The organism is Glycomyces paridis, from assembly GCF_004912155.1.
In the GTDB taxonomy this organism is placed as follows: Bacteria; Actinomycetota; Actinomycetes; order Mycobacteriales; family Micromonosporaceae; genus Glycomyces; species Glycomyces paridis.
Genome location: NZ_STGX01000013.1, coordinates 55,063 through 167,584 on the forward strand (window position 1 = coordinate 55,063; position 112,522 = coordinate 167,584).

At 71.0% G+C, this 112,522-nt stretch carries 109 protein-coding genes, 2 tRNA genes, 1 pseudogene and 1 riboswitch (1 of these 113 cut by a window edge); of the genes and pseudogenes, 62 read left to right on the top strand and 50 right to left on the bottom strand.

Features of this window, described 5'->3' with window-relative positions:
• The first annotated feature begins 55 nt into the window (after positions 1–55).
• Positions 56–676 (top strand): bacterial proteasome activator family protein, encoded by a 621-nt coding sequence (locus E9998_RS17140; RefSeq protein WP_136530916.1) that lies wholly within the window; start codon positions 56–58, stop codon positions 674–676.
• Between the two features lie 210 nt (positions 677–886).
• A complete protein-coding gene (locus E9998_RS17145) occupies positions 887–1,573 on the top strand; it encodes a lysophospholipid acyltransferase family protein (RefSeq protein ID WP_204745506.1) in 687 nt (228 codons plus the stop codon).
• Positions 1,574–1,579: 6 nt separating this feature from the next.
• Here the strand turns inward: E9998_RS17145 and E9998_RS17150 are convergent, their stop codons facing one another.
• From E9998_RS17150 to E9998_RS17165, 4 genes are all read right to left on the bottom strand, one after another.
• On the bottom strand, positions 1,580–2,518 hold the full coding sequence (locus E9998_RS17150) for a peptidylprolyl isomerase (RefSeq protein ID WP_136530917.1): 939 nt from the start codon (positions 2,516–2,518) through the stop codon (positions 1,580–1,582).
• The gene (locus E9998_RS17155) at positions 2,473–3,822 is read right to left on the bottom strand and encodes an MFS transporter (RefSeq protein WP_136530918.1); all 1,350 of its coding nucleotides are present in this window, start codon (positions 3,820–3,822) and stop codon (positions 2,473–2,475) included. Before E9998_RS17155 ends, E9998_RS17150 begins: the two co-directional genes overlap by 46 nt.
• 77 nt (positions 3,823–3,899) lie before the next feature.
• Positions 3,900–4,970, bottom strand: a complete 1,071-nt coding sequence (locus E9998_RS17160; RefSeq protein WP_136530919.1) for an inositol-3-phosphate synthase — start codon at positions 4,968–4,970, stop codon at positions 3,900–3,902.
• Positions 4,963–5,679 (bottom strand): PadR family transcriptional regulator, encoded by a 717-nt coding sequence (locus tag E9998_RS17165; RefSeq protein WP_136530920.1) that lies wholly within the window; start codon positions 5,677–5,679, stop codon positions 4,963–4,965. Before E9998_RS17165 ends, E9998_RS17160 begins: the two co-directional genes overlap by 8 nt.
• 341 nt (positions 5,680–6,020) lie before the next feature.
• Here E9998_RS17165 and E9998_RS17170 point away from each other — a divergent pair, with 341 nt between their 5' ends.
• Both E9998_RS17170 and E9998_RS17175 read left to right on the top strand, forming a co-directional pair.
• Positions 6,021–9,413, top strand: coding sequence for a transglycosylase domain-containing protein (locus E9998_RS17170; RefSeq protein ID WP_136530921.1), 3,393 nt, complete (start codon positions 6,021–6,023; stop codon positions 9,411–9,413).
• 74 nt (positions 9,414–9,487) lie between these two features.
• Positions 9,488–11,011, top strand: coding sequence for a glycosyltransferase family 87 protein (locus tag E9998_RS17175; RefSeq protein WP_136530922.1), 1,524 nt, complete (start codon positions 9,488–9,490; stop codon positions 11,009–11,011).
• Here E9998_RS17175 and E9998_RS17180 read toward each other — a convergent pair.
• The gene (locus E9998_RS17180) at positions 10,902–12,335 is read right to left on the bottom strand and encodes a CCA tRNA nucleotidyltransferase (RefSeq protein WP_136530923.1); all 1,434 of its coding nucleotides are present in this window, start codon (positions 12,333–12,335) and stop codon (positions 10,902–10,904) included. The genes E9998_RS17175 and E9998_RS17180 overlap by 110 nt on opposite strands.
• Before the next feature lie 30 nt (positions 12,336–12,365).
• Between E9998_RS17180 and murJ the strand changes: the two genes are divergently transcribed.
• The 6 genes and pseudogenes from murJ to trxA all read left to right on the top strand — a co-directional run bounded on the left by murJ (position 12,366) and on the right by trxA (position 18,766).
• Positions 12,366–14,174 (top strand): murein biosynthesis integral membrane protein MurJ, encoded by a 1,809-nt coding sequence (murJ, locus tag E9998_RS17185; RefSeq protein ID WP_136530924.1) that lies wholly within the window; start codon positions 12,366–12,368, stop codon positions 14,172–14,174.
• Positions 14,175–14,345: 171 nt separating this feature from the next.
• Positions 14,346–15,839, top strand: coding sequence for a protein kinase domain-containing protein (locus tag E9998_RS17190; RefSeq protein WP_136530925.1), 1,494 nt, complete (start codon positions 14,346–14,348; stop codon positions 15,837–15,839).
• 7 nt (positions 15,840–15,846) lie between these two features.
• Positions 15,847–16,524, top strand: a complete 678-nt coding sequence (gene sigM, locus E9998_RS17195) for an RNA polymerase sigma factor SigM (protein WP_136530926.1) — start codon at positions 15,847–15,849, stop codon at positions 16,522–16,524.
• Positions 16,521–17,297: a hypothetical protein gene (locus E9998_RS17200; protein ID WP_136530927.1), complete on the top strand. Its 777-nt coding sequence runs from the start codon at positions 16,521–16,523 to the stop codon at positions 17,295–17,297. The genes sigM and E9998_RS17200 overlap by 4 nt, the downstream gene beginning before the upstream one ends.
• Before the next feature lie 187 nt (positions 17,298–17,484).
• Positions 17,485–18,417 (top strand): annotated as a pseudogene (gene trxB, locus E9998_RS17205) (thioredoxin-disulfide reductase).
• Between the two features lie 34 nt (positions 18,418–18,451).
• Complete coding sequence (gene trxA / locus E9998_RS17210; protein ID WP_136530928.1) at positions 18,452–18,766, top strand: thioredoxin; 315 nt, start codon at positions 18,452–18,454, stop codon at positions 18,764–18,766.
• A gap of 261 nt (positions 18,767–19,027) precedes the next feature.
• On the opposite strand, the gene E9998_RS17215 is transcribed toward trxA, so the two are convergent.
• Entirely contained in the window at positions 19,028–19,726 is a 699-nt protein-coding gene (locus E9998_RS17215) for a GNAT family N-acetyltransferase (RefSeq protein WP_136530929.1), read from the bottom strand.
• A gap of 275 nt (positions 19,727–20,001) precedes the next feature.
• Here E9998_RS17215 and E9998_RS17220 point away from each other — a divergent pair, with 275 nt between their 5' ends.
• Both E9998_RS17220 and E9998_RS17225 read left to right on the top strand, forming a co-directional pair.
• On the top strand, positions 20,002–21,249 hold the full coding sequence (locus E9998_RS17220) for an aminotransferase-like domain-containing protein (RefSeq protein WP_136530930.1): 1,248 nt from the start codon (positions 20,002–20,004) through the stop codon (positions 21,247–21,249).
• On the top strand, positions 21,246–22,211 hold the full coding sequence (locus tag E9998_RS17225) for a D-alanine--D-alanine ligase family protein (RefSeq protein WP_136530931.1): 966 nt from the start codon (positions 21,246–21,248) through the stop codon (positions 22,209–22,211). The genes E9998_RS17220 and E9998_RS17225 overlap by 4 nt, the downstream gene beginning before the upstream one ends.
• An 87-nt stretch (positions 22,212–22,298) precedes the next feature.
• On the opposite strand, the gene E9998_RS17230 is transcribed toward E9998_RS17225, so the two are convergent.
• Entirely contained in the window at positions 22,299–22,850 is a 552-nt protein-coding gene (locus E9998_RS17230) for a hypothetical protein (protein WP_136530932.1), read from the bottom strand.
• Between the two features lie 314 nt (positions 22,851–23,164).
• On the opposite strand from E9998_RS17230, the gene E9998_RS17235 reads away from it, so the two are divergent.
• The gene (locus E9998_RS17235) at positions 23,165–23,728 is read left to right on the top strand and encodes a GNAT family N-acetyltransferase (protein ID WP_136530933.1); all 564 of its coding nucleotides are present in this window, start codon (positions 23,165–23,167) and stop codon (positions 23,726–23,728) included.
• Positions 23,729–23,881: 153 nt separating this feature from the next.
• On the opposite strand, the gene E9998_RS17240 is transcribed toward E9998_RS17235, so the two are convergent.
• From E9998_RS17240 to rpmH, 8 genes are all read right to left on the bottom strand, one after another.
• Positions 23,882–24,976, bottom strand: coding sequence for a ParB/RepB/Spo0J family partition protein (locus tag E9998_RS17240; protein WP_136530934.1), 1,095 nt, complete (start codon positions 24,974–24,976; stop codon positions 23,882–23,884).
• Between the two features lie 3 nt (positions 24,977–24,979).
• Positions 24,980–25,999, bottom strand: coding sequence for a ParA family protein (locus tag E9998_RS17245; protein WP_136530935.1), 1,020 nt, complete (start codon positions 25,997–25,999; stop codon positions 24,980–24,982).
• Positions 26,000–26,491: 492 nt separating this feature from the next.
• Positions 26,492–27,175 (bottom strand): 16S rRNA (guanine(527)-N(7))-methyltransferase RsmG, encoded by a 684-nt coding sequence (gene rsmG / locus E9998_RS17250; protein WP_240037657.1) that lies wholly within the window; start codon positions 27,173–27,175, stop codon positions 26,492–26,494.
• 52 nt (positions 27,176–27,227) lie between these two features.
• Positions 27,228–27,725 (bottom strand): Jag family protein, encoded by a 498-nt coding sequence (locus E9998_RS17255; protein ID WP_136530936.1) that lies wholly within the window; start codon positions 27,723–27,725, stop codon positions 27,228–27,230.
• A 90-nt stretch (positions 27,726–27,815) separates the two neighbouring features.
• The gene (yidC, locus tag E9998_RS17260) at positions 27,816–28,934 is read right to left on the bottom strand and encodes a membrane protein insertase YidC (RefSeq protein ID WP_136531037.1); all 1,119 of its coding nucleotides are present in this window, start codon (positions 28,932–28,934) and stop codon (positions 27,816–27,818) included.
• Positions 28,934–29,185, bottom strand: a complete 252-nt coding sequence (yidD, locus tag E9998_RS17265) for a membrane protein insertion efficiency factor YidD (protein ID WP_136531038.1) — start codon at positions 29,183–29,185, stop codon at positions 28,934–28,936. The genes yidC and yidD overlap by 1 nt, the downstream gene beginning before the upstream one ends.
• Before the next feature lie 74 nt (positions 29,186–29,259).
• Positions 29,260–29,712, bottom strand: coding sequence for a ribonuclease P protein component (gene rnpA, locus E9998_RS17270; RefSeq protein WP_136530937.1), 453 nt, complete (start codon positions 29,710–29,712; stop codon positions 29,260–29,262).
• A 93-nt stretch (positions 29,713–29,805) separates the two neighbouring features.
• Positions 29,806–29,943 (bottom strand): 50S ribosomal protein L34, encoded by a 138-nt coding sequence (gene rpmH, locus E9998_RS17275; RefSeq protein ID WP_112137843.1) that lies wholly within the window; start codon positions 29,941–29,943, stop codon positions 29,806–29,808.
• Between the two features lie 621 nt (positions 29,944–30,564).
• On the opposite strand from rpmH, the gene dnaA reads away from it, so the two are divergent.
• From dnaA to E9998_RS17325, 11 genes are all read left to right on the top strand, one after another.
• Entirely contained in the window at positions 30,565–32,493 is a 1,929-nt protein-coding gene (gene dnaA / locus E9998_RS25925; RefSeq protein ID WP_275669521.1) for a chromosomal replication initiator protein DnaA, read from the top strand.
• A 392-nt stretch (positions 32,494–32,885) separates the two neighbouring features.
• Positions 32,886–34,034, top strand: coding sequence for a DNA polymerase III subunit beta (dnaN, locus tag E9998_RS17285; RefSeq protein ID WP_136530939.1), 1,149 nt, complete (start codon positions 32,886–32,888; stop codon positions 34,032–34,034).
• 74 nt (positions 34,035–34,108) lie between these two features.
• The gene (gnd, locus tag E9998_RS17290; RefSeq protein WP_192907113.1) at positions 34,109–34,984 is read left to right on the top strand and encodes a phosphogluconate dehydrogenase (NAD(+)-dependent, decarboxylating); all 876 of its coding nucleotides are present in this window, start codon (positions 34,109–34,111) and stop codon (positions 34,982–34,984) included.
• 141 nt (positions 34,985–35,125) lie between these two features.
• Positions 35,126–36,205: a DNA replication/repair protein RecF gene (gene recF, locus E9998_RS17295; RefSeq protein ID WP_420842450.1), complete on the top strand. Its 1,080-nt coding sequence runs from the start codon at positions 35,126–35,128 to the stop codon at positions 36,203–36,205.
• Positions 36,195–36,650 carry a DciA family protein gene (locus E9998_RS17300; protein WP_204745508.1) on the top strand — a complete coding sequence of 152 codons (456 nt, stop codon included), beginning with the start codon at positions 36,195–36,197 and terminating at the stop codon, positions 36,648–36,650. Before recF ends, E9998_RS17300 begins: the two co-directional genes overlap by 11 nt.
• Positions 36,651–37,008: 358 nt before the next feature.
• The gene (gyrB, locus tag E9998_RS17305) at positions 37,009–38,973 is read left to right on the top strand and encodes a DNA topoisomerase (ATP-hydrolyzing) subunit B (RefSeq protein WP_136530943.1); all 1,965 of its coding nucleotides are present in this window, start codon (positions 37,009–37,011) and stop codon (positions 38,971–38,973) included.
• 121 nt (positions 38,974–39,094) lie between these two features.
• Positions 39,095–41,521: a DNA gyrase subunit A gene (gene gyrA / locus E9998_RS17310; protein WP_420842451.1), complete on the top strand. Its 2,427-nt coding sequence runs from the start codon at positions 39,095–39,097 to the stop codon at positions 41,519–41,521.
• Positions 41,522–42,241: a DUF3566 domain-containing protein gene (locus E9998_RS17315; RefSeq protein WP_136530945.1), complete on the top strand. Its 720-nt coding sequence runs from the start codon at positions 41,522–41,524 to the stop codon at positions 42,239–42,241.
• A gap of 150 nt (positions 42,242–42,391) precedes the next feature.
• Positions 42,392–42,465: transfer RNA gene (locus tag E9998_RS17320), tRNA-Ile, on the top strand.
• Positions 42,466–42,683: 218 nt separating this feature from the next.
• Positions 42,684–42,815 (top strand): DLW-39 family protein, encoded by a 132-nt coding sequence (locus E9998_RS26405; protein ID WP_218125197.1) that lies wholly within the window; start codon positions 42,684–42,686, stop codon positions 42,813–42,815.
• A 100-nt stretch (positions 42,816–42,915) separates the two neighbouring features.
• A tRNA-Ala gene (locus E9998_RS17325) sits at positions 42,916–42,991 on the top strand.
• 52 nt (positions 42,992–43,043) lie between these two features.
• On the opposite strand, the gene E9998_RS17330 is transcribed toward E9998_RS17325, so the two are convergent.
• A complete protein-coding gene (locus E9998_RS17330; RefSeq protein ID WP_136530946.1) occupies positions 43,044–43,646 on the bottom strand; it encodes a TetR/AcrR family transcriptional regulator in 603 nt (200 codons plus the stop codon).
• Positions 43,647–43,735: 89 nt separating this feature from the next.
• Between E9998_RS17330 and E9998_RS17335 the strand changes: the two genes are divergently transcribed.
• The gene (locus E9998_RS17335) at positions 43,736–44,911 is read left to right on the top strand and encodes an FAD-dependent monooxygenase (protein WP_136530947.1); all 1,176 of its coding nucleotides are present in this window, start codon (positions 43,736–43,738) and stop codon (positions 44,909–44,911) included.
• 179 nt (positions 44,912–45,090) lie between these two features.
• On the opposite strand, the gene E9998_RS17340 is transcribed toward E9998_RS17335, so the two are convergent.
• Positions 45,091–45,672, bottom strand: coding sequence for a dihydrofolate reductase family protein (locus E9998_RS17340; protein ID WP_136530948.1), 582 nt, complete (start codon positions 45,670–45,672; stop codon positions 45,091–45,093).
• 97 nt (positions 45,673–45,769) lie between these two features.
• Between E9998_RS17340 and E9998_RS17345 the strand changes: the two genes are divergently transcribed.
• Entirely contained in the window at positions 45,770–46,774 is a 1,005-nt protein-coding gene (locus E9998_RS17345) for a phosphotransferase (RefSeq protein WP_136530949.1), read from the top strand.
• 66 nt (positions 46,775–46,840) lie between these two features.
• The gene (locus E9998_RS17350; protein ID WP_136530950.1) at positions 46,841–47,545 is read left to right on the top strand and encodes a hypothetical protein; all 705 of its coding nucleotides are present in this window, start codon (positions 46,841–46,843) and stop codon (positions 47,543–47,545) included.
• On the opposite strand, the gene E9998_RS17355 is transcribed toward E9998_RS17350, so the two are convergent.
• Positions 47,542–48,699, bottom strand: coding sequence for a DUF418 domain-containing protein (locus E9998_RS17355; RefSeq protein WP_204745509.1), 1,158 nt, complete (start codon positions 48,697–48,699; stop codon positions 47,542–47,544). The two genes, E9998_RS17350 and E9998_RS17355, sit on opposite strands and share 4 nt — an antisense overlap.
• 192 nt (positions 48,700–48,891) lie before the next feature.
• Positions 48,892–49,629, bottom strand: a complete 738-nt coding sequence (locus tag E9998_RS17360) for a DUF2306 domain-containing protein (RefSeq protein WP_136530951.1) — start codon at positions 49,627–49,629, stop codon at positions 48,892–48,894.
• A gap of 144 nt (positions 49,630–49,773) precedes the next feature.
• On the opposite strand from E9998_RS17360, the gene E9998_RS17365 reads away from it, so the two are divergent.
• The gene (locus tag E9998_RS17365) at positions 49,774–50,496 is read left to right on the top strand and encodes a TetR/AcrR family transcriptional regulator C-terminal domain-containing protein (protein ID WP_136530952.1); all 723 of its coding nucleotides are present in this window, start codon (positions 49,774–49,776) and stop codon (positions 50,494–50,496) included.
• Between the two features lie 126 nt (positions 50,497–50,622).
• Here the strand turns inward: E9998_RS17365 and E9998_RS17370 are convergent, their stop codons facing one another.
• Positions 50,623–52,041: a dicarboxylate/amino acid:cation symporter gene (locus tag E9998_RS17370; RefSeq protein ID WP_136530953.1), complete on the bottom strand. Its 1,419-nt coding sequence runs from the start codon at positions 52,039–52,041 to the stop codon at positions 50,623–50,625.
• A 454-nt stretch (positions 52,042–52,495) separates the two neighbouring features.
• Between E9998_RS17370 and E9998_RS17375 the strand changes: the two genes are divergently transcribed.
• From E9998_RS17375 to E9998_RS17385, 3 genes are all read left to right on the top strand, one after another.
• Complete coding sequence (locus E9998_RS17375; RefSeq protein WP_240037660.1) at positions 52,496–52,942, top strand: FluC/FEX family fluoride channel; 447 nt, start codon at positions 52,496–52,498, stop codon at positions 52,940–52,942.
• Positions 52,939–53,298, top strand: a complete 360-nt coding sequence (locus E9998_RS17380) for a fluoride efflux transporter FluC (protein WP_136530955.1) — start codon at positions 52,939–52,941, stop codon at positions 53,296–53,298. Before E9998_RS17375 ends, E9998_RS17380 begins: the two co-directional genes overlap by 4 nt.
• A gap of 148 nt (positions 53,299–53,446) precedes the next feature.
• Complete coding sequence (locus tag E9998_RS17385; RefSeq protein ID WP_136530956.1) at positions 53,447–56,005, top strand: S8 family serine peptidase; 2,559 nt, start codon at positions 53,447–53,449, stop codon at positions 56,003–56,005.
• Positions 56,006–56,490: 485 nt separating this feature from the next.
• Here E9998_RS17385 and E9998_RS17390 read toward each other — a convergent pair whose 3' ends face one another.
• Positions 56,491–57,222, bottom strand: coding sequence for an SDR family NAD(P)-dependent oxidoreductase (locus E9998_RS17390; RefSeq protein ID WP_136530957.1), 732 nt, complete (start codon positions 57,220–57,222; stop codon positions 56,491–56,493).
• A gap of 125 nt (positions 57,223–57,347) precedes the next feature.
• A riboswitch (cobalamin riboswitch) is annotated at positions 57,348–57,566 on the top strand.
• Between the two features lie 41 nt (positions 57,567–57,607).
• On the opposite strand from E9998_RS17390, the gene metE reads away from it, so the two are divergent.
• From metE to E9998_RS17430, 8 genes are all read left to right on the top strand, one after another.
• Complete coding sequence (gene metE, locus E9998_RS17395; protein WP_136530958.1) at positions 57,608–59,866, top strand: 5-methyltetrahydropteroyltriglutamate--homocysteine S-methyltransferase; 2,259 nt, start codon at positions 57,608–57,610, stop codon at positions 59,864–59,866.
• A 105-nt stretch (positions 59,867–59,971) separates the two neighbouring features.
• Positions 59,972–61,141 (top strand): alanine racemase, encoded by a 1,170-nt coding sequence (alr, locus tag E9998_RS17400; protein WP_240037663.1) that lies wholly within the window; start codon positions 59,972–59,974, stop codon positions 61,139–61,141.
• A 64-nt stretch (positions 61,142–61,205) separates the two neighbouring features.
• Positions 61,206–62,393 carry an alpha/beta fold hydrolase gene (locus E9998_RS17405; protein ID WP_136530959.1) on the top strand — a complete coding sequence of 396 codons (1,188 nt, stop codon included), beginning with the start codon at positions 61,206–61,208 and terminating at the stop codon, positions 62,391–62,393.
• A gap of 88 nt (positions 62,394–62,481) precedes the next feature.
• On the top strand, positions 62,482–62,973 hold the full coding sequence (tsaE, locus tag E9998_RS17410; protein WP_136530960.1) for a tRNA (adenosine(37)-N6)-threonylcarbamoyltransferase complex ATPase subunit type 1 TsaE: 492 nt from the start codon (positions 62,482–62,484) through the stop codon (positions 62,971–62,973).
• Positions 62,970–63,638 carry a tRNA (adenosine(37)-N6)-threonylcarbamoyltransferase complex dimerization subunit type 1 TsaB gene (gene tsaB / locus E9998_RS17415; RefSeq protein WP_136530961.1) on the top strand — a complete coding sequence of 223 codons (669 nt, stop codon included), beginning with the start codon at positions 62,970–62,972 and terminating at the stop codon, positions 63,636–63,638. Before tsaE ends, tsaB begins: the two co-directional genes overlap by 4 nt.
• 33 nt (positions 63,639–63,671) lie before the next feature.
• Positions 63,672–64,130, top strand: coding sequence for a ribosomal protein S18-alanine N-acetyltransferase (gene rimI, locus E9998_RS17420; RefSeq protein WP_136530962.1), 459 nt, complete (start codon positions 63,672–63,674; stop codon positions 64,128–64,130).
• Positions 64,127–65,185: a tRNA (adenosine(37)-N6)-threonylcarbamoyltransferase complex transferase subunit TsaD gene (gene tsaD, locus E9998_RS17425; RefSeq protein WP_136530963.1), complete on the top strand. Its 1,059-nt coding sequence runs from the start codon at positions 64,127–64,129 to the stop codon at positions 65,183–65,185. Before rimI ends, tsaD begins: the two co-directional genes overlap by 4 nt.
• A 59-nt stretch (positions 65,186–65,244) precedes the next feature.
• Positions 65,245–65,472, top strand: coding sequence for a DUF4287 domain-containing protein (locus E9998_RS17430; protein ID WP_136530964.1), 228 nt, complete (start codon positions 65,245–65,247; stop codon positions 65,470–65,472).
• A 42-nt stretch (positions 65,473–65,514) separates the two neighbouring features.
• On the opposite strand, the gene E9998_RS17435 is transcribed toward E9998_RS17430, so the two are convergent.
• Both E9998_RS17435 and E9998_RS17440 read right to left on the bottom strand, forming a co-directional pair.
• Positions 65,515–66,177, bottom strand: coding sequence for a DUF998 domain-containing protein (locus E9998_RS17435; RefSeq protein WP_136530965.1), 663 nt, complete (start codon positions 66,175–66,177; stop codon positions 65,515–65,517).
• A 104-nt stretch (positions 66,178–66,281) separates the two neighbouring features.
• Positions 66,282–66,680 (bottom strand): DUF6463 family protein, encoded by a 399-nt coding sequence (locus E9998_RS17440; RefSeq protein ID WP_136530966.1) that lies wholly within the window; start codon positions 66,678–66,680, stop codon positions 66,282–66,284.
• A 64-nt stretch (positions 66,681–66,744) separates the two neighbouring features.
• Here E9998_RS17440 and E9998_RS17445 point away from each other — a divergent pair, with 64 nt between their 5' ends.
• Complete coding sequence (locus E9998_RS17445; RefSeq protein ID WP_158299855.1) at positions 66,745–67,332, top strand: TetR/AcrR family transcriptional regulator; 588 nt, start codon at positions 66,745–66,747, stop codon at positions 67,330–67,332.
• A gap of 99 nt (positions 67,333–67,431) precedes the next feature.
• Positions 67,432–68,340, top strand: a complete 909-nt coding sequence (locus E9998_RS17450) for an alpha/beta hydrolase (protein ID WP_136530968.1) — start codon at positions 67,432–67,434, stop codon at positions 68,338–68,340.
• A gap of 528 nt (positions 68,341–68,868) precedes the next feature.
• On the opposite strand, the gene E9998_RS17460 is transcribed toward E9998_RS17450, so the two are convergent.
• Both E9998_RS17460 and E9998_RS17465 read right to left on the bottom strand, forming a co-directional pair.
• On the bottom strand, positions 68,869–70,053 hold the full coding sequence (locus E9998_RS17460) for a Cmx/CmrA family chloramphenicol efflux MFS transporter (protein WP_136530969.1): 1,185 nt from the start codon (positions 70,051–70,053) through the stop codon (positions 68,869–68,871).
• 204 nt (positions 70,054–70,257) lie between these two features.
• Positions 70,258–70,596, bottom strand: coding sequence for an Imm51 family immunity protein (locus tag E9998_RS17465; RefSeq protein ID WP_136530970.1), 339 nt, complete (start codon positions 70,594–70,596; stop codon positions 70,258–70,260).
• A 320-nt stretch (positions 70,597–70,916) separates the two neighbouring features.
• On the opposite strand from E9998_RS17465, the gene E9998_RS17470 reads away from it, so the two are divergent.
• The 5 genes from E9998_RS17470 to E9998_RS17490 all read left to right on the top strand — a co-directional run bounded on the left by E9998_RS17470 (position 70,917) and on the right by E9998_RS17490 (position 75,804).
• Positions 70,917–71,573: a hypothetical protein gene (locus tag E9998_RS17470; protein ID WP_136530971.1), complete on the top strand. Its 657-nt coding sequence runs from the start codon at positions 70,917–70,919 to the stop codon at positions 71,571–71,573.
• 119 nt (positions 71,574–71,692) lie between these two features.
• The gene (locus E9998_RS17475; RefSeq protein ID WP_136530972.1) at positions 71,693–72,274 is read left to right on the top strand and encodes a mycothiol transferase; all 582 of its coding nucleotides are present in this window, start codon (positions 71,693–71,695) and stop codon (positions 72,272–72,274) included.
• A gap of 424 nt (positions 72,275–72,698) precedes the next feature.
• Entirely contained in the window at positions 72,699–73,475 is a 777-nt protein-coding gene (locus tag E9998_RS17480) for a GOLPH3/VPS74 family protein (RefSeq protein ID WP_136530973.1), read from the top strand.
• 38 nt (positions 73,476–73,513) lie between these two features.
• Entirely contained in the window at positions 73,514–75,007 is a 1,494-nt protein-coding gene (locus E9998_RS17485) for an APC family permease (protein WP_136530974.1), read from the top strand.
• Positions 75,004–75,804 (top strand): GNAT family N-acetyltransferase, encoded by an 801-nt coding sequence (locus E9998_RS17490; RefSeq protein ID WP_158299856.1) that lies wholly within the window; start codon positions 75,004–75,006, stop codon positions 75,802–75,804. Before E9998_RS17485 ends, E9998_RS17490 begins: the two co-directional genes overlap by 4 nt.
• Here the strand turns inward: E9998_RS17490 and E9998_RS17495 are convergent.
• A complete protein-coding gene (locus E9998_RS17495; RefSeq protein WP_136530976.1) occupies positions 75,711–76,271 on the bottom strand; it encodes a hypothetical protein in 561 nt (186 codons plus the stop codon). The genes E9998_RS17490 and E9998_RS17495 overlap by 94 nt on opposite strands.
• A gap of 109 nt (positions 76,272–76,380) precedes the next feature.
• Between E9998_RS17495 and E9998_RS17500 the strand changes: the two genes are divergently transcribed.
• Positions 76,381–77,406: an endonuclease/exonuclease/phosphatase family protein gene (locus E9998_RS17500; RefSeq protein ID WP_136530977.1), complete on the top strand. Its 1,026-nt coding sequence runs from the start codon at positions 76,381–76,383 to the stop codon at positions 77,404–77,406.
• Between the two features lie 89 nt (positions 77,407–77,495).
• The gene (locus tag E9998_RS17505; RefSeq protein ID WP_136530978.1) at positions 77,496–78,062 is read left to right on the top strand and encodes a dihydrofolate reductase family protein; all 567 of its coding nucleotides are present in this window, start codon (positions 77,496–77,498) and stop codon (positions 78,060–78,062) included.
• A 51-nt stretch (positions 78,063–78,113) separates the two neighbouring features.
• On the opposite strand, the gene E9998_RS17510 is transcribed toward E9998_RS17505, so the two are convergent.
• The 3 genes from E9998_RS17510 to E9998_RS17520 form a co-directional block, all read right to left on the bottom strand.
• A complete protein-coding gene (locus tag E9998_RS17510) occupies positions 78,114–78,659 on the bottom strand; it encodes a GNAT family N-acetyltransferase (protein WP_136530979.1) in 546 nt (181 codons plus the stop codon).
• Positions 78,660–78,746: 87 nt separating this feature from the next.
• Positions 78,747–79,727 (bottom strand): S66 peptidase family protein, encoded by a 981-nt coding sequence (locus E9998_RS17515; RefSeq protein ID WP_204745510.1) that lies wholly within the window; start codon positions 79,725–79,727, stop codon positions 78,747–78,749.
• An 84-nt stretch (positions 79,728–79,811) separates the two neighbouring features.
• A complete protein-coding gene (locus tag E9998_RS17520; protein ID WP_136530981.1) occupies positions 79,812–80,855 on the bottom strand; it encodes a hypothetical protein in 1,044 nt (347 codons plus the stop codon).
• A gap of 96 nt (positions 80,856–80,951) precedes the next feature.
• Here E9998_RS17520 and E9998_RS17525 point away from each other — a divergent pair, with 96 nt between their 5' ends.
• From E9998_RS17525 to E9998_RS17535, 3 genes are all read left to right on the top strand, one after another.
• Positions 80,952–81,527, top strand: a complete 576-nt coding sequence (locus E9998_RS17525; protein WP_158299857.1) for a histidine phosphatase family protein — start codon at positions 80,952–80,954, stop codon at positions 81,525–81,527.
• Positions 81,528–82,045: 518 nt separating this feature from the next.
• Positions 82,046–84,319: a glycoside hydrolase domain-containing protein gene (locus E9998_RS17530; RefSeq protein ID WP_136530983.1), complete on the top strand. Its 2,274-nt coding sequence runs from the start codon at positions 82,046–82,048 to the stop codon at positions 84,317–84,319.
• Positions 84,316–85,611 (top strand): glycosyltransferase, encoded by a 1,296-nt coding sequence (locus E9998_RS17535; RefSeq protein ID WP_136530984.1) that lies wholly within the window; start codon positions 84,316–84,318, stop codon positions 85,609–85,611. The genes E9998_RS17530 and E9998_RS17535 overlap by 4 nt, the downstream gene beginning before the upstream one ends.
• 11 nt (positions 85,612–85,622) lie before the next feature.
• Here E9998_RS17535 and E9998_RS17540 read toward each other — a convergent pair whose 3' ends face one another.
• The 6 genes from E9998_RS17540 to E9998_RS17565 form a co-directional block, all read right to left on the bottom strand.
• A complete protein-coding gene (locus tag E9998_RS17540; protein WP_136530985.1) occupies positions 85,623–85,874 on the bottom strand; it encodes a hypothetical protein in 252 nt (83 codons plus the stop codon).
• On the bottom strand, positions 85,871–86,209 hold the full coding sequence (locus E9998_RS17545; protein WP_136530986.1) for a hypothetical protein: 339 nt from the start codon (positions 86,207–86,209) through the stop codon (positions 85,871–85,873). Before E9998_RS17545 ends, E9998_RS17540 begins: the two co-directional genes overlap by 4 nt.
• A 152-nt stretch (positions 86,210–86,361) precedes the next feature.
• Complete coding sequence (locus tag E9998_RS17550) at positions 86,362–87,009, bottom strand: hypothetical protein (RefSeq protein ID WP_136530987.1); 648 nt, start codon at positions 87,007–87,009, stop codon at positions 86,362–86,364.
• A gap of 62 nt (positions 87,010–87,071) precedes the next feature.
• The gene (locus E9998_RS17555; RefSeq protein WP_136530988.1) at positions 87,072–88,724 is read right to left on the bottom strand and encodes an alpha/beta hydrolase; all 1,653 of its coding nucleotides are present in this window, start codon (positions 88,722–88,724) and stop codon (positions 87,072–87,074) included.
• Positions 88,724–89,116, bottom strand: a complete 393-nt coding sequence (locus E9998_RS17560) for a hypothetical protein (RefSeq protein WP_136530989.1) — start codon at positions 89,114–89,116, stop codon at positions 88,724–88,726. The genes E9998_RS17555 and E9998_RS17560 overlap by 1 nt, the downstream gene beginning before the upstream one ends.
• Before the next feature lie 86 nt (positions 89,117–89,202).
• Positions 89,203–89,451: a hypothetical protein gene (locus E9998_RS17565; RefSeq protein WP_136530990.1), complete on the bottom strand. Its 249-nt coding sequence runs from the start codon at positions 89,449–89,451 to the stop codon at positions 89,203–89,205.
• 225 nt (positions 89,452–89,676) lie between these two features.
• Between E9998_RS17565 and E9998_RS17570 the strand changes: the two genes are divergently transcribed.
• The 5 genes from E9998_RS17570 to E9998_RS17590 all read left to right on the top strand — a co-directional run bounded on the left by E9998_RS17570 (position 89,677) and on the right by E9998_RS17590 (position 93,504).
• Positions 89,677–90,339 carry a hypothetical protein gene (locus tag E9998_RS17570; protein ID WP_136530991.1) on the top strand — a complete coding sequence of 221 codons (663 nt, stop codon included), beginning with the start codon at positions 89,677–89,679 and terminating at the stop codon, positions 90,337–90,339.
• A gap of 242 nt (positions 90,340–90,581) precedes the next feature.
• Positions 90,582–91,481, top strand: a complete 900-nt coding sequence (locus E9998_RS17575) for a hypothetical protein (protein ID WP_136530992.1) — start codon at positions 90,582–90,584, stop codon at positions 91,479–91,481.
• Positions 91,482–91,486: 5 nt separating this feature from the next.
• Complete coding sequence (locus E9998_RS17580) at positions 91,487–91,744, top strand: hypothetical protein (protein ID WP_136530993.1); 258 nt, start codon at positions 91,487–91,489, stop codon at positions 91,742–91,744.
• Between the two features lie 432 nt (positions 91,745–92,176).
• Positions 92,177–92,716 carry a SigE family RNA polymerase sigma factor gene (locus E9998_RS17585; protein ID WP_240037661.1) on the top strand — a complete coding sequence of 180 codons (540 nt, stop codon included), beginning with the start codon at positions 92,177–92,179 and terminating at the stop codon, positions 92,714–92,716.
• Positions 92,713–93,504, top strand: a complete 792-nt coding sequence (locus tag E9998_RS17590; protein WP_136530995.1) for a hypothetical protein — start codon at positions 92,713–92,715, stop codon at positions 93,502–93,504. The genes E9998_RS17585 and E9998_RS17590 overlap by 4 nt, the downstream gene beginning before the upstream one ends.
• Positions 93,505–93,583: 79 nt before the next feature.
• On the opposite strand, the gene E9998_RS17595 is transcribed toward E9998_RS17590, so the two are convergent.
• A complete protein-coding gene (locus tag E9998_RS17595; RefSeq protein WP_136530996.1) occupies positions 93,584–94,312 on the bottom strand; it encodes a PIG-L deacetylase family protein in 729 nt (242 codons plus the stop codon).
• A gap of 17 nt (positions 94,313–94,329) precedes the next feature.
• Positions 94,330–94,800, bottom strand: a complete 471-nt coding sequence (locus E9998_RS17600) for a rhodanese-like domain-containing protein (RefSeq protein ID WP_136530997.1) — start codon at positions 94,798–94,800, stop codon at positions 94,330–94,332.
• Between the two features lie 203 nt (positions 94,801–95,003).
• Between E9998_RS17600 and E9998_RS17605 the strand changes: the two genes are divergently transcribed.
• Positions 95,004–95,840: an aldo/keto reductase gene (locus E9998_RS17605; protein WP_136530998.1), complete on the top strand. Its 837-nt coding sequence runs from the start codon at positions 95,004–95,006 to the stop codon at positions 95,838–95,840.
• 48 nt (positions 95,841–95,888) lie between these two features.
• Here E9998_RS17605 and E9998_RS17610 read toward each other — a convergent pair whose 3' ends face one another.
• The 4 genes from E9998_RS17610 to E9998_RS17625 all read right to left on the bottom strand — a co-directional run bounded on the left by E9998_RS17610 (position 95,889) and on the right by E9998_RS17625 (position 98,125).
• Positions 95,889–96,101, bottom strand: a complete 213-nt coding sequence (locus E9998_RS17610; RefSeq protein ID WP_136530999.1) for a helix-turn-helix domain-containing protein — start codon at positions 96,099–96,101, stop codon at positions 95,889–95,891.
• On the bottom strand, positions 96,101–96,589 hold the full coding sequence (locus tag E9998_RS17615) for a DUF2975 domain-containing protein (protein ID WP_136531000.1): 489 nt from the start codon (positions 96,587–96,589) through the stop codon (positions 96,101–96,103). Before E9998_RS17615 ends, E9998_RS17610 begins: the two co-directional genes overlap by 1 nt.
• 63 nt (positions 96,590–96,652) lie before the next feature.
• A complete protein-coding gene (locus E9998_RS17620; protein ID WP_136531001.1) occupies positions 96,653–97,108 on the bottom strand; it encodes a hypothetical protein in 456 nt (151 codons plus the stop codon).
• Between the two features lie 135 nt (positions 97,109–97,243).
• Positions 97,244–98,125 (bottom strand): sigma-70 family RNA polymerase sigma factor, encoded by an 882-nt coding sequence (locus tag E9998_RS17625; protein ID WP_136531002.1) that lies wholly within the window; start codon positions 98,123–98,125, stop codon positions 97,244–97,246.
• Positions 98,126–98,310: 185 nt separating this feature from the next.
• On the opposite strand from E9998_RS17625, the gene E9998_RS17630 reads away from it, so the two are divergent.
• Both E9998_RS17630 and E9998_RS17635 read left to right on the top strand, forming a co-directional pair.
• On the top strand, positions 98,311–98,781 hold the full coding sequence (locus tag E9998_RS17630; RefSeq protein WP_136531003.1) for a carboxymuconolactone decarboxylase family protein: 471 nt from the start codon (positions 98,311–98,313) through the stop codon (positions 98,779–98,781).
• 50 nt (positions 98,782–98,831) lie between these two features.
• Positions 98,832–99,098 carry a hypothetical protein gene (locus tag E9998_RS17635; RefSeq protein WP_136531004.1) on the top strand — a complete coding sequence of 89 codons (267 nt, stop codon included), beginning with the start codon at positions 98,832–98,834 and terminating at the stop codon, positions 99,096–99,098.
• 44 nt (positions 99,099–99,142) lie between these two features.
• Here the strand turns inward: E9998_RS17635 and E9998_RS17640 are convergent, their stop codons facing one another.
• The 3 genes from E9998_RS17640 to E9998_RS17650 form a co-directional block, all read right to left on the bottom strand.
• Entirely contained in the window at positions 99,143–100,396 is a 1,254-nt protein-coding gene (locus E9998_RS17640) for an arginine deiminase (protein ID WP_136531005.1), read from the bottom strand.
• A 51-nt stretch (positions 100,397–100,447) separates the two neighbouring features.
• Positions 100,448–101,887 (bottom strand): basic amino acid/polyamine antiporter, encoded by a 1,440-nt coding sequence (locus E9998_RS17645; RefSeq protein WP_136531006.1) that lies wholly within the window; start codon positions 101,885–101,887, stop codon positions 100,448–100,450.
• A gap of 114 nt (positions 101,888–102,001) precedes the next feature.
• On the bottom strand, positions 102,002–102,661 hold the full coding sequence (locus E9998_RS17650; RefSeq protein ID WP_136531007.1) for a hypothetical protein: 660 nt from the start codon (positions 102,659–102,661) through the stop codon (positions 102,002–102,004).
• 241 nt (positions 102,662–102,902) lie between these two features.
• Between E9998_RS17650 and E9998_RS17655 the strand changes: the two genes are divergently transcribed.
• Positions 102,903–103,709, top strand: coding sequence for a hypothetical protein (locus tag E9998_RS17655; protein WP_136531008.1), 807 nt, complete (start codon positions 102,903–102,905; stop codon positions 103,707–103,709).
• Positions 103,710–103,782: 73 nt separating this feature from the next.
• Complete coding sequence (locus E9998_RS17660) at positions 103,783–104,229, top strand: universal stress protein (protein WP_136531009.1); 447 nt, start codon at positions 103,783–103,785, stop codon at positions 104,227–104,229.
• Positions 104,230–104,300: 71 nt separating this feature from the next.
• Here the strand turns inward: E9998_RS17660 and E9998_RS17665 are convergent, their stop codons facing one another.
• Entirely contained in the window at positions 104,301–105,785 is a 1,485-nt protein-coding gene (locus E9998_RS17665; RefSeq protein WP_136531010.1) for a glycoside hydrolase family 43 protein, read from the bottom strand.
• Between the two features lie 534 nt (positions 105,786–106,319).
• On the opposite strand from E9998_RS17665, the gene E9998_RS17670 reads away from it, so the two are divergent.
• Positions 106,320–108,395 (top strand): PhoX family protein, encoded by a 2,076-nt coding sequence (locus tag E9998_RS17670; RefSeq protein WP_136531011.1) that lies wholly within the window; start codon positions 106,320–106,322, stop codon positions 108,393–108,395.
• A gap of 227 nt (positions 108,396–108,622) precedes the next feature.
• Here E9998_RS17670 and E9998_RS17675 read toward each other — a convergent pair whose 3' ends face one another.
• The 5 genes from E9998_RS17675 to E9998_RS17695 all read right to left on the bottom strand — a co-directional run.
• Positions 108,623–109,264 (bottom strand): response regulator, encoded by a 642-nt coding sequence (locus E9998_RS17675; protein ID WP_136531012.1) that lies wholly within the window; start codon positions 109,262–109,264, stop codon positions 108,623–108,625.
• Entirely contained in the window at positions 109,261–110,472 is a 1,212-nt protein-coding gene (locus tag E9998_RS17680) for a sensor histidine kinase (protein ID WP_136531013.1), read from the bottom strand. Before E9998_RS17680 ends, E9998_RS17675 begins: the two co-directional genes overlap by 4 nt.
• Positions 110,473–110,474: 2 nt before the next feature.
• Positions 110,475–111,179 (bottom strand): ABC transporter permease, encoded by a 705-nt coding sequence (locus E9998_RS17685; protein ID WP_136531014.1) that lies wholly within the window; start codon positions 111,177–111,179, stop codon positions 110,475–110,477.
• 47 nt (positions 111,180–111,226) lie between these two features.
• On the bottom strand, positions 111,227–112,141 hold the full coding sequence (locus tag E9998_RS17690; RefSeq protein WP_136531015.1) for an ABC transporter ATP-binding protein: 915 nt from the start codon (positions 112,139–112,141) through the stop codon (positions 111,227–111,229).
• A gap of 260 nt (positions 112,142–112,401) precedes the next feature.
• Positions 112,402–112,522 carry the final stretch of a carotenoid oxygenase family protein gene (locus tag E9998_RS17695; protein ID WP_136531016.1) on the bottom strand. 1,235 nt of this gene lie beyond the right edge of the window, so 121 of the gene's 1,356 nt are visible here — the last part of the coding sequence; the start codon falls outside the window, past its right edge — the gene reads right to left on this strand; the stop codon is at positions 112,402–112,404.

Below are 112,522 nucleotides of genomic sequence, written 5' to 3' on the forward strand. Positions count from 1 at the left end.
AGGACAGTGCCGCCGAGACCACGAACCCATCGACACGAGCGGGGCCACGCCGACCATGAGCGAAGCGAACACCAACCCGGAGCAGGACGGCCACGAGGAGCGCGAGTCCGAGGACGAGCTGCTCATCGTCGACGCCGACGGCAACCCGGTCACCGCGGAGGACGCGGCCGCCCGGGACGAGGAGGAGGACCGCTACGAGTCCGACCCCACCAAGCTCGTCCCCGAACCGGCCAAGGTCATGCGCGTCGGATCGATGATCAAGCAGCTCCTCGAAGAGGTCCGCGCCGCCGACCTCGACGACAAGGGCCGCCAGCGCCTGCGCGACATCCACCAGCGGTCCATAGCCGAACTGGAGACCGGCCTCGCGCCCGAACTGCGCGACGAGCTCGAACGGCTTTCGCTGCCCTTCAGCGCCGACGAGATCCCGACCGAGGCGGAGCTGCGCATCGCGCAGGCCCAGCTCGTCGGCTGGCTCGAAGGGCTCTTCCACGGCATCCAGGCCGCGCTCGTCGCGCAGCAGATGGCCGCGCGCCTCCAGCTCGACTCGATGCGCTCGGGCGAGCTGAAGGCCCTGACCGCCGGCGGGGAGGACCTTCCGCCGCAGCTGAGAGCCGTCATGGCGGAGCGGGCGGCGCGCGGTGACGACCGCGACCACCATCCCGGTCAGTACCTGTAGCGCACGCAGATGCCTTAGACTCGGGCCTGCCCAGGCGACGCCTGCGAGCGGTGGGAGTCGCGCGACCGGGCGGGGCCCGTGCGCCGCGGGTGTCGCCGCGAGCGGATCGCGCGCCATAATTGGCAGGCACGGCCTCGCTCGCGAGCCGCGACACCGGCCCTGACCCGAACCTCCCGCCGCCGGGGCGAGACCACTGGAGAGCTGAACACGGTGCTGTACAAGACGCTGCAATGGACGGCCGCGCCGACCATCAAACTCATCTGGCGGCCGTGGATCGACGGTCGGGAGCACATCCCCGAGACCGGCCCGGTCATCCTGGCGTCCAACCACCTCTCCGTCGCCGACCACTACTTCCTGGCGCTCGCCACCCGCAGGCACATCGCGACGATGGCGAAGATCGAGTACTTCACCGGCGCGGGCCTGAAGGGCAAGATCATCTCCTCGACGGTGAAGGCCCTCGGCCAGGTGGCCGTGGACCGCTCCGGGGGACGCAAGAGCGCCTCGTCGCTGGAGCCGTCGCTGGAGGTCCTGGAGGAGGGCCGGGTGTTCGCGATCTTCCCGGAGGGGACGCGGTCGCCGGACGGGCGCCTGTACCGGGGCAAGCCGGGGGTGGCGCGTCTGGCGCTGGCCTCGGGTGCGCCGGTGGTGCCGGTGGGGCTCATCGGGACGGAGAAGGTGCTGCCGATCGGCGAGTCGCGGCCGCGGGTGGCGCCGGTGGGCGTGCGGGTCGGCAAGCCGCTGGACTTCACGCGGTACCGGGGCATGGAGAACGACCGGGTGGTGATCCGGGCGGTGACCGACGAGGTCATGGATTCGATCCGGCGCCTGACCGGTCAGGAGTACGTGGACAAGTACGCCAAGCGGGGCGGTTCGGAGAAGGACAAGGGCGAGGACTGACCGGCTCTAGCTGGCGCTCTCCGAGGGGGTGCCCGCGGGCGTGGTCGGTTCGGCGGTCGTCGGCGCGCCGGTGGTCGCGGTGCCGGTCGGCGCGGTGGTCGGTTCCTCGTCGACGGTGTCGGGTCCGGTGGGCAGGTCGGCGAGTTCGCTGATCTGCACGGCCCAGACCTCGACGGGAGCGGGCGGGGCGCCGTCGTAGGCGACGGTGTCGGTGAGGGCCGCGATCTGGTCGAGGACCTCGTAGCCGTCGACGATCCCGCCGATGACGCTGACGCCGGCGGTCGGGACGGCCGCTCCTCTGATGAGCGCGAAGGCGCTGCCGGCGCGGCCGCGGTCGTCGGTGACGAGGGCGAGGACGTCGGCGACGTCGTTGCCGGCCATGCCGGTCTCGGCCTGGAAGCGCCAGCCGGGCCCGTAGGACGCGTCGGAGTCCTCTTCGGCGGCGGTGGCGCCGGGGCTGCCGCAGCGCAGGATCGCGGTCGGGTCGGCCGCCTGCGTGGTGAGCCGGTCGCATTCGTGGGCGCCGTAGAAGCCGGTCGCGGCGAAGTGCGCGAAGGCCTCGACGCCGCAGGGGGCGACGTCGCCCCACAGCAGGACCGAGATGTCGCCGTAGTTGGTCTGGACGAGGGCGATCGAGCGGTCGGGCGGGGCGCCGGCGTCCATCGGGTCTACGGGGTCGTTCGCGTCGTCGGCCTCGGTGACCTGGCAGCGTTCGGAGATGACGGTCTCGGCCTCGGCGCCGGAGCCGCCGGGGTCGCGGAAGGCGAGCCAGGCGACGGCGGCGATGGAGCCGGCGGTGAGCAGAACCGCGCCGAGCCCGGCGAGGCCGCGCTTCCAGCCGCTGCCGCGCTGCCAGGGGGGTGTGCCGCGGAAGGGGTTGGCCAGGGCCGCTTCGTCGGTCAGGTGCTGGTGCTCGGTCTCGGTTCGGGGGCGGCTGGGCTCCATGCCTGTGAATCGTACGGTGCCTCGTCTCGTGCGAGGTAGGCGTATCCGACGCAGATCAGGCCGTAAGCGAGCGCGACGACGGCGAGGGTGCCGGGCGCGTAGCCGTTCGCGGGGACGACGAGGGCGGCCGCGAAAAGGCCCGCGAGGTAGCCGACGTTGTAGACGGTGTCGTTGACGCTGAAGACGCGGCCGCGGTAGGCGTCCTCGACGCCGCGCTGGATGGCGGTGTCGACGGTGATCTTGACGCCCTGGGAGGCGATGTTCACCAGCAGGACGGCGACGGCGAACATGACCGGCCGCATGGTGCCGGCGAGGGCGGCGACGACGAGGGCGCACAGGGCCATGAGGACGATCACCCAGTTGCGGGGGCCCCAGACGCGGGTGGCGCGGGGGGTGGCGAGGGCGGCGGCGAGGACGCCGACGTTGCCGAGGACGGCGAGCACGAGGAGCCAGGAGATCGTGGTGGTGCGGGTCGGGTCGGATTCGACGTCCCAGAAGAAGCCCATGAACAGGGCGATCGCGATGATGAACACGATGCCGTAGAGGAAGCGGTGGAGGCCCTGGACGGCCATGGCGAGGGCGGGGCCGCGGCGGCGGCCGAGGTGCTTGAAGCCGGCCCACATGCCGGCGGTGGTGGCGGCGATGCCGCGCCACAGGCCCCCGGGGGCGGCCTCGTCCTCGGCGGGGCCGAGGTCGGACCGGCGGAAGGACATGCCGACCAGGAGCGCCGAGACGAGGTAGCCGCAGCCGGCCGCGAAGGCGAGCATGGAGTAGGAGACCCCGGAGTCGAGGAGTTTGGCGACGCCGGTGGTGGCGAGGCCGAGGCCGTAGGCGAGGGCGCCGAGAGTGGAGGCGAGGGAGTTGGCGGTGACGAGGTCGTCGGCGGGCACGACCTGCGGGTGGGCGGCGGCCAGGCCCGCGAGGACGAAGCGGTTGGCGGCCAGGACGAGCATCGCGCACAGGATCCACGTCCAGTTGAACCCGGTGGCGAGGGTGAGGCAGATGACGATCATGAGCAGGGCCCGTGCGAGGTTCGCGCCGGCGATGAGGTTGCGGCGGCTGAACCGGTCGAGGACGGTCCCGACATAGGGCCCGAGCAGGGAGTACGGGCCGAGGAGGATCGCGACGGCGGCGGCGTACCTGAACGGGTCGCTGGCCTCGCCGAGGGCGGGGTTGAAGAAGACCGAGAGCGCCAGGGAGGCCTGGAACATGCCGTCGGCGGCCTGGGAGGTCAGGCGGACCGCGAGCAGCTGTCTGAAGCGGCGGTTGCCGGCCAGGCTGCGGACGTGCCCGTCGGTGCGCATCGTCCGAGGATAACTCCGGCGAATGCCAAGGGGGACCTCGTTTTGCACACGAGATCCCCCTTGCGGCGCGCTGGGTGCTACAGCCCGGCGATGAAGTTCTCGACGAGGATGCGGGCCTCTTCGTCGGAGAACTGCTTGGCCGGGGACTTCATGAAGTAGCTCGACGCGCTCTCGACGGGGCCGCCGTGGCCGCGGTCGAGGGCGATCTTCGCCGCGCGGACGGCGTCGATGATGACGCCCGCGGAGTTCGGGGAGTCCCAGACTTCGAGCTTGAGCTCGGCGTTGAGCGGCACGTCGCCGAAGGTGGTGCCCTCCAGGCGGATGTACGCCCACTTGCGGTCGGTCAGCCACGGCACGTGGTCCGAGGGGCCGATGTGCACGTCGGCGCCGCGCATCTCGTGCGGGATCTGCGAGGTGACCGACTGGGTCTTGGAGATCTTCTTGGACTTCAGCCGGGTGCGCTCCAGCATGTTCATGAAGTCCATGTTGCCGCCGAAGTTCAGCTGGTACGTGCGGTCGAGGCGCACGCCGCGGTCTTCGAACAGCTTCGCCAGCACGCGGTGCACGATGGTGGCGCCGACCTGGGACTTGATGTCGTCGCCGACGATCGGGATGCCCGCGTCGGTGAACTTCTGGGCCCACTCGGGGTCGGAGGCGATGAACACCGGCAGAGCGTTGACGAAGGCGGCGCCCGCGTCGATGGCGGCCTGCGCGTAGAACTTCGCGGCCGTCTCGGAGCCCACCGGCAGGTAGCACACGACGACGTCGGTCTTGGCGGCCTTGAGCGCGGCGACGACGTCGACGGGCGACTCGGAGGACTCGGTGACCATCTCGGTGTAGTACTGGCCGAGCCCGTCGTGGGTCGGGCCGCGCAGGACGTTCACGCCGGTCGGGGGCACTTCGGCGAACTGGATGGTGTTGTTCTCCGAGGCGTTGATGGCGCTGGAGAGGTCCTGTCCGACCTTCTTCGCGTCGACGTCGAACGCGGCGACGAACTCGATGTCGTTGATGTGATAGTCGCCGAACTGGACGTGCATGAGGCCCGGAACGCGGTCCTCGGCCTGGGCGTCACGGTAGTACTCGACGCCTTGAACCAACGAAGAGGCGCAGTTGCCCACGCCGACAATGGCTACGCGCAGCTTACCCATCGCGCATGCCTCCTTTGCCTTGTTTATTTGGGTCTCCGGCGCTCGGAGCCGGATCGGGTGTTCCCTGGATCGGGGCGGCGTCTGGCCGTCCCGGCTCGGCGAGCGGGTCGCCGAAATCGGTGTGCTGCCGCGGGCTGCGGCCCTCCTCGGAGGCGATGAGCTCGTTGAGCCAGCGCACTTCCCGCTCGGCGGTCTCCAGGCCGTGCCGCTGGAGTTCGAGCCCGTAGGCGTCGAGCCGCTCGGCGGTGCGGGCGAGGGCCTCCCGGATGCGCTCGCGGCGCTCCTCGACGCGGCGGCGCCGCGCTTCGAGGATCCGCAGGCGCGTGGCCGGGTCGGTGCGGGAGAAGAACGCGAAGTGCACTCCGAACAGGGCCTCGTCGGCGGCGTGGGCGGAGTCCGCCCCGGCCATGAGCTGAGCGAAGTGCTCCTTGCCTTCGGGTGTGAGCCGGTAGACCTTTCGGGCCCTCCGGCCCGTGAGCAGCGGTTTCTCGGGTGCACCCTTGACGGTGGCGCCCTTCTCGGCGACGCCTCCACCCGGGGTCTCCTCCACGATGAGTCCGCGTTGACGCATCCGCTTGAGAGTGGGGTAGAGGGAGCCGTAGCTGAACGCGGCCCGGATGGCCCCCAAGAGGGCCAGTAGGCGTTTGCGCAGCTCATAGCCGTGCATGGGGGATTCGTGCAGGAGTCCGAGTATGGCCAGCTCAAGCATCGCGCCCCTCCTCTCACACGGCGATCTAACTCTTCGATGTATCGGGGCGATACATCAGAGCAACCATAGCGGCCGGTGCAGATCACGTCAAGGCGCGGGTTCGCTCCCTGGTCAGCGGCACTCGGATCCGATAGGCTCGCACCCACCAAGCGATCTCGCAGAGATCGCTCAGATTCGGTGTGCGAGACTGCGAGGCGACCGGCCACCCCCCATGCCGGAGTAGACCTTGCGAACGCCGGTCTGCCGGGCGCGCTCCCTCCGGGACTCGCGCGCCGGGTGCGCCGGCCCGACCGGCGGGACCCGGCCCCCGCCCGGGTTACACATCACGTGGATGGTTGAGCATGAGCGACTACGGTTATCGTCCGGCCCCGCCGCCCGAGGACGGGCGGGCCCAGGGCCGCGGCGCCGGTCAACAGGGCGGGCGCGCCTACGGCAACGCCCAGAACGGCTCCAACGATCCCGATTACGGATGGGGCGGCGGCCGGCAGGGCGGACAGCAGGGCGGAGCGCACGGCTCCTCCCCCCAGCCGAACCGCTCCTCCTACGGCTCCGCTCCCCAACCCAACCGCTCCCCCTACGGCACCCCGGCGTCGGGCTCGGCCGCGGTCGGCCGCGGCTCGGCCCCCGCGGGACGCGGCTCAGCTTCTGCGGGGCGCGGCTCCGCCTCGGTCGGACGCGGCTCCGCGTCCATCGGCGGTCCCGCCTCCGGCGCCGCCTCGGTCGGCGGCCCCGGCCGCACCGGCCGCGCCTCAGTGGGCTCGGCCTCTGTGGGTTCCGCCTCAGTCGGCTCGGCCTCGGTCGGCTCCGCTTCAGTCGGTTCGGCCTCGGTCACCGGCGCCCGCACCGGCGGCCCGGGCGAACCGCCCGAACGCGGCGGCCGCCGCCGCGCGGGCAAGGGCCCGGGCGGCAAAGGCCCCGACGGCAAGAAGCGCAAGCGCATCGGACGCAAGATGCTCGCCGTGTTCGTCGCCCTGGGCGTCCTGTTCGTCGCCGCCGTCACCATCGCCGGCACCATCTTCTTCCAGTCCGTCCCCCCGCTCTCCGGTATCGCCTACCAGGGCGAGTCCTCCGCGTTCTACCTCGCCAACGGCAAGCAGGCCGGCGCCTACGGCGACACCCTGCGCCTCCAGGCCGCCGAAGAGGACATCCCCGAGACCGTGACCCAGGCGCTCGTCGCGCTCGAAGACCGGAAGTTCTACGAGCACAACGGCGTCGACTACCTCGGCACCATGCGCGCCCTCGTCAACAACATCAAGGGCGGCGACACCCAGGGCGCCTCCACGATCACCCAGCAGTACGCGGGCATGGTCCTCGACGCGCGCGAGGACATCTCCTACGACCGCAAGGCCAAGGAGGCCGCCACCGCCATCAAGCTGGAGGACAGGTACGAAAAGGGCGAGATCATCACCGCCTACCTGAACATGGCATACTTCGGGCGCGGCGCCTACGGCATCGAGGCGGCGGCGAAGAACTACTTCAACGTGCCGCTCGAGGAGATCACCTACGACCAGGCCGCGTTCATCGTCATGCAGGTCAAGTCGCCCAACGGCTACTACGACCCGTTCTACGACACGTACGACGAGGGGGCCTCCAAGGGCCGCTGGAACTACACCATGGACGCGCTGGTGGAGACCGGCAAGCTGAGCCAGTCCGAACGCGACGGGTACGAGTACCCCGAACCGATCACCGACTTCATCGCCAGCGGCTCCTGGGGCGGCAACACCGACGTCGGCTTCATCATCAACGAGCAGGACGGCTACGTCTTCGACGAGCTCTACGAGCGGTACGGGCTCACCCGCGACATGCTCAAGGGCAACAACGAGGACCACGAGAACGACCCGCTGTACGACGGCGGGTACCAGATCACCCTCACCATCGACCCCGAGATCCAGGCGTCGTTGAAGACCACCGGCTCGCGCGGCGAAATCAAGGTGGACACGAACGAGGACGGCGAGTACCTCGACGCCGACGGCGATGTCGTCACCGACATCTCCGACGCCAAGAAGATCCTCACCGACGAGGGCTACGTCCAGTTCACCAACAGCAACGACAAAGCCGCCCTCGCCAACTACGAGGAGTACATGATGACGGCCATGGTCGCCATCGAACCGGAGACCGGCGAGATCCTCGGCTACTACGGCGGCGACAACGGCTTCGGCGTCGACAAGGCCGGCGCCGAGTCCCCGCACCCGCCGTCCTCGACCTTCAAGATGGTCACGGCCGCCCTGGCACTGTCCGAAGGCGACTCCACCGATTCGTGGTTCAACGCCGACTCCCCGCGCGGTTTCGACACGCTCAAGCTCGACGACACCGAGCAGTGCATCGGCGGCGCCGACTACCCCGACTGCACGCTGCGCAACGGCACCCAGGGCCAGAAGAACCTGGAGATGACGCTCACCGACGCGGTCCGCAAGTCCAAGAACACGCCGATGTACGGCATCGCCGAGCAGTACGGAGCCGACGCGATCCTCGAGCTGGCCGAACAGATGGGCCTGACGATGATGAACCAGGGGCGCACGCTCCAGGACGAGGAGGACAAGGACCACGACGTCTCCATCAACTACGTCCTCAACGACGACGGCACCTACACCCAGCACGGCACCGCCGTCGACGCCGACGGCGAGTCGGTCGTCGACGCCAACGGCAACTGGGACGTCAACGCCGACATCAAGGTCGACGACAACTGCGAGCCGATCATCAATCTCGACGGCAGGTTCATCCAGGCCGAGGAAGCGACGCCCTGCAAGATCGGCGAAGGCGGCAAGACGGACCCGTTCTACTACCACCTCGCGTTCGGGCAGTACCCGACCAGCGTGCGCGACATGGCCTCCATCTACGCGACCATCGCGAACGACGGCGTCTACAACGAGTCGCACTTCGTCGCCAAGGTCACGGACAACAAGGGCAACGTCATCGAGCCGAAGGATGACACCCTCACCCTCAACGAGCGCGTCCTCGACGAGGGCGTGGCCCGCAACCTCCAGTGGATCGGCTCGGAGATCGCCGGCGAGACCGAGGCCACCGAACTCGACCGCGACTACTTCGGCAAGACCGGGACCTGGGAGGCCGGCGGCTTCGAGGCCGACTGCCGCAACGACCCCGACACCACCGACGTCGGCTCGCAGTGCGAGGAGTACTCCGACCGCTATGCGGCCCACGCCTGGTACGTCGGCGCGATCCCGCAGCTGTCGATCGCGGCCTGGGTCGGCAACGTGACCTCCGAATCGGACCCGATCGCCAACGACCAGGGCAACAAGGAGGCCGTCTACGGCTCCAACACCGCCCAGCCGGTGTGGTACAAGGCGATGACCCTCATCCTGGAGGCCAAGGACGGCGACGAGGCCTGGGACGAGCAGACGTGGCTGGGCAAGGTCGACAACATGGGCAACAAGACGTACTGGGACATCGAGAACGCCGGAGGCCCGAACGAGGGCGGCGAGTTCTGCGCCGCCAACGCCGACAACGAGCTGTGCAAGGGGCAGGCGAACCAAGAGGCCCAAGAGGAGTGCGTCGAGGACGGCGGCACCTGGGACGGCGAGACCTGCACGCCCGCTGACGACACCGACGACCCGCCGACGGGGGACCCGACGGACGAACCGACCGACGGCGAGACCGGCGAGGAGTGCGGCGACTGGTTCCAGGAGCCGTGCGAGACCGACGAGCCGACGGACCCGGAAACCGACGGACCCACAGAGGGCGCCACGACCGAGGGTCCGGACAGACAAGATCCATAACCGGCAACACTGATCCGGGGCACCGCCCCGGACGGCATATCCAAGCGACGGCGGCATGGGCCACAATAGGGCCCATGCCGCCGTCACACTCTGAGCAGCCGCCGCCCCCCGGGCGGTCGATAGCCGCACCCTCCCTCACCGACCGCTTCGCGCGCGTCGCCTCCGGCTTCATCGGAGGGCCCTTCGGCGACCACGCGGTCGACCCGCCACGGCGCCGCTTCTGGTCCCCGTTCCTGGTCGTCATCTTCGTCGGCCTGGTCTTCTTCGCCGTCAACTGGCTCCAGAAGTACCCGTGCTCGGCGGGCGGCTGGGTCGACTTCCAGCAGTACACCGGCGGCTGCTACACCGACATCCGCGCACTGTGGGGGGCCGAGCGGCTCAACGAGGGCGCGATCCCCTACAGGGACCACCCGGTCGAATACCCGGTACTGACCGGATGGTTCATGGGCCTCCTCGGCCAGATCGCCTTCAGGCTCGGCACCGTCTTCAACACCGACGGCGGCCCGATCTTCTACCACCTCAACGCGATCGTGCTCTTCGTCTGCGGCGCCATCGCCATCGCGGTGCTCTTCAAGATCCGCGAGGACAACCGCCGCACCGACACCGACGACCCGGCGATGGTCCACTCCAGACCGTCGCGGCCGTGGGACGCGATGATGCTCGCCGCCGCACCGGTCATGATCGTGACCGCCACCGTCAACTGGGACCTGTTCGCCGTCGCCCTCGCGATGCCGTTCTTCCTGTACTGGCAGCGCGGCAGGCCCGTCCTCGCCGGGCTGTTCCTCGGCCTGGCCGTCGCCGCGAAGTTCTACGCGCTGCTGTTCATCGGCCCGCTGCTCATCCTCGCCCTGCGCCGCCGCCGGCTCCTGCCCTCGCTCCAGACCACGGCGACCGCGGCCGTGGTGTGGGCGGCGATCAACGCGCCGGTCGCCTACCTGTGGCACGACTCGTGGATGCGGTTCTTCGAGCTCAACTCCGAGCGCCCCGTGGACTGGGGCACCGGCTGGTACGTCCTGCGCGGCGTCACCGGCTGGGAGGCGCTGTGGGACGCCGAGTTCGTCAACGACCTGTACCTGGTGCTGTTCGCCGCCGCGTGCCTGGGCATCGCACTGCTCGGGTACTTCGCCCAGAGCAGGCGCCCGAACGAGCTGGCGGCGCGGCTGAAGGACGGGCTCGGCGACGACGTCGTGCCGCGCCTCGCGCAGCTGTGCTTCCTCGTGGTGGCCGCGTTCCTGCTCTTCGGCAAGGTCTGGTCGCAGCAGTACGTGCTGTGGCTGGTGCCGCTGGCGATCCTCGCCCGCCCCAAGTGGGGCTTCTTCCTGGTGTGGCAGCTCGCCGAGCTCGGCTACTTCATCGCCTTCTACGGCAAGATGCTCCAGGTCTCGGCCGAGGAGGGCCGCGGCATCCCCGAGGGGCTGTTCCTCACCGCCGCAGGGGCGAGGTGGGTGGCCGTGGCCGTCATGTGCGCCCTGGTGATCAGCGAGATCCTCAGCCCGCGTCTGGACGCGGTGCGATCCCTTCCGTTGCGGCCCAACGCAGCAGCTCGGCCTCCGCTTCCTCGCGGGGCAGCGGGCCCCGTTCCAGCCGAAGCTCCTTGAGATGGGCCCAGGCCCGGCCCACCTCGGGGCCGGGCGGCAGGCCCAGCAGCGTCATGATCGCGTTGCCGTCGAGGTCCGGGCGCACCGCGCGCAGGTCCTCGGCGGCGCGCAGGCGCGCGATCCGCTCCTCGAACGCGTCGTAGTCGCGCGCGAGCCGCTCGGCCTTGCGCCGGTTGCGGGTCGTGCAGTCCGAGCGCACCAGCACGTGCAGCCGGTCGAGCTGCTCGCCGGCGTCGGTGACGTAGCGGCGCACGGCAGAGTCGGTCCACCCGGCCTCGTCGCCCTCGCCGTACCCGTAGAAGCGCAGGTGCAGGCTGATGAGCAGCGACACGGCCTGCACGTCGGCCTTGGGGAACTTGAGCTCGCGCATCCGCCTGCGCGCCAGGCGGGCCCCGGCCACGTCGTGGTGGTGGAAGGAGACGCCGCCACCCGCGGCCACTTCCTTCGTCTCGGGCTTGCCGATGTCGTGCAGGAGCGCCGCGATCCGCAGCAGTAGGTCGGGACCGTCGGTCTCCAACGCGATCGCGTTGCGCAGCACCTGGAGCGAATGCTCGTACACGTCCTTGTGCTGGGCGTGCTCGTCGATCTCCATGCGCAGGTCGGGCAGTTCGGGCAGGAACTGCGCGGCCAGGCCGGTGTCGACGAGGAGGCGCAGGCCCACCACGGGGTCGGGGGCGAGCATGAGCTTGACGAACTCGTCCCTGATCCGCTCGGCGGTGATGCGCGAGAGCTCGGGGGCCATGCGGCGCATCGCGTCGAGCGTGGCCGGCTCGACCGCGAAGCCGAGCTGCGCGGCGAAGCGCGCGGCCCGCAGCATCCGCAGCGGGTCGTCGGCGAAGGAGGACTCGGGGGCCGCGGGGGTGCGGATGGTGCGGCGCGCGATGTCGCCGAGGCCGCCGAACGGGTCGCAGAACTCGTGGCCGGGCACCGAGACCGCCATCGCGTTCACGGTGAAGTCGCGGCGCTGGAGGTCGTCTTCGAGGCTGTCGCCGTAGCGCACGATCGGGTTGCGGCCGACGCGGTCGTAGGCGTCGGCACGGAAGGTCGTCACCTCGACCTGCTCGCCGCGGAAGAGCCCGCCGATGGTCCCGAAGTCCGCGCCGGTGGTCCACACCGTCTGGCAGCACCCCCGCAGGATCGCCTCGGTGGCCTCCGGGCGCGCGTCGGTGGTGAAGTCGAGATCGCTCACCCGCCTGCGCAGCACGGCATCCCGGACCGGACCGCCGACCAGGTGCAGCTCGTAGCCCTCGCCGGCGAAGACCCGACCCAGTTCATCGGCTATCGGCGGGACCGTGATTTCCTTACCGCTACTGTTGTCAGACATCGCCGGGCAAGCTTAGCGGAGAGTGCGAGAATGGCCGAACCCAACGCGAGACCGGGCCCCGCCTCCTCGCCGTCTGGCCCCGTCCGAGGCCCCCACGGAAACCCCCGGTACGCGCCCCAGGCCGCCCCCCGCACCGGCAACGGCTACGCGCCCCTCACCGCCGGCCCCGCCCCGCAGCCCCCCGCGGCCCCCGCCGGGAAGAACGTCGTCCGCTCCAGCCTCCTCATGGGCGCGGGCTCCCTGGTCAGCCGCGTCACCGGGTTCGGCCGGACGGTCGTGGTCTCCGCGGCGATCGGCGCCGGGCTCCTCGGCAACTCGTATACGACCGCGCAGTACTTCCCGCAGATGATCTACGAGCTCGTCCTCGGCGGCGTGTTCGCGAGCATCATCCTGCCGCTGTTCGTCAAGGCCCACAAGAACGACGCCGACGGCGGCAACGCCTTCGCCCAGCGACTCCTCACCCTCGCCACCCTCATCCTCGGCGCCGCCGCGATCCTCGTCACCGCCTGCGCGCCCCTCATCGCCGCCGTGATCGCCGAGCCGGCGCAGCGCGAGCTCGTCACCGAGTTCTCCTACCTCATGCTCCCGGCCCTGCTCTTCTACGGGCTCTTCGCGATCCTCTCGGGCGTGCTCAACTCCCGCGAGCGCTTCGGCGCCCCCATGTGGGTGCCGATCATCAACAACCTCGTCGTCATCACCGTCGCCGCGGTCTTCTACGCCGTCTACACCTCCGACGCGACGCCGAACGCCGCCGGGGAGCTCTTCGGCTCCGCCGACCAGGTCTCGGCCGGGATGGTCGTGCTCCTCGGCGGCGGCACCACCGCGGGCGTGGTCATCCAGGTCCTGTGCCTGGCCCCGGCGCTGCGCCGGGCCGGCTTCCGGTGGCGGCCCCGCTTCGACTTCCGGGCGCTCCCGCTGCGCCAGATCCGGCGCATGGCCGGGTGGACGCTCCTGTTCGTGGCCGCCAACCAGGTCGCGGTCATGGCCGTCCTCAAGGTCGCGAACACCGCTGCCGGGAACGCCGCGCCCGACCAGTTCGTGTCCGGCACCACGGTCTACAACAACGCCTACCTCATGATGATGATGGCCCACGGCATCGTGGCCGTCTCCGTCATCACCGCGCTCATGCCACGCATGACCCGCGCGGCCGACGCGCGGCACTGGCCCGAACTCGCCGGGCACCTCTCCTCGGGCATCCGGCTCGCGAGCTTCCTGCTCGTGCCGATCAGCGCGACGTTCATCGCCCTCCACGAGCCGATCGCCCTGGCGATCTTCCAGTGGGGCGCCTACGACCGGACGATGGCGCTCGCCACGGGGCAGGCCCTGGCCTGGGTCGGGATCGTCCTGCTGGCGTTCTCGATCAGCCAGCTCCAGATCTACGCGTTCTACGCCCAGACCGACACGAAGACGCCCGCGCTGTTCAACCTGCCGGTGATCGCCTTCCGCATCGGCGGGTACCTGCTGGCGTTCGCGTTCCTCCCTCTGGAGTGGGTGGTCGTGGGCCTGTTCGCCGCCAACGGCGTGTCCTACCTGGTGAGCCTGCTGCTGTCGATGAGCCTGCTGCGCAAGCGCATCGGCCTGCTCGACATGCGCCGGACGCTGAACGGCCTGGTCCGCACGACGACGGCGGCCGCCATCGCGGGCGGCGCGGCGTACGGCGGCTGGCTCCTGTGGCCCGACCTCCCCGACGACGGATGGGGCGCGAAACTGGGCCAGCTGCTCGCCGCTTTCGTCCTCGGCACGGCCCTGTTGGGCGTGTATGTGGCGGCCTGCCTGGTATTGCGCGTCACTGAAATGGCGTCGCTCCAGGCAACGGTGCGTGCAAAGCTGCGACGATGAGGCAAGTACCATCCATACGTGCACTCTGGCCGGAGCGAACCGGTCCGGATCGCGAAACGGCCTGTCCGGCCTGCGAAGGCCGCGCCCGGCAAGTCCGCAGCATTACGGCGCCGCACGCGGCCGCCGCGAGGCCCTCCACGGGGTCGCATTGAGAGGGGAGGACCCCGCATCATGAGTTCCGCCGAAGTGCCGTCCGTGGGCGACCTGCTCGCCGAGCGGTACCGCCTCGAAGAGCACGTCGGGGGCTCGAACGGCCACCGCCAGCTGTGGCGGGGCGTCGACGTCCTCCTGCACCGCTCCGTGGCCGTGGTGCTGCGCTCCCCCGGCGGCGAGGACGCCGCTCCGACGATGACCGCGGCCGTCGCCGCCTCCCGCGCCCACGTCGACTCGATGGTCGACGTGTACGACGCGGTCGACGAGGGCCGCTTCGCGTACGTGGTGCGCGAGTGGGTCAACGGCTCCTCCCTGCGGGGCGTCCTCGAACGCCAGACCCTGGAGAGCGCCCACGCGCTCGAACTCGTCGCCTCGGTGGCCGACGCGGTCGCAGCCCTCCACGACGGCGGCGTCACCCACGCCGACCTGCACCCGGGCAGCATCCTCCTCTCCGAGGACGACCGGGTCATGGTCACCGAGCCCCGCAACGAGCCGGGGAACACGCAGGTCGAGGACGTGCGCGCGCTCGGCGCGACCCTGTACGCGTGCCTGACGGGCGCGTGGCCGCGCGTCGTCGCCGCCGAGAACACCGGACTGCCGGACGCCGCGACCGACGAGTGGGGCCGCGTCCTCGACGCCGCCGCGGTCGTCCCCGCCGTCCCGGCCGCCCTCTCGACCCTCACCGCCGACCTCCTCGACCACACGCAGCCCCCGCCCTCCGCGGCGGAGCTCGCGGTCGAGCTGCGCCGCCTCGGCGAGGCGGGCGCCGCCGAACCGGCCGCCACCGCCGCCCCGCACACGGCAACGAGCGTCCTCAACTCGATCAACCTCGGCCGCTTCCGGCCCGAGACGCCCCCCGCCGGCATGAAGCGCCTCGCCGTGATCGCGGCCGTCATCGCCGCCGTCATCTTCGCGGGCGTGGTCACCAGCGCCCTGGTGCTCGGCGGCGGCGACGACCCCGCGGGAGCACAAGAAGAGGTCACCGGCGAGGACACCGCCGCGGACGCGAGCGAGGACGAGACCGAGGTGGCCGCCCCCACCGAGGTCGAGCTCGACGAGGACGCGATCCGCGTGGTCGACCCGCCCGGCGGCAGCCGCGAGAACACCGAGGGCATCGAGAACGTCGTCGACGGCAACGCCTCGACGGGCTGGTCCACGGCCACGTTCTACAACGACCCGAAGTTCGGGAACCTCAAGCCGGGCATGGGCATCTTCATCGACCTCGGCGAGGTCCGCGAGGTCACGTCGGTGCGCGTCCAGATGACGAGCGCGGGCGCGACGGTCGGCCTGCTCGGCGGCGACGAGGACCCCGGCGACTCCTCGGAGGGCGACCAGGCGATCGTCGACTCGTTCGACGTCCTGGCCGAGCCGGTCGAGGACGCGAACACGAACGTCGAGCTCCAGGCCGGCGGCGCCTCCACCCGCTACCTCGTGGTGTGGGTGACCGAGCTGCCCGCGTCGTCAGGCGGGTTCAAGCTCACCGTCTCCGACATCAACGTCTTCGTCCGGTAGCGGTCCCGTGCCCGCCCCCCTCCCGACCGGCCCGGCGGACCTGGACGGTCCGAGCGACGCCGAGCTGCTGCGCCGCCATGTCGGCGGCGACCGGGAGGCCTTCGGGGAGCTGTTCCGCCGACACCGCGGGCGGCTCTGGGCGGTCGCGGTGCGCACCCTCGCCGACCCCGAGGACGCGGCCGAGGCGCTCCAGGACGCGATGATCAAGGCCTACCAGGCCGCGGGCTCCTTCCGCGGTTCGTCGGCGGTCACGACCTGGCTGCACCGCATCGTCGTCAACGCCTGCCTCGACCGCATCCGCGCGGCCGGGCGCCGCCCCACGGTGCCGCTCCCCGAGGAGGCGGTCATGCTCGTCGCCGGGGACCCGGGCGCCGACCCGCAGCACGCGGCCCTGCGCCTGAGCGTCCATCGGGCGCTCGCGGAGCTCCCGTTCGACCAGCGGGCCGTACTCGTCTACATCGACATGCTCGGCTACCCGGTCGAGGAGGTCGCCGCGATCCTGAAGGTGCGCCCGGGGACGGTGAAGTCCCGGGCTTCGCGCGCCCGGCGGCGGCTCGCGCCGCTGCTGACCGAGTTCGGGCCGCTCGGCGACGGGAACCCGCCGCCGCAGCGGGGCGTCGAACCAGGAACGGCGCCTCCCACGGCGCACCCGAGCGCGACCGGACGAGAGGAGGGGGGCCGATGAGCCAGCAGCGCCGAAACGACGCGGCGGAGGCCGAGGTCGGCCGCGTCCTGTGGCAGTCCTCGCACGACTACCCGGACCTCCCCGACCAGGTCGCCGGGCGCCTCGACCGCGTCCTGGACTCCCTGCCCGCCGCCGACACGCTCCACAGCGCCGCCCCCGCCCGCGAGCGTCCCTTCGACCGGTGGGCGGAGCGGCTGCGGCCCAAGCGGGTCCGCTACGCCGTGCTCAGCGCGACCGCCGCGGTCCTGGTGACCGTCGGCGCGGTCGCCGCCGCCGTGCAGCTCGTGTCCGACCCGGGCGCGAGCGACATGGGCGCCTCCAGCGAGGTGCAGGCCGAACAGGACGCGGGGGGCGCCGCGCCCGAGGCGACCGGGGGCACCGAGGAGGAGGAAGAGCTCGGTGCCGAAACGAACGCGGAGGAACCCGCGATCGACTCCGAGGGCATCGCGGGCGTCGAGACCTTCGCCACGGGCGCCGACTACGACGCCGACGCCGACCTCCTCGCGGCCCTGCGAAGCCTCGGCGACGGTTCGAGCACCGGCGCGGTCCCCCCAGAGCTGTCCGACCTCGCGGCGGGCGGCGACTTCTGGCGGCAGTGCGAGGAGGCGATCGTCGAGCGGTTCGAGGGCCTCGTGGTGGCGGTCGACTTCGCGCGGTACGAGTCCGAGCCGGCGCTCATCGTGCTGCTGGTCTCCGACGAGGGCGACGCCGCGGTGGCGCTCACGCCGGCCTGCGGCGAGGGCGTCGTGGAGACCCTGGCCGTCCAGCCCTGAGGCGCCGGGGCCCGTTCAGGCCCCGGTTCGCCGTGAGCTTCCCCACGATCGGCGTTCTCGCCTGTCACACGTCCGACACAGGGCCGTAGGGCGGAATTTCGGGTCAATAGGATGGCGTTGAAGCAGCCAGACCGTACCCACTCCGGAGACCCGTCCCCGGAGCGCCGAACCTTCAGGAGCGAACCCGGTGAGCGAAATCCGCGACGTCATCATCATCGGCTCGGGCCCCGCCGGCTACACCGCCGCGCTGTACACCGCCCGCGCCAACATGAAGCCGCTCGTGTTCGAGGGCTTCCAGTTCGGCGGCGCCCTCATGTAGACCACCGAGGTCGAGAACTTCCCGGGCTTCCCCGAGGGCATCATGGGCCCCGAGCTCATGGACTCCTGGCGCAAGCAGGCCGAGCGGTTCGGCGCAGAGCTCGTCTCCGACGACGTGACCCGCGTCGACCTCACCGGCGACGTCAAGAAGGTGTGGGTCGGCGACGACGAGTTCCAGGCGCGGGCCGTGATCCTGGCGACGGGCTCGGCGTTCCGGCCGCTGAACGTGCCGGGCGAGAACGAGTTCATGGGCCGGGGCGTCTCGGCGTGCGCCACCTGCGACGGCTTCTTCTTCCGCGACCAGAACATCGTGGTGGTCGGCGGCGGCGACTCGGCGATGGAGGAGGCCACGTTCCTCACCAAGTTCGCCTCGAAGGTCACCATCGTGCATCGCCGCGACGAGTTCCGCGCCTCGAAGATCATGGCCGAGCGGGCCCTGGCGAACCCGAAGATCGAGGTCGCCTGGAACAGCGCGGTCGAGAAGGTCAACGGCGAGGGCGGCAAGGTCGCCAGCGTCGACCTGGTCGACACCGTCACCGGCGAGACCCGCAACCTCGAAGCCACCGGCCTGTTCATCGCGATCGGCCACGACCCGCGCTCGGAGCTGTTCAAGGGACAGGTCGAGCTCGACGAGTCGGGCTACGTGCAGGTCGCGGCGCCGTCGACGCGCACGAACCTCACCGGCGTGTTCGCGGCCGGCGACCTGGTCGACCACACCTACCAGCAGGCGGTGACCGCCGCCGGGACCGGCTGCGCGGCCGCGCTCGACGCCGAGCGCTACATCGCGAGCCTCGACGACTGACTTCCCGCACTCATCGACTTACAGGAGGATGCCCATGGGCGCCATCAAAGCAGTTAGCGACGCCGAGTTCCAGGCCGAGGTGCTGGAGGCCGACAAGCCCGTGCTCGTCGACTTCTGGGCCGAATGGTGCGGGCCGTGCAAGAAGGTCGCCCCGGTGCTCGAAGAGCTGGCCGCGGAGACCGACGCGATCGTGATCCGCAAGCTCGACACGGACGCGAACCCGGAGATCACCCGCAAGTACCAGGTGATGAGCGTGCCGACCATGATCCTGTTCAAGGACGGCCAGCCCGCCGACCAGCTCATCGGCGCCCAGCCCAAGGCCGCCATCCGCAAGTTCCTCGGCCAGTAGGCCGCAGCCGCCGGGGCCGTCAGGCCTCGGCGACAAGGAACGAGAGGAAGTTTTCACCGATCGGGGGGTCGAGCCGCAGGCTCGGTCCCCCGATTTTTCGTCGGCCCTCCTGGATACCCTTAAATCAAGGGGTCCCCCGGGCGGACAATTCGGGAATATCCGCTTTCACATTCGGCCGGGACTCACGTTCGGCCGGGCTCGGCGCGTGCAGCGGCAGTCGAAGGCTCCGGCCGAAAGACTCTGGCCGAGGGCTTGAAGGCGCTATTCGAGGAGTTCGCCGCCGCGCTGGGAGCCGGGGCGGTCGATGCGCGAGCGGCCGGTGGTCGGCTCGCCGAAGAACTGTTCGAGTTCGAGGTCGTCGAGTTTGAACCACTCCACGGGGTCCTGGAACTCCATCGACCCCTCCTCCTCGACGCTCCGGTCGATCGCCGAGCGCAGGTCCAGTCGCAGCCGCGGGTAGCGCGGGTCGAACCGCACGGTCTTGAAGCCCACGGAGCGGTAGAAATCGGCGGGGACGAGGCAGGCGTTGGACTCCCCGCGCGCGTCGCCGAACGTCTCGATCGCGTAGATCCCCCGCCGCGCCAGGTCCGCCGCCACGGTCTGCACGAGTTGGCGCCCCAGCCCGGTGCCCGCGTAGGCCGGGGCGACGTACGCGGTCATGAGGAGCGCCGCGTCGGGCGACACCGGCCCGGAGGGGAACTCCATCGAGCGCGGCACGAACTTCGGGGAGGCGAAGGTGACGTACCCGGCCACGGCCTCGCCCTCGTAGGCGATCCGGCCGCAGCCGCCCCACTCCAGGAGCGTGTGCGAGAGCCACGACTCCTTCTCGAGTGCGGGTTCGCCGACGTCGCGGGCGGCCTCGGCGCGCAGGGGCGACAGCTCCCAGAACACGCAGGCGCGGCAACGCCCCGGAACGTCTTCCAAGGAGTCGAGTGTGAGGTTGACCATGCGCCGATGCACCCGTCCAGCCTACGTCGGCGAGGCGTCCACATGACGGAAAACACGCGCGGCCTCCGGCCGGTGTGCTAGTAGAGTGGGCCGATCACGCCGGAGGTCCCGTAGGCTGGTCGCAGTGCCTTCCGCGCTCCAGCGGGCAACCGCGGTCCGCGGCCGGGCGTGTACCTACGAGATCCCGGCGAGACTGGATCGCCCGGCGGCGAAGCCGCAGGCGACGCAGACGCACGACCCGCGAGCACGGATCGCGGGCGACGAGGACCATCAGAGGAGGTCTCCGCGTGTCCGGTACAACACTCGACGATTACACCGGTCGCTACGCATCCCGGGTCAACGGGATGGCACAGTCGGAGATCCGCGCACTGTTCTCGGTCGCATCGCGCCCCGAGGTCGTCTCCCTCGCCGGAGGGAACCCCTACACCGCCGCGCTCCCCATGGACGAGCTCGGCGAGATGTTCACGCGCCTGCTCTCCCAGGTCGGCGCCGAAGCGCTCGGCTACTGCCCCGGCCAGGGCAGCGTCGCGCTGCGCGAGGCCCTCTGCGGGGTCCTCGACCTCTCGGGCATCCGCGCCTCGGCCGACGACCTCGTCCTGACCACCGGCGCCCAGCAGGGCCTCGACCTGCTCGCCCGCACCTTCCTCGACCCCGGCGACATCGTCCTGGCCGAGGGCCCGACCTACGTCGGCGCGCTGGGGGCGTTCCAGGCCTCGCAGGCCGACGTGCGCCACCTCCCGATGGACGACGACGGGCTCATCCCCGCCGGACTGGAGGAGGGGCTCGCCGCGCTCGAACGCGAAGGGCGCCAAGCGAAGTTCCTCTACACGATCCCGACCTACCAGAACCCGGCCGGCGTCACGCTGTCCGAGGGGCGCCGCGAGGAGATCCTCGCGATCGCCGAACGGCACGGTCTCCTCGTCATCGAGGACGACCCGTACTCGATGATCAGCTTCGAGGGCGCCCCGCCCGCGCCGCTGCGCGCCCGCGCCGAGCGCGGCGTGATCTACCTCGGCACGGTCTCCAAGATCTTCGCGGCGGGCCTGCGCCTGGGCTGGGTCCTCGCCCCGCCCGCGGTGCGCGACAAACTGCTCCTGGCGATCGAGGCGTCCATCCTGTGCCCGTCCGGGCTCACCCAGGAGGCGACGCTGCGCTTCCTGACGGAGATGGAGTGGCGCCAGCAGGTGAAGGTCTTCAACACGCTCTACCGGGACCGCCGCGACGCCCTCCTGGGCGCGCTCGGCGACTACATGCCCGAGGGCATGACCTGGACCGTCCCGGGAGGCGGCCTGTTCATCTGGGCCACCCTCCCCGAGGGCCTCGACTCGAAGGCGATGCTGCCGCGCGCGCTCCAGGAGCGCGTCGCGTACGTCCCGGGGACCGGTTTCTACGCCGACGGCAACGGCCGCAGGGAGATGCGCTTGAACTTCTCGACGCAGACCGCCGAGTCGATCCGGGAGGGCGTGCGCCGCCTGGCCGGCGTCGTCGCCGGCGACATCGAACTGCGCGACACCTTCGCGGGAGGCGCCGCATGAAGGAGGGCGCCGCAGCCGCGGACATCCGCGTGCTCATCCTCGCCGGAGGCATGTCCTACGAGCACGAGGTCTCCCTGAAGTCGGGCCGGCGGGCCGCGAACGCCCTCCAGCGCCAGGGGATGGCCTGCGAGGTGCGGGACCTGGACGGCGAGCTGCTGCCCGCGCTCCAGGAGTTCCCGCCCGACGTGGTGCTGCCGCTCGTGCACGGCACCCCCGGCGAGGACGGCTCGCTCCAGGCGGTGCTCGAACTCAGCGACATCCCGATCGTGGGGACCGGCTCGATCGGCGCGCGCCGCGCCTGGAACAAGATCACGGCGAAGGACCTGCTGCGGTCGGCCGGCATCCCGACTCCCGACTGGACGTCGATGCCGCGCCAGGCGTTCTCGGACTTCGGGGCGCGCAAGCTCCTCGACCGGATCGCCGCGAAGATGGGCCTGCCGCTGGTGGTCAAGCCGAACTCGGGCGGCTCCGGGCTCGGCGTGCACGCCGTGCACAAGGAGGACGACTTCCCGTCGGCGATGATGGGCTGCTTCTCCTACAGCGACGAGGCGCTCATCGAATCGTTCGTGGACGGCCGCGACATCGCGGTCGGCGTGATCGACCTCGGCGACGGCCCCACGGCCCTGCCGCCGGTCGAGATCGCGCCGCTCCACGGCGACTACGACTACGCCGCCCGCTACAACCCGGGCGCGACCCGCTGGACCGTCCCGGCCGCCCTCGACCCCGCGGTCTCCGCCCGCGTGGCAGAACTCGCCGTGAAGGTCCACCGGACCCTCGGCCTCGGCGACATGTCCCGGGTCGACCTCATCGTCGACGACGCGGGCGGCATCCAGATCCTGGAGGCGAACGTCGCCCCCGGCACCACCGAGACCTCGCTGCTGCCCATGGCGATCGAGGCCGCCGGCCTCAACTTCGGCGAGGTCCTCGCGACGATGGTCCACCGGGCCCTCGCCCGGTCCTGAGACCCGGCTCCTCCGAGCACCGGGCTCGCATGTTCCGCACCGAAAGGGCGCCGATGTTTCACGTGAAACATCGGCGCCCTTTCGGTTTCAGTCGTCGCTGAGCCAGGCGGCGATGTATTCGAGGTTCATCTGCCACTCGTGCTCTTCGACGGGCGGCAGGATCTCGTCCCACATGGTCATGAACGGGCCGCGGAGTTGCAGGTACCCGTGGGGCCTGGCGAGGAACCACTGCTGGAGGTGGGCGGTGCCGTCCCCCCAGCGGTTCACGTGGACCTGCGCCACGGATTCGAGCGAGCGGATCGCCCGTTCGAGGCGCACGGTGAGCACGCCCAGTTCGGCCGCGTGCATCGTAGAGAGGTCGCCGAGGTCGAGGTGGGCCCTCGGTTCGAGGATCACCACCACAGGCAGCCCGCTGGGCGCTGGGGGGCTCTTGAGGCGCCACCGCTCGTTCGACCACAGGTAGGCCGAGTCGGGCGTGTGGCAGGCCGAGCACTGCTCCTGGCGGTCGCCGCGGCGCGGGGGTTCAGAGCCCACCGGCTCCTGGAGCGGCTTGATGCGCAGATCGCCTTCGAACGGGAAGGCGGGCCAGTCGACGAACGCCGGCAGGGCGGGGCGAGCACTGCTCGCGCGCTGATTCAAGTGATGTCTGCTCTGATTCGTCAGGTCGGGCTTGGAACTCGGGCCGGGGGTACTCGCAGCTGCCACCATCGAAAAATACCGCATGATTGCGAGCCTGGAAACCACCGGAATCGACCTTTTGACAGATTTCACCGGGGTTACGGGAAACTCCCTCCCCGGAACCCCCGACATTGGACGTCCCGTAGGGCCGGCACCAGGCGAATCGTTCCTGGACAGGGGGTTTCGCCACAGTTAGTGATGTGCCGCCCATATGGCGGGAAGCCCCTGTCGGCAGGGCAGTCCCGTAGGGCAAGCTGGAAGGCGTGCAAGCAACAGTGACTGACAGTTCCACGCCGGAGGCGACGCCCGTTCCGGGCGATGCGATCGCCGTCCTGATGGACCCCCCGGTCACCGCCGCGCTCGTTGACGAACTCAGTTACCTCTGGGTGAAAGTGACGAACGCCGGCGGCTCCGTCGGGTTCGTTCCGCCGGTCAACATCGACGAGGTTCGCCCTCACACCGTTTCCATTCTCGCGCGAGTGATCGACCGGACTGACACGCTGGTCGCTCTAAAGGAAGGAGCCGCCATTGTCGCTTGGTGTGTTCTCACATCAAACGACAGCCCGCCGCGACAGGGCTGGCGGACCATGCGCCACGTCCAGGTCGACCCCGCCCGGCAGGGCGGCGGTCTCGGCGGCAAGCTGCTGGCGGCAGTCGATCAAGTCGCCCGCGAAGAGTTGAAGCTCGAGGCGCTGAGCCTCAAGGTCCGCTCGGGCACGGGCGCCGACGCCTTCTATCGGCGGCACGGATTCACTGAGGTCGGCCGTCTGCCGCGCGCGGTGCGCATGGCCGATGACGACTACCGGGACGACATCATCATGTGGCGCGAGCTCTCCTGAGGGACCGCTCGCCCCGCTCTCCGGCGGGAGGCCACGACACCGACAATCGAAAACGGCGATGGGGCGATGTTTCACGTGAAACATCGCCCCATCGCCGTTCGTCGTCCTCCGTGCCGGTGACGCGATCCGAGGATCGGCGGGCGGCTCGGCGGGCTACTTGATGCCGATCTGCTCTACGATTCGGTCGAGGTCGGACAGGGAGCCGAACTCGATCACGATCTTCCCCTTCTTGCGGCCCCAGGAGATCGACACCTGCGTCTCGAAATGGTCCGAGAGCCGCTCCTTCAACTCCTCCAGGCCCGGCGCCTTGATCCGGTCCTTGGGCGCGCGGGCCGAGGCGCCGCGCGGCTCGTCGAGTTCCGGCTTCTCCTCCAAGCGGTTCGCGGTGACGAGTTCCTCGGTGCTCCGCACCGACAGGCCCTCGCTGATGATCCGCTCGGCGATGTGCTCCTGCGTGTCCGCGGAGTCGAGGCCGAGCAGCGCCCGCGCGTGCCCGGCCGTCAGGACACCCGCGGCGACCTTCGTCTGGACCGTCGGCGGGAGGCTCAGGAGCCGGATCATGTTGGAGATCTGCGGGCGGCTGCGGCCGATCTTCTTGGCCAGCTCCTCCTGCGTCACGTTGAACTCTTCGAGGAGCTGCGCGTAGGCCGCGCCCTCTTCGAGCGGGTTCAGCTGCACCCGGTGGATGTTCTCCAGGAGCGCCTCGCGGAGCAGTTCCTCGTCGGCGGTGCGGCGCACGATCGCCGGGACGCTCTCCCAGCCGAGGGCGGTGGCGGCGCGGAGCCGCCGCTCCCCCATCACGAGCTCGAACCGGGCGCCGTCCTCGCGGGGCTCCTCGGCGGTCCGCTCGCGCACCGCGATGGGCTGGAGCATCCCGACCTCGGTGAGGGAGGTCTGGAGTTCGCTGAGGTGGTCGTCGTCGAAGATCTGCCGCGGCTGCTTCGGGTTGGTCCCGATGTCGGTGATCGGGATGAGCTGGAAGCTCGCGCCGGGCACAGGGACGAGGTCCGGTCCGCCCGATGTTTCACGTGAAACATCGGCGGGCTCTTCGGATGTTTCACGTGAAACATCGCTCGCGGCCGGGGCCGCCTGGCGCGGTGCACTCGTCTTGCGCGCGCCGTTCTTCGTCGCGGTCGCGACGGGGGCCTCCTCCGGCTCCTCGTCTTCGACGGTGGTGACCTCGGCCAGACCGGTCGGGATGAGCGCGCCCAGTCCGCGACCGAGTCCTCCGCGCTTCGCCGCAGCCATCGACTAGTTCCCGCCCTTCTGGTTCTTGCCGCGACGAGAGGAGAGCTTGGCGCCTCGGCGCGCGATCTCCTCGGCCGCTTCGAAATAGCTCGTCGCGCCCCGCGAGCCGGGGTCGTACGTCATGATCGACTGCCCGTAGCCGGGGGCCTCGGAGACGCGGACGCTGCGCGGGACCACCGCGTCGAGCACGATCTCGCTGAAGTGCCCACGCACCTCCTGCTCCACCTGGTCGGCCAGCTTGGTCCGCTTGTCGTACATGGTGAGCAGGATCGTGGAGACCCGCAGGCGCGCGTTCAGGTGCGCCTTGATGAGCTCGATGTTCCGCAGGAGCTGCCCGAGCCCTTCGAGCGCGTAGTACTCGCACTGGATCGGGATGAGCACCTCCTCGGCGGCCACGAGCGCGTTCACCGTGAGCAGGCCGAGCGAGGGCGGGCAGTCGATGAAGATGTAGTCGAGCTCCCCGCTGAAGGTCTCGATGCTCTTCTCAAGGCGCCCTTCGCGGGCGACGACGTTGACGAGTTCGACCTCCGCGCCGGCCAGGTCGATCGTGGCCGGGACGCAGTAGAGCGAGGGGATGCCGTCCACCGGCACCGCGATCTCGTCGAGCGACTGGCCCTCCACGACGGCCTCGTACACGCTCGGCGTGCCCGCGCCGTGCTCGACGCCGAGCCCGGTCGAGGCGTTCCCCTGCGGGTCGAGGTCGATGACCATGACCCGGTTCCCGTGCAGCGCCAGAGCGACCGCGAGGTTCACGGTGCTGGTGGTCTTGCCGACCCCGCCCTTCTGGTTCGCCACGGCGAAGACGCGGCGGCGCGGCGGCCGCGGCATCGTCACCGAGCCCGAGGGGTTCAGCACCCGCACCGCGCGCTGCGCCTCCCGCGCCAGCGGCAGGTCGTCGTCCAGAGGATTCGGCTGCTGCGGCAGTGCCGACTTCCCGGCCGGCTGCTTCGCCGATCCCGACTGCGTCTCGTCCGGCGCCAAGTGCCGTCCGGACTTGCCTCGCTGCGATGTGGATCTGCGCATCCCGTCCCGTTCCCCGCCGTTGTCAGACCGTCCGTCCGGCAGTCGGTCCTGCGTGCCGACGCCCGCCTCCGACTCCCTCGCAACCGATTCTGGCGCAACCCGGCCGGGGGCCGGGGCTGCGCCACCCGGCGCCGGTGAAGTTTCTCGATAACGGTGCCGCCGGGAGGGCGGGGCCTCCTCGCTCACCGCCGCGTCGAGGAGGTTCTTGATGCGCCGTTCGGCCGGGGTATCGCCGCCAAGGGAGTTCGAGTGTTCACGTTCTTCGGGGGGAAGGGGGTCGCGCACGTTCACCGCCACAGACTACGGGCCGAATGTTTCACGTGAAACATCGCCCTGCTCGGAGAAGCTTACGAGCCATACACTATCCGAACCCTGCGCAGTCCGCCGAATGCGAAGAGCCGCGATGAGGCTCTCATCGCGGCTCCGATTGCACCTTTGCTGCGGCGCAAGGGCTTTGGTTCATGAATTTCTGATACTGCTTGGGACGCTTGCTCAGTGGATGCGCTCGACCCTGACCACCGTTGCGGGGACGGTGAACACGGGCTCCGAGAGCTTCGACTCGCCGCACACGGCGATCTCGGCCCGTCCCCCGCCGGCCCACTTCAGGAAGTCCCTGTCGCGCCGGACCTCCTCCGCGGCACTCTGGCCCTTGATCGCCAGCATGACGCCGCCGAGTCTGGCCAGCGGCAGGCACCAGCCCGCGAGCTTCCCCAGGGGCGCCACGGCGCGCGAGACGACCACGTCGGCCTGCCCCTGCGGGTCGACCTCCTCGGCGCGGGCGCGCAGCACCTCGATGTTCTCGATGCCGAGCGCCTCGATCACCTCTTCGAGGAAGTCCACGCGGCGCTGCATCGGCTCGACGAGCGTCACCCACAGGTCCGGCCGGGCGATGGCGAGCGGGATGCCCGGCAATCCCCCGCCGGAGCCCACGTCGATCACGTCGGACTTCTCGGGGATGAGCTCCTCGACCACGGCGCTGGAGAGGACGTGCCGGCCCCAGAGGCGCGGCACCTCCCGCGGCCCGATGAGGCCGCGCTCGATGCCGATGGTGGAGAGCAGGCCGACGTAGGCCTCCGCCCGCTCCATGCGCTCCGGTTCCGCTCCGAACACAGAGGCCAATGTTTCACGTGAAACATTGGCCTCGTCGGTGTCGGAGCCCTGGGGCTCCTCAGTCACTTATCACTCCATCATCGCTTCGAAAACCGGTGCCGCTCGAATGCCGGTGCGGCTATTCGGGCTTCACCACGACCCGGCGGCGCGGCTCGGCGCCCTCGGACTCGCTCTGCACGCCCTCGGTGGCGTTGATGACGTCGTGGACGCATTTGCGTTCGAACGCGCTCATCGGGTCCAGCTTTACGACCTCGCCGGTCTCGATGACCTGCTTGGCGGTCTTCTCGCCCAGTTCCGCCAACTTCTTGCGTCGCCCGGCGCGGTAGCCCCCGATGTCGAGCATCAGGCGCGAGTGGTCGCCGGTCTTGCGGTACACCGCGAGGCGGCACAGCTCCTGAAGGGCGTCCAGGGTCTGCCCCTTGGGGCCGACGAGGCCGCCGAGCTCCTCGCCGACGATCTCGACCTGGGGCCGGTCGCCGACCACCAGCTCGTCGATGTCCCCGTCGATGTCGAGGATGTCGAGCAGGCCCTCCATGTAGTCGGCCGCTACTTCGCTCTGCTCAAAGAGGTCGTCTTCGGAGGCCACTTCTTCGTCCTCCCGCACCGTTGCTCCCATAATCGCCAACTCGTCCTATCGCTCGTTATAAGCCTAGTTTGCACCATTGTGGCTGATCCGAAGGCGCCTGCGCAGCCTCCGGACCCTCCCCTAGCCCTTTTTCTTCTTGGAGGCCTGCTGCGCGCCGCTGACCTTCTTGGCCCGCGCGATGCGTTCCGCCCGTGAGAGGTTCTTGCCCGAACCGGGTCCGCCCTTGCCCGCGGCGGCGCCGTTGGAGCCGTTCGCACCGGAACCGTTGACGCCCGAGCCGTTCACGGGCTTCTTGGCGTCGCCCTGCTTCGGCCGCTTGCCCGGCTTGGGGGCGAGCTCCTTGCGGCGCTGCTCGGCCTCGGCCTGCTCCGCGAGCATCTGCTCGTGGGCCTTGCTGCCGGGCTTCGGCGGCTTGGTCGCCGAGTTCTGCGCGGGCGGCGGGTACTTGCGGAGCACGTACTGCTGCTGCGCCAGCGAGAACAGGTTGTTGATCGTCCAGTAGATGACGACGCCGATGGGGAACGCGCCGGCGGAGAAGATCATGATGACCGGGATGCCGTAGAGCATCACCTTCTGGATCATCCGCTGGTTCGGGTCTTCGTTCCAGCCGGTCTTGAGGATCATCTGACGCGTGGTCAGGAAGGTCGTGAGGATCATCGCCGCGCCGAGGACGCCCGCGACGAGCTTCACCGTCAGCTGCGAGGAGTCCACCTCGACCAGTTGATCGGCCGGCGTCAGGAAGGAGCTCCAGAACGGGGCGCCGAAGAGCTTGGCGTGGATGTAGGAGTTCCAGTCGGAGGTGTCCCCGGCCAGCGCGCCGGTCCAGCCGTAGAGGTTGGTGTTCAACTCCTGAGCCGGGTCCGGGCGGCGCAGGATGTGGAACAGCGCCAGGAAGACCGGCATCTGGATGAGGATGGGAAGGCAGCCCATGAGCGGGTTCGCCTTCTCCTTGCGGTACAGCTCCATCATCTCTTTCTGGAGCGTCTCGCGGTCACCCTTGTAGCGCTCCTGGAGCGCCTTGATCTCGGGGGCGAGCTTCTGCATCGCGCGCTGCGACTGGATCTGCTTGACGAAGAGCGGGAACAGCAGCACGCGCAGCGTGATCACGACGCCGACGATGGCGAGGACCCACGCCCAGTCCGTCTTCAGGAAGCCGTCACTGTTGTAGCCGAAGACCTTCGCCCACAGGTCGTGCCAGAACAGCAGCACCCACGACACGCCGTTGTAGGCCCACTCCATCACTTGCGGACTCCAGTCATCTCGGTCTCCGATTTCACGTGCTCATCCCGTGGGGGTACGGGGTCGTAGCCCCCCGGATGAAAGGGGTGGCACCGTCCCAGCCGTCGCAGGCTCAACCATATGCCACGGACGGCGCCATGCCGGGACAGCGCCTCAAGGGTATATGCGCTGCAACTGGGGTAGAAGCGGCAGCGAGCCGGCAGGGCCGGACTTATCCACCGACGGTACGCGATCACGGGGGCGGCGGCCACTCGGACCGCGAGCCCTCGGCCCCCTCCCGCAAGGGGTTCGGCGGCCGCGTCGGCCGGAGGGGCGGCGGGGTGGGTCATGACCCGCTCCGCTTGTCGCGGGGGCGTCCGCTCCGACCGCCCTTGCCGCTGCGGGCCGCCTGCACGGCTTCGGTGAGGTCGCGCCGCAGTTCGGCGAAGTCGCGTTCGGCGGCGCGGGGGGTGGCGCGCACGACCACGTCGGTCCCGGGCGGCCAGTGCGGCAGTTCGGCGGCGGCCGCGTGGCGCAGACGGCGCTTGACCTTGTTGCGCACCACGGCGTTGCCGACGGCCTTGGAAACGACGAAACCCGCCCGCGCCGGGCGGTTCGCTCCGGCTTCGGACGGTGTCGCCGGCGCCGTCGGCGCCGGTGGGTCTTCGGATCGCGGTGCGGGCGCTCGGCCCGCGGGTGCCCAGTGCACGACGACGCCGCCGCGGGCGGCGCGGCGGCCTCGCTTGAGCGCCGAACCGAAGTCCCCGCTGCTGCGAATGCGCGCGTCGGCTGGAAGCACCTGGATCACGTCCTCATATGGGGCGGCGGCTCGGGCGGTTGCGACCTGGCCGCGGGCCCGCGAGCCCCCTGTCCGGGGACGGGAGGCGAGCGCTCAGACGGTCAGCTGCTTGCGACCCTTGTTGCGGCGCGCGTTGATGATGGCGCGCCCCGCACGGGTGCGCATGCGCAGCCGGAAGCCGTGGGTGCGGTGGCGACGGCGGTTGTTCGGCTGGTAGGTGCGCTTGCTCACGACGGATGTCTCCCATTACGAATCAAAATGCCACTGCGTCACCCGGTCTCGGGGGCTCCTGCCCCGGCCCGGTAGGGCTCCAGGGACGCGGAGAACAGCCTAGCAGGGCATTCACGCAGCGCCCCAGCCGCGGACGGCGGGTGTGGCATGCCCCTCCGGTTCGAGCGGGCAACTCGCTCATGTTACTCGCCGTCTCCGGGCCGTCGCCACCGCGGGGGCGGTGCGGGGCGCCGCGGGGCCGGGGCGTCGACCGTCCTTCTCGGAAGGGTCCGGGCCGGGTGCGGCGGGCCTGTGCAGGGAGGTCGCGCCGGTCGCGGGCACCCTGTGGATAACTTCGCCCGGATGGTGGACGACTTCTGCGGCCCTGGAAGGACATCGTCGTCAGACTCACAAGAAAGCCCAGCTCATGACCGTGATTCAGGAAACATTGTCACAAGGCGCGCATGTGCACAGGCCAGCTGAAGGCCTGTGGATAACCTGTGGAAAACTTGCTGGAACGCACTGGGGACGAGCAGGTCCGGCGGTGCGGAACGCCTGGTTCGAAGCCTACCCGGTGCGGCTTCCGAACTTCGCGAAACGGTCCGTTCGAGGACATCAGACCAACCCAGAGGGATGACGAAGGTGACCGACCAAGATCTGTCGGCAGTCTGGTCGGCGGTGACCGCCGAACTCGCTGACGCGTCGGCGCTGACGCGCCAGCAGCAGGCGTGGATGCGGCTGACGCTGCCGGTCTTGGCGGTGGGCGGGACGTTCATCATCGCCGCGCCCGACAAGTTCGCCCGGTCGGCCTTCGAGTCGAAGCTGCGCGTGCCGATCAGCGAGGCGCTGACGCGCCGCATGGGCCAGCCCACGCAGATCGCCGTCACCTTGCAGGAGAAGCAGGTCGAGCTCCAGGAGCAGACCACTGCCGAGCCCCCGGCCCCTGCGGTCCCTGCCGCTCCGGTGTCGGCCCCCGCCGAGCCCGACGCGACCATCGTCTTCGATCGCCCCGGCTCCTTCGACCAGGCGCCCCCCGTACCGGAGCCGCAGCCTCCCGCGCCGCCGGCCCGCGAGCCCGCCCGCAGCCCCGTACCGTCGCAGAACCCGCCGAGTCTTTTCGACAGTACTTTTGAACCCGGAACCTTCGAACCGGTCGCCCCCGAGCCCGCGAACTTCGACGCCGCCGCGTTCCGGCGCGGGGCCGCCGAGGGCCGCCGGGCCGCCGACCGTCCCGAGGCCCCCGCCGAGCCCGCGGCCGAGCCCGAACCGATGGAGCGGGCGATCCCGCACCAGCCCGTGCGCCCGACCCAGACCGAGGCCCCCCGCTGGGAGGAGCACCCCGAGCCGCCGGGCGACGAACTCGAACGGGTGCTCTCGGAGACCGCGGCCCGCCGCAGTTCGGGCGAGCACGGCGCCAAGGACAACGGCGCCTCGCCGCCGGTGGCGCCGCCGCCCTCCGACGACCCCGACCCCGCGCGCCGGGGCGGGATCACCAAGACCGCCAGGGACGCCGCGCCCGTCAAGGCCGTCGACGGCGTCGGCCGCCTCAATCCGCGCTACAACTTCGACACCTTCGTCATCGGCTCCTCGAACCGCTTCGCGCACGCCGCCGCGTTCGCCGTCGCCGAGGCCCCCGCGAAGGCGTACAACCCGCTGTTCATCTACGGCGGCTCCGGGCTCGGCAAGACCCACCTCCTCCACGCGGTCGGCCACTACGCGCACGACCTGGGCACCGCCCACTCGGTGCGGTACGTGACCACCGAGGAGTTCACGAACGACTTCATCAACTCGCTGTCCGACCGCCGCCAGCAGGCCTTCCAGCGCCGCTACAGGGACGTCGACATCCTCCTCATCGACGACATCCAGTTCCTCATGGACCGCGAGCGCACGCAGGAGGAGTTCTTCCACACCTTCAACGCGCTGCACAACGCCAACAAGCAGCTGGTGATCTCCTCCGACCGCTCGCCCAAGCAGCTCCAGACCCTGGAGGACCGGCTGCGGACCCGCTTCGAATGGGGCCTGCTCGCCGACATCCAGCCGCCGGACCTGGAGACGCGGATCGCGATCCTGCGCAAGAAGGCCGTGCAGGACGACCTCAACGTCCCGACCGACGCGGTCGAGTTCATCGCCTCCCAGATCCACCACTCGATCCGCGAGCTGGAGGGCGCGCTCATCCGCGTGACCGCCTACGCGAGCCTCAACCGCAAGCCGGTGGACCTGGGCCTGGCCGAGGAGGTGCTGCACGACATCATCCCCGAGAACGGCAAGTCCGCCGAGATCACCGTGGACCAGGTCATGCAGGCCACTGCCGACTACTTCGGGGTGCAGTCGGCCGACCTCAAGGGCAACTCCCGCTCGCGGGCGCTCGTGAACGCCCGCCAGGTCGCCATGTACCTGTGCCGGGAGCTCACGGACCTGTCGCTGCCGCGCATCGGCCAGGCGTTCGGGGGCCGCGACCACACCACGGTCATGCACGCGAACAAGAAGATCCGCAAGCAGATGGCCGAGCGTCGCTCCCTTTACAACCAGATCGCCGAATTGACGAACCGTTTGAAACACACGGGCGCATGAACGGGGTTGTGGACAAGTCTGTGGAAAAGCTGTGGATAACCCCGGATTTCTGTGGAAAGCCTGTGGACGACCTGTGGAAAACACGCGGAAACACGATGTCGAATCGCGTCTTTCCTGTGTACAACCCTGTGCATAACCTGTGGAAAAGCTGTGGACAAGCCTGTGGACGAGATGTGGAAAACTCCGTGGATGTCGGGGGCTGTGGATAAGCTCCTGATTCATCCACAGGTTATGCACAGCTCATCCACAACCCGGCACCCCGGAAGAGCTGGGAAAAGGGCGGTTTTCCACAGTATCCACAGCACCGACGACTACGACGACAGTTATATCTATAGAGAGTTCATTAGTAATAGCGCTGTGAACAACCGAGCTTCAACGAGAAGGAGCGACCCATGAAGTTCCAAGTCGACCGAGACACGTTCGCCGACGCCGTCTCCTGGACCGCCAAGAGCCTCCCCGCGCGCCCGTCGGTGCCCGTCCTCGCGGGCGCGCGCCTGTCGGTCGACGAGGGCCGCCTGACGATCTCCGGCTTCGACTACGAGATCTCGACCCGCGTCACCGTGGACGTCACCGGCGAGTCCGCCGGCACCGCGCTCGTCTCGGGCAAGCTCCTCGCCGAGATCGTCAAGGCCCTCCCCAGCAAGCCCGTCGACTTCGTCGTCGACGGCCCCCACGCCGAACTCACCTGCGGGTCGGCGCGCTTCACCCTGCCGACCATGCCGCTGGAGGACTACCCCTCGCTGCCGCAGATGCCCGAGGCGATCGGGACCATCGACGCCGACGAGTTCGCCAAGGCCGTCGCCCAGACCGCCGTCGCCGCGGGCAAGGACGAGACCCTGCCGACGATGACCGGCGTCCAGGTCGAGCTCACCGGCGGCGGCATCGGGATGCTCGCCACCGACCGCTACCGCATGGCCATCCGCGACTCCTCCTGGCAGCCGGACGCCTCCGACGTGGCCGTGACGGTCCTGGTGCCCGCCAAGGCCCTCGCCGACACCGCCCGCACCTTCGGCTCCCACTCGGGCCCGGTGACCATCGCGATCCCCATGGGCACCGAGGGCGCCCCGGGCATGATCGGCTTCACCGCCGGCGGCCGCCAGACCACCTCGCGGGTCCTCGACGGCCAGCTGCCGCCGCTGCGCAGCCTCCTGGCGACCTCGTACGCGACCACGTTGCGCGTCAAGACCTCCGAGCTCATCGAGGTCGCCCGCCGCGTCGCCCTCGTCGGCGACCGCAACTCCCCCATCCGCCTCTCCTTCGACGAGGACGGCCTCGTCGTCGAAGCCGGCGGCGCCGAGGACGCGAAGGCCTCCGAGGGCATGGACTGCTCGCTCGAAGGCGAGCCGGGCAAGATCGCGTTCAACCCGACCTACCTGCTCGAAGGCCTCGCCGCCATGGACGCCCCGTACACGGCGTTCAAGATGAACGAGCTCGGCAAGCCGGTCGTGATGACCGGGCAGGGCGCGCCCGAAGATGAGGATTCCGACACAAACCACGACGGCTACCTGTACATGCTGCAACCATTGCGTTGGGACGCCTGACCGCACAACGACGTGAACGACCGTGGCGCGAACATCGCTGATGTGCTGGACACATGCTTGAAAGGGGGCGCGACGTGCAACTGGGCATGATCGGGCTCGGCAAGATGGGCGGCAACATGAAGTTGCGCCTGGAGAAGGCCGGACACCAGGTCGTCGGCTACGACCGCAACCCCGACGTCGCCGACGTCGGCTCGGTGGCCGAACTCGTCGCGGCGCTCGACGCGCCGCGCGCGGTCTGGGTGATGGTCCCCGCCGGGGAGCCCACCACCTCCACCGTGGCCGAACTGGCCGGACTGCTCGCCGAGGGCGACGTGGTCGTCGACGGCGGCAACTCGCGCTTCACCGACGACGCGGTCAACGCCGCGCTCCTGGCCGAGCACGGCATCGGCTACGTCGACGCCGGCGTCTCCGGCGGCGTCTGGGGCCTCACCGAGGGCTACGCGCTCATGGTCGGCGGGTCCGCCGCCGACGTCGAGCGCCTGCGCCCGGTCTTCGACGCGCTCAAGCCCGAAGGCGAGTTCGGCTTCGTCCACGCCGGCGGCGTCGGCGCCGGCCACTACGCCAAGATGGTGCACAACGGCATCGAGTACGCCATGATGCAGGCCTACGCCGAAGGCTACGAGCTGCTCGAGGCGAGCGAGTACGTCGACAACGTGCCGGAGGTCTTCAAGTCCTGGCGCTCGGGCACCGTCGTCCGCTCCTGGCTCCTCGACCTGCTCGACCGCGCGCTCGACGACGACCCCGAACTGGCCCGGATCAAGGGCTACGTCGAGGACTCCGGCGAAGGCCGCTGGACGGTGGACGAGGGCATCCGGCTGCGGGTCCCGCTCCCGGCGATCACCGAATCGCTGTTCGCCCGGTTCACCTCCCGCCAGGAGGACTCTCCCGCGATGAAGGCCGTCGCGGCGCTGCGCAACCAGTTCGGCGGCCACGCCGTCAAACCCGAGTGACCACCTCCGGGCCCCGCACGGCCGGCGCGGCGCAGACCCGCCCTCCCGTGCGGCCCGGACACACCCGAGCGGCACAATAGAGGCGTGCGTGTACGACAGCTGCAACTGAGCGACTTCCGTTCCTACGCGCACGCCCAGGTCATGTTCGACGAGGGCCCATCGATCCTGGTGGGCCCCAACGGACACGGAAAGACCAACCTGGTCGAGGCGCTCATCTACCTCGCGAACCTCCGCTCCCACCGCGTCTCCGCCGACGCCCCCCTGGTCCGCCAGGGCTGCGAGCAGGCGATCGTGCGGGCCGAGATCCTCCACGACTCCCGGCGCCTCCTGGCCGAGCTCGCCATCATCCCCGGCAGGTCGAACAAGGCCCGCCTGAACAAGACCCAGCTCCCGCGCCCGCGCGAGATCATCGGCGCGCTCAAGGCCGTCGCCTTCGCCCCCGAGGACCTCGCGCTCGTGCGCGGCGAGCCCTCCGCGCGCCGCCGCTACCTCGACGAGCTGCTGTGCTCGCGCTTCCCGCGCTTCGCCGGCGTCCGCGCCGACTACGAACGCGTCCTCAAGCAGCGCAACACGCTCCTGCGCACGGCCTACCTCGCGAAGAAGACCGGCGGCCGCGGGCCCGGCGGCGCCGAGATGGCCACCCTCGACGCCTGGGACGCCCACCTCGCCCAGCACGGCGCCGAACTCCTCGCGGGGCGCCTCGCGCTCCTGGAGGACCTCGCCGAGCCCGTCGCCAAGGCCCACGCCCGCATCGCCGACGGCCGCTCCGAGGTGACCCTCGTCTACGAGTCCGAACTCGGCGCCGACCTCACGCCCGACCAGGACGTGCTCACCGCCCGGCTCGCCGCCGCGCTCGCCGGGGCCCGCGCCAAGGAGGTCGAGCGGGGCTCGACCCTCGTCGGGCCGCACCGCGACGACCTCGACCTCACGCTCGGCTCGCTCCCGGTCAAGGGCTACGCCTCGCACGGGGAGACCTGGTCGGTGGCGCTCGCGCTGCGCCTGGGCGCGTTCGAGCTGCTGCGCTCCGACGGGACCGCCCCGATCCTCATCCTCGACGACGTCTTCGCCCAACTCGACGGGACCCGCAGGGAGCGCCTCGCCGAGTACGCTGAAGCGGCGCCGCAGACGCTCATCACGTGCGCGGTCGCCGGGGACGTCCCCGAGCGGCTCGCCGGCGCCCGCTACGACGTGTGGGAGGGGGAGGTCAAGCGTGTCCTCTAGCAGCGGCTACGACTACCGGCCCCGACCGCGTCGGCGCGGCAAGTCGGACGACCCGCGCTTCCGCAAGGAGTGGTCCGGTCCCGGCCCCGACAAGCGCGACCCCGAGACGCTCGGCGCGCTCCTGCCGCAGATCGTGCGTAAGAACGGCTGGACCCGCAAGGTCGCCGACGCCTCGGTCTTCGGGCGCTGGGAGGCCATCGTGGGCCCCGAGATCGCCGGGCACTGCCGCCCCGAGAAGCTCGAGCACGGCGAGCTCCTCGTCGTCGCCGAGTCCACCGCCTGGGCCACCCAGCTGCGGCTGTTCTCGCGCCAGATCCACGGCAAGCTCGCCGCGGCCCTGGGCCCGAGCGTGGTCAAGCGCCTGAAGATCACCGGCCCCCAGCAGCCGACCCGCTCCTTCGGCCCGAGGCGGGTGCGGTTCAATGGCTCCCGTGACACGTTCTGAAGCCGCGCACCCCTAGGTCCGTAGGGGGGTTCATGTCCACCGCTCCCGGTGCGACTGCGACGACAACGGGGCCTACAGGCGACGACTGCGAGACTCGGTCGCAGTAGACTTGAACGATGGAGCGGCGGTGACGCGCGAGCAGCGCGCGGACCGCCGCCACCGGTGAGACGGCGGCCCTCCGGGGCCGCATCCGCGCCGCCCTTCGGGCGGCGCGAGCGCGGTGGCGCGGCTCCGGCCCTCAGGAGGCCGCGGGCCGGAACGGACATCCGGCGCAGCCGCGGCCAGACGGCTGAAAGTGTCACAGCCATGGACTAGCTTTCTCACTACTGACCGTGAACGACGACAGAAGGAGTTGCCGGTGGCGGCGAAGCAGAAGGACGATTACAGCGCCAGTTCGCTGCAAGTCCTCGAAGGCCTCGAGGCCGTCAGGAAGCGCCCGGGCATGTACATCGGCTCGACTGGCGAGCGCGGCCTGCACCACCTCATCCAGGAGGTCGTCGACAACGCGGTCGACGAGGCCATGGCGGGCTACGCCACGGACATCCTGGTGACCCTCACCGACGACGGCGGCGTGAGCGTCCGCGACGACGGCCGCGGCTTCCCCGTCGACCTCCACCCGAAGCTGAAGAAGCCGGGCGTCGAGGTCGCGCTCACCGTCCTCCACGCGGGCGGCAAGTTCGACTCCCAGACCTACGCCGTCTCCGGCGGTCTGCACGGCGTCGGCGTCTCGGTCGTGAACGCGCTCTCCACCCGGGTGACCGTCGAGATCAAGCGCGACGGCTTCAACTGGCGCCAGGACTACAAGCACGCCCAGCCGGGCCCGCTGGAGAAGGGCGAGCCGACCGACGAGACCGGCACGATCGTCAGCTTCTGGCCGGACGGGGACATCTTCGAGACCCTCGAGTTCGACTACAAGACGATCTACCGCCGCATCCAGGAGATGGCCTTCCTGAACAAGGGCCTGTCCATCACGCTGCGCGACGAGCGCCCCGAGCACCTCGACGAGGACGGGAACGTCCGCGAGGTGCGGTTCCAGTACGAGGAGGGCATCGCCGACTTCGTGCGCCACCTCAACGCCTCGAAGAACCCGATCCACCCCACGGTCGTGCAGTTCACCGCCGAGGACGAGAAGGAGTTCCACACCGTCGAGATCGCGATGCAGTGGAACGAGTCGTACGGCGAGTCGGTGTACACGTTCGCGAACACGATCAACACGCACGAGGGCGGCACCCACGAGGAGGGCTTCCGCTCGGCGCTGACGAACGCGGTCAACAAGTACGGGCTCGAGAAGAAGATCATCAAGTCCGAGAAGGACCGCCTCTCGGGCGAGGACATCCGCGAGGGCCTGGCGGCGATCATCTCCGTCAAGCTGCGCGAGCCCCAGTTCGAGGGCCAGACGAAGACCAAGCTCGGCAACACCGAGATCAAGGGCTTCGTGCAGAAGGTCTGCAACGAGTGGCTGCCCGACTGGCTCGACCGCCACCCCAAGGAAGCGCGGATCATCGTCCAGAAGGCCTCCAGCGCGGCGAACGCCCGCAAGGCCGCCGCGCAGGCCCGCAAGCTGGCGCGCCGCAAGAGCCTCCTGGAGAGTTCGTCGATGCCCGGCAAGCTCGCGGACTGCCAGTCCACGAACCCCGAGGAGTGCGAGATCTTCGTGGTCGAGGGCGACTCGGCCGGCGGTTCGGCGAAGCAGGGCCGCAACCCTCGTACGCAGGCGATCATGCCCATCCGCGGCAAGATCCTCAACGTGGAGAAGGCCCGGCTCGACAAGATCCTCAAGAACAACGAGGTCCAGGGCATGATCACGGCCCTGGGCACGGGGATCCACGAGGAGTTCGACGGCGAGAAGCTGCGCTACCACAAGGTGATCCTGATGTCGGACGCCGACGTCGACGGCCACCACATCAACACGCTGCTGCTGACGCTGCTGTTCCGCTTCATGCGCCCGCTCATCGAGCTCGGGCACGTGTACATGAGCCAGCCGCCGCTGTACAAGATCAAGTGGAACAAGAAGGGCGACCTGGTCGACTACGCGTACTCCGACGCCGAGCGCGACCGCCTCATCGAGGCGGGCATCGCCTCGGGCAAGGCCGACCCGCGCAGGTCCGAGGGCGTCCAGCGCTACAAGGGTCTCGGTGAGATGAACTACACCGAGTTGTGGGAGACGACCATGGACCCGTCCCAGCGCAATCTCCTCCAGGTGCAGCTCGACGACGCGGCAACCGCCGACGAGCTGTTCAGCGTCCTGATGGGTGAGGACGTGGAGAGCCGCCGCCGCTTCATCCAGGAGAACGCGAAAGACGTTCGTTTTCTGGACATCTAGCGCCCGCCGACCATGATCCGATTGACGACGCAAGGAAGCACTGGTGCCTGAGAACAACCAAGACCAGCTGGAGATCCCGGAGGGGCACGGCCGCATCGAGCCGGTCGGCATCGAAGTGGAGATGTCGCGCTCCTACCTCGACTACGCGATGAGCGTCATCGTCGGGCGCGCGCTGCCCGACGTGCGGGACGGCCTCAAGCCGGTCCACCGCAAGATCCTGTACGCGATGTACGACGGCGGCTACCGCCCCGACCGCGGGTACGTCAAGTGCTCGCGCGTCATCGGCGACGTCATGGGCCAGTTCCACCCGCACGGCGACTCGGCGATCTACGACTCGCTGGTGCGCATGGCGCAGCCGTGGAGCCTGCGGTACCCGCTCATCGACGGCCAGGGCAACTTCGGCTCCCCGGGCAACGACCCGGCGGCCGCGCACCGCTACACCGAGTCGCGGCTCGAGCCGCTCGCGATGGAGATGCTGCGGGACATCGACGAGGAGTCGGTGGACTTCGAGCCGAACTACGACGGCAAGACCACCGAGCCGACGATCCTGCCCTCGCGGATCCCGAACCTGCTCATCAACGGCTCCGAGGGCATCGCGGTCGGCATGGCCACCAAGATCCCGCCGCACAACCTCCGCGAGGTCGCCGCGGCCGTCGACTGGTGCCTGGACAACCCCGAATCCGACGAGGCCGAGGCCCTGGAGGCGATCCTCCACATCATCACCGGCCCCGACTTCCCGACCGGCGCCACGGTCCTGGGCCGCGCCGCGATCGAGGACGCCTACCGGACCGGGCGCGGCTCGATCCGCATGCGGGCGGTCATCGAGGTCGAGGAGGACGCCAAGGGCCGTCCCTGCCTCGTCGTCACCGAGCTGCCCTACCAGGTCAACCCCGACAACCTGGCCGAGCGGATCGCCGACCTCGTCAAGGAGGGCAAGCTCGGCGGGATCGCCGACATCCGCGACGAGTCCTCCGGGCGCACCGGCATGCGGATCGTCATCGTCCTCAAGCGCGACGCGGTCCCGAAGGTCGTCCTCAACAACCTGTACAAGCACACGCAGCTCCAGGACACGTTCGGGGCGAACATGCTCGCCCTGGTCGACGGTGTGCCCAAGACGCTGAACATCGCGCAGATGGTCCGCTACTACGTGGCGCACCAGATCGAGGTGATCGTGCGGCGCACCCGGTACCGGATGCGCAAGGCCGAGGAGCGCGCCCACATCCTGCGCGGCCTCGCCAAGGCCCTCGACCTGCTGGACGAGACGATCGCGCTCATCCGCCGCTCGCCTTCGGCCGAGGAGTCCAAGCAGGGCCTCATGGGCCTGCTCGACGTGGACGAGATCCAGGCCGTGGCGATCCTCGACATGCAGCTTCGCCGCCTCGCGGCCCTGGAGCGGCAGCGGATCATCGACGAGCTCGCCGAGATCGAGACCAAGATCGCCGACCTGGCCGACATCCTCGCCAAGCCCGAGCGGGTCCGCCAGATCATCCGCGAGGAGCTCGGCGCGGTCGTGGCCCGCTGGGGCGACGAGCGGCGCACGCAGATCCTGCCCGACGCCGGCGAGGTGTCCATGGAGGACCTCATCGCCCGCGAGGACGTGGTCGTCACCATCACGCACGGCGGCTACGTCAAGCGCACCAAGACCGACTCGTTCCGCTCGCAGAAGCGCGGCGGCAAGGGCGTCCAGGGCGCGCAGCTCAAGCAGGACGACATCGTCTCGCACTTCTTCGTGTGCACCACGCACGACTGGATCCTGTTCTTCACGAACAAGGGCCGCGTGTACCGCGCGAAGGCGTACGAGCTGCCCGAGGCCAGCCGCACCGCCCGCGGCCAGCATGTGGCGAACATCCTGGCCTTCGGTCCGGACGAGCAGATCGCGCAGGTCATACAGCTCGCCAACTACGAGGTCGCCCCGCACCTGGTGCTCGCGACCCGCAACGGCCTGGTCAAGAAGTCCAAGCTCACCGACTTCGACTCCCCGCGCACCGGCGGCATCGTCGGCATCAACCTGCGCGACGGCGACGAGCTGGTCGGCGCGGCCCTGGTCGACCAGGACGACGACCTGCTGCTGGTCTCGCGCAAGGCGCAGTCGATCCGCTTCCAGGCCACCGACGAGTCGCTGCGGCCGATGGGCCGGGCGACCAGCGGCGTGATCGGCATGCGCTTCGTCGGCGACGACGAATTGCTCACCATGATCGTCTTGCGCGATAATATGGACATCCTCGTGGCCACCAGCCGCGGCTACGCGAAGCGGACACCTGTCGACGCGTATCCGCCGCAAGGCCGCGGCGGCAAGGGCGTCCTGACCGCGAAGATCACGGAACGGCGCGGCGACTTGGTTGGGGCGCTGTCGGTGACGCCGGACGACGAGCTGTTCGCTATCACCTCGGAGGGGGGCGTCATCAGGACACCGGTGCAGCCGGTCCGCCAGACTTCGGACCGCAACACCATGGGCGTCAAGCTGATCGACCTGCCCGACGAGGTGTCGCTGCTCGCCATCACCAGGAGCGCCGAGGAACCGGAACCCGATGAGGGGCAGGACGAGTAGATGACCGACGCGAAGGCTACCGCTGCGGAGACCGAGCGCGATGAGGACGTCCCCGAATTCCCGGAGACGCCCGAAGCGGCCGACCAGCCGAAGGCCGACGACGAATCGCCGTCACCGGTCTCGGCGCCGCCCTCCGCGGCGGCCCCCGCTCAGGACCAGACGCTGACGCTGCGCCGGCCTCCGGGCATGACGCCGCCGCCGGTGACGCCCGAGGCGATCCCGACGCTGTCGACGGGCAACACCGCTGCCCAGCAGGCCGCGGGCGTCGCCTCGTCGGCCCGCGTGGCGGACGCGGTGCGCGCCGCCCGCGCGGCCGTGAGCCAGGCGACCGCGCGCGGCCCGCGCCGGGCCCGCCTGCGGCTCAAGCGGATCGACCCGTGGTCGGTGATGAAGTTCTCGTTCGCCGTCTCGATCGTCCTGTTCATCGTCATGGTCGTGGCGACCACCGTCCTGTACATCGCGCTCGACGCGATGGGCGTGTTCGACACCGTCAACGACATGCTCCAGATGCTCATGGGCACGACCGCGAACGGCGAGGCCGCCGGTGCGGCCTCGGCCGACTTCCGGATCACCGCGAAGGGCGTCATCGGGGCCTCGGCTCTGCTCGGCGTGGTGAACATGGTCCTGTTCACGGCCCTGGCGACCCTGGGCTCCTTCATCTACAACGTGTGCGCCGACCTGGTCGGCGGCGTCGAGGTCACCCTCGCCGAACGCGACTAGCGTCCGCGCTCCGAAGCGCCCGCGGCCTCCCGGCCGCGGGCGCTTCGCCGTCAGTGATGCCCGTCCCTCCCGGGCGGGGCCCTGTTCCGCAGGCGCAACGATGATGGGGTAATCTTTCTCAGCGCTGGTCCTCCAGCACTATCCCGATACGGGCGTATAGCTCAGGTGGTTAGAGCGTCGAGCTGATAACTCGAAGGTCCCAAGTTCGAGTCTTGGTACGCCCACAGAACACCCGCCGCGATGCGGCGGGTTTTTTCATGCCCTGGCGCCGGGTGCGTGCTTTCGGCCCCTTCGGGCGGCAAACGCAGACATCCGCCGATCCCCGCCCCTCTGCCGCCCCACCGGCCCGCCGCGTCGCAGTTCGCTATGCTGAGGCGCATCGCGCGATGCCGATCTCGGCATTGCTGTTCACGGCAATCGCTGATATAGGGGGCCCGGGTCCATGTGGAAGAAGATCTTGATCGTCGCCGGTGTGGCAACGGTCGCGTTCGTGGTCGCCAAGAAGGTCAAGTCGATCAACGACGACCGCACCCTGTGGCACGAGGCCACCACCTCCGCGGAGGACGTGCGCTGACGCTCGGCGTTAGCCAGCTCACTACGCTCCGGGTATCCTCGCTGTCGCGATAGGCGCGGCGGGGATACTCGAACGGTCCGGCCGCTCACGCCGCCGGCCGGGGGCCATAGCTCAATTGGCAGAGCACCGCCTTTGCAAGGCGGGGGTTAGGAGTTCGATTCTCCTTGGCTCCACCACGGGACGACCCGGTGCATCGCGCACCGGGTCGCTCTGCTTTCCGCGTGCCGCTCAGCGTCCGGCCAGGCCGGTGTGGAGGAGGTCGGTGAGGGTGTCGATGACGGTGTCGTCGTCGAACTCGCGGCCCTGGGCCGAGTTGGCGGCGTAGCCGAGCATGCCGAGCATGGCGCCCATCGCGGCGGCCACGAGTTCGGGTTCGCCGGGGAGGTCGCGGCCCTGTTCGGCGCTGTACTCCAGGTGGGCGCGCAGGAACGTGGTCTCCGCGACGAGGTTCTCCCAGGCCCGGCCCGAGCCGGGCGGGGCCGCGACCATCGACTGGAACAGCGCGGAGACGACCGGGGCGTGCTCGCGGAAGACCGTCCAGGAGACGGCGATGTGCTGCCGCAGCTGCTCGCGGTCGGTGAGGTCGTGCTCGCGGGGGTGCACGGTGGTGTCGACGAGTTCGTCGGCGCGCTCCTCCATGCCTTCGAGGAGGGCCTGGAGGATCGCCTCCTTGTCGGCGAAATGCTCGTAGAAGGAGCCGGTGGCGCGCCCGGCCTCCTTCGTGATGTCGGTGATCTTGGTGTTCAGGTAGCCGTGCTCGGCAAAGCGGCGCCGGGCCGCCTCCAGCAGCACGGCCCTCGTCTCGGCCGCCCTGGCCTTGCGTACGCCCACATCCGCTCCCACCCGTTGACAGGAGGCCAGTGTAGCGAATACAGTTTCACTGAATTCAAGTTCAGTGAATCTATATTCAGGGAGTTGGGATGCGCATCATCGTCATCGGCGGCGGGGTCGCCGGAGCGGCCGCCGCGCTCGCCATGCGCCTGATCGGCGCGGCGGTCACGGTCTACGAGGCCCGCGCCGATCCGGGCGGGGAGGTCGGGTCCTTCGTGAGCCTCGCCGCGAACGGACTGCGGGGACTCGAAGCGCTCGGCTGCGCCGAGGCCGTGCGGCGCAGCGGGTTCGACGTGCCGCGCCAGCGGATGCGGGGCTCAGGCGGGCTCCTCATCGGCGACGTGCCGCGTGGACGCCGCTCCGCCGACCCGCTCATCTCCGTCACGCTCATGCGCGCCCGCCTCGTCACTGCGCTGCGCGAGGCCGCGGCCGACGCCGGGGCGGTGTTCCGGTTCGGGGATCGGGCGGTCGGCGCGGACCCCGCGACCGGGGAGGTCGCGTTCGCGAGCGGGCTGCGCGACCGCGCAGACCTCGTGGTCGCCGCGGACGGGATCTGGTCGGTCCTGCGCGGCGTGCTCGACGCGGACGCACCGGTGCCCGAGTACGCGGGCCTCTACACGGTCTCCGGTGTCTCGCAAGGCGTCGCGACCGACCCGGGGGTGTTCGACCTGACCTTGGCCGGTGCCGGAGCGTTCATCCACGTGCGGGCCGGCGACGAGGTCTGGTGGGCGGCCCAGATCGACGAGCGGGCCGAGCCTGAGCGCGAGGGCGTGGCGGACGCCGAATGGACGCGCCGCGCCGCGGCGGCGTTCGCGGACGAGGCGGTGCCCTCCCGGCTCGTCGCGGCGACCGCCCGCCTGCATCGGCCCGTGGTGCACCACGTGCTCGACGAGGTACCGGTGTGGCACCGGGGCCGGATCGTGCTCATCGGCGACGCCGCGCACCCGGTGGGCGCGGGCCAGGGCGCGTCGATGGCGATCGAGGACGCGGTGGCCCTCGCCGGGGCCGTGGCCTCGGCCCCCGTGCCCGAGGCGCTCGACGCCTATGCGGCCCAACGCAGGCCCCGCATCCGGAAGGTGATCCGCACCGCCGAGGACAACCGGGGCGCGAAGCGGGCCGGACCGGCGGCGCGGCGGGCGCGCGAGTTCATGATGCGGCTGTTCGTCCCGCTCGTCTACGAGCGGGCGACCGGCTGGCTCTACGACCACCGGCCCGCCCTCCCGGAGCGAAAAGTGGCCGACGCGGCTGCGCCGCAGTCGGACTGACTGCGGCGCAGCGAGAGCAGACGGCCCCGCCCGGGGAGGTCGGTCGTCCAGAACGCCGTCACGGGATCGCACACGACCATCCCTCCGGGAGCGCCCGGTCGCACGGATCGATGCGCGGCGATCTGATCGCCTCCGCGGCGGGCGGGTCCGCCGCGGGCGGTCGCTGATCAGGCGCGCGGTCAGTTGCGGTCGAGCGTGATCACGCGGACGCCGCCGGGCAGCTGCACCAGGTCGACCGGCGTGAACATGTGGGGCGCGAAGGGGCCGTTGAACATCGGGACGCCCGAGCCGATCACCGAGGACTGCTGCTTGACAACGATCCGGTCGATCTCCGGCAGCAGCGTGTGGGCGAGGGTGCCGCCGCCGACCAGCCACAGGTCGAGGCCCTCCTCGGCCTTGAGCTCCCGGACGTGCGCGACCGGGTCGCCCGCGACGACCTCCACGTCAGAGTCCTCCCGCGCCGCAAGAGAGTTCGAGTAGACGACGTGCCGCAGGTGCGGGTAGGCGTCCGGGATGCCCGCGGCGAGGCCGACCGCGAAGGACCCACTGCCCTCCAGGATCGTGTCGAAGTGCTCGCCCGGCCCGGCGATCCCCATCGCGTCGCGGGCCGGTCCCGGCAGCGTCTCGGGGTAGTTCGCGACGATGAACGCCAAGAGGTCTTCGGTGATCGCGAAGTAGTCCTCGCCGGAGGGGTCGCCGCCGTCCGGTCCGGCGATCCGGCCGTCGAGCGTCGCGGCGACGTAGTAGACGAGTCTGCGCATGGAGGTGTGCCTCCTGGGTCGGTCGGTGCGGGCGGGGTTCCGGCCGCACCGACAAAATACCGGTGCCGCGCCCGGAGACGACCGGTAGCCTTCGGCGGTGACCATCCGCCCCGCCGCCGCCCTCGAAGCGATCGCCAGCGCCTTCGCGCTCGGCACCGTGCGAGCCGCCGAATACCTCCCCCACGGCATCCTCAACCGCAACTGGCGCATCGACACCGACCGGGGCCGCCACGCCCTCAAGGAACTCGACGCCCTCGAACCGGATCTCGCGCGGCGGCGCCTCGAACTGCTCCCGCGTTTGGCCGCCGCCGGCGTCCCGGTCGCCGAGGCGGTGCCCTCCGCCGACGGCGACCTGGTTCCCCGCATCGGCGCCCGCGCCTACTACCTCTCCCCCTGGATCGACGGCGACCACCCGCGCGGCGAGGCGATGACGCCCGAAGCGAGCCGGCACATGGGCGCGGTCATCGGCCGCATCCACACCGCCCTCGCCGACCCCGCGACCGGACTCGACGCGCCGAAGGCCCCCGAGCTCGCGGTCATGCCCCTCGGCGAGGCCGTCGCCGCAGTGGCCATGCACCTCAGGCGGATCGAGGACCGCACCTCCCCCGACGACTTCGACCGCGCCGCCGCTGCGGGCCTGCGCAGGCGGCTCGACCTCCTCGCCGCCCACGGCCACCGCCGCCCCGAGACCGCCGGAACCGGCCCGCACGGGTGGACCCACGGCGACTGCCAGAACTGGAACCTCCTGTGGCGGGGCGGCCGCATCGTCGCCGTCCTCGACTGGGACCGGCTGCGCCCCAACGCGTACGGCGAGGAAATCGCCCGCGCGGCGATGTACCAGTGCGTCCGGGCGGACGGCAGCGTCGACCTCGCGAACGTGGCCGCGCTCATCGCCGGGTACCGCACCGAATCCGCGATCGGCACCGAAGCGCTCGCCGAGGCCGCCCGGCACCGCTGGTGGCGCATCGCCGCCAGCGTCTGGCACCTCGAATACCGCTACGACAAGGGCGTCAAGGCCGCAGAGGCGCTCTTCCACTCCGACGAGCGGCTCCTGCACTGGTGGACCGCCAACCTCGACGAGGTCGAGGCCGCGTTCATGTGAAGCAGTGGCCGGGCGTTGACGGCCCCGGGCAGAATCGTTGCACCACCGCGTGACGAGGACGCCCCCATGACCGAAGCGACTTCTCCCGCGATCGAGTGGGCCCGCGAGCGCAGACCCCGGCGCGGCCCGCACTGGGAGGCACTCGAAGCCCGCGTCTTCGCCGACCACGTCGATGTCCAACTGCTGCTTCGCGTCCGCGGCCTCGTGCTCCCCCGCAAAGGCGCCTGGTACCTGGCCGCGTTCGCGTGCTCGGCCGCCGCGGCGCTGGCGGCGTTCGGCCTCGGCAGCGTCGACGCTCAAGCCGGCCGGCTGGCGGCCGGTGCGCTCATGGTCGCGGTCGCGGTACTTCAGGTGGTCGGATTCGCCTGGGCCCTACAGGGGTACGGGACGGGCGCGGACGCGTTCTGGGGCCTGGTGGTGTTCTTCACCGGTGCCGTCCCGGTGGCGGGCTTGGGGATGCTGGAAGCCGAGGCGGGGTCCGGCGGCCCCTCGTTCCTGTTCTGGTTCGCTTTGGTCGCGATCGCTTTGGGGCTCACCGGAAGTGCGGGCTCCACGCTGACGCCGTCGAAGGGCGGCGCCCGGTCTCGTCGCGTGCTCGCGGCGGTCGCGGCGCTGCCCGAGGCCGAGCGCGAGCGGATCGGTGCGGACCTGGCCGCGGCGCTCGACGTGCTGGTCGAGCGCCGCGTCATCGATGCGAGGACGCGCAAGGAGGCCCTCGGCGCGCCGCTCGGCGGCCTCGCCGTCTCGCGGCAGAGCGGTTCGGCGAGCTAGCGGAGGACCGCCTTCTGGAGCGCTTCGGCGGGGCCGTTCGCGAAGCGGCGCAGCCACAGTCGCGAGCCGACGAGGAGGACCGCGCTGATGGCGAGCCAGAGTCCGGCGACGAACCACGGGTTCGTTCCGAAGCGGGCCGCCAGGCCCAGGCCCCAGCCGTAGCAGATCGCCGAGGCGAGCACGTTCTGGAGGATGTAGCCGCTGAGGGCGGTGCGGCCCAGGGCTTCCAGGGCGGCCGTGACCGGGCCGCGGCGGACGTGTTCGACCAGGAGGCCGATGAGGCCCACATACCCGAGCATGACGATCGGGGCCGCTGCGTAGCGTTCGAGGAGGAACAGGGAGTCGGGTCCGGCCATGAGCGCGACGTTGACCGGCAGGCCGATGCCCAGGCCCCACACGAGGAGTCGGCGGCGCAGCGCGCGGCCCGCGTCGTCGGCGGCGAACGCTCCGGCGCGCATGAGCTTGACGCCCAGCAGGAACAGGAAGACCAGCAGCGGGAACGTGACGATCGGCTCGATGCGGAAGAGCAGGACGTTGTCGAGCCGGAACGCGACCTGGTCGAGCCAAGAGCCGGAGGCGTAGATCGCCTGGATGTCCTTGGTGTCGGTGCTCTCCGGCCCGCTCGTGGCCGCGAGTGCGGCGGTGGCGAGGCCCATCACGGCGAGGTGCAGGCCGAGGGCGGTCCACATGGCGGCGTTCTGGATCCGCTTGGAGCCCTTGAGGATCCAGGCGACGATTACGGCGGTGACCGCGTAGCCCATGAGCACGTCCCAGGCGAACACGAGCGTGAAGTGGATGGTGCCCTCGACGAAGAGGAAGAGGGCCCGCCAGTGGTAGCGGCCCGGCCAGCGGCGGCCGCGTTTCTCGCTGGAGCGGAACTGGATCGCGAGGCCGACGCCGAAGAGGACGGTCAGCATCGACAGGAACTTGCCGTTGGTGAGGAGTTCGAAGACCGCGCCGATCGGCGTGGCGTCGGTGGCGGCGCCCGCGGAGCCGATGAGCGGGCCGGCTTCGCCTTCGGGTGAGGCGAAGATCCAGATGTTGGTGCCGAGCGTGCCGAGGATCGCGACGCCGCGGAGGACGTCGAGCAGCGGCATCCGCTTCGCGGCGGGTGCGGCTTCGGCGGCGGGCGCCTGGGCCTTGATGGTGTCCATGTCTTCAGCTTGCCGGTTCGGGGCGCGGCCGGAATCGTGCTGCGGCATGGACTTTCGTTCCCGCGGGGGGCGACCGGCGGTGCAGGTCGCGGTGCGTCGAAGGTGGCAGCGGCGCGGGCGCGTGTGCGACCTTCGTCGGAGCGGGGGAGTGCGGCGGCGGGGCGGGGTGTCGCGTCCCGCCGCCGCGTGCGGTCAGGCCGGGAGGGGGGTGCGGTCGCGGGTGCGTCCGGTGCGGCGGGGGCGCCGGTCGAGCCACCACTGGGCGATCATGAGGTTGACGATCCAGCTGAGCCAGATGGAGGCGACGGCGGCGTCCTCGATGACCGCGTCCATGTCGCCGCCGTAGTAGGAGTCCTGGAACGGCAGGAGCACCAGCATGACCAGGACGAGCCAGACGCGGTTGACCACGATGGACCAGCACAGCGCGAAGGAGCGGATCATCCAGCGGCGGTGGTCCTGGAAGCGGTGGCGCCGTGCGGCGACGAGGCCGAAGAGCGTGGTCGCGAACCAGGCGAGCGCGAGGAACACGTTGCCGATCTTCCCGGCGGGGCCGATGACGGAGACGATGCTGACGACGAGGGCGAACAGGCCCGAGGGGAGGACCCCGGCGAAGACGTAGACGCGGCCGGTGACGCGGTGGACCTTCGGGTGGTGCTGCCGCAGCCAGGGCCACACCTGCATCGAGCAGGCGATGATCGCGACGGAGCCGAAGAGGATGTGCCCGGAGAGCATGAGGTAGTGGGTCTCGGGGAAGGCCTCTTGCAGGTCGACGAGGGAGTCGCCGGTGTCGAAGGTGAGGTAGAAGGGGAGCCGGGCGGCCACGAAGAGGCCGGCGACGGCGAAGAGCGGGACGATCCACGGGCGCCGGTACCACTTGGGTTTCGGCGGGGTGGCTGGTTCGGGGCGGGTGGCGGTGGTGGTCGCTGCCACTGGGGTCTCCGATCGGGAACGGGTGGACGATCGATGCGTATGAGATACGCTAATTAAGCGTATCTCATACGCACGATCGGCGGGGCGCGTGCCGCCGCGCCCACGCCGTAACCTGCACACCGGGAACGGAACGAAGGAGCGCGCATGGCCGGTGACATGTACGGGCTGCTGTGGGAACGGGAGCTGCCCGTCGAGGGGCGCGGGCGCCGCCCCGGCCGGCCCTCGGGCCTCAGCCGCGAACGCATCGTCGCCGAGGCCACCGCTATCGCCGACGCCGAAGGGCTCCACCAGGTCTCGATGAAGCGCATCGCCGACGGGCTCGACTGCGGGGTCATGTCGCTGTACCGGCACGTGCCGGGCAAGGACGAGCTCGTCGCCCTCATGTACGACGCCACCATGGCCGACGCGCCGCCGCTGCCCGAGTTCGCCGACTGGCGGGACGCGATGCACGCGTGGGCGATGGCGGTCCGCACGCTCTTCCGCGCCCACCCCTGGGCGCTGCCGCTCGCGACCGCCAACCACATGATGGGGCCCGGCGAGGCCTACTGGCTCGACTGGGCGCTCGGCGTCTTCACCCGCACCGGCCTCGACGCCGACGTGAGCCTCGCGGCGGTCCTCGCCGTCAACGGCTACGTCGGCGGCGCGCTCCGGCCCGAACTCCAGGGCCAGGACGACCCGCAGTGGTTCCGCTTCATGCGCCACCCGGCCGCCGCCGAGCGGTTCCCGAACGTGCAGCGGCTCATCGACTCCGGCGGGATCGCCGACTCCCCGGTCCTGAAGGACTCCTTCGAGTTCGGGCTCGGCCTCGTGCTCGACGGCCTGGAGCGCTACATCGAGACGCGGCCCCGCCCCGGCGGTGAACCGTGAGCGCCGGGGGCGCCCTGGCGGCGGCGAATTGCGAACGCCGACAACGGATCGGGGACCGGCTTGAAGGCCGGTCCCCGTCTCACGATCGAACGAATCCGCTGATCCTATAGGATATATCCTGTAGGGTCACGCTGGCTGAAGCGCCGGATCGCCCCTGCGGACCCCCGGACCCTCGCCCGAAGCCGCGTCCGGCTTCGGGTCCGGTTCCGAGCCTGAGCCGGAGTTCGGGTGCTGCGCCGCCTCGTCCGCGTCGAAGGCCGACTCGGCGTCGAAGGGCTGCGGCGGCGCGTCGTACACGCCGCGGTCGAGGATCTTCTCCGACCTCGCGACGATCACCGGCACCACCATCTGGCCGGTCACGTTCGTGGCCGTGCGGATCATGTCCATGATCGGGTCGATCGCCAGCAGCAGGCCGACGCCCTCCAGCGGCAGGCCCAGCGTCGACAGCGTCAAGGTCAGCATCACCGTCGCGCCGGTCAGGCCCGCCGTCGCCGCCGAGCCGATCACCGACACGAACGCGATGAGCAGGTAGTCCCGCACGCCCAGGTCCACCCCGTACACCTGCGCCACGAAGATCGCGGCGATCGCCGGGTAGATCGCGGCGCAACCGTCCATCTTCGTCGTCGCGCCGAACGGCGACGCGAACGACGCGTAGTCGCGCGGCACGCCGAGCCGGTCGGTCACGATCTTCTGCGCCAACGGCAGCGTCCCCACCGAGGAGCGCGACACGAACGCGAACTGGATCGCCGGCCACGCCTTGCGGAAGAACTGCACCGGCGACACCCGCGCCACCAGACGCAGCAGCACCGGGTACACGACGAGCATCACCGCGAGCGCGCCCGCGTAGATGTCGATGCTGAACACCGCGAGCGGCTCCAGCAGGTCCCACCCGTACGCGAACACCGACTTGCCGATGAGCGCTGCCGTTCCGACCGGCGCGAGGCGGATGACCCACCAGAGGGCCTTCTGCACGATCGCGAGCGCCGAGGCGTTGAACCGCAGGAACGGCTCGGCCCGGTCGCCCAGGCGCGCGGCGGCCGCGCCGACCACGACAGCGACGAACACGATCTGGAGGACGTTGACGTTCACGAACGCGTCGACCACGTTCACCGGGACGATCCCGGTGAGGAAGTCCGTCCACGAACCGGAGGTCTTCGGCGCGGCGGCGCTCGACAGGTCAACGCCCGCACCGGGATCGGTCGACAGACCGATCGCCAGGCCGATGCCTACGGCGATGAGCGAGGTGACCGCGAACCAGCCGAGGGTCTTGGCGACCAGGCGGCCCGCGTTCGCCAGGTTCCGCAGGTTCGCGATCGAGGCGACGATCGCGGTGAACACCAGGAACGGGACGATGAGGAACAGCAGCTGCACGAACAGCGTGCCCACGGTCTCAAGCGTGGCGCCGAGCCACGCCACCGACCAGTGGCGGGCGGCGTACCCGAGCGCGAGGCCAAGGACGAGGCCGATGAGCAGCTGCGCCGCGAACGGGATCTTCTTGCGGCGGCGCCGGTCGGCGCCGCCCTGCTTCGTAGAAGCTTCGGACATGATTGCACCTCTGGTGAATCGGGCGCGCGGTCGCGCATGGCCGTGGCGGGGCACGCCGCGGGACCGCGTTGAACAGGGAGGACCGCCGGGTCGGGCTCACGCCCGGCGCAGAAGGAGGTACATCGGCGAGCCGCCGGTGAAGAGGTTCGGGCTAACGACAGAGCACGGTCGACACGCGGCAGAAGTCGAGGTGACGCCTGCGTGTCAGATGCTGGTCCGTGACTGTGTAGCTCATCGCCCGCCAACGGTAGACCCGCCCGCGACCGCCCGGCAACCTCCGGTGAGCGAGCCCATACGCCGCGATTGAAAGCGACGGCCCAAGCATCCGATCGCCTTCGCCCTCCGCCGCGGCCTCCGTCTTCTTCCCACACCTGCGTCTTCCCCTTCGCACCGCGCCGCCGCCGACCCGGCGGGCGGACCGGAGCGCGCCCCGGGCACCCTCTAGATTCGAGTCGTGCCCCGATCGGACCGACCGCCCCTGCACCACACGCTGCGCGCCGTCCCGACCGCCGCGCTCGCCGCGGTCGCGGCCGGCGGCGTCCTCGGCTCGCTCGCCCGGTACGCGCTCCAACTCGCCTTCCCGTCCCGCCCAGACGCCTTCGACCTCGCGACCTTCCTCGCCAACGTCCTCGGCGGGGTCTGCATCGGCGCGCTCATGGCCGTCCTCACCGAGACCACCCGCCACCCGCTGCTGCGGCCCTTCCTCGGCATCGGGATCCTCGGCGGGTTCACGACCTTCTCGACCTACGTCGTCGGCGTCGCCCGAGCGCTCGACGCGGGCGAGGCCGCCCTCGCTTTCGGATACGGCCTCGCGACCGTCGCCGCCGCACTCGCCGCGGTCGCCGCCGCGTTCTACGCGACCCGCCTGCTCCTTCGCCGACGCCGCGGCGGCGCCGCATGACGCTGCTGCTCATCGCCGCGGGCGCCGCGGTCGGCGCGCCCGCCCGGTTCCTCACCGACCTCGTGCTCGCGCACTACGCGGGCCGCCGCCTGCCCTGGGGCACGCTGGCGGTCAACGTCGTCGCCTCCGGTCTCGCGGTCTTCCTCGCGTTCGCCGTCGCCGACCCGCGCCTGACCGCGCTCCTCGCCACCGGCCTGTGCGGCGCGCTCAGCACCTACTCGACGTTCTCGTACGAGACCCTCTGGCTCGTCGAGGAAGGGCGCTGGCGCGACGCGGCGCTCAACGTCGCCGCGAACCTCGTGGGCGGGGCCGCCGCGGGCCTCGTCGGGTTCGCCCTGGCGCGCCTCCTCGCCTGACACAGTCCGATCCCGACACGCGACCGGCGGGCGCGGCAAATGCGCGGTTCGGCAGGGCCGATGTCCGACGATCGAGGTCCTGCCAGAGTCGCCGGCCGGGGCCGGCCGTTCGCGCCGCCCGGCCGGCACGAACCGAGAGGGACCCCTGATGCCGGGCCTCAGCGCGTTCGCGCGCCGCACCTCAGACCGCCGGGCCGCGCCGCCCGAACGCCGCACGGGGAGGCTGCGCCCGCTGCGGCCCTGGCTCGCCGCGGCGCTCGCCCTGCCGCTCTTCGCCTCCTCTTCCACAGCCGCGCAGGCGAACGGGGAGGACGAGCCGACCCGCGTGTGGCTGGTCGAACTCGCCGCCGGCGCCGACGCGTCCGCACTGGACGCGGCGGCGAGCGGCCTCGACTACACCCTCCGGCACGACTTCGAACGGGTGTGGAACGGCGTGTCCGTCGAGGCGGACCCGGCCGTCGCGCGGCGGCTCGAACGGCTCGACCTGGTCGAAGAGGTCTGGTCGGACGTCGTGTTCACCGGCCCCGCCCGGGTCGGGACCGATCCCGAGCTCGAGGCGGGCCGCGTTCCCGAACTCGCGCAGGCGATCGCGACGACTCGCGCCGACGAGGCGCATGAGCGGGGGATCACCGGCGAGGGCGTCAGGGTCGGCGTCATCGACACCGGCGTCGACTACACGCACCCCGACCTCGGCGGCTGCTTCGGCACCGGCTGCCGGGTCGCGTACGGCACCGACTTCGTGGGCGACGACTTCGACTCCGACGACCCCGAGCACGCCGAGCCCCGCCCCGACGACGACCCCGCCGACTGCGGCGGGCACGGCACCCACGTCGCCGGGATCGTGGGCGCGAACGGTCAGGTCACCGGGGTCGCTCCGGACGCCGTGATCGGCGCGTACCGCGTCTTCGGCTGCGAGGGCTCCACGAGCGCCGAGGTGATCCTCCAGGCCCTGGAGGCCGCGCTCGACGACGGCATGGACGTCGTCAACCTCTCGCTGGGCCAGTCGTTCCAGTGGCCGGGCTACCCGACGGCGAAGGCCGCCGACCGGCTCACCGAGGAGGGCGTCACCGTCGTCGCCTCCATGGGCAACGACGGCGAGGCCGGGGTGTTCTCCGGCTCGGCGCCCGGCGTCGGCGAGGACGTGATCGCCGTGGCCTCTACCGACAACCCCGCGCAGCGCATGGACGCGGCGTTCGTCGCGGCCCTCGACCGCAGCGTCGGCTACAAGTCGATCGGCGACGTGGCCGACCCCGAGCCGGGGACGGCCACCGACCCGCTCGCGTGGTTCGGGCGCGCCTGCGCCGACGACGCCGCCGAAGCCGACATCGCGGGCAAGGCGGCGCTCATCGTGCGCGGCGAGTGCACCTTCAAGGAGAAGTACGAGCGGGCCGTGGACGAGGGCGCGACGGCCGTCGTGGTCTACAACGACCGGTCCGGGCCCTTCGGCGGCGCCGGCGTCGACGACCTCGGGGTCCCGCTGGTCGGCGTCACCGACACCGACGGCGAGGCGCTGCGGGAGGCGGCGGCCGACGGCGACGCCGTGCTGGAGTTCGGTGGCGACACCGTCCTGGTCGACCTGCCGCGCGGCGGATACGCCTCCTCGTTCAGCGCGTACGGGCCCGCGCCCGACCTCGCGTTCAAGCCCGACCTCGCGGCCCCCGGCGGCGGCATCTGGTCGACCGTGCCCGTGGCCGACGGCTCCTACGAGTCGCTCTCGGGCACGTCCATGTCCTCGCCGCACGTGGCGGGCGCCGCAGCGCTGCTGCTCCAGGCCGAGCCGCGCCTGGAGCCCGGCGAGGTGCGCACTCGCCTGGCGAACTCGGCGACGCCCGTCGTCTGGGGCGACGATCCCGAGCTCGGCGAGTACGAGGCCGCGCACCGCCAGGGCACCGGCGTCATCGACGTCGTCGCGGCGCTCGACGCCGAGGCCCGCCTGCTGCCCACCGGCGTCAATGTCGGCGACGGCACCGGTGCGCGCACCTTCACGCTCACGTTGACCTCCGACGCCTACTCGGTGCAGGACTACGACCTGGAGCACCGGGCCACGACCGCCACCACCGGCGACGAACGCGCGCCCGACTTCGTCGCCACCGAACCGGAAGTGACGTTCGAACCGTCGCACCTGCGCCTCTACCCGGGTCAGAGCGCCACGGTCGACGTCACCGTCGAGCCCGGCGCCGACCTGCCCGAAGGCACCGTCTTCGGCGGGCGCATCACGGCCGTCCCCGAGGGCGGCGGCACCACCTTGACGGCCGCGTACTCCGGCTACCAGGGCGACTACCTCGCGATCCCCGTCCTCGCGCATCCCGACTACCCGCGCTTGGGCGCCGTCGTCGGCCAGGACCCCGAGACGCACCAGTTCGAGTACCGCGACCTCGACGAGGGCGAGACCTTCAGCCTCGCCGAGGGCCCGGACCTGGCCGCCCTGGTCTACCTCGGGCACCAGGTCGCGGCCATGGAGGTCTCACTCGCTAACACCGCCACCGGCGAGGTCGTGCGGTGGGAGCGGGAGACGTTCCTGCCCCGCTCGCCCGGCCCGGACGACGCGGTCGGCATCCACCTGGAGGACCTCGTCGCCCAGCGGCCCAACGCCCTCGAAGCGGGCGAGTGGACCCTGGAGGTGCGGGTGCTCAAGGCCCTCGGCGACGAGGCGGACCCCGACCACTGGGAGCAGTGGACCTCGCCGGCGTTCACGCTCACCGACTGAGCGGGGCTCCGGCGTTCACGCTCGACGACCGGGCAAGGCCGGCGGGCAAAGCTGAGCCGGGCGGTGCCCCGGTTGCCCGAGCGGCCGTCGGGGCTCGGCGCGTGCGGGCGGCCGGACTGGTGGTGTCCGGCCGCCCGCGCTTCGCGCGGAGCGGCTGTCTCTGCGGGGACCTCGCGCGGGTGGGTTCCCGCGCGAGGTCTCGGTATGGTGGCGTTCGCGAATCCCCCTCTTTCGCCGCCATCCCGCAGTGACAGATGGCTTTTTCTCCAACGGTGCCACCTCCTGCGGTGAACTGTCGAGGAGCAGTTCCGAGCCTGTGGATAACTCCGACCGAGACGGTCTCCGCGCAGGACACGGCCTTGTGGAGGCTCGTGTCCGTTGTGGTTTCGAAGGTCGTCTGTCGCATTCGTCAACGTTGGCACGCACCGCCTGCGATCGGCAAGTGCGGATTCTCGGCCTGTGGATAACTCTGTCCGGCGCGGCCGTCAGCGGCGGTGGACGAGTTGCGCCCCCGCCTGGTCCCGCGGCGTGATCGTGATCTGGTCGATGTTCACATGCGCCGGGCGCGTCGCGACCCACGCGATCGACGCGGCCACGTCCTCGGCCGTCAGCGGCGTCATCCCCGCGTACACGGCGTCGGCGCGCTCGCCGTCGCCGTCGAAACGCACCAGGCTGAACTCGGTCTCGACCATGCCCGGATCGATCTCGCACACCCGCACCGGCTCGCCGAGCAGCTCCATCCGCAGCACCCGCGTCAGCGCCGCCTCCGCGTGCTTCGCCGCGTTGTACCCGCCCCCGCCCGGATAGGGCTGGTGCGCGGCGATCGAACCGATCACCACCACCTGGCCGTCGCCGGACGCGGCCAGCTTCGGCAGCAGCGCCTTCGTGACGCGCACCGTTCCCAGCACGTTCACGTCGTACATCCGCTGCCACAGTTCGAGGTCGGCCCCGGCGATCGAGTCGAGGCCGAGCGCCCCGCCCGCGTTGTTCACCAAGAGGTCGCAGCGTTCGACGCGCTCGGCGAACGCCGCCACCGAGGCCTCGTCGGTCACGTCCAGCGGCAGCGCCGTGCCTCCGCAGGCCGTGGCGGCCTCGGCGAGCCGGTCGGCGCGGCGGGCGCCGAGGACGACGTCGAACCCGGCTTCGGCGAGCGCCTTCGCGGCGGCCGCGCCGATGCCGCTGCTCGCTCCGGTGACGACGGCGGTCTTCCTGGTCATGACGGCTCCTCCCCTGGGGGCCTTGGCAGGCCCGGTCCGCTCGGACCCTACTCGGGCGGGCGCGGCGCGCCTCCGCGGGTTCTCACACTCTGGCGGGCCGGGGCGCCGGGCGCCGCCGCGGCCGTACCATCGCAGGCGACGCTGGTTCCGAGGCGGCGGCGCGGGTGCGCTGTGGTCTCGGCGAAGAGGGAATCTGGTGCGAATCCAGGACTGCCCCGCAGCGGTGAGAGGGAACGAAACCCGCCATGAGCACTGGGCCCTTGGGGTCTGGGAAGCGGCGGCGACTAGGTGCCGGCGACGGCGCGCCCTTGAGTCCGAATACCTGCCCGCGTACCGCGCGCGACCGCGCGCGGTCCCGCTGTCGCAAGTTCGAGGGAACTGACACATGAACACGACCATCGGCGTGCGCTCCGGCGCGCTCCAGTCCACCGCGCTCGGCTATCCGCGCATCGGTTCGCGCCGCGAGCTCAAGCGCGCGCTCGAATCCCACTGGTCCGGCCGCTCTGACGCGGCGGCGCTCGAGGCGGCCGCGGCCGCCGTCCGCGCCGAGATGCTCGACGACCTGTCGGTCCTGGGCACCGTCCCGACCGGGGTCTTCTCCCTGTACGACCACGTGCTCGACGCGGCCGTCGCCGTGGGGGCGCTCGCGCCGCGGCACCGCCGCGACACGGCTCTGGCCTCGTATTTCGCGGCCGCGCGCGGTGACGCCGAGGCGGCGCCGCTGGAGATGACGAAGTGGTTCGACACGAACTACCACTACCTGGTGCCCGAGATCGGGCCCGAGACGGTCTTCGCGGCCGACCCGGGCAAGGCGGTCGCGGAGTTCCGCGAGGCGCGGGAGCGCGGGCTCGACGCCCGGCCGGTCCTGGTCGGGCCGGTCTCGTTCCTGCTGCTCGCCAAGCCTTCCGAGGGTGCACCTGAGGGGTTCGCGCCGTTCGACCGGCTCGGCGACCTCGTGGAGGTGTACGTGGAGCTCCTGACGGCGCTGGGTCGGGCCGGGGCCGGGCTCGTGCAGCTCGACGAGCCCGCGCTGTGCGCCGACCGGACGCCGGAGGAGCTGGCGGCGGTGGGCGCGGCCTACCGGCGGCTGGTCGGGGTCGCTGAGGTGGTGGTCGCCGGGGGTTACGGGCCCTTCGGCGAGGCGCTGCCGGTGCTCTTGGACGCGGGCGTCGAAGGCGTCGCGCTCGACCTGGTGCGGGGCCGCGGCGATCTCGAAGCACTTGAGGCGCTGAATGTTTCACGTGAAACATTCCTGATCGCGGGGGTGGTCGACGGGCGCAACATCTGGAAGGCCGATCTCGCGAGGGCCGCCGCGGACGTCGCGCGTCTCCAAATGCTCTCGGACCGGGTCGCCGTCGCCTCTTCCTCGTCGCTCCTGCACGTCCCGGTCGACCTCGCCCCCGAACTCGACGCCGCGCACGGCCTCCCCGAGGTCTTGACCTCGCGGCTCGCGTTCGCGCGCCAGAAGCTCGCCGAGATCGCGGCCCTCGCCGACCCGCAGGGCCCGCGGGACGCCAGGCCCGCGACCCCGGACGCGTGGCGTGACGCCGCCGTGCGCGAGCGCCTCGCCGCCCTGGGCGAGGACGCCGACCGCCGCGCGCCCTACCCCGAGCGCCGCGGCGCCCAGGCCGAGCGCGTCCCGCTCCCGCCGCTGCCGACCACCACGATCGGGTCGTTCCCGCAGACCGCCGAGCTGCGCAAGGCCCGCGCCGCCCACCGCCAGGGCCTCATGATCGACGCCGACTACCACGCCCGCATGAGGGCCGAGGTCGCCGAGGTCGTCGCCGCGCAGGAGGCGCTCGGCATCGACGTGCTCGTCCACGGCGAACCCGAGCGCAACGACATGGTGCAGTACTTCGCCGAGCAGCTCACCGGCTTCGCCACCACCGCCGCCGGCTGGGTCCAGTCGTACGGGTCGCGCTGCGTGCGCCCGCCGGTGCTCTTCGGCGACGTCGCCCGCACCGCCCCGATCACCGTCGACTGGACCTCGTACGCGCAGTCGCTCACCGACAAGCCCGTCAAGGGGATGCTCACCGGGCCCGTCACGATCCTGGCCTGGTCCTTCGTGCGCGACGACCAGCCGCTGGCCGACACGGCCGACCAGGTGGCGCTGGCGCTGCGCGACGAGGTGGCCGACCTGGAGGCGGCGGGGACGGCGATCATCCAGGTCGACGAGCCCGCCCTGCGCGAGCTCCTGCCGGTCCGGGCCGCGGGTCGGGCGGCCTACCGCGCGTGGGCGACCCGCTCGTTCCGTCTCGCGACCTCCGGCGCGCGGCCGGACACCGCGATCCACACGCACCTGTGCTATTCGGAGTTCGGCGAGGTCATCGACGCGATCGCCGCGCTGGACGCCGATGTGACCTCCATCGAGGCCTCCCGTTCGAAGATGGAGGTCCTCGCCGACCTCGACCGGGCGCGGTACCGCAGCGCGGTCGGCCCGGGCGTGTGGGACATCCACTCCCCGCGCGTGCCCGCGACCGACGAGATGGCCGCGGCCCTGCGCCTGGCCGTCGCGGCGCTCGGGCCCGACCGCGTGTGGGCCAACCCCGACTGCGGCCTGAAGACCCGCCGCTACGAGGAGGTGCGGCCCTCCCTCGTGAACCTCGTCGAGGCGGCCCGCACCGTCCGCGCCGAGCTCGCCTGACCGCGGCGGGCCGGGCGGGCACCCGCCCGCCCGACCCGCCCGGGCGGCGGCGGGCCGCGCCGTCCGGGTTCGCCGCGGCGGGCACGTACCCTTGCATATGTGGCGATGGACAACTTCCGCATCTTGAACGACCCGGTGAACGGCGGCATGTCCGGCCTGGCCAAGGCCAGCGCGGACTGGCGGCGCCTCGCGCACAACGTCGAGGCGCTCGCGGCCGTCGCGGGCGTGCCGATGATGGCGATGGTCAAGGCCGACGCGTACGGGCACGGCATGGTCCCGGCGGCGCGCGTGTCCCTGGAGGCCGGGGCGGCGGGCCTGGGCGTGGTGACGCTCCGGGAGGCCTGGCAGCTCAAGCGCCTCCCCGACCTCGCGGGGGCGACGGTCATGGCGTTCTTCTTCTCCCCCGAGCAGCCGGGCCTGGCCGAGGTCGTGGGCGCCGGGATCGAGCTCGGTGTCTCTTCGCTGGCGCAGCTCGACGCGGTCGGCGCGGCGGCCGAGGCGGCGGGCCGACCCGCGCGTGTCCATCTCAAGGCCGACACGGGCATGTCGCGCGGCGGCGTCCCCGAGCACGAATGGGACCGGTTCACCGAGGCGGCGGCGAAGCGCCAGGCGGCCGGCGCGGTGGTCGCCGTCGGCGCGTGGAGCCACCTGGCCTGCGCCGACGAGGTCGACCATCCGGCGAACGCGGCGCAGAAGGCTGCTTTCGAGCGGTACCTGGAGGCCGTCGGTGCCGCGGGCCTGGAGCCCGAGGTGCGCCACCTCGCGAACTCGGCGGCGCTCATCGCCGACCCCGAGACCCGTTACGACATGGTCCGTCCCGGCATCGCGCTGTACGGGTACAACCCGGTGCCGCGGTTCGCGGTCGACCTGCGTCCGGTCTTGGAGTTGCGTTCGACCGTGATGTCCTGCAAGCGGCTCCCCGCCGGGACGGGGATCTCGTACGGCCACACGGTGGTTTTGGAGCGGGACACGAACGTGGCGCTGGTGCCGCTCGGCTACGCCGACGGGGTGCCGCGGGCGGCTTCGGGGCGCGCGGAGGTCTACCTCGCGGGGCGGCGGCGCCGGGTCCTGGGGCGGATCTGCATGGACCAGTTCGTGGTCGACTGCGGTGACGACGTGGTGCGCCCGGGGGAGCCGGTGGTGCTCATCGGCGCGGGCGAGCAGCACCCGGACGCCGATGACTGGTCGGCGTGGGCCGGGACCATCCCGAACGACGTCCTGACCGGTCTGGGCTCGCGGGTCCCGAGGCTGTGGAACCGGGGCGTCACCGCCTAGGCGCACCGCCGACAGCACCACTCCTCCGAGAGCACTGTCCCCTCTGAGAGCACTGTGAGGCCGCATGAGTGAGAAGCGTTCCCGTCGTCTGCGCGGTCTGGCGATCGCGGGCGGGGTCACCGGAGGCGTCGCCCTGGGGGCGGCGCTGGCGTGGGGGGTGCCGCGGTACCTGGCGCGGCGGACGCGGGCGTCCTCGGCCGACCCGTACGCGCACGAGCCGTTCGAGCTGCCGCCGCAGCGGTGGGTGGGCACGGTCCGCACGCGCGACGGGGTCGCGGTGCACGTGGAGACGACCGGGCCGGAGGACGCCGACCTGACGGTGGTGTTCGCGCACGGGTACATGCAGGACATGGGCACGTTCTACTTCCAGCGCAAGGCGCTCGCCGAGGCCGAGGGCCTGTCGGTGCGCGGGGTGTTCTACGACCAGCCGGGCCACGGGCGTTCGGGGGCGCTGCCGCGCACCGAGTACGCGATGGAGGACCTGGCCGAGGTGCTTCACGACGTGCTCGCCGCGGTCGCCCCGTCCGGGCCGCTCGTCCTGGTGGGGCATTCGATGGGCGGCATGGCGATCCAGACGTACGCGCGCGTGCACGGCCGGGACTTCCACGAGCGGGTGAAGGGCGTGGCGTTCCTGTCGAGCAGCGCCTCGGGCATGGACACGGTCGAGACGAAGCCGATGCGGGCGCTGCGGCGGCTGCGGCGGACGGTCCTGCCGATGCTCCAGCAGGTCGCGGGCTGGACCCCGGACCTCATCGACCGGTCGCGGCTCCTGGCGGGCGACCTCGGCTGGCTGCTGACGCGCCGGTCGGCGTTCGGGCACGCCGACCCGCCGTGCTCGCTGGTCAGCCTGGTGGAGGCGATGAACCGGCGCACCTCCATCCAGAGCATCGTCGGCTACGCGCGCGCTATCCTCGACCACGACGAGACGGCGACGCTGCCGCAGTTCAAGGGCCTGCCGGCACTCGTGGCGGTCGGCGACATGGACCTGCTGACGCCTCCGGAGCACTCGCGGCGCCTCGCCGCGGCGCTGGAGGGGTCGCGATTCGCGCTCATAGCCGAGGCGGCCCATTCGCCCCAGCTGGAGTACCCTGGTGAAATCTCACAACTGTTGTTGGAGATGATCGACAAAGTCGCCGCCGAGGTCGGCAACGGCCCCACTGCGGGCGCCGAGGCCGCACCGGCGGACGACCGCGGGCGAAACCGCAGGTGGACCCCGTTCTCGCGCCACAACAAGCATCGCCTCGAACCGTGAAACCGGTCCCGGGGCGCCACGACACCGCGGTCACGCGGGACGCGCATCCGGCGCGGCCGCGGACCCGACGCTCTCGGAGGAGTGCAACGTGAGGCTTCAGCTTCCTACGGCCGCAGACACCCACGAGTTCGGGCTGCGCCTGGCCGCGCTGCTGCGCGCGGGCGACCTGGTGATCCTCACCGGCCCGCTCGGCGCCGGGAAGACCGCCCTCACCCAGGGCATCGGCGCCGGCCTCGGCGTCGAGGGCCGCATCACCAGCCCCACCTTCGTCATCGCCCGCTCGCACCGCGCCGGCGAGGCGGGCGTGCCGCTCGTCCACGTCGACGCCTACCGCCTGGAGCACCTCGACGAACTCGACGACCTCGACCTGGACACCGACGTCGACGCCGCCGTGACCGTCGTCGAATGGGGCGCGGGCCTGGCCGAGCGCCTCGCCGAGTCCCACCTGGAGATCGCCGTGGACCGCCGCACCGGCGCCACCGGTGAGGACGAGACCCGCGAGGCCGTTCTCCACGCGCGCGGCGGCGACTGGGCCGAACGCCTCGCCGCCCTCGGCCTCCCGGTCGGCGCGGCCGCATGAGGGTCCTCGCGATCGACACCGCCACCAGCGCCGTCCAGGCCGCCCTCGTCGACCTCGACGGGAACGGCGACGGCCTCGACGGCGACGACCTGTTCCTCACCGCGTTCCGCCGCGAGATCGACGGCCGCGGGCACGTCGAGAAGCTCGCCCCGTTCATCGAGGCGTGCCTCGCCGAGGCCGGGCGCACCGCCGCCGACGTCGACGCCGTCGTCGCCGGGATCGGCCCCGGCCCCTTCACCGGCCTGCGCGTCGGCATGGTCACCGCCGCCGCCTTCGCCGACGGCGCCGGCATCCCCGTCTACGGCGTCTGCTCCCTCGACGGCATCGGCGCCAACACGCGCGGCCGGGCCCTCGTCGCCACCGACGCCCGCCGCAAAGAGGTCTACTGGGCCCTCTACGAAGACGGCGCGCGCGAGGGCGAACCGCAGGTCTGCAAGCCCTCCGACCTGCCCGAGACCGGCGCCGACTACGCCATCGGCGAAGGCGCCAGCCTGTACGCCGACCAACTCAAGGTGCCCGCCGAGACCGCGCCCGTCTACCCCGACCTCGTCAAACTCGTCGAACTCGCCGCCCCGCGCCTCCTCGCCGGCGCCCCGAGCGAACAGCTGACGCCGCTGTACCTGCGCCGCCCCGACGCGCAGCCCGCGCCCGGCCCGCCGCGCTAGCGACCCGCCCCCGGCGTGGTACAGCTTGAGGCGATGAACGAGCACTTGCGGATCGAACGGCTGCGCTGGTGGCACCTGCCCGAGGTCGCCGAGATGGAACTGGCGATCTTCGGGCCCGAGGCCTGGAGCGAAGGCCTGCTGTGGACCGAACTGTCAGCGGGGAACGACTACCGCGCCGTCCTTGACCGCGGCGCCGCCGACGCGCCGATCGCCGGGTACGCCGGCACCGCCCTCAGCGACACCGAGGCCTGGATCAACAACATCGCCGTCGCCGCCGCGTACCGTCGCAGAGGCGTCGCGCGCATGCTCATGGACGACGCCCTCGCCCGCGCCCGCGCGGCCGGCGCGAAAGCCGTCTACCTGGAGGTCGCCGTCGACAACGTCCCCGCGCAGCGACTCTACGACGCCTACGGCTTCTACGGCATCGGCGTGCGCAAGAACTACTACCAGCACACCGGCACCGACGCCGCCGTCATGAGGATGGACCTGTGAAGAGCGAACCCGTGGTGATGGGCATCGAGACCTCCTGCGACGAGACCGGGGTCGGCATCGTGCGCGGCACCGAACTCCTGGCCGACGCCGTGGCCTCCTCGGTGGAGGAGCACGCCCGCTTCGGCGGCGTCGTCCCCGAGGTCGCCAGCCGCGCCCACCTGGAGGCCATGGTGCCCACCGTGCAGCGCGCCCTCGACGACGCCGGCCTCACCCTCGCCGACCTCGACGGCATCGCCGTCACCGCCGGACCCGGCCTCGCCGGGGCCCTCATGGTCGGCGTCGGCGCCGCCAAGGCCTACTCCATCGCCACCGGCGTCCCGCTCTACGGCGTCAACCACCTCAGCGCCCACATCGCCGTCGACACCCTCGAGAACGGCCCCATCCCCGAACCCGCGATCGGCCTCCTCGTCTCCGGCGGCCACTCCTCGATCATGCTCGTCGAAGACCTCGCCGGAAAGGTCACCCAACTCGGCGCCAGCATCGACGACGCCGCAGGCGAGGCCTTCGACAAGGTCGCGCGCCTCCTCGGCCTGCCCTTCCCCGGCGGCCCCTACATCGACCGCGCCGCCCAGAACGGCGACCGCGCGTACGTGCGATTCCCCCGCGGCCTCACCGCCGCCAAGGACATGGAACGCCACCGCTACGACTTCTCCTTCTCCGGACTCAAGACCGCCGTCGCCCGCTGGATCGAGACCCGCCGCGCCGACGGCGAGGACGTCCCCGTCGACGACGTCGCCGCCGCCTTCCAAGAAGCCGTCTGCGACGTCCTGACCGGCAAGGCCATCCTCGCCGCGAAGGAGCACGGCGTCGACACGATCCTCCTCGGCGGCGGCGTCGCGGCGAACTCGCGCCTGCGCGCGCTGGCGACCGAGCGCGCCGAACAGGCCGGCATCACCCTGCGCTACCCGAGGCCGAAGTTGTGCACCGACAACGGCGCGATGGTCGCCGCCCTCGGCTCGCACCTCGTCGCCGCGGGCGTCGCCCCGTCCCGGATCGACTTCCCCGCGAACTCCTCGATGAACATCGAGGTCGTCTCCCTGGCCGACCGCCTCTGACGGACCCCGCGCGTACGATGGCGCCGCAACCGCCACCCGCGCACCAGGAGGAGACCGCCATGGCCGACAAGCCCAAGGGACCCACGTCGTACTTCCCGTCGATCGAGCGGCAGTACGGCCGCCCGATCGCCGACTGGCTGGCCGACCTGGAATCGAGCGGCCTCGAAGGCCACAAGGCCCAGGTCGACTGGCTCAAGGCCGAGCACGGGCTCGGCCACGGCCACGCGAACGCGCTCGTGGCCTACGGACTCAACCCCGGCAAGTACGCCGACTACCCCGAGGCCTGAGGACGCGAAAGGACCCCGGCGGATGCCGGGGTCCCATTTCCGTTACCGGTTGCGGCGCAGCGCATCGAAGCAGACCGCCGCGGCCCACACCCAGATGACCGCGCCTCCGGCGAACATGAACCGGTAGTCGGCCAGGGCGAACGAGGCGCCGGTCAGGCCCAGGTCGAGGACGGCCGCGGCGACGCACACGCCCGCCCAGAGGCCGCGTCCCTCGCGGGCGTACCTGCGCGCGAACACGATGCAGGCGACCACCAGCGACAGGCTCGCACCGGCAGGCGCGAACGAGTGCAGGACGCCGTGCCAGCTCAGCTCGGCCGGGGCGCCCTCGGGCGTCCCGATCGGGTAGCCGAACGCCGGGTCGGCGGTGAAGACGCCCGCCCAGACCAGGGCGAACCCGTAGACGGCGAACAGCCTCGGACCCCACACGCGACCCGGGCCCTCGGTGAGCGCGGCCCGCAGCCCGAAGGCCCCGGCGAGCGCGAGCAGCCCCGCGATGACGAAGTTGGCGATGTGGATCCATCCGAGTTCGCTGAGGCTCAACATGCTCAGCGGGTGCACGACCGGGTCGAAGCCCTCGCGGGTCGCGGCCTGGACGAGCGTGGCGGTGACGAACAGCGGCCCGGCGACGGCGCCCGCCGCCAGCAGTCGAGTGATCGAAGCATTGCGGACGGTGACATCGGGGGACGTAACGGGTGCGGTGGTCATGGGGTGCTCCTTGCGGCGGTGCCCTGCCGGGCGGTGATCGGGGTGCTGTCGGTGTAGACGAGGCGGGCGCCTCGCATTCATCGCGGCCGCAGGCGGCTCGTGGTCTACTGCGGCGCAGGGGAAGGCGTTCGAGCGGCGCGACGCGTGCCCGCGACGAGCAGACCCGCGGCGACGGTGACCGCGATCCACGGCGCCGGCTCGAAGACGAGCCCGGCGGCGACCGACCAGGCGCCGACCGTCCAGCCGATGAACGCAGGCGGCGTGATGCCCTTGCGGCGCAGCCACAGCACGGTCAGGCCGAGGACCAGGAGCGGGGCGCCGAAGCTGCCGAAGGTCATCCAGAACGCGCCGGAGGCGGGCCCCATCTGCGCGAGGGTGCCCTCGGGCATCCACAGGCCGCCGGTGAACCAGGTGCGGGCGTGGCTCGGCGCGAGCAGCGCGAGGCCGAGCAGGAGGTGCGCGGCCCCGAGGACGGTGAAGATGCGTCCGGCCCAAGCGATCATGGCATGCTCCCTCATGATTACGGAACTGTTGGTTTCGGAACTGACGGTTCCCTATCATAGGGAGATGCCGAAACCGAAGCAAGCCGCGGGACGCCCGAGGGACGGTCAGATCGATCACGCCATCGCAAGGGCCACACGCGAAGTCCTCGCCGAACGCGGCTACGCCAAACTCACCGTCGACGCCGTGGCCGCCCGGGCCGGCGTCGGCAAGGCCGCGATCTACCGCCGCTTCGCCACCAAGCAGGAGATGATCTTCGCGGCCACCGTGCACGACATGGAGGAGCCGCCCCCGCCCGACTCCGGCTCCCTCCGCGGCGACCTCGCCGCCGTCTGCGCCACGATCGCCGACCAGCTCGGCACCGCCGCCCCCGACGTCCTGCACGGCCTCCTCGCCGACCTCCACGGCGACTCGGCGCTGGGCGCCCGCTTCACCGGCACCTTCATCGAACGCGAACGCTTCGTCATCGACACCGTCCTCGACCGCGCCCTCGCCCGCGGCGACCTCGCCCGCAGGCCCGACACCGCCGAGGTCCACGCCCAGCTCATCGGCCCGATCTTCTTCTGGCTCATGATCCTCGGCGGCGACAGAGATCAGGTGCCGGCGTTCAGCCGCACCGTTGCGGACACGGTCGCCGCCTCGCTTGCCGCGTAGCCGTCGGCGACCGAGAGCCTGGTCGCCACCGGCGCGTATCGGCTATGCTCTGCGCCGAGCCCCTCACGTCTCTCAGCGCATCCCCCGAACGGAGACGATATGACCACGACCTCGGCCCCCATCCACGCACCCGCGACACCCGTGCAGCACGGGATGACGCCGATCGAGATCCCCGCCCAGCCCGACGCGATCGAGCTCGGAACCGGGCAGCCGCCGGAGGCTTCGGCACCAGAGGCATGGCACAGCGAGTACGGCAGCATGTTCGCTCGCAACGTCAGCACCGCCACGCTCACCCCTGTCCTGCCGGATCCGGCCAAGGCCACCGGCACCGCCGTGATCGTGGCACCGGGCGGAGGATTCATGTCCCTGTCCATGGAGAACGAGGGCTGGGACGTCGCACGCGCGCTCGCGGACCGCGGCGTCGCCGCCTTCGTGCTGAAGTACCGGCTCAAGCCGACCCCGGAGGGTCTTGACGACTTCGCCGCGGCCCTCAGGTCGATGCTGGCCGGACCGCGCCCATCGCACCGGCATGACCCCGCCACCGCGCTCCGCTCCCTGGACGTTCAGATCGCCGACGCCCGCGCAGCGTTCGCGCTCGTGCGCAGCCGAGCGACCGAGTGGACGATCGATCCCGAGCGCGTCGGCATGGTCGGCTTCTCCGCCGGTGCCATGCTCACCGTCGCCACCGCCCTCGTCGGTGAGGATGCGAACCCGGCATTCATCGGCGATGTGTACGGTCCGCTCGCGGCGTTCGAGGTACCCGAGGATGCGCCGCCGCTGTTCATCGCGCTTGCCGCAGACGATGGGCTGATGGACCCGAGCGGGTTCCCCCTCGTCGAGAGCTGGCGCGCTGCCGGGCGGCCCGTGGAGCTCCACTTCTACGAGCAGGGCGGGCACGGGTTCGGTATGTATCCGAAGGAGACCACCAGCACCGACTGGTTCGACTCCTTCGTGAGCTGGATGAGGATGCACGGTCTGCTCGAGCGCGCTGAGCCGACCTCCCCCTGAGGTCGCCTTCCCCGTAGGCCGCCGACCGTGAGACCCGCTCCGGGCGCTCTGGTGCCCTCGTCCCCGGCGAGCACGACACCGTGAACGGAAGGTGCCGAGACGAACTGGATCGGGTCGAGTCGTGTTGAGCCGAAGCGAGTCGAACCGGATCGGCTCGAGTCAGGCTGAACCGGATCGGTCGAGTCGAGCGGGGCCGGAATGTGGCCGGTCGGGTAGTGCCGTCGCGGGGCGAGACTGACGTTCGCGGGTCGGGCCGGGCGGCCTTCACTGGCAACGGTGGCGGCCGCGGCGACCGGGCCGTGCCGCACCCGATCCCGGGTTCCTGCGGCGGCCGCTGCCGTCGGATGCCGGTGTAGAGCACGAACAGGATGCCGTGCAAGGCTTTCCGGTCATCGAAGGCGTCTCGACCGGGTGTCCCGGCCGGCGGCTCGGGGGCCGGCGGGAGCGGCGCGCTCCTGGCCCACAGGTCGTCATCGACGAACCACGGACCCTGACTGCGCCGCTGCCGCGGCCCGCACTTCCCACGCCTCATACCCAGAACAGATCTCCGGAAGTGAAAGCGTCGCAGGTCGTTAACCGCTGCGGCAGCGCGGTCCGCCGGAACGCCAGGACCAGCGCCAGCGCCGCCGCGACCAGGACGGCGCTTGTCCACACCGGTCCGGTCGGCCCCGCATCGAGCGCGAAAGCGGCCGCGACCGGGCCCGCGACGGCACCGATGTTGAGCGCAGAGGTGGCGTAGGCGCCCGCCATCGTCGGTGCGCCGGACGACTCGTGGAGGACGCGTGCGATGAGGGTGGCGCCGACGCCGAACGACAAGGCGCCCAGAATGAACGCGAGGGTGAGGACGGCGACCGGGTGCGCCGCCGTCAGCGCCAGGGCGCACCATCCGAGGAGCAGCGCGGGCCCGCCGGCGGCGATGACCGGGCCGGGGCTGCGGTCGGCGAGCCGCCCGGCGGTGTTGACGCCGAGGAACGCTCCGATGCCGAAGAGCACCAAGGCGACTGGTACCCAGGTCGGACCGAGCCCCGCGCCGTGGGTGACGAGCGGCGCGATGAAGGTGAAGGTGGCGAACGTTCCGGCGTTGACGAGCGCGCCGAGGGCCATCGCGAGCAGCAGCCGCGGCGAACGCAGCCGCCCCAGCTCCGTGCGCAGCGCCGGAGGGTCCTCCGCGGCGGCGGGCAGCCCCCGCAGGAGGCCGAGGGCGGCCGGGACGCACAGGAGCGCGACCGCCCAGAACACCGCGCGCCAGCTGAGCAGGCCGCCCAGGAGCGCCCCGCCCGGGACGCCCGCGACCGTGGCGATCGTGGTGCCCGACAACAGGATCGCGAGCGCGCGGCCGCGCCGGTCGGGCCCGGCGAGGGCCGCGGCGGCCGTGAGCGCGACGGCGAGGAAGCCCGCGTTCGCGAGTGCGGCGGCGACCCTCGTCGCGAGCAGGACCCCGAAGTTCTCGGTGGCCGCCCCGATGACGTGCGCGGCGAGGAAGAGCCCGAGGAACGCCAGCAGCGCGGGTCGGCGCGGCCAGGTGCGGGTGAGGGCGGCCGCGAGCGGGGCGCCCGCGGTCATGCCGACCGCGAAGGCGGCGGTGAGCAGGCCCGCGGCGGCCACGGACACGCCGATGTCGGCCGCGAGGTCGGGCAGGAGCCCGGCGAGCATGAACTCTGAGGTGCCCATGGCGAAGACGGCCACGGCGAGCAGGTAGACGGGAAGAGGCATCGAAAGGACTCCGAGGTGAGGACGGACGGAAGCGTCGTCTCGTCACCGCGGTCGGCGGCCCTGCGCCGGGGTCAGACCGGTTGCGTCCAGGGGGCCGACGGCGTGTGACCGAAGGCCCCGTGCGTGTCCGATTCGGGGTTCACCATGGTCCGAACGGTAGGGGAATGCCGGGCGCGGGGCAACCCGGATTCCCGATCGGCCGTCTCAGTCGTCGAAGTCGAAGCCTTCGGCGTCGGCGGCGGTGATGAGGGCCCGCATTTCGTCGCCGTCGGCGGCGATGGCGTCGAGGAGCTTGCCGAGGGCTTCGAGGGCGGCGCGGTCGGTGCCGTAGGCGCAGAACATGCCGGCTTCGGGGTCGTAGGCGAACCGGCCTTCGAGTTCGGCGGCGCCGTCGGCGACGAGGCGGCGGGCGACGCCCTCCCAGAAGTAGCCGTTGGGTTCGTGGCCGAGCTGTTCGACGAGTTCGTCGACGGCGGTCGTCCCGGCGTTGAGTAGGAGGGAGTAGTTGCCGGGGGTGGTCGAGATCAGTTTGGTCGCGCTCATGTCCGAAAGCTAGCACCGGCCTGCGACACCCGTTTCCGCTGAACCGGTACAGCTCTCCGGCGCGACCTTTACGAGGTGTGTGAAAGCGACATAGTGCGGCAGAACGGATCGAATGGATTGGGGTGCGGGCATTGGAATCAGGTCTGCATCGCAAATTCCATAATGGATTTCATCGACATGCTCGGAAGCCTTCTGTCTCGTTAGAATGTTGCGGCGGTGCAGGTGTCGGGTTTACGACAATCACCGTTCTCGATGTGTGGATTCCGCCGAAATGCGACCCGCGCTGTCACTGTGCAGCGGCGCCTCGCTACCGTGATGCGATGGCGAACCAGGCGGGGCAAAGACGCCCAGACAGGAAAGACCGCAGCAAGAACGGGGCAATCGCCTCCGGCACCGCACTGGCCGCGTTCGTCGCCCTCGGGGCGGTGGCGTGGCAATTCGAGTTCTTCGGGCTGGCCGACGACGAACCGGAATGGGAGATCGTCTACACCGACAAGCCGCTGACTCTCGGCGCCACCGGTCCAATGACCGGCGACAGTGAGATGCAGTGCTGGTGGGAGTCGATCGAACTCGACGACCCCGCGGGCGAGATCGCCCTCGAACCGTCCATCGAGGGCGATCCGTCCAGTGACGACGAGACCGATCTCGCATGGTGGAACTGCTACGACGGCTCATTGGAGGCGGTCCAAGTCGGACTGCTCGCAGGAAAGGAGTCCGAAGGCGTCTGGGTGCAGGGGACCGGCCTGTTCTCGCACCAGGACTGCACGAAGAAGCTCGACGAGGCCGAGGACGAACGGGTCCTTGAAGCCGACGTGTCCAAATTGGAAGAAGACGGTGTCAAGATCGGTTCCGCCGCATGCGTGCGCACCACCGACGGCGCCCTGGCCCGACTGATCCTGACCGGCATCGCCGCAGGCGACGACGAGGGCGAGCAGCAGTTCTCGTTCGACGTCACCCTGTGGGGACGCACCGACTGACCCGCCCCCCGACCGCCCGACGCGCCGTCCGAGTGCAAGGACGGCGCGTCGCTTGCCTCCCGGGGCCGAACTGCGGGCGAATCGGCGCGCATGTCGGTCCGTGTCTCTACCGTGGTGCCATGGATGAAGCATTCTGGTGGGAGCCGCCCGCCGCCGGCACTGAGACCGAGCACCTGCTCGGCTCGCTCGACCGTCTCCGCGCGACCTTCCGCTGGAAGGCCGACGACCTCGACGCGGCGGGCCTGACCGCGCGCACCGGGGCATCCGAGCTCACGCTCGGCGGCCTGCTCAAGCACCTCGCCGCCTGCGAGGACTTCATGTTCACCGCCAAGATGAGCGGTGTGCTGCCCGGCGAGCCGTGGGACTCCCTCGGCTGGGACCCGTTCGGGGACTGGGCGTTCACCTTCGACACCACCGGGCACACCCCCGAGGAGCTGTACGCGCTGTGGGACGGCGCGGTCGAGCGCAGCCGCGCCCGGGTCGGGGCGGTCCTCGCCGAGGGCGGGCTCGACCAGAGCGTGCACCTCGCGTTCCCCGACGGGCGGCACCTGAACCTGCGGCGGCTGCTGTTCGACCTCGTGGAGGAGTACGGGCGCCACACCGGCCACGCGGACCTCCTGCGGGAGGCCGTCGACGGCCGCGTCGGCGAGGACCCGCCCGCGGGCTGGCGGCCCGTCTCCGGGGCGGCCGAACGGGACTGAGGGCGCAGGTCCGCGATGTTACCGAAGAATGCGTTGGGGCCCTTGGCTTTGCGCTTGCCGAGTGGCTTTGACGGTCAACAGTCCTCACTGATTTCGATCCTGCACTTCGGAACGAGACCGAATTGATCATTTTCTATCGGAGGGAGGTAGCGTCGCAGCTCAGGTGCATTGTCATGCCCTCTGTCGGGCCCGAAGCGTCACCGCTCGATCGCAGAATCCCGATCCAGGGGTTGCGAAGTCGTCATCGAAGCGGTTAACTGTGCGTACGAGTTCACACTACGCAATAACGTGCAATACCGCAGCAGACCGGGTTTGACCCATCCGGTAAGGCAGCATGTGGCCATCATAGCGGCCTAAGTCACATATCTCATATCGAAGCTCCTCCGCCCGACGACTGCTGACCCGATGTGAGCTGCGACAGCGAATGAACCCACCCCGAACAAACCCGTACGGCATCCCGACGGGCGACGACGACAGCGGTGCCCCCCGACCGCACCGCGAGCCCCAGTACCGGCAACCCGCCGGCAGAGAGACCCAAGGCGGCCTCGCCTCCGAGTTCGAGCTCTCCGACGAGCTCGTCCTGTGCTGCCTCGACCAGATCAGCTGGCGGCCCACCGTCCGCCCCCGCATCATCGGCCTCGGCCTGGCCGCGTGCGTCATCGGGCAGCTCGTCGCCTTCGGCAAAGTGGACCTCGTCGACCGCCGCCTCCACCTCTCCCACCGGGCCCAGCCGCCGACCGGCGTGCTCATGCTCGAGGTCTGGGAGGCGATCAAGGGCGAGTACGACCCCCAGCCGGCCAAGACCTGGCTGCGCTACCTCGCCGAACACGGCGCCGGCACCGGCGACCTGTTCCAGCGCGTCGTCGGGCGCATGGCCTCCCGCTCCATCGTCACCGTCGAGCGCCAGGGCGCCCTGCGCCGCCGCGTCGCCTACACCCCTTCCAACCCCACCGCCGCAGGCTGGCCGTTCGTGCGCCTCCGCCAGCGGCTCAACCGCCTCGACCTCGACCTCCCCAATGGACGCGACGCGTTCATGCTCGGGCTGCTGTCGCGCATGGGTCTCGGCGACCGCTTCGTCGATGCCGCCCAGGGGCGCTCGCGCCTGGACGCGGTGGTCAAGGCGCTCGATCCCCCGGTACTGGAGATCCTCGACCACCTCGACGTGCTCGTCGCCGAAGCCGCCATGACACAGCGGACCTGAATCCCACCCGAAATCCCTATCGAAGAAAGAGAACCCCTGTGTCGATCACCGAACGACCACGCGTCGGCTCCATCGCCGACCAGCTGGCGGCCAACCGCCTGGGAGTCATGGGCCTCCTGCACTTCGCGCTCACGGCGGCCACCCCCCTGACCGTCGTCGCCGCCGTCACCGTCACCGGCTGGGCCCTCTCGGGCCAGATAGGCATCCCCGTCGCCTTCGCCGCCATCGGCGCCGTCCTCATCCTGTTCTCCGTCGGCTACACCACGATGGCCCGCCACATCTCCAACGCGGGCGCCTTCTACGCCTTCGCCGCCCGCGGCGTCTCGCCGGTGGTCGGCGTCAGCGCCGCACTCGTCGCGCTCGTCGCCTACGCCGCACTGTCGCTGGGCCTGTACGGCCTCGTCGGCGCCTCCGCGGTCCCGCTCATCGAGACCTGGACCGGCTGGGCCGCACCGTGGTGGGTCCCGGCCCTCGGCATGTGGCTCCTCGTGTCCATCCTGGGCACCAGGGCCGTCGACCTCAACAGCAAGTTCCTCGCCGTGCTGCTGAGCGTCGAGATGGCGCTCATCATCGTCTTCTCCGTCTCCAACCTCGGGCACCCGCTCGACGGCACCTACAGCCTCGACGCGCTCGACCCGAGCCTCCTCGTCACCTCCGCCTCCGGCGCCGTGCTCGTGCTCGGGTTCCTCGGCATGGTCGGCGTCGAGATGCCCACGGTGTACTCCGAGGAGAGCAAGAACCCCCGGCGCACCGTGCGCATCGCGACGGTCCTCGCCATCGTCATCCTCGCGGTGCTCTACACCGTCGCCTCCTGGTCGATGACCGTCGCCGTCGGACCCGACGCGATCGTCGCCGCCGCGGCCGAACAGGGCCCCGGCGTCTTCTTCGGCCTCATCGCCGAGCAGATGGGCACCCCGCTGGCGACCGCCGCCGAAGTGCTGCTGGTGACCAGCGTCGTGGCCGCCGCGATCTCCTTCCACAACACCGTGTCGCGCTACGCGTTCGCACTCGGACGCGAGCACGTCCTGCCGCCCGCGCTCGGGCGCACCTCGCCCGCGACCGGCGCGCCGTTCAACGCCTCCCTCATCCAGTCGGGCATCGCGCTCCTCGTCCTCGCCGTCTACGCGATCGCCGGACTCGACCCGATGGTCGACCTGTTCTTCCTCCTCGGCACCGCCGGCGGCGTCGGCATCCTCATGCTCATCACCGTCGTCTCGGCGGCGGTCGTGAAGTTCTTCGCCGCCGACCGCCGCGGCGAATCGGCCTGGAGCACCAGGTGGGCGCCCGCGCTGTCGACGCTCCTGCTGCTCGCGGTCACCGTCATGGCCGTCGTGTCCTTCGCCGACCTCCTCGGCGTCGCACCCGACTCGCCGGTGCCGACCGCCGTCCTCGTCGTGTACGCGGTCGTCGCGGCGGCGGGCATCGTGTGGGGCCTCGTCCTGCGCTCCAGCCGTCCCGACCTGTACCGGCGCATCGGCGCCGGCCCCCAGGCCGTGGTCGACGAGGAGGCCGAGGAAGGGGCCCGGTCGTGAACGGGGTGATCCTGGAGACCGACCACGCCGGGCCGAGCGGCCCGGTGGCCGCGCGGATCGCCGACGCGTTCAAGGACCTCGCCGTCGCCGAATGGCTCATCCCCGACGACCGGGACGAGCGCAGGCGCGTCCTCGCCGGCCAGTTCGAGATGCTCGTAGGCCCCGCCCTGGACGGCCACGGACACGTCGACGCCGCCGTCGACCTCTCCGGAAACCTCGTGGGCGTAGCGGTCTGGCTCGACTTCAACGGAGGCCACTTCCCGTCGCCCTCGTTCTACGACGAGCGGCTCGCCGAGCTGTGCGGCGAACGCCTGCCGCACTTCAAGGCCCTCGACGAGGCCTTCGAGCGCCACCACCCCGACCCCGCCGAGCGCCCCCACCTGCACCTGGCGTTCTGCGCGGTCGACCCCGACCGCCAGACCCGCGGGATCGGCACCCGGCTGCTCCAGCAGGGGGTCGACCGCCTCGACAAACTCGGCGCCGCCGGGTACCTGGAGGCGGCGAACGAGGAGCTGACGGCGTGGTACGCCCAGTACGGCTTCGAACGCCGCGACCCGCTCCAGCTCCCTGACGGGCCGCAGATGTATCCGATGTGGAGGGCCAAGCGGTTACGCCGCACCGCTGACGAACACCTTCGGCGGGCGCCGCCAGGCGCCCGCCGAAGGCGTTCCCACGCAGCAGCACCGCCGGATCCGCAAAGCGGTCACCGCGGCGATCCGCCGACGGACTGCGCGAACCCGAGCCCCTCGAGGAGCCGCCTCCAGCCGTCCCGCACGCGATCGCCGGGACTCAGGTAGCCGCCGGCGGCCTCGATGAGCGCCGCATACTCCGCACCGAACAAGAAGCGGTCGGCGAAGGCGACCGGATCGGCGGCCAACGGCGTCGTCCTGAGCGGTTCGAAGGCCTCCAACGCGGCCATGTACCGATCCTCCCGCAGCAGGTGAACCGTCCCGTCGGCCTCGTCCACGCACAGGACCGCGCCACGGAGCACACCGCCGAACTCGAGCTTTCCCGGAGCAGGGTCGAACAGGTCGCCGTCCGCGGTCCGGCCCGCGAGGGCCACGGACACGGTGGCCGCCGAACCGATCACCAGTTGATCGGCCGACAAGCCGTCGAACAGCCCGTAAAGGCCCCGGAGCGAGACGGGCAGCGACGCGGCCGACTCCGGCGCGACCGGCGCGCCCAACCGGTACGGGACCTCGCCCGCGGGCAGTTCGGCGATCCGGTCCCGGACGCACGCGATCTTCGCTTCAAGCTCCGCCATGGCCCCATCGTCCACGAGCGCTTCGAAATCCCTGAGCCGGCCCGCGTCCCCTCCCGACCGCGAGGATCGAGCCGCCCGCGCTGGACGGTGCGGCATAGACTCCCGCGGCATGAGCGAAGTCATCGAAGCAGCGCCGGAGCCCGAGACGGTCGAGGCGCCGCCGAGGCGCCCCTGGTACCGGCGGCGGTGGCTGCGGATCCTCTCGTGGACCGGCACCGCGGGCGTCCTCGCCTACACCCTGATCCGGCTCTTCGGACTGGAGACCGGGTGGCTCCTGGTCACCACCGTCGCCTTCGTGCCCTACTTCGCGGTCGCGGCACTCGTCGGCGCGGGAGTGCAGGCGGCCCTTCGCCACTGGGCCGCGGCGGTCGCCACCGGCGCCGCGGTGTGCGCGCTCGCGGTCGTCCTCGCCCCGCGGGTCCTGCCCGAGGACCAGCCCGCCGCTTCGGGCCCTGAGTTCACCGTCATGTCGGTGAACCTCTACGTCGGCCAGACCGACCTGGGGAAGGTCGTCGAGCTCGTCGAGGAGCACCGGCCCGACCTCCTCAGCGTCCAGGAGCTCACTCCCGGTGCGGCCGAAGGGCTCGCCGAGCTCGGCCTGGAGGAGCTCATGCCGTACAGCGTCCTGGAGCCCGACGAGCTGGCCGTGGGCACCGGCCTGTACTCGACGCATCCGGTCGAGCGCATCGCGGCCGTCGGGCGCAACAGCATCTTCTATCAGATCGGGGTCGAGGTCGACCTGGACGGCGAGGCGATGCGGTTCGGCGCCGTGCACACCGCCGCGCCCGCCAGCGCCGAGCGCATCCCGTTGTGGGAGGAGGACTTCGCGGACATGATGCGCCCGGACGGGGGCGCGCCGTGGGTGCTCGCGGGGGACTTCAACGCGACGCTCGACCACGACAACATGCGCGGCCTGCTGGACGCGGGCTACGCGGACGCCGCGGAGGTCATGGGCGAGGGGCTGGTGCCGACCTGGCGTCCGACCGAGGGGTACCTGAACGGGCTGGTGAAGATCCCGGCCGTGACGCTCGACCACGTGCTCGCCGAGGAGGGGATCGAGGTCCTCGACTGGAAGGTGCTCGACAAGAGCGGGTCGGACCACGCGCCGGTCGTGGCGCGGCTGCGGCTTCCCTGAAGGGATCTTCAGGCGTTCGATGAATCCTGTCCCACCCCTTCGTCATAGTGGGTGAGAAGCCGAAGTTCCCGTCAGAAAGGTCCGACCTCATGCGCAAGCTCATCGTCACCGCCTTCGTCTCCGTCGACGGCGTCATGGAGGCCCCCGGCGGCGAGGCCGGGTACCGCAACACCGGATGGACGTTCAAGGACATCGAGTTCCTCCCGGAGGCCTACGCGCTCAAGACCCGCGAGCAGGACGAGGCCGGCGCGCTGCTGATGGGCCGCGTCTCGTACGAGGCGTTCGCGCCGGTGTGGCCGGGCATGGTCGAGGAGTTCGCGGGGTACAACGCGATGCCGCGGTACGTCGTGTCGACCACGTTGCGGGAGCAGGACGAGCGGTGGCCCGCGACGATCCTGCGCTCGATCGACGACGTCGCGGCGCTCAAGGAGACCGAGGGCGATCCGATCATCGTGCACGGCTCGGCGAGGCTCGGTCAGAGCCTGGCCGACGCGGGACTGGTCGACCGGTACCACCTCACGGTGTTCCCGAAGCTCCTCGGCGCGGGCCGGCGGCTGTTCTCCGGCGCAGACAAGGACGCGACGATCCTCTCGCTCGTGGAGAACGAGACGCACGCGAACGGCATCCAGTCGCAGGTCTTCGACGTCGTCCGCTAGCGCGGCGGTCCTGGGCCGGAACCGTTCCGGCCCAGGGAAGCAGCGTCGGTCTCAGCCGAAGGCCTCCACGGCGCGGTCCTTGGGCAGGCTGAGGCGTTCGAGGTCGTAGGAGCGCCCGTCGAGTTCGAGTTCGGCCCGCTCGCCGTCCTCGACGAAGCCGTAGCGTTCGTAGAAGCGGCGGCCGACGGCGTTCCCGGCCAGTTCCCACACGCGGATGGGGCCGTACTCGCGTTCGGCGAGCCAGCGGTGGCCTTCGCGCATGAGCGCGTAGCCCGCGCCGCGTCCCCAGTGGTCGGGGTGGACGTAGATCGCCCACACCTCGGCGGGGGCGCCGGGGCCGGCCTGCTCCTCGGTGCACTCGCGCCGGTCCCAGCCGACGGTGGCGAAGCCGATCACGTTGGGGCCCTTCTCCGCCACGAGCGTCAACTTGTGCCCGCCGCGGTTCGCCAGGCCGCGCACGAACGAGTCGCCGGGCTCTTCGGGCAGTCCGGCCAGGTACTCGTCGGCGACGATGCCGGCGTACGCGGCACGCCAGGAGGCGTTTTTGGCCTGCACGATCTCATCGGCGTCTGCGGGGCCTCCGGTTCGGATCCTCATGTCTACCAACCGTGCCCGAAGGTCCACAAGAAAGCAACCTATCGGGCGGTCGGAATTGCGTCGGCAACCCGTTCGTGCAGAAAACGTCTAGGCGACCGGCGATTCGAGCAGCCGCAGCTCGCGCGCCGAGGCGTCGACGGCGGCGAGCGCGCCGATCGGCATGGGCAGATTCGGACCGGTATGTCCGAAGTCGACTCCGGCGAGGACCGGGAAGTCGTAGTCCCCAAGGACGTCGAGCACGACGTCCTTGACGCCGACCAGGGTCCCGTCGGGGAGGTCGCGGTCGGAGATCTCGGCGGGGATGCCCACGACCATCGCGCCGATCCGGTCGAACACGCCCTCCATGCGCAGCACGTGGAGCTGGTTCCAGACGTGGCCGAGGTTGCGGCCCACGTCCTCCCAGAAGAACACCGCGCCGTCCCAGGCCTCGGGCGCGAGCGCGTACGGCGAGGCCTGGACGTTGATGAGCCGGTCGAGCAGGCCCCCGAGCAGGCGCCCGGTCGCCCTGCCGGGCTTCCAGGTCTCCCACTCGTTCGAGGCCGGGAGCGAGACCTCGCCGATCGCGCCGGTGAGCAGGCCGTGCAGCAGGGCCCGGATCTCCTCGTGCCGTTCGGGAGTCGCGTCCTCCCAGAACAGGCCCGAGAGTCCCGGCGCGAAGTCGGCGTGCATCCCCACCAGGCCCGTCTGCGAGTGCAGGGCGAGGTGCAGCGCGGTGATGTCGCTGAACCCGAGGAGGATCTTCGGGTCGCGGCGGACCGCGTCGTAGTCGATGCGGTCGAGGTAGGCCGAGGTGGCGTTGCCGCCCGAGAACGGGATGATCGCCCGCACCTCGGGGTCGGCGAGGAGTCCGTTCAGCTCGGCGGCCTGCACCTGCGGCGGGGCCGAGCGCCAGAAGTGGTGCCCGCCGCCGCGCACCAGGTCGGTGACCCGGACCTTGAAGCCCAGGCCCTCCAGGATCGCGACCGTCGCGTCGAGCCGGTCGTGCCGGTGCGGCAGGGCCGGACCGGACGGGGCCGCGATCGCGACCGTGTCGCCGGGTGCGAGACGCCTGGGGCGCAAGGGTTCCATGAGCATTGCCTCCATCGGGACGGGTCCGGGGCCGGGACCAGCCTACGGCGGTCCCGGCCCGGGTGCAATGCCTGTATGCAAGCGCTATAGCGCGGCGGTCGCGAGCTCCCGCGCTTCCGGCACGGCCGCGGCGCGGGCCCTGCGGACCGTCACCGCGATCCCCGCCGCCGCCACGAGCACCGGTACCGCGTACGCCGCGAGGCTCACCGCGTCCGGGTGCACGAACGACTGCCCGCGCACCGCCTGCCACGCCGCCGCCGCGAACACGCCCAGGTAGCCGACCGACAGCCAGCGGACCACCGCGGCCCGGACCCGGTCCTCGCGCAGCCACGAGCGGCGGACCGCCAGGAAGCTCAGGAGCATCGCGACGCCGATGAGCACCTGGACGCCGTGCAGCCCGATGAAGTGCGGCACGCGCATGTCGCCGCCGGTGGTCGACCAGCCGGTCAGGAACATGCCGTTGCCGTCGAGGTCGCCCACGCCGTGGCCGGAGTTGAGCGCCACCTCGTTCCCCTCGGCGTCGAGCTGCGTCCGCTGCCCCTGCCCGCCGACGGTCACGATGAAGAACGCCGCGAACATCCCCAGCGTCGACAGCAGCAGGCCCCAGCGGACCACCGCCGTGACGGCCCGGTCGCCGACCCGTTGGAACAGCACGATCAGCGCGATCGCGGCGTTCACCATGAACATGACCGGCACGAACTGGAACGCCAGCTGCACCACCTGGTTGAACGCGTCCTCGGAGGTGTTGAAGTGGCTGTAGGTGCCCGCCGCGGCCGCCGCGACGATGACGCCGACCTCGGCCGCGCTGATCACCGCGAAGAGCGTGCCGAGCACCCAGCCGGTGCGCCGCAGCCGCGTCATGTGCGCCAGCAGCCACGCGAGACTGAAGCAGTACGCGGAGAACGAGAACCCGAACTTGAAGGCCTTGATCCAGACGCTCTCCCCCATGAGGGTGCGGTCGTCGAAGGGGATGGCGGCGAGCGACGCGAGCGCGACGACGCCGCACGCGATGCCGAGCACGACCAGCGGGCGGTGCCACCGGCGGCCCCCGGAGGTCAGCGCCAGGCCGGAGGCCGCGGCCCGGTCGGCGAGGCGCTCGCGGCGGCGGTGGGCGGGGTTGGTTTCCATGCCGGCAACGCTATGGCGATTCCCGTTGCGCCACATTGCCGCAGGCCGCCCGAAAAGAGGTGGGGCCTGCCTTACCCGCGCCGGTACCCTGCCCTGATGGGAATCGTGTACGTGGTGCAGCACGGCGAGAAGGAACGCCTCCCCGGCGACCCGGGCCTCACCGCCCGCGGCCGCGCCCAGGCGGCCCTTGCCGCCGAGCGCCTGCGCGGCAAGGGGATCGCCGAGCTCTGGACGAGCCCGCTCCTGCGCACCCGCGAGACCGCGGCGGCCCTCGCCGCGGCCTGCGGCCTTGACGCGCGGGTCGACGCTCGGCTGACCGAGCGCATGAACTGGGACGGCGCCGCGCCGATCGCGGCCTTCGCCGCGGACTGGGAGGCGACCACCCGCGACCGCGACTTCGTTCCGGCGGCGGGGGACTCGTCCCGCGCGGCGGGCGAGCGCTTCCGCGCCTTCCTGACCGAACGCGGCGACGCTCCCGTAGCCGTGGCCTGCCACGGCGGCGTGACGGTCGACCTCCTGCGAACCCTCGCGGGGGACGACGCGGTCCCGGAGGCCCTGCTCCGCGAGGGCGTGCCGGGCGGCGCGATCACGGTGATCGAGGACCTGCGGCCGATCGCGATCGCGCAGACCGACCACCTCGGCGGCCGCGAATCCAAGCACCGCCCGGCCTGACCCGAAGCGCCAGACGCCCTGACCGGCGCGGTCGGCCGTGCTGCGGCAAGGCGGCGTGGTGAGAGGCGCAGGGCGGTACCTCATCGCCACCGACACCTCCGGCGACGACCCGCGGCAGCAAGGCGGGGTGGTGAGAGATGCAGGGCGGCACTTCGATGGCCGCGGGCCGCAGGACCGGGGGGCTGAGGGCGGAACCTGGCGTGTGCGGCCCGATGCGGGGGCGGGAGCGAGTTCCCCCACCCAGGGTGGGAAGACAAGGTGCGCCGCTCGCTCCAGCCTCCCGCGCGGGCCCGACAAGAAGCCCGCCTCGCGGCCGACCTGTCACCCGAAGGGGATCGCCTCGCGCGCAGCCCTCGGATTCGACCGGAGGAGACCCCGGATTTCCCTCCCGCGCAGCCCTCACCGTCCGGTGTCCATTTGCGTCTAAAACTCTCATAAGTCGTTGCGCGGCGGGGAATCCTAGACGAACTGCGCGCTTCGGCTTGCGCGTTCACCTCGCTGTAACGAGGATGTGACGAATGAGCTCTAATCTCGGTCGCATCTTGGACTCCGTCGACCCTTTCATCGGTACCGCCGCCACCGATCTGCCCGCGGCACAGGGGCTGGCCGCCACCTGGTGGTGGCCGAAAGCCCAGGTCGGGAACACCCACCCGGGCGCCTGCCACCCCCTCGGCATGGTCTCGGCCTGCGCCTGCTCCGGCGCCTACCCCACCGGCTACGGCCGCTACGGCATCTCGACCGAGGGCGCCCCGGTGCCCATGTTCGACGACGACCTCGCCAGCGGCTTCACCCACTTCCAGCAGTCCGGCACCGGCGCGATCCGCAAGTACTACAACTACTTCCGCGTCACCCCGATGATCGAGCCCCTCGACGCGCTCGGCACCCGCTGGCGCCTGCGCGACGAGGTCGCCGAGCCCGGCTACTACGCCGCGACCCTCGAGAACGGCATCCGCTGCGAGCTCACCGTCGGCGAGAAGACCGCCGTGCACCGCTACACCTTCCCCGAGTCCTTCTCGGCCCGGGTCGTCCTCGACTTCTCGTACGGCGGCCTCGCCATCGAGCACGGCTCGACGGTCCCGCTGCGCGCGGGCCTGGAGAGCCTCGGCCAGGGCTGCGCGCAGGGCACCGTCGTCATGGAGGGCATGCCGCTGTCGGTCTACGTCGACTCCGACACGCCCAAGGGCTGGCGCCAGCTCGTCTGGTACGACCGCCGCCGCGTCGACGGCGGCACCCGCCTCGACTTCGACTACATCCGCCGCACCACCCTGCGCCCCTTCGGCCTCATGTTCATGGGCCCCGCCCGCGGCGCCACCACCGTCGAGCTGCGCATGGGCTTCTCCATGCGCGGCACCGACCAGGCCCGCCGCAACCTCGAAGCGGCCCTGCCCGGCGAGGCCGGCTTCGACCACGCCCGCGCCGCCGCCCGCACCGCCTGGTCCGGGTACTTCTCCCAGGTCGAGGTCCAGGGCGGCACCCCCGAGCGCCGCACCGTCTTCGCCACGAGCCTCTACCACTCCCTCATCAAGCCCTGCTTCGCCGAGGACGAGAGCCCGTTCTGGCCTTCCAAGGGCCCCTTCGTGTTCGACATCGCGACCATGTGGGACATGTACAAGACCCAGTTCCCGCTGCTCACGGCCCTCGCCCCCGACAAGGGCGCCGACATGCTCGAATCGCTCGTGCGCATCGCCGAGGAGGAGGGCAACCTCCCCATCGGCTACCGCATGGCCCGCGGCACCGACCGGTTCTTCCGCCAGGCCTCGGCCCTCGCCCACACCGTGCTCGCCGACGGCTACCAGCTCGGCCTCGAAGGCGTCGAATGGGACTGGGCGCTCGTCCACATGCAGGACGACCTGCGCCGCGGCTACGGCGAGGACTACACCGAGCGCGGCATCGTCCACCCCATCAGCCACACCCTCGACCTCGCGACCGGCTACTGGTGCACCGCGATCGTCGCCCGCGGCCTCGGCGACCTCAAGCTCGCCGACGAACTGGAGGCCAAGTCCCGCGCCTGGGTCAACGCCTTCGGCAAGGACGGCCTCCTGCGCGACTCCAGCTTCTACGAGGGCGGGCGCTGGAACTACTCGTTCCGGCTCCTGCACGACATGGCCGCGCGCATCGACCTCGCCGGCGGCGACAAGGACTTCGTCGCCATGCTCGACCGCTTCTTCGGCTACGGCGCCGCGCCGGTCGCTCAGCTCGGCGTCCCGCCCTTCGGCCCCGAGTTCGCCATCGGCCAGGACCTCGACCGCTTCGAGGGACTCAACAACGAGCCCGACATGGAGGCCCCCTGGGCCTACCACTACGCCGGGCGCCCCGACCGCACCGCCGAGATCGTTCACGCCGCCCTCGCCCACCAGTTCGGGACCGGGCGCGGCGGTCTGCCCGGCAACGACGACTCCGGGGCGCTCTCGTCCTGGTACGTGTGGGCCTCGCTCGGGCTCTTCCCCGTCGCCGGCCAGAACCTGTTCCTGGTCAACGCGCCCGCGTTCGCCGCCGCGAGCCTCCGCTTCGGCGGCAACGACTTCGAGGTGTCCACGACCGGGCACGTCGAGACCGGCATCGGCGAGGACGCCGCGGGGTCCCTGCCGCGCTACGTCCAGTCCGCCCGCTTCAACGGCAGGCCGCTGGACCAGAGCTTCATCACCGGCAACCAGCTGCACGGCGGCGGGCGCCTGGAGATCGAGCTCGGCCCCGAACCGTCCGACTGGGCGACGAAGACGCGCCCGCCGTCGGCCTCCGACCGTCCCGACGCCGCCCGCGGCGGCCCGCGCCACCAGGAGTTCCTACCGTGACCGAGCAGTCCCGCGCCGTACGGCGCCGCCTCGTCGTCGTCGTCCGCGCCGACCCGGTCATCTGCGGCCATGCCACCGAGGCCCGCGGCCTCGCCGAGGTCGCGCTCGAACGCGGCTTCGACGACGTGCGCATCGTGACCTGGCCGATCGCGGCCCTGGAGGCCGCGGGACTGCCGCTCAAACCGCAGGGCGAGCTCCTGCCGTACTCGCCGGGCATCACCGTGGAGCGGCCCGGCCCCGTCGGCGACTACCGCGTCCCCAGCGGCCGCCACCTCCTGGGCATGTCGGGCCGCCTGTTCGAGCTGTTCAGCGACGGCGTCCCGACCGTGTGCATGTCGATGTACCTGACGCCGCACGCGAACGCGGTCGTGGACGCCCTCCGCGCGGTCCGCGCCGCCGGGCTCGACGCCGACGTCACCACGATCGCCGAAGCGGTCGGCTCCGACATCACCAACGTCGTGCGCTCGTGCATCGCCAACGGCGAGCTCGGCGCGGCCGCCTCCCTGTTCGCCACCTACCTCGCCAACGACCGCTGCGTGGCCGTCTCCGCCTACACCCGCGACCTCATCCTGGAGGCCGCCGCGCAGGTCGACGCCGCCTGCGCCACCCGCTTCGCCGACGAGGTCGCCGCCCGCGTCCAGGTCTCCTACCCGGCCGTCGACGCGGGCGCCTACATCGGCCTCGACCCGGCGGCCGTCGACGCCGCCCTGGCCGCCCGCGGCCTCCGCCGCGACGGCTACCTGCTGTTCCTCTCCCGCGTGGCCGCCGCGAAGGGCGCCGACGACCTCATCGCCGCCTACCGCGCCTCCGGGGCCGCCGACACGCACCGCCTCGTCATCGCCGGCAACGGCCCGGCCCTGGCCGAGACGCGGGCGCTCGCCGCGGGCGACGAGCGCATCCTGTTCCTCACCGACGTCTCCGACGAGGAGAAGCCGCTGCTCATGAACGGCTGCGCCGCCTACGCCCTGCCCTCCAAGCCTCGCCCCGAGTTCGTGGAGACCTTCGGCATCGCCCTCGTCGAGAAGATGCTCGCCGGCGGCGGCCCCGTCATCACCACCCGCACCGGCGGCATCCCCGAAGCCGTGGGCGACACCGCGATCGAGGTCCCGCCCGCCGACCGCCCCGCCCTCGCCGCCGCCATCGACCGCGCCCTCGCCATGCCCGGCGCCGAACGCGAGGCCGCCGCCGCCCGCGCCCGCGCCTACGCCCTGCGCTTCGACCGCACCGCCGTCTTCGACAACCTCTTCGCCGGCCTCGTCCCCCCACTCGAAGCCCCCGCCCTCAACGCCTGAACCGGGTCCGCTCAGCCCGCCGCGGGCTTCGCCGGGTCCGGGATCGAGGCGGCCGTGAAGAGCTCGACGAGATGCCGTTCGATCTCGCTCACCGAGGCTCCTTCCGCCGCGTACGCGTCGATCTCCACTTGCACGGAGGCGTCCGACCATATGAGGAGCCGCACGAGCCCGTCGCCCGCGAACGTGTCGGAGACCGTCTCGACCTTCCGCGTCCCGGTTTCGGAGAGCGCCGACAGCAGGTCGTCCATGCCGTTGCCGCTCATCGCGTCTCCGTCCCGCCCGCGGCGGCGAGGATCGTCGCCCTCGCCTGCGAGCAGGCGGCGTGGAGGGCCGTGAGGACCGAACCGGCCGCCTCTGAGACGTCGGCGCAGAACGTCACCGACTGGGCAAGGTCGTGCGGAAGCCGGATCGACTTGAGCACCAGGTCAAGTGTCATCGTCGCCTCGATCGTGTGCGTATCGGAGACGGCGGTGACGGCCACCTCGGGAAGCGCGCGCTGCACCGGGTCGCCGCGGAAGTAGGGGTCGGCGGCGGCCGCGCGGATCTGCCCCGCGGCCTCGGCGAGGATCTGGTCCTCGCTCATCACGGTTGCTGACATCGTCATGCCTTTCGAGAGGTGGGAAGGGGGCGGATAGGGGTCACGTCGGCCAGGACGGCGTCGATCTCGGGAACTGCTGATGACCGTTCCGTCGGTGGTCAGTTCGCCCCTTATCCAGCGGCTTTCGGCATCGACTCCGGCCCGGGCGGGATTCAAAGCTGGTTCTCGTAGGAGGCAGGAGAACTGAAGGGCACTTGACCGGGGATGGCCTGGGCATCGGTGAAAGGGGCGACCGCTGCCGCGTCAGTGGTTTCGTCGCTCGACTCCGCAACGGCGTAGACGCTCGGATCGAGGGCGTTGCCGAACGGATCGTGCTCGGCATCGAGCGGCACCCCGTCTGCCGGCGGTATGTAGGCGGGCTTCTCGTCTCCGTTGCCGATCGGTACGCAGCCGCTCTGGATCGTGATTCCTGTGAGTCCCCATACTCGCCACCAGAGGGTGATGCCGTCACCGCGGGAGGCCGAGAGGTTGTACTGCGATTCATCGGGTGAAGCCTCGTCCCAGGTGATCTGGTATCCGGCTTCGGTCCAGGCCTCGCGGAGGAGGTCCGTGTACTGCTCGCGGACTTGCTCGGTTTCGGAGGTCGGAATATCGAAGGAGTAACTGAGCTCGATGCTCACCCAGCCTTCGATCTCGTTTCCCTTTTCATCCGGGCAGCTGTGCCGAGTACCCCGGCGTTCGGCGAAACCGGGGAAGTCGGGGAGGACGGCGACCACGTCGGCGACGAGTTGCTCCATGATCGGGTAGACCTCGTGATTGTCGAACTCGCGTTCGGGCAGGATCTCGCCTGGTTCCTTCACGGTCGAGCAACCTCCAGCGGTCAAGGCGAGGGCGGTGAGAACGGTGGTAAGGATTCGCCGCGTCATTCGACCAGCCCCACTTTGTCGGTATTGCCGGTGATGATGTTGGCGATGTTGCTGCGCGCCTCGTTGGGCCGGTCGGGCTCCCCGTCGCCGTTCTCGTCCACGTCGCGCCAGTAGCCGCCGTGGATCTGGCCGCCGTCTGCTCCGACGGCGTCGGAGGTGAACTCGTTCCCGCCGAATCCGTCGTTGGTCGCGTCGTGGCCCAAGAGCCCGAGGTCTTGCGGCAGCTCGATCGCGTCGCCCTCTGCCGTGGTCGACCAGACGTGGTCCTCGTCGATGTTGAGTTCTTCGACGGAGTTGGCCGAGGTGCCGGGACTCGCGACAGTGATCAGCTCATCCGCCACCCCCTCGTAGGTCCGGACGGTGTCTCCGGCGACCGTCGATCCGTAGGAGTGCCCCATAACCGAGGTGTGCGAATCCCCGCCCTGGTGGGAGGCTTCCAGACCGTACATGAAGGAGCTCAGGTCGCCAGTGGCGTCGTGGGCCTGCTGCGGGTTCGAGGCCTGCGGCACGCTGTCGGGGGCGTCGTACCCGAGCCAGGCGATCACCGCGGTCTCCTCGTCCGGGGCGGCCTTGAGCGCATCCTCGTACATGGTGTCCGCGCGGTTCATCTGTGTGCCGAAGTTCGACAGTTCGGAGTAGGTGCCGGGGACGTGCACCGCCGTGTTGTCGGCGGTGTCGGGGTTGCCGATCGAGACCACGGCCTGCCCGTCGCCTTCCAGGCTGTAGTCGAGCAGGTACACATCCTTTCCCTCCTCCTCCAGCGTTGCGATGTTCGTCTGCAGACCTTTCGCTTCGTCGTGCTTTGCCTGCACCGCAGCGAGTTCCTCTTGGAGCATCAAGCGCTCGGCACTGTCCTCCGGGACTCCCCGGGCGTCCATGTCGGCAAGCTGCCGTTCCAACGAGTCGACCTCGGCATCGAGAGCGTCGACCTCCCGTTCGAGGGTCGCTTCGTTCGCGGTGTTCCGGGCGTCGGCCGGCATGCCATCGAGACCGCCGAGCAAGTCGGGGAAAGCCTCCAGATACGCGTCCCGTTCCATGGGGTCCAGGCCCGCCCACCAGTCGGCCACATGTTCAGGGCCGGTGGGTATGTCCTGCATCTCCGGGTTCTCGCCGATGGGCATCGGCAGCTCCGAGGGCACTTCCCATGCGGCATTGAGCGCTGCCGCCAGTTGCGCGTCGGCGAGCGCGAAGGCCTCCACGCAGGCGGCTGCCGCCGCGGCGGTGTCGATGATCAGCTGCTGCTGGGCTTCGGTCTCCTCGACGCCCATCACCGTCTGCTCAGGTCTTGCCAAGGAGACCCAGCCGTCGGCGGCGATGGACAAGCCGGCGTTGCCCGCCTCGGTGGTGATGGACTCGTGCCGGTCCAGTTCGCCCTTGAGCGCGTCGTGCTGGTCGGCCAGCGCATCCCGAATGGCGGCGGCCCGGTCGAGGACGTCACCGGTCACGGCCGTCTGGAACCGGTCGAGTCGAGCTCGGGCGGCGACGGCGTCGTCTCCTTCGAAGACGTCTTCTCCGAGATGCTTCGCGACGTCCTCGGCGAGGACGTTCCCGTACTCTTCAAGACGATCGACGTACCCGCGCCACTGGTCGCGCAGCGTCTCCAGTGGGCCGAGGTCGGCCCCGGCCAGGTCTCCCCACTGCACGGCCATCACACCGGTCCCTGGTACGTCGTCGAAACCGAGTCCTCGTCGACCGCAGCGGCCCGCTGCTCGGAACCGAACAGTTCGGGATCGGCCACGCGCAGGAAGTCGGCCGCGGTGTACTCCTCGATCTCGGTCGCGTCCGCGGCGAACACGGCTAGGTATTCGGCGAACGTGGTCGCGTTCTCTCTCATGTCCTTGGATTCGTAACCGGTCCAGCGCTCGTTGAGATTGCCGATGGCGTTGGAGGACTCGGGAAGTGCCTCTTTGCCCTGCTCGGCGGCATCGGCCATGGCGTCGCCGACCGCGGGAAAGTCGTCACCCATGCTGTCGGCGAGGTCGAACAGGAGACGTGCGGCCTGGTTGAGTGAATCGGGTTCGATGGCGCGGTTCTCGGCCATGGGACTCCTCGTGAAAGTGCTCGGGTCATGCCCGCCCTGCGTGGGTTTGCGACGGAGCAGGGCGGGCATGAGTTCAGGGGGCGGGCTCAGTGGGGGTCGTTCGGGTCTTCGAATCGGGCGGTGCCCCAGACGTCCTCGTCCTCGGTGAGCCAGGTGGCCGTGGTCGCCTCTTCTTCCTCTTCGGCACCGGCCGCGCTGCGGCCGATCGAGCCAGAGCCCTTCTGTGCCGCACCTGCCCGTGGCGAGCATCCGGAGCTTCTCGGTAAGTTGAAGCGCGCGACGATCTCGTCGCGGTACGCCTCAAGACAGGCAGGATCGAGCACACGCTGCGGCATGGAATGTGACCTCCGAGGGGGATTGGGCCGTTTTGCATGGCGCCTCATCGTAGCCCAGCGTCACCGCTCGCGCTGTCCTCGCAATCGCGACGCCGAGGACTCGCAGGGTCCGCTCCTGGAAGCAGGGTGGTCGGGGAACTCGCAGTTCGACCCGTACTTTTACAGCGCTGCGACCGGGGCACTGGACCTCGTTCCCGGCCAGAGCTTCGGAGAGGACTGAGTTCTGTGAGCAGACGCATCGTCTCGCATTGGGTCGTCACCACCGCCGCACTCGCTCTGCTGGTCGCGGGCTGTGACTCCAGCACACCCTCAGAGGAGTCTTCCAGCGGGGAACCCTCAGACAGCAGGTCCGCCGCCGCTGCAATGCAGTCGTGGACGGAGTTCTGCGACAAGGCCGATCCCGGAACGATCGCCGAGCACCTGGGTGCGGCGTCGGTGACGATCGATGGCGACTCGTTCACGGGTGAGGGGTCGTTCGGCGAGCTCGCCTCCGGTACATGTGGGGGCGTTGTCGAGTTCGAACCTGGAAACGGCGCGCCCTTCCAAGTCGCCCTCCGGGCTTACGGTTCGGCGTCCGAAGCCGAGGATTCGCTTGCCGAATGGCGCGACAGCGGTACCTGGCAGACCCCGGTGAACGAAGTCGGATCGATCGATGAACCCTTGTGGATCGTCCAGGGGGACCTCGGCTCCACCTATCAACTCGACGGCTCGATGGTGCACGACTTCTACCGGATCACCTTCACGGTGTCCTATCCCGTGTACGACGAGTCGGACGAGTGCGGCGCAACGGGGCCTGTCTGCACCGAGGATCCTGCCGACACCCTGCAGTGGTTCGAGGCGACATACCTGCCTGAACTGGTGGAGAGGATCGACGCGGCCCAGGGCTGAGATCGGGTCGGTGGAGGATTCCGGATCGGCTGCTCTGTGACCGGTGGGCGGCAGGGTTCCGCGTTCTAGACGCTTCGTGCACAGGGCGTGTCGCTGCCTGGAAGAAGTCGCTCTCTTGTGTCAATGTGAAAGAGCCGCTCAGTGGGCGGACTCAAGTGACAAGTGAAGACGAACGGTGGGCCGCTCTGAGTTTGGCGACCTAGAAGCGACCCACCTTCCCAACCAAGGAAGGAAACCCTCCTATGGTCAGCGTCAGCGTACGCCAAAACCGGCCCGAGCTGGTAGGCCGAAACGCGCACGGCACCGACTCGCACCCCGAGAACTCCGGCTTGATCAAGCAGGTCGACGGCTACTACGAGCCGTCCCACCTGCGGCACCGGCCGGGTGACACCTGGATCATCGATCTTGCCCGCCCGAGGGACCCCGACGATCCCGGTCCGTTCGACTCCCCGGGGTGGAGGCCGGACCCCCGTACCGGCCGCCACCGCCGCGGTGAACTCCCCGACCCCGTCCCGCCGCGGATGCGGGAAACCGAACGCGGGCAGGAAGAGCGCTCCGACGGGCCGCCGCGCAGGCAGGACCGGTTCCGGCGGGACGGCGACGCGGAGCGGTCGGGGGAGGTTGGGCGCCAGGCGGAACCGCATCGTTTCACGAGGCTCCAGGAGCAGGCCTGGGACCGGTTCGTCCTCAAATCCGCAGGGCTCGCCGCCGCGCACTGGGTGGAACGGGGGGACCTGAACCGTCGGCACCGGCGGGCCGTCGCGTCGATCCTGAAGGCGGTGCGGCACATGGTCGGCGCGTTGAAGCGGGCGAAGGGGAGGCCGGCAGCGGCCGGAACGCCGGAGGCCATCGACGCTGGGACCTGCTTCGAGGCGGCTGCGACCGCGGTGGCCGTCGATCCGGTGCCGGCCCGGAGGCGGGAGAACACCGTGGTGCGGGCGGATCGGCCCGGAGTCCTTGTCTCCCAGGCGATTCGCGGCGCGCAGGCCGCCCGTGACGCATGCGGCGGTGACGTGGCCCGGAGAGCCGGGCATCGGCACATGCAGCCCCGATCCGACCGGCCGCGGCCGTCGCCCGTGCCGTACATGAGGCGGTGGGAGCGGGCGTTCGACGCGCAGTGGGCCTTCGGGGAGGTGCGGTGAACCGGATGCAGTTCAAGGCTCTCGTGTGGGTCGACGGGCGCAGGCTGCGCTTCGAGCCGGTGCTCAAGCAGCCGCGGCTGCGCGTGATCCTGACCGGGGCCGAGCCGGTGGCACTCGGGTCGGTCATTCGGCTGGACACCGGCGAACCGGGGTTGCGGGTGTCGGCGCCGCTGCACGTCGAGTGGGCGACCGAGCATCTGGAGGCGATCGTGCGCCACGCCGCCGACGTCTGGGCCGAGATCACCCATGAGTGCGAGGGCTGAGCGAATCCATGTCTCAGGCCTGACCTGCGAAGACGGCTACGGCGAAAAGAATCTCAGAAAATTCTGAACGACCGGCAACCTTCGGGGGGTCCGCGGCAACCACATGTCGGTGCGGCAACCCGGCTCCGTCGCACCCACCAGCTACATACACAGGGCGGGGACGTCAGGTCCCGTCGCGGTTCGAAGGCCGCGAGGGATCCGTGACGCGGCCGGTCGGGCTCTTCCGGACCGACCGGCCGAAACGACCGGCACGAGCACGGCGTCCCCGCATCTTCGCGAAAGGTTCACTGAAGGGCTTCCTGCCATGGGAAACGACGGGCGCAGGTACCGGGGGTGCCTGCGCCCGCGCCCAGGTCACGATGTGGGGGCGCGATGGTTCGGCTGCTAGACTCTCCGCCACCCCGAACTCGCCCCGCATCAGAAGGACCCCCGTTGGACGTCCCCGCCGAGCTGGAGGAAGACGCGTTCCGCGCCTTCTTCGAGCGGCATCACGCTGAGCTCGCGCGCTTCGCGTGGCTCCTCATCGGCGAACGCGCCGCGGCCGAGGACATCGCCTCGGACGCGATGCTCGCGGTCTGGCGGCAGTGGGACCAGGCCCGCCGGGCCCGGTCCCAGATCGCCTACGCGCGAGGGATCGTCGCGAACCTGGCGAAGAGCCGCATCCGCGCCGCCGTGCGCGAGCGGCGCCGCAACACCCTGTTCTGGCAGCGCCCCGGCGAGGCCGCCGACGGACCCGACACCGCCGCGGTGGTGGACGTGCGCGAGGCTTTGGCCCGGCTGCCGCTGCGGCGGCGCATGTGCGTGGTCCTGCGGCACTCGCTGGAGCTGTCGGAGCGCGAGACCGCCGAGGCCCTCGGGATCTCGGTGGGGACCGTCAAGAGCCAGACCTCCAAGGGCCTCGCCGACCTGCGCCGGATCCTCGGTCCGCAGGGCGGGGGACCGGCGTCGATACCGAGAGGAGTACGGCCGTGAACGACGAACTGCCCGACCGGCTCCGCGTCGGCGCCGAGGAGTTCGAGCCCGACCGCGACCGCATGTGGGCGCGCGTGGCCGACGGGATGCGCGAGGTCCGCGCCGAGCGCGCCGCGCCCGCGCGCACCCGCTGGCGGGCGCCGCTGGCGGCCATGGCCGCCGGAGCCGCCGTCGTCCTCATAGGAGTGATCGTGCTGCTGGGGCAGACGATCGGGCTCGGCCCGGTCCTCCAGCCCACCCCCGGTCCCCCTGCGGCGGAGGGCGAGACGCCCTCGGCCGGGCCGCCCGAGACGACCGGCGGCGACGAGGGCACCACCTCGTCCTCCACGTCGGAGCCCGCGGGCGAGGGCACCGGCGAGACCACGACGGGCGAGGACGCCGAGACGACCGCGGAGACCCCCGACGTGCCCGAGTGGCTGTTCGGGGACGCGTGGATCGACCAGGGCAGCAACGAGTACTGGACCCAGGTGAACATGAAGCTCCAGACCGAGGTCGACCTGACCGAGGTCACCGTGGAGCTGAAGCTGGCGCTCGGCGAGGGCCTCGACGACACCGGCGCGTACTCGACGAACAACACCCTGTTCAACGAGGCGGTGGTGACCGAGGAGGACGGCTTCCTCGTCTACCGGTGGACCCTCAAGGACGGCGCGGTCCTCCCGCCCGACGACTACCAGCTCGCCGCCCAGGTCGCCCACACCACCTGGCGCGACGCCGCCGAGGACGCCTTCACGATCACCGTCCTCGCCGACTCCGGCGAGGACGCCGAAGTGGAGGGCGGCCTCCTGTAGACCCCGCGGTCCGACCCGCCGCGGCAACCCCAGAGAACGGGCGGGGACCAGACCCCAAACCTGGTCCCCGCCCGACGCCTCAGTAGCTGATGAGCTCGAACGTGGTCGCGTACGCGGTGCCGAAGCGCTCCCCGGCGCCCGCGGCGAACGCGGTGAGGAAGCCCCGCACGTAGGTCTCGGGGTCCTCGTCGGTGAGCGCCGCGATGTAGGCGCGGTGCTCCAGGAGCGAGGCGACGCCGGCCTCCATCGTCTCGGTCACGTCGACCGCGTGGGTCGACTCCGGCGAGGCCGCCAGCGCCACCCACCGGACGCCGCCCCAGGGCTGGAGCCCTTCGTCGGCGAGTTCGGGGAAGATCCACCGGTTCCCGGCGTCGTTGGCGGCGTCGAGCACGGCCTCGCCGACGGCGCGGTGGTCGGCGCTGTTCCAGTGGCCGGGGTTGAAGTACTCGCGGCGGTTGAGGGTGACGACGAGTTCGGGCCGGTGCCTGCGGATGGCGGCGGCGAGGTCGCGGCGGAGCGCGACGCCGCCTTCGATGACGCCGTCCCTGTGGTCGAGGAACTCGACGGAGGAAACGCCGACGACGGCCGCGGAGGCGCGCTGCTCGGCGTCGCGCACCGGTGCGCACTCCTCGGGGCTCATGGTGTCGATGCCGGCCTCGCCGCGGCTGACCATGAGGTAGGCGACTTCTTTCCCCGCTCGCGTCCAGGCGGCGACGGCCGAGGCCGCGCCGTATTCCATGTCGTCGGGGTGCGCGACGATCGCCAGCGCTTTCGTCCAGTCTTCGGGCATGGCAAGGAGTTCGCTCATGCCCCGATTATGCGCCTTCAGCAGGCGCAGGAGACGCCGGTGACCGGGACGGTGCGCGGGTCGGGTTCGCCGCGTTCGGTGCCGGCGTCGGTGGTGACGGGCAGGCCTTCGCGGATCCAGTACTCCATGCCGCCGATCATCTCCTTGACCTGGTATCCGAGGCTCGCGAAGGCGACGGCGGCGCGGTAGGCGCCGTTGCAGCCGGGGCCCCAGCAGTAGACGACGACGGGGAGGGCGGGGTCGACGAGTTCGGCTGCGCGCGCGGTGATCTCGTCGGTGGGCAGGTGGATCGCGCCGGCGGCGCGGCCCTGGTCCCAGGCGGCCTTGCCGCGGGAGTCGACGAGGGTGAAGCCGGGGTCGGCGTCCTGGAGCGCGAAGTAGACGTCGGAGGGGTCGGTGCGGTAGGCGAGCTGGGCGGTGAAGAAGGCGAGGGCGTCGGCCGGGGTCGCCGGGGGGACGCGGAGGACGGCGTTCACGTTCGTTTCCATGGCTCCAATATAAATACTGGTACAAACGATTTATTGCACTGATACAAACTGCTCCACGGATTGGGAACCGCTGCGCCGCAACACATTCGCTGCTTTCACCTGTCCCTGTGCCGCGGACGGGCCGGATGCGGCCTCGGCGGCGGTAGGTTGGACGCCGACAGCGCTTGCAGACCGCGGCGCATCCGAGGAGAGAAGGCGCGACCATGCCGACCACCGCACCCACCGTCACGCTCGCGCACGGCGCGGCCATGCCCCGGCTCGGCTTGGGCACCTGGCCGATGGACGACGCCGAGGCCGAACGGGTCGTCGCCGAGGCGGTCGGCCTCGGTTACCGGCTGGTAGACACCGCCGAGAACTACCGCAACGAACGCGGCGTCGGCCTGGGCCTCAAGGCCTCCGGGGCCGCGCGCGAGGACCTGTTCGTGACCACCAAGTTCAACCGCGAATGGCACGGCGTCGAACTCGCCGCCGAGGCCTGCGAGCGCAGCCTCGACCGCCTCGGCCTCGACTACCTCGACCTGCTGCTCATCCACTGGCCCAACCCCCAGCACGGGCAGTACGTCGAGGCCTGGCGCGGCCTCGCCCGCCTCCTGGACGCCGGCCGCGTCAAGGCCATCGGCACCTCGAACTTCAAACCCGCCCACCTCGACCGGATCATCGAGGCCACCGGCGTGGTCCCCGACGTCAACCAGATCCAACTCAGCCCCCTGACCACCCGGCCCGCCTCGCGCGCCTACGACGAGGAGCGCGGCATCGTCACCCAGTCGTGGTCCCCGATCGGCGGCCAGGGCGGCGCGGTCCGCGAGCACCCGACCGTGACGGCCCTGGCCGAGAAGTACGGGCGCACCCCGGTGCAGATCGTCCTGCGCTGGCACCTCGACCTGGGCCTGGCGGTGGTCCCGAAGACCACCAGCGCCGAGCGGCTCAGGGCGAACCTCGACGTGTTCGACTTCGCGCTGGAGGAGGCCGACGTGGCGGCCCTGTCGGCGCTCGACCGCGGCGAGGGCGAAGCGGCCGACTCGGACGCGTTCGGGCACTAGGCGAACGAAACGGCGGCACCGGAGTCCCGGTGCCGCCGCTTCGTGTTCCTACGGCTCGTCGGGAATCCAGCGGAGCACGTCCCCGGGCTGGCAGTCGAGGGTCCGGCAGATCGCTTCGAGCGTGGTGAACCGGACGGCTTTCGCGCGCCCGTTCTTGAGCACGGCGATGTTGGCGGGGGTGATGCCGACGGCCTCGGCGAACTCCCCGACGGTCATGCCGCGCTTCGCCAGGAGCACGTCGAGTTCGACCGCGATGGCCATCAGATGACCTCGGCCATCTCGGTCCGCAGCTCGGTCGCCTTGCGCAGCAGGCCCTTCATGATGAGCGTGAACATCGCGAAGGCCGCGCCGCCGCACGCGGCGGCCGCGAGCGAGCCGACGTCGCCGATCAGCCGCATCTCGTCGGCGCCGCTGCCGAACACGAAGAGGTAGGCGGCCGTGGCCGCGGCGACGACCACGGCGGCGCCGGTCGCCCACACGACGACGTCGACCCACCCGAAGGACCGCTCGCTGAAGATCGCGTCGCCGCCGATCAGGCCCAGCAGCCGCCAGGTCGCGAACAGGACGACCTGCACGCAGGCGATCCCCGCGATCGCGGCAGGCACGACCACACGGACCGCACCGAGCCCGTAGGTCGCCTCGACGTCCTCGGCGAGCGAGTTCGGCACCACCGCGAACTGGCCGAACAGGCCGGCGAGGAAGGCGCCCGCGAGGGCGAGGCGGAGCATCATGACAAGGAAGGCGTTCATGCATCGATTATCGATCGGTACCGATCGAAAATCAATAGGTTCACATCGAAAATCGATAGATTCTTATTGCTGCGCCAACTCCTCCTGGCTCATGCCGCTGACGCGGAACACGCTGATCGCCTCCTCGGCGGCGCACACGCCGACCTCCTCCAGCGCCTCCGACGGCAGGCCGAACGTCCCCGCCAGGAGGTCCCCTTCCCACAGCGTCACCTCGGCGCCGGACTCGTCGGTGACCGTGACCCCGACCCGCTCCCCGTCGACGGCCGCCGCCGCCTCCATGTGCCAGACGACGGTCTTGAGGGCCGGATCGCCGTCGGCGACCTCCACGAAGAAGCACCCCCGCTCGTACCGCAGCACGCCCGGAACCTCCAGAATATCCGGATAGCCCTGGGGCTCGGTGCCGTGGACGAGCACGGGATCCTCGCCCTCGGTCCAGTAGCGCTCCTCCGGTTCCGAAGGGGCGCAGGCGGTGAGTGCGACGAGCGCCGCCGCCGCGGTGAAAGCCGAAGTCCGTCGCATGGGTCCTTCCCGGCCGGCGCACGGCCGCGCCGACCCCGCCGTTTTGTCACGACGCTGTCCTGTCACGACGCCGTCCTGTCACGACGCCGTCCTGTCACGACTCGACCACATGCTATCGACAAGTCTCGATGGAGGCTAGTCCTCCAGGAGCGTCAGCTCCCGGCCGCGGAGGTGCTCGACGTCGGCGATGCCTTCGAGTGCCGTCACGAGACCGTCCTCGACGGAGAACACGAGCATCCGCGTCGTGCCCTCCGGCGAGGTCGAGACCACCGCGACCCTCCCGTCCACCAGCATGAACTCCCGCGCCGGGCTCGCCAAGGCCGCGAACGTGATCGCGCTGCCCGCGATCTGCGCGGCCCCGCGGATGACCGCGCCGACCGGGCCGTCCGCGGTGCGCGCGGTGACCTCGGGGTCCAAGACCGCCACGAGCGCCTCGAAATCGCCCGCGCGAGCCGCCCCGAGGAACGCCTCCACCACCTTGCGCTGGCGCGAGACGTCGCGCGCGGGCGGCTCCTCGGTCCCCCGCACCCGGGCGCGGGCCCGGCTCGCCAGCTTGCGGGCGGCCACCGGGGTGCGGTCGATGATCCGTGCGATCTCCTCGAACGGCACCGCGAACATGTCGTGCAGGACGAACGCGAGCCGCTCCGCCGGTTCGAGCGCCTCCAGGACGATGAGGAGCGCCAGGCCCACCGAGTCCGCCATGAGCGCCTCGGACTCGGGATCGGCCGGCGGGGCCGCGTCGGGCAGCGGCACCGGTTCGGCGCCGTGCTCGGGCATCGGCTGCTCCGACCTCGCCTTGCGGCGGCGCAACTGGTCGAGGCACACGCGCCCCACCACCGTGGTCAGCCAGCCGCTCAGATTCGCGATCTGCCCCGCATCGGTGGACGCCAACCGGAACCACGCCTCCTGGACGGCGTCCTCGGCCTCCCCCGAGGAACCGAGCATCCGGAACGCCACCGCCTCCAGCCGCGGCCGATCGGCCTCGAACCGGCGGGCCAGCCACACGTCGTCGTTCATCGGAGCTCCTCTGCGATCGGGTACGAGGATATGACGCCCCGCGCCCGCCGAACGTGACCGTTGTGGCCCTCCGCACAAGCGGTCACGAAGCCCGGCCGCCGCCCGTCATGGCGGTGCATCGAAACAGAGTTGCCTTGAAACAGCGTCGCATCGAAACAGCGGTGCATCGAACGAAGGAGCACCACATGGAAGCCCGCATCGACTACTACGCCAACCCCGTCGCCGCCAAATTCCAGAAGCACATCAACGCCGCCGGCCGCTCGATCGCCGACACCGGCCTGCCCGAAGCGATCCCCAACCTCGTCCTCATCCGCGCCAGCCAGATCAACGGCTGCGGCGTCTGCCTCGACATGCACACCAAGGACGCCGCCCACGCCGGCGAGACCCCCGTCCGCCTCGCCATGGTCGCCGCCTGGAGAGAAGCCGTCGTCTTCACCCCCGCCGAGAAGGCCGCACTCGCCCTCACCGAAGCCGGCACCCGCCTCGCCGACGGCGACGGCGTCAGCGACGAGGTCTGGAACGACGCCCGCGCCCACTTCGACGAGATCCACCTCGCCGCCCTCGTCTCCACCATCGCGCTCATCAACGCCTACAACCGCATGAACGCCATCACCCGCACCCCCGCCGGCACCTACGAACCCGGCATGTGGGGCTGACCGGGCGTTCGGGGACCCCGCCCGCGAGGGCGCCTCAGTACGCTGAGGCGATGCAGGGATTCGATGCAGAGATAGAGAAAGCCGTCTCCAGGGCGAGCAAGGCCGCCGGCTGGATGTACGCCCTCGCCGCGGTGACGCTCATCGTCGGGATCGTAGGCGCCGTCAACACCGGCGGCATCGGCCTCATCGCCGTCCTCCCCGCCGTCGGCCTCCTCTCCGGCCTGGGCGTCATCATCAACCTCCTCGCCATGCACCTCATGGAGACCTGGCGCCAGGGCAATCACGCTCGCGCCGCCGACACCCGGCAACAGCAATGACGAAGGCCCGGCCGCACCGCGGCCGGGCCCTCCCCCCCATCCGGTCAGAAATCCACCGGGTCGCGGATGATCGGGCAGGTCATGCAGTGCCCGCCGCCGCGGCCCCGGCCCAGCTCGGCGCCCACGATCGTGATGACCTCGATCCCCGCCTTGCGCAGCAGCGTGTTCGTCTGCGTGTTCCGGTCGTACGTCATCACCACCCCCGGCTCGAGCGCCACCGCGTTGTTCCCCGAATCCCACTGCTGACGCTCCGAGGCGTACTCGTCCCCGCCCGTCTCGATCACCCGCAGACCCGAAAGCCCCAACGACGCCGCCACCACGTCGGTGAACGCCGCCGAACCGTGATCCTCAAGCTCCAGACCCGACTCGCCGCCGCCCGGCCGCAGCGAGAACGTGTGCACCGCGTCCATGATCCGCGGATACAACGTCACCACGTCCCGGTCCGCGAACGTGAACACCGTGTCCAGATGCATCGCCGACCGCAGCTTCGGCATCCCCGCCACCACCACCCGCTCCGCCGCACCGTCCGCGAACAACGCCCGCGCCACCTGCGTGATCGCCTGCCGCGACGTGCGCTCGCTCATCCCCATGAGCACCACGCCGTTCCCCACCGGCATGATGTCCCCGCCCTCGAACGTCGCCTGGCCCCAATGCTCGTCCGGGTCCCCCCACCACACCCGCGACCCCACGAAATCCGGGTGGTACGCGTACACCGCCTTCATCAGCAGCGTCTCGTCGTGCCGCGCCGGCCAGTACAGCGGGTTGAGCGTCAACCCCCCGTACAGCCAACACGTCGTGTCCCGCGTGTACAGCGTGTTCGGCAGCGGCGGCATCAGATACTCCCGCGCCCCGCTCGACTCCCTCGCCAAGGCGATGTACGGCGGCCGCAACTCCTCCGGCAGCTCCGACGTCGACAGGCCCCCGATCAGATGCTCCGCCAACTGCGCCGGCGACAGCGACTCCAAGAACGCCCGGGTCGGCTCGATCAGCCCCAACCCCACCTCGTTCGCCGTGATCTTCCGGTCCAGCAGCCACGACCGCGCCCGCGAGTCCGCCATCGTCTCCGCCAGCACCTCGTGCAACTCCACGACCTCGATGCCCCTGCCCCGCATCTTGTTCACGAAGTCCGCGTGGTCGCGCTGCGCGTTCTCCACCCACATGACGTCGTCGAACAGCAACCCGTCCGCATTCGTCGGCGTCAGGCGCCGATGCGCCAGGCCGGGCCTGCACACCAGCACCTTCCGGAGTCGGCCGACCTCGGAGTGAACCCCGTAAGCGGCCTGTGCCCTATCGGTCATCAACTGCTCCCTCAACGCTCCACGGCGCTTGCCTCGATGGTCGGAATCGGTCTAGATGCTGATCCAGCCCAAGGCCAAGGCCACGATGCCGAGCACCGCCCCCGCCACCGAGACGGCCAACAGCACCGCCTCACCCGGACTGAACACCCGCCGGCCCTGCTCACGGCGGGCCATCACGAACAGGATCGTCGCCGGCGCGTAGATGACGAACGAGATGAGCACGAACCGCAGCCCCGCCGCGAACAGCAGAAACGCCGTATACGCCGTCGCCAGCAGCGCCACCGTCATCTCACCGCCCGAACCGCGCCCCACCGCACCGCCCCGGCCCGCCGCCACCTTCACCGCGAACAACGCCGCCAACAGGAACGGAATCAACGTCAACGCACTCGTCAGATCCAGCGCGAAATTGAACGCGTCCTCCGAGAAATAGGTGACCACCAGGACCACCTGGCTCAACGCCGTCGTCATCACCAACGCCGGCACCGGCACGTCCGCCCGCGTCGCCGACCCCAGGAAGCGCGGCATGTCCCGGTCCTTCGCCGCCACGAACAGCACCTCGGCCGCCATCAGCGTCCACGCCAGATACGCCCCCAGCACCGACACGATCAGGCCGACGCTGACGAACACCTTCCCCCAGGTGCCGACCGCCTCCTCCAGAACACCCGCCATCGACGGCTGCCGCAGCTCCGCGATCTCCTCCATCGGCATGACCCCGTACGACACGATCGTCACCGACGCGAACACCGCGAACACCGCGAGGAAACCCGTGATCGTCGCCCGGCCCACGTCCTCGCGCCGCTTCGCGTGCCGCGAGTACACGCTCGCGCCCTCCACTCCCAAGAACACGAACACCGTCGCCAGCATCGTCCCCCGCACCTGGCTGAACAGCGAACCCGCATAGTCCGCGCCCCCGAAGTTCCCCGCGAACACCTCCGGGTCGAACACGAACAGCGCCAACAGCACGAACACCACGATCGGAATGAGCTTGGCGACCGTCACCACCCGGTTGATCGCCGCCGCCTCCTTCACGCCCCGCTTGATGAGCAGGAAGAACCCCCACAGGCCCACCGACGACAGCGCCAGCGCCAGCACCGTGTCACCGTCCCCGAGCGCCGGGACCAGCGCCCCCAGCGTCGACATGATGAGCACCCAGTAGGTGACGTTGCCGACGCAGGCGCTGGCCCAGTAGCCGAACGCGGAGAAGAAGCCCGGGTACTCGCCGAAGCCGGCCTTCGCGTACGCGTACACCCCGGCGTCGAGGTCGGGGCGGCGCATCGCGAGCCGCTGGAACACGAACGCGAGCATGAGCATCCCGGTGCCGGCGATGCCCCACGAGATGAGGGCCCCGGCGACCCCGGTCTCCTGCGCGAAGCGGCGCGGCAGCGAGAAGACGCCGGCGCCGACCATCGAACCGACCACCATGGAGGTGAGCGTCCAGAACGCGAGTTTCGCGGCGGGGTGGGAGGCGACCGGGGCGTCGGTCTGGGCCATGGCGTCCTCGCAGGTCAGGGCCGACTTGCCCAGGCGGGCGACGGGCGCTGGAGGCCTGAATATAACTCCCGATTCACCCGCGGGGGCCGAAACCGGCGCTCAGCCCGGCGCTGCTCAGTAGAGCTGGCCGGTCCAGACGTTGCCGGGGTCGTTGTACCAGGAGGTGTCGCACGCGTCCTGGTTGTAGCCAGCGTTCTGGCAGTCCTCCAGGTAGACCTCCTGCTCGGAGGGGCCGTAGAGCTGGCCGGTCCACACGTTCGAGGGGTCGTTGCGCCAGGAGGTGTCGCAGTCCTCCCAGGCGTATCCCGCGTTCTGGCAGTCGAGCATGTAGGCGTCCTGTTCGGACAGAGGGTACAGCTGGCCGGTCCAGGTGGTCCCCGGGTCGCTGTCCCAGGAGGTCGCGCACTCGTCCTGCGTGTAGCCGAAGTACTGGCACTCTTCGAGGTAGACGTCGTACTCGGAGGGTCCGGGGTCCTCGCTCGTCTCGCCGCCGCCGGTCGGCTCGGGCTCTTCGTCCTCGTAGAGCTCGCCGGTCCAGGCGGAGGAGGGGTCGAGATCGCGGGACCGCTCGCACTGCTCGCGCGAGTACCCGTCGGCTTCGCAGTCCGCGACGTACTTCGCGGCGACGCTCGTCGCCGGGGACTCCCCGCCGCCGTCCCCTTCGGGGCCGACGCCGAACCATCCGGCCACGGTCGTCACGTTCGCGGCGAACGCGACCACCGCCGCCACCGCGGAGGCGGCGCCGACGATCCAGCCGGTCTTTTTCCAGCTCACGGATGAGGAGTCTGCGTTCACCAGCTCAGATTACGCATTGGACGGTGGGGCGCCAGTCCTTAAAACGCGCGCAAGGAGTCACCTTCCGGGCACAGCTTCACAACCGTCCGCGCCGCGACCGCAAGTGTCGGGAACCCGACAGAACAGGGTTCCTCGCGCGGGGCCGCCGGCGCGCTCCGGCCGCTGCCTCGGCACGGTCCGAACCGGCGCCGACCTCGGCGTCCGCGCTAGTCTGGCGCCCATGCCCCGCCCCTCGCTCCGCGGCGCGTCCCCGCGCCTCCGCTTCGCCCTCGCCGCCGCAGCGGCCCAGACCCTCATCGCCGCGTTCGCCGCCGCGTCCTGGCTCCAGCACGGCACCGGCGCGGCGGCCGTGGTCCTCTTCGCCTCCTGGGCGGCGCTGGGCCTCGCGGTGATGGTCGGCAGCGGCGGGGTCGACACGGTCGCCTCGGTGTCGTCGGCGTCGGTCGGCCCGATCGGGGAACAGAAGGCGCCCGAGGAGGACCCGGAGACGGCTTGGATCGTCAAGCGCACGGCGCTGCTCCCGTTGTGCCAGATCGCGGTCGGCGCGGTCGTCTGCGGGGCGGCGGCGGTCCCGTTCGGCTTCACCGTCGCCGAGGGCGTGGCGATCGCCGGCGGCGTCGGCGGGGCCTTCGGCACGCTCGCGATGATCGCAGTAGGCGCTTACCTTTCGGTGCTGTGCGGCGTGCTCGCGGCGCTCATCGTCGCCGTCCCCGCGCTCATGCTCTGGCGGCTCGCGGGCCGGCGCGGCGCGAACCGCGGGCCGATCGCGGCGATGGCGCTGATGATCCCGCTCGTGTTCCTGCTGGCGGTAGGCGCGACGCTCGGCGTCGGGGAGCCGAGCGGCGTGAACCCGAAGTCGACGACGCTGCCGGTGCTGCTGACCCTGTTCGGCGTCGACCTCGCCGACCGGGGCTACCCGGTCGAGAGCCCCGCGTGGCTGTGGACGGCGAGGATCGCCGGGCTCGCGCTCGTCGCCGCCGGGGTCGCGGTGTTCAGGTCCGGGCGGTCCCGCCGTCGCCGACACTGAATCTCGTAGCGGTTGGATTCGGCCCTCGCGGGTACCCCCGGAGCCACGGACTCGGCAGGACGGAGGGACGCACATGGACGCGTCAGCACAGGAGACCGAACGCATCGTCGTCGGCGTCGACGGCTCCCCGGCCTCGGTGCGGGCCCTGGAGTGGGCGCTGCGCCAGGCCGAGCGCACGGGCGCGTCGATCGAGGCGGTGCACGCCTGGGAGGTGCCGGTAATGTACGGCTCGGGGATGATGGTGCTCCCCGGCGGCGACGAGTTCGAGGCGGCCGCGAAGCGGAACCTGGAGCAGGCCGTCGGGCAGGCGGGCGGGGACTCGACGGCCGTGCCGATCGAGCTGAAGGCCGTCGCGGGGCATCCCGCGAAGACCCTCGTCGACGTGGCCGAGCACGCCGCGCTGCTGGTCGTCGGCAGTCGCGGGCACGGCGGCTTCATGGGCGCGCTCATCGGCTCGGTGAGCCAGAACTGCGTGGCCCACGCGAAATGCCCGGTCGTGGTGGTCCGCGAGCACTACTGACCGAGACTCCGGTCGGCGTGCAGGAAAGGAGCGGCCCCCCGGGGTATCCCCGGGGGCCGCTTCGCGTCTCGCTACTCGGGGAGCCGGTCGGCCCGGTAGTCGACGGCGGTGAGGCGCGAGGCGCCGCCGACCGCGCCGACGCCGAGCACGCGGCCGGTGAACCCGGTCGCGACCTCGGTCGACAGGTACCGACCGTCGAGGCGCGCCAACTCCACCGGGTCGGCGCCGCCCAGCGACAGCACCACGTCGTCGGGCCCGTACGCCGTCAGCGTCTCGGCCACGCACTCGACGGCGCGGATCGCGAGCACGGCCTCCCCGCCCGGGGCGGGGGCCGAGCCGAGGTCGGCGGTGACGCCGCCGATGCGCGCGTACGCGGTGACCAGGCCGTTCTCGAAGCGCAGGCCGTAGCGGTGCCGGTCGTCGATGCGCAGCTCGAAGCGGCCCGAACCGGTGAACGCGGCGGTGGCGCTCCAGCGGTGGTCCTGGACGCGGAAGCAGAGCAGGCCCGGGGAGTCGTCCTTCGGGTCGCGCAGTTCGAGGCCGCCGCCCGGGTGCGGCGAGGCGATCGCCTCGGGCTCGCTGGAGGGGGCGACCCAGCGCGGATCCAAAGCGGGCGAGGCGAACTCGTCGCCGAAGGAGGTGTCGGGTGCGGTGAAGGAGTGGCGGCCCTCGTCGAACACCGGCCAGCCGTCGACCCAGTCGATCCCGGCGAGGAAGGTTTCGCGGCCGAGCACGTGGAACTGCGGGGTGAAGCCGAGCGGGCGCACCGCGAGGTAGACGGCCGCCCACTCGCCTTCGGCGGTCTCGACGAGGTCGGCGTGCCCGGTGTTCTGCACGGGGTGGGCCAGCGAGCGGTGGGAGAAGATCGGGTTGGCGGGGCAGGCCTCGTAGGGGCCCTCGGGGCGGTCGGCGCGCGCGACGGTGACGGTGTGGCCGCGCTCGGTGCCGCCCTCGGCGAGCATGAGGTACCAGCGGTCGCCGACGCGGTAGAGGTGCGGCGCTTCGGAGGCGGCGAGGCCGAGGCCCTGCCAGACCTGGTACGGCTCGGACTTGAAGCGGCCGGTCTCCAGGTCGAGGCGGCCTTGGAAGATGCCGTCGCCCTCGCCGTTGAAGACGGTGCCCTTCCAGGTCAGATAGCACTCGCCGTCCTCGTCCCAGCACAGGTCGGGGTCGATGCCGACCGCTTCGCGCACGAACACCGGGTCGCTCCACGGGCCGGCGGGATCCTCGGCGGTGACGATGGTCTGGCCCGACTCGGCGTCGCCGACGTTGGTGGTCACGAAGTGGAAGCGGCCGTCGTGGTGGCGCAGCGTCGAGCCGTAGATGCCGCCCGAGGCGCGCCCGTCGCCGCGCAGGAACTGACTGCGGCGGTCGAGGATGTTCCCGATCTGGCGCCAGGAGACGAGGTCGCGGCTGTGGAAGATCGGCGCGCCGGGGAAGTACTCGAAGCTCGAATGCGCGAGGTAGTAGTCCTCGCCGACCCGGCAGATCGTCGGGTCGGAGTAGAAGCCCGGCACGATCGGGTGCTCGGCGGCGGAGACGGTCGGTTGGCGCAAGGCGGTTCCCTCCCTGGAGGCGGCGGTCCGCCGCCGGCCCGGACCGACGGCGCATCCACACTAAGTTGTGTCGATAAACTTTGTCAACCGATAACACGACGGCTCACAGCACCCCGAAGGCGCGCCGAACCCCGCTTCAGCTCCGCTTCAGGTACCTCCGGCTAGCGTTGAAAACCGGGGGGCCTCCCCCGGCCCTCCCGCAGGCCTTCGGCGTGCCCGGGCCCGCGTGCCCTTCGCGAACGCCGCTCGACTTCAGCTCCGCTTCAGGTACCTCCGACTAGCGTTGAAAACCGGGGGGCCTCCCCCAGGCCACCTGCAGGCCTTCGGCGCGCCCGGGCCCGCCGCGTCGCCTTCGCTCCCAACGCCTCGCTATTGCGCCCACCTCCAGTCCCACGGTTCCGCCGGGGGTCGTTCGCGCGGTGTTCACCTCCGGTTGGTGGAACCGCACCACAGCGCCGCATAGCTTCCACACAGGTGAGAACACAAGACCGCGAGTCCCCCCGCTCGCTCATATCGGACCGAATTGGAGCCGCGATGCAATCCCCATCCGATCGCCCCCGTCTGCCGCTGTTCGCCCCCCACGCGGGCGGACGCTCGGCGATGACCTGCGCCTTCCGCTGCGGCAACGCCTGCAGCCACCCGGTGCCGAACACCTCGGAGAACCCCTACCTCGGCGACCTCATCGCGCAGGCCGTCTCGCGCCGCTCGCTGCTGCGCAGCGGCGTCGTCGCCTCCCTCGCGGTCGGCGCCACGGGCGCGTTCGCCGCCCCGGCCGCCGCGTCCGAGACCGCCGCCCCCGCCAGCTCGGCCCACCGCGACCGCGCCCCGCGCGGCCTCGACTTCGAACCCGTCGCGCCCAACCGCGCCGACCAGGTCACCATCCCCGACGGCTACGACCAGCAGGTCGTCATCCGCTGGGGCGACCCGATCCTCAAGGGCGCGCCCGAGTTCGACCCCGAGGACCAGACCCCCGAGTCGCAGGCCGCCCAGTTCGGCTACAACAACGACTACGTCGCGCTCCTCGAACACCCCGACAGCCGCCGCAAGAAGGTCCTCGTCGCCAACCACGAGTACACCGACGAGCCGCTCATGTTCCCCGCCTACGACGGGGCCGCCCCCACCCGCGACCAGGTCGAGATCGCCTGGGCCGCACACGGCCTCACCGTCGTGACCGTGGACGAGGACCGCCGCACCGGCGACCTGACCCCCCGCGTGGGCGACGAGCTGAACCGGCGCATCACCGCCACCACCCCGTTCGTCGTCACCGGCCCCGCCGCCGGCTCCGACCTGCTCAAGACCAGCGCCGACCCCGAGGGCACCACCGTGCTCGGCACCCTCAACAACTGCGCGGGCGGCACCACCCCGTGGGGCACGATCCTCTCCGGCGAGGAGAACTTCAACCAGTACTTCGCCAACACCGCGAGCGTCACCGACCCCGTCGCCAAGGCCCGCCTCGCCCGCTACGGCTTCTCCGGCGCCGCCAGCGGCCGCAGGTGGGAGCAGTACGACGAGCGCTTCGACATCGCCGCGGAACCCAACGAGCCCAACCGCTTCGGCTGGATCGTCGAACTCGACCCGTACGACCCCGACTGGGCGCCGCGCAAGCGCACCGCCCTGGGCCGCTTCAAGCACGAGGGCGCCGGCCCGCGCCTGACCCGCGACGGCCGCGTCGTGGTCTACATGGGCGACGACGAGCGCTTCGACTACCTCTACAAGTTCGTCTCCGACAAGAAGATGAAGCGCGGCAACAGCCGCCGCGCCCGCGAGCACAACCGCACCCTCCTCGACGAGGGCACGCTCTACGTCGCGAAGTTCACCGGCGACAGCCCGGCCGCCGAGATCGACGGCACCGGCGCGCTGCCCGCCGACGGCAAATTCGACGGCTCCGGCGAGTGGATCAAGCTCGCCAAGGGCGGCAAGTCCTATGTCGACGGCATGACCGCCGACGAGGTGTACGTCTTCACCCGCCAGGCCGGCGACAAGGTCGGGGCCACGAAGATGGACCGCCCCGAGGACGTCGAGACCAGCCCGAAGACCGGCAAGCTCTACGTCGCGCTCACCAACAACACCGCGCGCGGCACCGGCTCGAACGCCAAGGCCGACGAGGCGAACCCGCGCAACGCGAACAAGCACGGCCAGGTCCTCGAACTCGTCGAGCGGCACGACGACCCGACCGCGCTCACCTTCGGCTGGAGCCTGCTCCTGGTCTGCGGCGACCCCGAGGACGAGGGCACCTACTTCGGCGGGTTCCCCAAGGACCAGGTCTCACCGATCTCCTGCCCCGACAACGTGGCCTTCGACTCGTACGGGAACCTCTGGATCTCGACCGACGGCAACGCGCTGGGCGCCAACGACGGCCTGTTCGCCGTCCCGCTCGAAGGCGCCGACCGCGGCCAGGTCAAGCAGTTCCTGACCGTGCCGATCGGCGCCGAGACCTGCGGCCCGGTCGTCCAGGACAAGCACGTCCTGGTCGCCGCGCAGCACCCCGGCGAGCTCGACGGCGCCAGCTACGAGAACCCGCTCTCCGAGTGGCCCGACGGCCCCGGGACGCTCCCGCGCCCGGCGATCGTCAACGTGACCCGCACCGGCTTCGGCCGCATCGGCTGCTAGACGTCGGCTGTTAGACAACGACTGCTAGGCAACGGCTCTCGGCGGGAGCGGGGCGAGCCCGATCCCGCCGAGAGCCGTTTCAGCACACCCCCGCCGTTCACTCGATCAGGTGGGTTCTTGCCCTCCGCCGTTTTGACAGCGGTTTCTTGTCGGACCCGCGCAGAACAATTGGCGTGGGGTCGCCCCCCTGGGAGGGCGGGGGACTGCCCCGGGTCGGATGCGGCCCCTCAGTCCTCCTCGATCCCCAACAGCCCCTTGCGAAAACCAGCCGCAACCGCCGCCGCGCGGTCGTTCACGCCGAGCTTCGCGTACAGGTGCAGCAGGTGCGTCTTCACCGTCGCCTCGCTGATGAACAGCCGCCTGGCGGCCTCCCGGTTCGAAGCGCCGTCCGCGATGAGCCGCAGCACCTCGACCTCCCGCTCGCTCAGCGCCTCCCGCGGCGCCCGCACCTGGCTCATCAGCCGCGCCGCCACCGCCGGCGACAGGACCGCCTCGCCCCGCGCCGCCGCGCGCACCGCCTTCACCAGGTCCTCGCGGCCGGTGTCCTTGAGCAGGTAGCCCGTCGCGCCCGCCTCGATCGCCGGGCGCACATCCTGATCGGTGTCGAACGTCGTGAGCACCAGGACCCTCGCGGGCGAACCCGCCCGCGCCAGCTCGCCGATCGCCTCCACCCCGCCCATGACCGGCATCCGCAGGTCCATGAGCACCACGTCCGGCCGCAGCGCCTTCGCCATCGCCACCGCCTCGGCGCCGTTCGCGGCCTCCCCGAGGACCTCGAAACCCTCCTCGGCCGCGAACACGCCGCGGAACCCGTCCCGCACGATCGGGTGGTCGTCGGCGATGAGCACCCGGATCACCGTGCCGCTCATGCCTTCACCTCCATCGGCGCGAGCGCCGGGACGGTCGCCGCGACCGCCGTCCCCTCGCCGGGCGACGACTCGACCGCGAACGTCCCGCCGAGCCGCTCGACGCGCCGCCGCATCGACGTCAGCCCGAACCCGCCCGACTCCCCGGCCAGCGCGAGGTCGAACCCGCGCCCGTCGTCGAGCACGTCCAACGCCGCCACGTCGTCCATATAGGATAGAGTGACGCCGACGCGCCCGGCCCCGGCGTACTTGGCGGCGTTGGCGAGCGACTCCTGCGCGACCCGCAGCAGGGTGCCCTCGACTTCGGGGTGCATGGGCCGGATCGTACCGGTCACCGCGACGGCCGCGGGCGTCCCGTGCAGCGCCGACCACCGCCGGGCGACCTCCGCGAGCGCCTCCGGCAGCGCCGCCGTCTCCAACTGCGCCGGGACGACCGCGTGGACGGTCCGCCGCGCCTCGGCGAGGTTCTCCCGTGCCAGGAGCGTCGCCTTCGCGAGCCGCGAGCGCCAGTCGGCGTCCTCCTTCGCGGCCTCCAGCTGCGCGATGATCCCCGCCAGGCCCTGCGCGAGCGTGTCGTGGATCTCGGCGGCGATGCGCTGCCGCTCGTCCATCACCCCGGCCTCGCGGGCCTGGACGAGCAGTTGCGCGTGGAGCCCGGCGTTCTCGGCGAGCGCCGCTTCGAGCCGTTCCACGGTGCGTTTGCGTTCGGCGCTGCGTTCGGCCGTGACGTCGCCGACGACGCTGAACAGGCCCACCAGCGCCGTGATCGCGGCCGTGAACAGTGCGGCCGTGAGGGCCTCTGCGGCGGTGCCCGGCAGGCCCGTGTAGGCGGCGACGCTGATCGCGGCGGTGGCCGCCACCCCGGCGAACCGGATGCGGCCCTTGAGGTACCGCCACGAGTGGAGGTGCCCGGTGAACCCGAAGAACGCCGCGAACCACATCGACTGCGAGCTCAGGGCGGCGATGAAGGCGATGAGCCCGGCGACGTAGAGGCCGCTGCGCGCCGCCCCGGTCCCTTCGGCGGGGAGGAGGAACCGGATCCAGGCCGCGCACGCGGCTGCGAGGCCGAGCGCGGTGAGGCGCCCGCCCCAGGCCGCGTCCTCGGTGAGCCAGTACAGGCCCGCCGAGACGACGAGGAGGACATACGGCGCCAAGGAGAGTTGGAGGTCGAGGCGTCGTTCCCAGCGGTCGAGCCCGCCCGCACCGGTCATTGCTACTCCCAGCGGAAGAGGCGGGCAGCGAGGGCGCTGACGGCCAGGGTGTACACGGCGAGGAGGACGAGCGGCAGCACGTCGGGGGCCTGCCCCGACCAGGCCTGGTGCAGGGCCGACCTGAAGGCGCCGAGCGGGGTGTACTCGCCGATGCGGGCCACGGTAGCAGCCATCTGGTCGACCGGCTGGATGAGTCCGGCGAGGAACGCCATGGGGAAGTAGAGGAGGACGCCGATGCCGTTGGCGGCCCGCCCGTTCGGGGCGAGGGCGGCGATGAGCAGGCCGATGGCGAACATCGCTGCGGTGCCCAGGAGGAACACGCCGAGGGTCGGCAGGAGGCCGCCGGGCAGGCGGACGCCGAGGACGCCCGAGGCGACGCCCATGAGGAGCCCGCAGGCGATGAGGACGAGCGCGGTCTGGAGTACGAGTTGGACGGCGAGGAGGCTTCCGGGGCGGATCGGCGTGGTGGAGAGGCGCCGCAGGATGCCGCGTTCGCGGTAGGAGGCCATGGTGGTCGGCAGCAGGTAGAGGCCGACGAGGCCGACGGCGATGGCGAGGGACATCGGCAGGAGGGTCGTGTCGGTCGCGTCGATGGAGGAGCCGAAGACGACGAGGATGAACAGGGGGATGAGGACGCTGACGAGTGAGCCGGGCTCGCGCAGCAGGAGTTTGGTCTCGACGGCGGTGAGTTTGGCGAGGGCGTTCATGGCGGGTTCCGTTCGTTCGCTGTTGCGGCGGTGGGGAGGGGGCGAGGTCAGTCGTCGAGCTTGCGGCCGGTGAGGGCGATGAAGGCGTCTTCGAGGGAGCGCCGGTCGATGCGCAGGTCGGAGACGAGCACGTGGTGGCGGGCGAGTTGGGCGGTGACCGCGGTGGCGAAGTCGCCGGTGCCGGTGACGGTGACCCGGTCGCCTTCGCGGGCGGTGGCGGTGACGCCGGGGACGGCGGCGACGAGCGCGGCGGGGTCGGCGGCGCCGGCCGGGAGCGTGAACCGCATCTGCTGCGCGCCGGCGCCTTCGCCGATGAGCCCGGCGGGGGTGTCGAGGGCGACGACTTCGCCGCGGTCGATGACGGCGACCCGGTCGCACAGTTCCTCGACCTCGTCCATGAAGTGGCTGACGAGGACGGTGGTGACGCCGCTCGCCTGGACCCGTTTGACGAGTTCCCAGGTGGCGCGCCGCGCCTGCGGGTCGAGGCCGGTGGTCAGCTCGTCGAGGAACGCGACCTTCGGGTCGCCGACGAGGGCGAGCGCGATGAACAGGCGCTGCTTCTGGCCGCCGGAGAGCTTGCCGAAGCGGGTGTCGCGCTTCTCGGCGAGGCCCCATTCGTCGAGGAGCTCACGCCAGTCGCGGGGCGCCTTGTAGAAGGAGGCGTAGAGGTCGAGGGCCTCCCAGACCTTGAGGTTCTCGGGCAGCTGGGTCTGCTGGAGCTGGACGCCGATCCGCTCGCGCAGGGCGCGGGCGTCGCGCCGCGGGTCGAGGCCGAGGACCTTGACGGTGCCGGAGTCGGGCCTGCGGAGGCCTTCGACGCATTCGACGGCGGTGGTCTTCCCCGCGCCGTTGGGGCCGAGGATGCCGAACACCTCGCCCTCTTCGACGGAGAACGAGACGCCGCCGAGGACGGTGCGCCCGGCGTAGGACTTGGTGAGGTCGTGCACTTCGATGATCGCCATACGACAAGCTTCGTCGGGTTGCGGCCCAGGCGAATCGACCCGCGGGCGGTCGTTGCGGCGTCAAGGTGCGGAGCGCGGATCAGCCGATCGGTTGATGACGGGCGCACCGGTGCCTGATCACTCGTTCGGGTGAGTTCTCGCTCTTCGCCGTTGTGACAGCGGTTTCTTGTCGGACCCGCGCAGAACAATTGGTGTGGGGTCGCCCCCCTTGGGAGGGCGGGGGACTGCCCCGGCCCTGGCGGGCCGGAGCGGCCCCGCGGTCACACCGCCGGAATCCAGTTGCCGTGCAGGCCCAGCGGCACGCGCGCGGGTAGGTGCACCCGCGCGAGCGGTTCGCCCGCGAAGTCCTGCGAAGCGAGGATGACGAGGTCGGCGGCGCCC

Coding starts and splice junctions, on each gene's coding strand:
- E9998_RS17480 (WP_136530973.1), top strand. CDS start 72,699: ATGAACCCACCCCGAACAAACCCGTACGGCATCCCGACGGGCGACGAC.
- E9998_RS17255 (WP_136530936.1), bottom strand. CDS start 27,725: ATGGGAGCAACGGTGCGGGAGGACGAAGAAGTGGCCTCCGAAGACGAC.
- E9998_RS17685 (WP_136531014.1), bottom strand. CDS start 111,179: ATGAACGCCCTCGCCAAACTCACCGCCGTCGAGACCAAACTCCTGCTG.
- E9998_RS17350 (WP_136530950.1), top strand. CDS start 46,841: ATGACCGAAGCGACTTCTCCCGCGATCGAGTGGGCCCGCGAGCGCAGA.
- E9998_RS17575 (WP_136530992.1), top strand. CDS start 90,582: ATGGTCAGCGTCAGCGTACGCCAAAACCGGCCCGAGCTGGTAGGCCGA.
- E9998_RS17635 (WP_136531004.1), top strand. CDS start 98,832: ATGCAGGGATTCGATGCAGAGATAGAGAAAGCCGTCTCCAGGGCGAGC.
- E9998_RS17165 (WP_136530920.1), bottom strand. CDS start 5,679: ATGCTTGAGCTGGCCATACTCGGACTCCTGCACGAATCCCCCATGCAC.
- E9998_RS17630 (WP_136531003.1), top strand. CDS start 98,311: ATGGAAGCCCGCATCGACTACTACGCCAACCCCGTCGCCGCCAAATTC.
- E9998_RS17600 (WP_136530997.1), bottom strand. CDS start 94,800: ATGGAAACGAACGTGAACGCCGTCCTCCGCGTCCCCCCGGCGACCCCG.
- E9998_RS17150 (WP_136530917.1), bottom strand. CDS start 2,518: ATGGAGCCCAGCCGCCCCCGAACCGAGACCGAGCACCAGCACCTGACC.
- E9998_RS17435 (WP_136530965.1), bottom strand. CDS start 66,177: ATGACCACCGCACCCGTTACGTCCCCCGATGTCACCGTCCGCAATGCT.
- rimI (WP_136530962.1), top strand. CDS start 63,672: ATGAACGAGCACTTGCGGATCGAACGGCTGCGCTGGTGGCACCTGCCC.
- E9998_RS17690 (WP_136531015.1), bottom strand. CDS start 112,141: ATGGCGATCATCGAAGTGCACGACCTCACCAAGTCCTACGCCGGGCGC.
- E9998_RS17190 (WP_136530925.1), top strand. CDS start 14,346: ATGAGTTCCGCCGAAGTGCCGTCCGTGGGCGACCTGCTCGCCGAGCGG.
- E9998_RS17660 (WP_136531009.1), top strand. CDS start 103,783: ATGGACGCGTCAGCACAGGAGACCGAACGCATCGTCGTCGGCGTCGAC.
- E9998_RS17445 (WP_158299855.1), top strand. CDS start 66,745: ATGCCGAAACCGAAGCAAGCCGCGGGACGCCCGAGGGACGGTCAGATC.
- yidC (WP_136531037.1), bottom strand. CDS start 28,934: ATGGAGTGGGCCTACAACGGCGTGTCGTGGGTGCTGCTGTTCTGGCAC.
- E9998_RS17240 (WP_136530934.1), bottom strand. CDS start 24,976: ATGGCTGCGGCGAAGCGCGGAGGACTCGGTCGCGGACTGGGCGCGCTC.
- E9998_RS17500 (WP_136530977.1), top strand. CDS start 76,381: ATGAGCGAAGTCATCGAAGCAGCGCCGGAGCCCGAGACGGTCGAGGCG.
- E9998_RS17385 (WP_136530956.1), top strand. CDS start 53,447: ATGCCGGGCCTCAGCGCGTTCGCGCGCCGCACCTCAGACCGCCGGGCC.
- E9998_RS17520 (WP_136530981.1), bottom strand. CDS start 80,855: ATGGAAACCAACCCCGCCCACCGCCGCCGCGAGCGCCTCGCCGACCGG.
- E9998_RS17465 (WP_136530970.1), bottom strand. CDS start 70,596: ATGAGCGCGACCAAACTGATCTCGACCACCCCCGGCAACTACTCCCTC.
- E9998_RS17565 (WP_136530990.1), bottom strand. CDS start 89,451: ATGCCGCAGCGTGTGCTCGATCCTGCCTGTCTTGAGGCGTACCGCGAC.
- E9998_RS17555 (WP_136530988.1), bottom strand. CDS start 88,724: ATGGCCGTGCAGTGGGGAGACCTGGCCGGGGCCGACCTCGGCCCACTG.
- E9998_RS17680 (WP_136531013.1), bottom strand. CDS start 110,472: ATGACCGGTGCGGGCGGGCTCGACCGCTGGGAACGACGCCTCGACCTC.
- gyrA (WP_420842451.1), top strand. CDS start 39,095: ATGTCGCGCTCCTACCTCGACTACGCGATGAGCGTCATCGTCGGGCGC.
- E9998_RS17405 (WP_136530959.1), top strand. CDS start 61,206: ATGAGTGAGAAGCGTTCCCGTCGTCTGCGCGGTCTGGCGATCGCGGGC.
- E9998_RS17370 (WP_136530953.1), bottom strand. CDS start 52,041: ATGTCCGAAGCTTCTACGAAGCAGGGCGGCGCCGACCGGCGCCGCCGC.
- E9998_RS17440 (WP_136530966.1), bottom strand. CDS start 66,680: ATGATCGCTTGGGCCGGACGCATCTTCACCGTCCTCGGGGCCGCGCAC.
- E9998_RS17675 (WP_136531012.1), bottom strand. CDS start 109,264: ATGAGCGGCACGGTGATCCGGGTGCTCATCGCCGACGACCACCCGATC.
- E9998_RS17530 (WP_136530983.1), top strand. CDS start 82,046: ATGAGCTCTAATCTCGGTCGCATCTTGGACTCCGTCGACCCTTTCATC.
- E9998_RS17475 (WP_136530972.1), top strand. CDS start 71,693: ATGGATGAAGCATTCTGGTGGGAGCCGCCCGCCGCCGGCACTGAGACC.
- metE (WP_136530958.1), top strand. CDS start 57,608: ATGAACACGACCATCGGCGTGCGCTCCGGCGCGCTCCAGTCCACCGCG.
- alr (WP_240037663.1), top strand. CDS start 59,972: ATGGACAACTTCCGCATCTTGAACGACCCGGTGAACGGCGGCATGTCC.
- E9998_RS17495 (WP_136530976.1), bottom strand. CDS start 76,271: ATGGCGGAGCTTGAAGCGAAGATCGCGTGCGTCCGGGACCGGATCGCC.
- dnaN (WP_136530939.1), top strand. CDS start 32,886: ATGAAGTTCCAAGTCGACCGAGACACGTTCGCCGACGCCGTCTCCTGG.
- E9998_RS17460 (WP_136530969.1), bottom strand. CDS start 70,053: ATGCCTCTTCCCGTCTACCTGCTCGCCGTGGCCGTCTTCGCCATGGGC.
- E9998_RS17155 (WP_136530918.1), bottom strand. CDS start 3,822: ATGCGCACCGACGGGCACGTCCGCAGCCTGGCCGGCAACCGCCGCTTC.
- E9998_RS17595 (WP_136530996.1), bottom strand. CDS start 94,312: ATGAGCGAACTCCTTGCCATGCCCGAAGACTGGACGAAAGCGCTGGCG.
- E9998_RS17655 (WP_136531008.1), top strand. CDS start 102,903: ATGCCCCGCCCCTCGCTCCGCGGCGCGTCCCCGCGCCTCCGCTTCGCC.
- E9998_RS17620 (WP_136531001.1), bottom strand. CDS start 97,108: ATGCGACGGACTTCGGCTTTCACCGCGGCGGCGGCGCTCGTCGCACTC.
- E9998_RS17160 (WP_136530919.1), bottom strand. CDS start 4,970: ATGGGTAAGCTGCGCGTAGCCATTGTCGGCGTGGGCAACTGCGCCTCT.
- E9998_RS17615 (WP_136531000.1), bottom strand. CDS start 96,589: ATGAACGCCTTCCTTGTCATGATGCTCCGCCTCGCCCTCGCGGGCGCC.
- E9998_RS26405 (WP_218125197.1), top strand. CDS start 42,684: ATGTGGAAGAAGATCTTGATCGTCGCCGGTGTGGCAACGGTCGCGTTC.
- E9998_RS17365 (WP_136530952.1), top strand. CDS start 49,774: ATGGCCGGTGACATGTACGGGCTGCTGTGGGAACGGGAGCTGCCCGTC.
- E9998_RS17645 (WP_136531006.1), bottom strand. CDS start 101,887: ATGGCCCAGACCGACGCCCCGGTCGCCTCCCACCCCGCCGCGAAACTC.
- E9998_RS17225 (WP_136530931.1), top strand. CDS start 21,246: ATGAAGGAGGGCGCCGCAGCCGCGGACATCCGCGTGCTCATCCTCGCC.
- trxA (WP_136530928.1), top strand. CDS start 18,452: ATGGGCGCCATCAAAGCAGTTAGCGACGCCGAGTTCCAGGCCGAGGTG.
- recF (WP_420842450.1), top strand. CDS start 35,126: ATGTTCGACGAGGGCCCATCGATCCTGGTGGGCCCCAACGGACACGGA.
- E9998_RS17625 (WP_136531002.1), bottom strand. CDS start 98,125: ATGAACGACGACGTGTGGCTGGCCCGCCGGTTCGAGGCCGATCGGCCG.
- E9998_RS17380 (WP_136530955.1), top strand. CDS start 52,939: ATGACGCTGCTGCTCATCGCCGCGGGCGCCGCGGTCGGCGCGCCCGCC.
- E9998_RS17470 (WP_136530971.1), top strand. CDS start 70,917: ATGGCGAACCAGGCGGGGCAAAGACGCCCAGACAGGAAAGACCGCAGC.
- E9998_RS17430 (WP_136530964.1), top strand. CDS start 65,245: ATGGCCGACAAGCCCAAGGGACCCACGTCGTACTTCCCGTCGATCGAG.
- E9998_RS17560 (WP_136530989.1), bottom strand. CDS start 89,116: ATGGCCGAGAACCGCGCCATCGAACCCGATTCACTCAACCAGGCCGCA.
- E9998_RS17505 (WP_136530978.1), top strand. CDS start 77,496: ATGCGCAAGCTCATCGTCACCGCCTTCGTCTCCGTCGACGGCGTCATG.
- E9998_RS17545 (WP_136530986.1), bottom strand. CDS start 86,209: ATGTCAGCAACCGTGATGAGCGAGGACCAGATCCTCGCCGAGGCCGCG.
- E9998_RS17450 (WP_136530968.1), top strand. CDS start 67,432: ATGACCACGACCTCGGCCCCCATCCACGCACCCGCGACACCCGTGCAG.
- E9998_RS17670 (WP_136531011.1), top strand. CDS start 106,320: ATGCAATCCCCATCCGATCGCCCCCGTCTGCCGCTGTTCGCCCCCCAC.
- E9998_RS17200 (WP_136530927.1), top strand. CDS start 16,521: ATGAGCCAGCAGCGCCGAAACGACGCGGCGGAGGCCGAGGTCGGCCGC.
- E9998_RS17610 (WP_136530999.1), bottom strand. CDS start 96,101: ATGGCCATCGCGGTCGAACTCGACGTGCTCCTGGCGAAGCGCGGCATG.
- E9998_RS17335 (WP_136530947.1), top strand. CDS start 43,736: ATGCGCATCATCGTCATCGGCGGCGGGGTCGCCGGAGCGGCCGCCGCG.
- E9998_RS17340 (WP_136530948.1), bottom strand. CDS start 45,672: ATGCGCAGACTCGTCTACTACGTCGCCGCGACGCTCGACGGCCGGATC.
- E9998_RS17510 (WP_136530979.1), bottom strand. CDS start 78,659: ATGAGGATCCGAACCGGAGGCCCCGCAGACGCCGATGAGATCGTGCAG.
- E9998_RS17605 (WP_136530998.1), top strand. CDS start 95,004: ATGCCGACCACCGCACCCACCGTCACGCTCGCGCACGGCGCGGCCATG.
- E9998_RS17390 (WP_136530957.1), bottom strand. CDS start 57,222: ATGACCAGGAAGACCGCCGTCGTCACCGGAGCGAGCAGCGGCATCGGC.
- E9998_RS17180 (WP_136530923.1), bottom strand. CDS start 12,335: ATGTCTGACAACAGTAGCGGTAAGGAAATCACGGTCCCGCCGATAGCC.
- E9998_RS17525 (WP_158299857.1), top strand. CDS start 80,952: ATGGGAATCGTGTACGTGGTGCAGCACGGCGAGAAGGAACGCCTCCCC.
- E9998_RS17540 (WP_136530985.1), bottom strand. CDS start 85,874: ATGAGCGGCAACGGCATGGACGACCTGCTGTCGGCGCTCTCCGAAACC.
- tsaB (WP_136530961.1), top strand. CDS start 62,970: ATGAGGGTCCTCGCGATCGACACCGCCACCAGCGCCGTCCAGGCCGCC.
- murJ (WP_136530924.1), top strand. CDS start 12,366: ATGGCCGAACCCAACGCGAGACCGGGCCCCGCCTCCTCGCCGTCTGGC.
- E9998_RS17170 (WP_136530921.1), top strand. CDS start 6,021: ATGAGCGACTACGGTTATCGTCCGGCCCCGCCGCCCGAGGACGGGCGG.
- E9998_RS17175 (WP_136530922.1), top strand. CDS start 9,488: ATGCCGCCGTCACACTCTGAGCAGCCGCCGCCCCCCGGGCGGTCGATA.
- E9998_RS17580 (WP_136530993.1), top strand. CDS start 91,487: ATGCAGTTCAAGGCTCTCGTGTGGGTCGACGGGCGCAGGCTGCGCTTC.
- E9998_RS17355 (WP_204745509.1), bottom strand. CDS start 48,699: ATGGACACCATCAAGGCCCAGGCGCCCGCCGCCGAAGCCGCACCCGCC.
- E9998_RS17640 (WP_136531005.1), bottom strand. CDS start 100,396: ATGACCGATAGGGCACAGGCCGCTTACGGGGTTCACTCCGAGGTCGGC.
- E9998_RS17140 (WP_136530916.1), top strand. CDS start 56: ATGAGCGAAGCGAACACCAACCCGGAGCAGGACGGCCACGAGGAGCGC.
- E9998_RS17245 (WP_136530935.1), bottom strand. CDS start 25,999: ATGCGCAGATCCACATCGCAGCGAGGCAAGTCCGGACGGCACTTGGCG.
- E9998_RS17515 (WP_204745510.1), bottom strand. CDS start 79,727: ATGGAACCCTTGCGCCCCAGGCGTCTCGCACCCGGCGACACGGTCGCG.
- E9998_RS17315 (WP_136530945.1), top strand. CDS start 41,522: ATGACCGACGCGAAGGCTACCGCTGCGGAGACCGAGCGCGATGAGGAC.